This window comes from Saccharothrix algeriensis (assembly GCF_016907655.1).
Lineage (GTDB): Bacteria > Actinomycetota > Actinomycetes > Mycobacteriales > Pseudonocardiaceae > Actinosynnema > Actinosynnema algeriense.
Window position 1 is genome coordinate 2,003,557 of sequence record NZ_JAFBCL010000001.1, and the last position, 115,008, is coordinate 2,118,564.

Sequence of the window (115,008 nt, forward strand, 5' to 3'; positions counted from 1 at the left end):
CGGGTCCAGGGTGAAGTCGACCGCGCCCCGCGTGGCCCCCACGGCGTCCGCGAACGCGACCGCCACGATGTCGTACGTGGTGGGCACGTCGGCCAGCTTGAGCAGCTTGGAGCCGTTGTCGAAGTTGTGCCAGTAGCCGGTCAGCACGTGCTTGGGCAGCGTCCGGTCCGGCGGCGTGGTCGTCGTGGTCGTCGTGGTGGTCGTGGTCGTCGTCGTGGTGGTGCTGGTCGACGTGGAGGTGCTGGTCGACGTGGACGTCGACGTCGTGGTGCTGGTCGGCGGGGTGCCCGGGCCGTCCAGGCTCACGTCGTCCACGTAGTAGGTCGGCTGGCCGTACCAGCCGTGCAGGTAGATCGTGACGCTGCTCGCGGAGGCGCCGGTCGTGAAGTCGATGCTCAGCTGGGAGAAGCCGCTGGAGCCGGGCGTCCAGGTGCTCTTGTCGCCGCTGCCGGTCCCGGTGACGCCCATGTACACGTAGCTGCCCTGCACCCACGCGGTGAACTTGTACGCGGAGTTGGGCTTCACCGCGATCGCCTGGGAGCAGCGGGCGGTGTCGGAGCCCTCCGGGGTCCCCGCGAGCGCGTGCGACCCGCTGCGCTTGGGCGTGGTGACCACGCCCGCCTTCCCGGAGCACGTCCAGCCGCTGGTGCTGCCCGCGTCGAAGCCCGGGTTCGCGACCAGGTTGGCGGCCGAGGCGCTGCCCACGACCACCAGGGTCAACCCGGCAACGGCCAGCACACCGGCCAGCGCGGCGCCCAGGGCGCGTCTTGCTCTCGAAGCCACGTCCACCTCCATCAAGTCCATTCGGCGGCCTCGCCCAGCAGGTGACGTGGGCCACTGGCAAAATGGACTAGACCACTGGGGCTTGTCAAGGGTGTGACCATGAGCGACATGACGTTCACCGTTGATGACGCCGTCGGGATCGCCCGCGCCGCGCACGCCGGGCAGGTGGACAAGTCCGGCCGACCCTACCTCGGGCACCCGCTGCGGGTGATGGGTCGGGTGTCGGGCGAGCACGCCCGGATGGCGGCGGTGCTGCACGACGTCGTGGAGGACACGGCCGTGACGGCGGCCGACCTGCTCGCGGCGGGCTGCCCGGCGCCCGTGGTGGACACCGTGGTGGCCCTGAGCCACCGGCCCGGCGAGCCGCAGGAGGACTACCTGCGGCGGGTGGCGGCCGACCCGGTGGCCGTGGCGGTCAAGCGCGCGGACATCGCCGACAACACGTCACCGGCCCGCCTCGCCGCGCTCGACGGGCCCACGCAGGCCCGCCTGCGCGCGAAGTACGCCCGCGCGCTGGACCTGCTCGACACCTTCACCCGGGAGCCGTCACCCCGGTGATCACCGGGGCGGTCGCCGGGGTGGTCACCGCAGCGAGCCCAGCAGCTCCGCCGGCACGACCCGCACCGGGAACGGCCGCACGGCGTCGAAGGCGTCGTCCCCCTTCACCTCGGCCACCAGCTCGTAGAGCCCGTCCGCGCCGAACCCGAACACCGACAGCTTCGGCTCCTGCGGGTCGAGCACCCAGTAGCTCTCCACGCCGATCCGCTCGTACGCCGCCTTCTTCAGGTTGAGGTCCGCCAGCGCCGAACTCGGCGACAGGACCTCCACGGCGAGCAGCGGCGCCACCGGCAGCAGCTTGTCGGTCAGGTCGGCGGCGCGCGCCACCAGGACGTCGGGCTGCAGCTCGGTCGTCTCGGACACCCGCACCGCGAACGGCGCCGGCAGCACGTGGGCGTCTTCGGGGCATTGGCCGTCCAGCAGGGTCACGAGCTTCGCGACGGCCTTCTGGTGGCGCAGGCCCGGTGCCGGGCTCACCAGGAGCATCCCGTCGAGCAGTTCGTGACGGTGTCCGTCATCGGGCATCCCCTCCAAGTCTTCGACCGTGTAGGGATGTCCGCTCATGTTCTCCGGCATGGCGGTCATGGTCCTCCCCTTTCCGTCGTTTCGCCAACGATGGCAGAGGCGGCGGACGATTCCACCATTGATCCGCGCGGGTCCCCCGAAAGGGGACCGGCGGGCTACTTCTTCTTGTCCTTGCCCGAGTCCTCGGTCGACAGGGCGGCGACGAAGGCTTCCTGGGGCACCTCGACGCGCCCCACCATCTTCATCCGCTTCTTGCCTTCCTTCTGCTTCTCCAGCAGCTTCCGCTTCCGCGTGATGTCACCGCCGTAGCACTTCGCGAGGACGTCCTTGCGGATCGCGCGAATCGTTTCGCGGGCGATGACGCGGGAACCGATGGCGGCCTGGATCGGGACCTCGAACTGCTGCCGGGGGATCAGCTCGCGCAATTTCGTCGCCATCTTCGTGCCGTAGCCGTAGGCGTGGTCCTTGTGGACGATCGCGCTGAAGGCGTCCACCGGCTCGCCCTGCAGCAGGATGTCCACCTTGACCAGCTCGGCGTCCTGCTCGCCGGCCTCCTCGTAGTCCAGCGAGGCGTAGCCGCGGGTGCGGGACTTCAGCGCGTCGAAGAAGTCGAAGATGATCTCACCGAGCGGCATCGTGTAGCGCAGCTCGACGCGGTCCTCGGACAGGTAGTCCATGCCGCCGAGCTGACCGCGCTTGGACTGGCACAGCTCCATGATGGCGCCGATGTAGTCGCTGGGCGCGATGATGGTGCACTTGGTGACCGGCTCGTACACCTCGGCCCGCTTGCCCTCCGGCCAGTCGGACGGGTTGGTCACGACGTGCTCCGCGCCGTCCTCCATCACCACCCGGTAGACGACGTTGGGCGCGGTGGAGATCAGGTCCAGGCCGAACTCGCGCTCCAGCCGGTCGCGGGTGATCTCCAGGTGCAGCAGGCCGAGGAAGCCGCAGCGGAAGCCGAAGCCCAGCGCCGCCGACGTCTCCGGCTCGAAGGTCAGCGCGGCGTCGTTGAGCTGGAGCTTCTCCAGCGCCTCGCGCAGCTCGGGGTAGTCCGAGCCGTCCACCGGGTACAGGCCGGAGTAGACCATCGGCTTGGGCTCGCGGTACCCGGCCAGCGGCTCGGTCGCGCCCTTCTTCTCCCACGTGACGGTGTCGCCGACCTTGGACTGGCGGACGTCCTTCACACCGGTGATCAGGTAGCCGACCTCGCCGACGCCCAGCCCGCGGCTGGGCTTGGGCTCGGGCGAGATGATGCCGACTTCCAGCAGCTCGTGCGTCGCGTTGGTGGACATCATCTTGATCCGCTCGCGCGGGGTGATCCGGCCGTCCACGACCCGGATGTAGGTGACCACGCCCCGGTAGGTGTCGTAGACCGAGTCGAAGATCATCGCGCGGGCGGGCGCCTCGGGGTCGCCGACCGGGGCCGGGACGCGCCGCACCACCTCGTCGAGCAGGTCGCCGACGCCGAGCCCGGTCTTGGCCGAGACGCGCAGCACCTCCTCGGGCTCGCAGCCGACGATGTGGGCGAGCTCCTTGGCGTACTTGTCCGGGTCCGCGGCGGGCAGGTCGATCTTGTTCAGCACCGGGATGATGGTGAGGTCGTTCTCCATCGCCAGGTACAGGTTGGCCAGCGTCTGCGCCTCGATGCCCTGCGCCGCGTCGACCAGCAGGACCGTCCCCTCGCACGCCTCCAGGGCCCGCGACACCTCGTAGGTGAAGTCGACGTGGCCCGGGGTGTCGATCATGTGCAGGACGTGGTCCTGCCCGTCGAGCTGCCAGGGCAGGCGGACGTTCTGCGCCTTGATGGTGATGCCGCGCTCGCGCTCGATGTCCATGCGGTCGAGGTACTGCGCGCGCATCGCCCGCTCCTCGACCACGCCGGTGAGCTGCAACATGCGGTCGGCCAGGGTCGACTTGCCGTGGTCGATGTGCGCGATGATGCAGAAGTTCCGGATCAGCTCCGGGGGCGTGAACGTCTGATCGGCGAACGTGCTCACTCAGGTTCCTCGCACGGGACGGACAAAGGGGATCGGCCCATCCTCTCACGTCCGGGCGACCGGCGGTCCCACCCCGGCGTGACCGGCGGCATAGGCTTGCGCGCCGTGCACACCAACGGCGAGGACCCCCGACCGGCCAGGGGTGCGGTGCGGGAGGTCCACCCGACCGCCGCGGCGGCGACCCTGGAGTACTCCCCCGACCTGGACGGCCTGGCCGACCCGGGTGAGGTGGTCTGGGCCTGGGTGCCCTACGAGGAGGACCCGGACCGGGGCAAGGACCGCCCGCTGCTGGTGGTGGGCAGGCGGCGCCGGGCGCTGCTGGCCCTGATGCTGACCAGCAGGCGGCCCGACCGCGGGCGCGAGGACCACCTCGCCCTGGGCGCGGGCCGCTGGGACCGCGACGGCCGCGAGTCCTACGCGCGCCTGGACCGGGTGTTCGAGCTGGCCGAGGACGGCATCCGCCGCGAGGGCTCGGTCCTGGAGCCCGAGCGCTTCGCGCTGGTGGTGGACGCCCTGCGCCGCCTCGGCTGGGGCTGACCCGCTCAGGGGGAGGCGGGGTCGCCCTCGGGGCGAACCCCGATGCCGCGCGGGCGCGCGCCGGCGACGCTGGGCGCATGGCTACGAAGCTGATGAAGGCGCTCGACGTGGCGTTCGGGCACCCGCGCGGCAAGGTGGGCGCCCTGGGCGGCCGGGTGATGGCGAAGGTCAACGCCAGGGTGGAGGCGCACGTCGTCGACGTGCTGGCCCCGACCGCCGACGAGGTGGTGCTGGTCGTCGGCCCCGGTCCGGGGGTGGGGCTGCGGCTGGTGGGCGAGCGGGCGGCGAAGGCGATCGGCGTCGACCCGTCGCGGGTGATGCTGGACGAGGCGCGCGACCGCTGCGCGGACCTGATCGTCGCCGGGCGGGTGGAGCTGCGCGAGGGCACCGCCGCCCGCACCGGCCAGGACGCCTCGTCCGCGGACGCCGTGGTGTCGGTGGACAACCTCCAGCTGTGGGACAACCGGCCGGCGGCGTTCCACGAGCTGTTCCGCGTGCTCAGGCCGGGCGGGCGGCTGGTCGTGTCGGCGCACCGCTGGAGCCTGGACGTCGCGGAGTACGACCTGATCGAGGAGGCCGGGGCCGCCGGCTTCACCGACGTGCGCACGTCCCTCCAGCAGCACGGCGGCCTGCCGCCCGCCGTGCAGCTACTGGCGCACGTCCCGGCGTAGCGGGTGCTCCGCGGGGATCTCGACGAGCACGATCCGCACGCCGTCCGGGTCGGTGACCCACATCTCGTCCAGCCCCCACGGCTCCCGCCGCGGCGGCCGGACCACGTGCGCGGCCAGCTCCTCGGCCGCCGCGCGGAGGTCGCGGACCTGCAGCCACAGCCACACCGCCTCGGACGGCGCGCTGTCGGAGCGGCCCGACAGCTCCAGGAAGCCCTGCCCGAGGAAGAACACGGTGCCGCCGGGGAACTCCCGGTAGACCGCCAACCCCAGCACGTCGCGGTAGAACGCCCGGGCCCGCTCCGGGTCGCGCGAGCGGAGCAGGACGCGTGAGCTGAGCACCTCCACGGCACCCACTCGACCACGCGGCGACGAGCACCGCCACCCGGTCCGGCGTCAGACCCCGGCCGGCACCTCGTACGACATCCGGACGTGCGGGTGGGGGCCGTCGCCCACGCCCGCCGCCCGCCAGCCGCGGGCGGTGTAGAAGCGGCGGGCGCGGTGGTTGGGCTCGAACACCTCCAGGCGGGCGGTCCGGACGCCGGCCGAGCGCCACACCGCCACGCAGGTCGCGTGCAGCGCCCCGCCCACGCCGCGGCCCCAGCGCGCCGGGTCGACCTGCAGCTGCAGCAGCTCGTCCCCGAGGACCAGCGCGAACCCCGCGACCACCCCGTCCAGCTCCGCGCACAGCCACGTCCGCCCGGGGCCGTCGAAGCGGTAGCCGCCGGCCCGGACCGACTCCTCCCACTCGGCGAGCTCCGACTCGGGCAGGTGGCCCTCGTAGTAGCTGCGGCGCGCTTTCACGTGCAGTTCGACGATGTCCGGCGAATCGGCTTCGACCGGCGTCCGGATCGAGATGCTCCCCATGCGTGGAGGACGCGTGGGCCGCGTCCCGGTTCACCGCACGAGGCGGGCCGGCTGCCCCGGCACCTCCCGACTCAGGGAAGCGCGACGCCTGCACCGGGCCGCGTTCCCGCGCCGGCGTGCGATCGGGCCGCTGCGACCCCGGACGCCGCGCGGCAGGCGCCCGGGGTCCGGCGCGACTTGTGCCGATCACCGAAAAAGTGATATCACTTTGCTAAGTCCGGGATAGACAGCGACGAGGGGTGGGACGATGGACGCGTCGACCGAGGTGATCGCGCGGATGCCGGCGCCGGCCGTGCGGGAGCGGGAAGCGGCGGAGGTGTCCGGCTGGGCGATGCTGGCCGTGTCGGTGGGCCTGGTGCTGGTGGGAGCGGCGGTGATCGTCCTCGGGGTGGTGCCGGACCGGGGGCCGGGCGTCCCGATGATCGTCGGCGGTGCGCTGGTCGCCGCCGCCGGGGCGGTCACCGGCGGCGGGCTGTTCACCGTCGCGCCGGGCGAGGCGAGGGTGCTGCAGTTCCTCGGCCGGTACACGGGCACGGTGCGCCGGGACGGCCTGCGGTGGGCGAACCCGTTCACCACGAAGGTCAAGGTGTCGACCAGGATCCGCAACCACGAGACGGCGACGTTGAAGGTCAACGACGCCGACGGCAACCCGATCGAGATCGCGGCGGTCGTCGTGTGGCAGGTGGACGACACCGCGCGGGCCAAGTTCGAGGTGGACGACTTCGTGCGGTTCGTCGGCATCCAGACCGAGACGGCCGTGCGGCACATCGCCACCAGCTACCCGTACGACAACCACGACGACAGCGGGCTGTCGCTGCGGGAGAACGCGGACGAGATCACCGAGACCCTGTCGGTGGAGATCGCGGCGCGCGTGCAGGCGGCGGGCGTGAAGGTGATCGAATCCCGGTTGACCCACCTCGCCTACGCTCCGGAGATCGCCCAGGCGATGCTCCAGCGGCAGCAGGCGGGCGCGGTGGTCGCGGCGCGGGCGCGCATCGTGGAGGGCGCGGTGGGGATGGTGGAGCTGGCCCTGGCCAGGCTCGCCGAGCAGGACGTGGTGGAACTGGACGAGGAGCGCAAGGCGGCGATGGTGTCGAACCTGCTGGTGGTGCTGTGCGGTGAACGGTCTACCCAGCCCGTCGTGAACGCCGGGTCGCTGTACCACTGAGGTGGCCGAGCGCAAGGGCGTCCTGCTCCGCCTGGACCCGGCGGTGCACGACGCCCTGACCAGATGGGCGAACGACGAGCTGCGCAGCACCAACGCGCAGATCGAGTTCCTCCTGCGCCGAGCCCTGGCGGAGTCGGGCAGGCTGCCCTCCGGCGCGGCCGCCCCGCCCAGGAGGGGCCGTCCCCGCAAGGACGCCCGCCCCCGCGACGACCCGCCGGGCGAGGGGTCCGGGGAGCCGCCGGGCGAGTAGCCCGGCCCACCACCGCCCAGCCGTGTCCAGGGGGAGACGGCTGGGCGGTTCCGCGTCGCGCACCCGGACGCCCCTGCCGGCGCCCGGCCACGACTGCCGTCGTGCCGCCTCCGCGCACCCGGACCGCAGTCCCGCTCTCACAGCCCCCACCCTCACGGCCGCGATCCCCACGGCCGTGACCCCCACAGCCCCCGCTCCCACAGCCTCGATCCCAGGGCCTCGATCCCTACGCCCCCGACTCCCACGGTCCCGACTCCACGGCCGCGATCCGGCCCGACCCGATTCGATCCGGCCCAACCCGATCCGTCCCGGCCGGGGATCGGCGGAGCAGCTCGTCGGGACCCGATCAGCCCTGCCGAACCAGCCCGTCGAACCGGCCTCGACCCGCCACGGCGCCGGCGTCCCCCGCGCCACCCGGCGCGGCAGCGGCGCCCAGGTGATCGACTAGCGGGCGCCCGCCCGCGGTGCAACCGTTGGCGGGATGAGCGAGCTGAGCGCCCCGTACCCCGCCGGCACCCCGGCGTGGGTGGACATGATGACCACCGACCGGGTGGCCACCATGGACTTCTACGGCGGCCTGTTCGGCTGGGACTTCGAGATCGGCGGCCCCGAGACCGGCTACTACACGATGGCGCTGGTGCGCGGGAAGCCGGTGGCGGGCTTCGGCGAGATGCCGCCGGACGTGCTGTTCCCCGTGGTGTGGACGACCTACCTGGCCACCGACGACCTGGACGAGACGCTGCACCTGGTCGACACCGGCGGCGGCAAGGTGCTGGTGCCCGGGTACGACACCGGTGGACCCGGCCGGGGCGCGATCGCGGTGGACCCGACCGGCGCGGCGTTCGGCCTGTGGGAGGCGGGGACGCACATCGGCGCGTACGTGGTCAACGAGCCGGGCTCCGTCGTCTGGAACGAGCTGGCGACCCGCGACCCGGACGGCGCCGCCGAGTTCTACCGGAAGGTCTTCCGGTTCGACCTCGACCCGCTGCCGGACTTCCCGTACACCCAACTGCAGGTGGAGGGGCGCACGGTCGGCGGGGTCTTCGGCATGGACGGGACCATCCCGGCGGAGATCCCCGCGCACTGGATGACCTACTTCGCCGTGTCCGACGTGGAGGAGGCGGTGGACAGGGCCCGCGACCTGGGCGGCATCCCGGTCGGCACGATCGCCGACTCGCGGTTCGGCCGCTTCACCACCCTGGGCGACCCGATGGGCGCGACGTTCAAGGTCATCCAAGCGCCGCCTTCCACCCCAGGCTGACCACCAGCGCCACGACGACGGTCAGGAACACCCGCCGGACGAACGCCGACCCGCGCCGCACGGCGAGCCGGGCCCCGAACACCGCACCGGCCAGGTTGCACGCCGCGAGCACCAGCCCCAGCCCCCACAGCACCTTGCCGGCCGGGATGAAGTAGAGCAGCGCGCCGAGGTTCGTGGCCACGTTCACCACCTTCGCCGTCGCCGACGCGCGCAGGAACGCGAACCCGACCGCACCGACCAGCAGGAACACCAGGAACGCCCCGGTGCCCGGCCCGGCCAGCCCGTCGTAGAAGCCGACCGCGGCCCCACCCGCCGCCATGACGCCGATCTGCGCGCCCCGCCGGAACCGAGGCAGCTCCGACGTGCCCAACTCGGGCTTGCGCCACGTGTAGAGCCCGACCCCGACCAGGGCGACCAGCACGACCGCGTTCAGCGCACCGGGTTGCAGCGCCCCGGCGAAGGCCGCACCGCCGACGGCCCCGCCGAACGCGGCGAGCGCCATCGGCAACGCCGACCACCAGTCGATCGTGGTCTGCCGCGCGTAGGTGGTGACAGCGGAGGCCGTGCCGACCACCGCCGCGACCTTGTTGGTGGCCAACGCGTACAGCGGCTGCCCTCCGGGTCCGACGAGCAGCAGCGCGGGCAGTTGGATCAGCCCTCCCCCGCCGACCACGGCGTCCACCGCCCCGGCGAGCGCGGCGGCGAGGCAGAGGAACAGCAACCCGGCGAGGGAAACCTGCCCGAACCCAGGCCAGTCGAGAGCGGTCGTCACTCGATCAGGGTAACCGGACACGCGTACTGCTTTTCCTCCGCCAACGCACCGCGCCCCCACCCCGCACCTCCGATCGGCGACCCCGCCCACCTGCCGCCCCCGGGGGCGAGTTCCCGGCCCGGCGAGCAGCCCTGATACCCTCCTCAGTCGTACCCGCGCGGCATTCCGCAATGGAGGAAGCCCACCTGCGGTGGGGCCGGTCACACAGCGCGGTACAACCCGGAGACCTGAGAAAAGGCGGCTTTCGCATGGCGAACATCAAGTCCCAGATGAAGCGGATCAAGACGAACGAGAAGGCGCGCCTGCGCAACAAGGCCGTCAAGTCGTCCCTCAAGACCGCCATCCGCAAGTTCCGCGAGGCCGCCGAGGCGGGCGACAAGGAAAAGGCCACCGCCCTCGCCCGCGAGGCTTCCCGCAAGCTCGACAAGGCGGTCACCAAGGGCGTCATCCACGCCAACCAGGCCGCCAACAAGAAGTCGGCGCTGGCCCGGCGCGCCAACCAGATCTGAGCGATCAGAGGCCGGAACCCCCGGAACGCCGCCCCCTCCTGCGAGGCGGGCGGCGTTTCGCGTTCCACCACCAACCCCGCTCAACCAGCGCCACGAACCAACTCTGCTCACGCCACACGAATCACCCCAGCCCACGCCACCGCACACGAGCGCGCGTGCACGTGCGCGAACGACGCGGACCACAGCAGCCGTGAGCCAGAACACCGAGCACCAGGCCCACGGCACGCGGTCGGCCGGCAACACGCAGTCAGCACGCAGTACGCGCTCGGTCAACCCCGCCCGTGCGCGGCAACGATCCTGAGCACCGCCCGCTCCAGCGCATAGCCGGCATCGGCCGCGACCCCCTTGACGTCGGCGTTCAACCCCGCCACCACCGACATCGCCGCGGCCAGGCCGTCACCCTCCCAGCCACGCGCCTGTCCCTGCGCCTTCTTCACCTTCCAGGGCGGCATACCGAGTTCGCCGGCCAGCTTGAACGGGTCGCCCCGCCCCACCGCCGACACCCTCGCGATGGTCCGCACCGCGTCGGCCAGCGCGTCCGCGACGAGCACGTGGGGCACCCCCAGCTGGATAGCCCAGCGCAGTGCCTCCAACGCCCCGGCGCGGTCGCCCATCACCGCCTTCTCCGCCACCGCGAAGCCGGTCACCTCAGCCCGCCCCCGGTGGTACCGGTGGACGGCTTCGACATCGACCTTGCCGCCCGTGTCGGCGACCAGCTGGGACGCCGCCGCGGCGAGCTCCCGCAGGTCCGACCCGACCGACTCGATCAGCGCGCCCACCGCCGCCGGCTCGGCCTTGCCACCCGCCGAGCGGATCTCGTTGCGCACGAACGCCTCGCGGTCCGCCGCCTTCGTGATCTTCGGGCACTCGGTCACGGCCGCACCGGCCTTGCGCAGCGCCGCGGGCAACTCCTTGGCCACCTTGCTGCGCCCGCCGCCGCTGTGCACGACGACGAGCGTCACCCCGTCGGCAGGCGCCTTGGCGTAGGCGACGACGGCCTCGGCGATCTCCTTGCCGGCCTCCTGCGCGGACTCCAGGGAGACCACCCGACCCTCGGCGAACAGCGACGGGCTGACCAGTTCAGCCAACTCCGGCGGGGTGAGGTCGGTCACCTTCACCCGGGTGAGGTCGGCCTGCGGGTCGGCCTTCCGCGCGGCCTCCAGCGCACTGCGCACAGCGCGCTCGACCAGCAACTCTTCTTCTCCGACGACCAGTTGCACGGGCTCTGGCGACACCGCGGACGCGCTCACGACCCCGATCCTCCCACGCCGTCGGCGTCGTCCGGACGGTGGACGCATCTGGCTGAACGCCGGGCTCGTGCCGTAGGTTGAGCACCACAACTGAATACCGCTCATCCAGAGGGGCAGAGGGATCGGCCCGAAGAAGCCCCGGCAACCCGTCGCACAGCGTCCGCTGGCGACCACGGTGCCAATTCCGACCCGCGGCGCGGGAAAGATGAGGAGATACCTCGCGATGACTGTTGTCAGTGTGCCCCCGGCCACCACCTCCTTCGACCTCGGTCCGGCCCGCGCCCTGTCGTGCCGCGAATGCGGTCACGAGACCCCGCTCGCGCCGGAATACGCCTGTCTCGAGTGTTTCGGGCCGCTGGAAGTCGCCTACGACTTCGGCCGCGTCCGCCGCGAGGACATCGAAGCGGGCCCCAAGTCGATCTGGCGCTACCGCGGCCTGCTCCCGGTGCCCTCCGACGTCGAGTCGCACCCCAACACCAACCCCGGCAACACCCGCCTCATCGAGGCCGACCGCCTGGCCAAGGCGCTGGGTGTGCGCAAGGTCTGGGTCAAGGACGACACCGGCAACCCCACCCACTCGTTCAAGGACCGCGTCGTGGGCGTCGCCCTCGCCGCCGCCCGCGAGCTGGGCTTCAAGGTCCTCGCCTGCCCCTCCACCGGCAACCTGGCCAACGCCGTCGCGGCGGCGGCGGCCCGTGCCGGCTGGCAGTCGGTCGTGCTGGTCCCCTCCTCCCTGGAACAGGCCAAGATCCTCATGACCGCCGTCTACGACGGCAACCTGATCACCGTCGACGGCAACTACGACGACGTCAACCGCCTCGCCCAGGAGCTGGCCGCCGAGCACGAGGACTGGGCGTTCGTCAACGTCAACGTCCGCCCCTACTACGCCGAGGGCTCCAAGACCCTGGGCTACGAGGTGGCCGAGCAGCTGGGCTGGCGGCTGCCCGACCAGGTCGTGGTGCCCATCGCGTCCGGCTCGCAGCTGACCAAGGTCGACAAAGCCTTCCGCGAGTTCGGCCAGCTCGGCCTGGTCGACGCCACCCCGTACAAGGTGTTCGGCGCCCAGGCCACCGGCTGCTCCCCGGTGTCGGCGGCGTTCAAGGCGGGCAACGACGTCATCTCCCCGGTCCGCCCGGACACGATCGCCCGCTCGCTGGCGATCGGCGCCCCCGCCGACGGCCCGTACGTGCTCGACGCCGTCCGCCGCACCGGTGGCGCGATCGAGGACGTCACCGACGAGGAAGTCGTCGAGGGCATCCGCCTGCTGGCCCGCACGGAGGGCATCTTCGCCGAGACCGCCGGCGGCGTCACCGTGGCGACGGCGAAGAAGCTCATCGAGACCGGCCAACTCGACCCCGACGCCGAGACCGTGCTGCTGATCACGGGTGACGGCCTGAAGACCCTCGACGCCCTCGGCGACCGCGTCGGCCCCCGCGCCAACGTCCCGCCGTCCGCCGAGGCCGTCCTCAACGCCCTCAAGGACTGACCGAACCCGCTACGCCCCAACGGTTGCCGTCGGCCCAGCGGTCCGACGGCCGCCGGCTCGACGGTCCACAGTGACCGTACGAACCAGACCCGAGCGCGCGGCCGACCGGTCACCGACCGGCTCGCCCGTCATGGTCACCCGCGGAAGGCCCATGACGCGTGAGCCGGTCACCCGACCCGTCGACGAGCGGAAGACCTCGCGGCGATCCCGACGCCGGCCCGGGGTTCACAAGGCGATGCGGGACGTGCGCAGCCACCCGCTGCGCGGGAACGACGAGAGTTCCGGCAGCACGTACGGCCCCACCTCCTCCGTCTCGGCCCGCCACGCGGTGAGCTGCTGCGGCCACGGCGACGCCGTCTTGTGGCCGTTGTACCGGTTGGCCCGCCAGTCTTCGGGCGGGATGGTCAGGTCGTCGTCGAACAAGGCGTCGGCCATCTGCCGATACGCCTCCTCCGGTGATGCCACCTCCCTGGTACTCACGTACTTCGTCACCGTCGCCCGTGCCACGATCCCCCGCCCGGACTGGATGTCCTGGCAGAGGTAGAAGGTGAACGCAGGCCGCAGTTCGTGCTGCGGCCACGGATGGGCGACATAGCCGGGCTGCCATAGCGCCCAACCCAGCTCGCGCGGCTCCCACCCGGTGTGCAGTCGGATCCACGTGTCGTCATTGCTGCTCATGGTCTTCTCCCAACGTTGTCTCCAATGGATGTCGCTCAGCGACTGCTTCTCACCAGCTGTCCTCACCGGCTGCGGCCCCTCACCGGCTGTCCCTCACCAGCTGTCCCTCACCAGCTGTCCCTCACCGGCTGCCGTTCTTCGGCACCCGGCTGGCAGCAACCGTTTCAACGGCTGTTCTTCAAGGGGTCGCCACGCCGGACGACCCGCGGTCCGTCCGGACCTGGCAGGACGGCGGTGTCACCGTCCCGATCGGTGCGCAGCACCAGCGCTCCCCGGCTCGTCAGGAACCCGACCAGCACCTCACTGGGGTGGCCGTAGGGGTTGCCGGCCCCGACACTGACCAGCGCGACCCGCGGCCGTACCGCCGCGAGGAACGCCGGCGACGAGTACCGAGACCCGTGGTGCGGCACCTTCAGCACCTCGGCCCGCAGGTCGACGTGCTCGCCGAGCAGGCCGGACTGCCCGGCCAACTCGACATCACCGGTCAGCAGCACCCGACCGGCGGCAGTCGACGCCCGCAGCACCACCGACGTGTCGTTGACCGCCGTGTTCTCGTCCCCGCGCGGAGCCACCCGCGGCCCCAACACGTCCAGCTCCAGCCCCGGCCAGCTCAACCGCTGCCCGACACCCAACTCGACCGCCTGGACCCCAGCGGCCCGTGACTGCTCGCGCACCTCCTTCCACGCCCACTCAGGACGCCGCGACGGCCCCACGGCCACCGCACCGACACCCACTTCCGCCAACACCGCCGCCAGCCCACCGATGTGATCGGCGTGCAGGTGGCTCAGCACCACCAGCCGCAGGCTCCGGACACCGAGCCGCCGCAGGCAGGCCAACACCGGCACCGGGTCCGGACCCGTGTCGACCAGTACGGCTCGATCGCGCTCCGCCGTGGCGAGGACGACCGCGTCCCCTTGCCCGACATCGCACACGACCACCGCCCACTCCGGCGGCGGCCACGGGGGGTCGACCACCCGCAGCGGCACCACGACCACAGCGGCCCCGACGACAACCGCTACGACGAGCACCCGCACCCGACGCAGCCGGAACACGCCGTACGCCAGCACCACCACGGTCACCAGCAACGCCCCGCCCCACCAGCCCTCCGGCCAGGTGACCGCGGCACCCGGCACCGCCGCCGCGTGACGCCCGACGGCGATCAGCCACCCCACCGCCGGCCCGGCCACCTCGGCGACAAGGCGGGCGGCACCGAGGTGGACCGGGGCGATGAGGGCCGCCGACGCCCCGAGCACCGTCACCGGCGCCACGACCGGAGCCACCAGCAGGTTCGCCACCACCGCGACCAGGCTCACCTGACCGGAGATCCCGGCGACCAGCGGAGCCGTGGCCACGTGCGCGGCGGCGGGCACCGCCAACGCCTCGGCCGCCCCGACCGGCACACCCCGTTGGCGCAGGGAGGCCACCCACCGGGGTGCGAGCAGCACCAGCGCCGCCGTGGCGACGACGGACAACCCGAACCCCGGATCGACCGCCAACTGCGGGTCGTACAGCACCAGCACGACCACACCGGCTGCCAACGCGGGCAACGCCGACCGTTCCCGCCCCAGCACCAGGGCGAGCAGCGTCACGGTGCCCATCACCGCCGCCCGCAGGACGCTCGGCTCCGGACCGGCCAACACGACGAACCCGATCAAGGCCGCCATCGCGCCCGCAGCGCGGCCCCGCGGTCCGAACCACAGCAACCGCAACAGCAGGAGCACCGCGCCGCAGACGATGGCCAAGTTGGCCCCGCTGACCGCCAGCGTGTGCGCCAGACCGGCGGTGCGGAACTCTTCGGCCATCCTGGGCGTCACCCCGGACGTGTCACCGACCACCAGGGCCGGCAGCAGCCCGGCGGGCTCCGGGTCCAACGTGCCGCTCGCCTCCCGCAAGCCCGACCGCAACGACTCGGCGGCCCGCTGCCACACGGGTGCCGGCGTGACTTCGCGCGGAGGGCCGCGGACGCGCAGCACAGCGACGGTCAACTCGCCCGGCTTGGCCGGAACGAGCCTGCCCCGAACCAGGACTTCCTGCCCTGGCAACAGATCCCGCCAGGATTCCGCCGGGGCGAGCACCACGACCCGGCCTCCGTCACCATTGATCGTCGCCCGGGTCAGGACCAGGTCGACGCCGCTCGCCCGAGAACCGAAACCGCTGGAGCGCAATCCGTGCGGCCTGCTCGACAGCTCCACCCGCAGGGTCGTCGAACCTCCGCGTTCGGCTTCGGCGCGAAGCGGGTGGTGAGCGGACTCGTACAGCTGGAGGCCGATCCAGCACGCCGCCACCGGCCCGGTCATGGCGACCGCCACTGCAGCCGGCCGCCAGCGACGGAGGGCCACGCCGCCGACCGTGCCGATGATCAACCCGACGGCGACGCCCGCCCACCAGGCCCAGAGCAGACCGACCAGCGCGGTCGCCCACACCGCCAGCGCTGCCGGGACCAGGTGGGCGCGTGGGCTCACGGCCCGGTTCGCCGGTCAGGGCTGTGATCGACGGCCCGCGAGCGGTGGTGGGCACTTCGGATGGTCTGGCGGGCACTGCTCCGCGATGTTCGCGTCATGGGTGTTCCTCCTGATCGTTTCCGTTGTCCGTGGTGGCTGAGCGGAACGGGGCTGGCGTGGTTGGGGCTGGCGTGGTCGGGGCTGGACTGCGATTCGGTGGGAGCGGAGTGGTCAGTGGCGGCGGTGGCGGAAGAAGGCGGGATCAGAGGCGGACGAGTTCGCTCAGTTTGGCCAGTTTCATGTCTCCTATTCCCTCGACTTCCCCCAGTTGTTCGATGGAGGTGAACGGTCCGCGTTTCAAGCGCCGTTCGACAATTCGTTGAGCGGTCACAGGGCCTACTCCGGGCAATTCATCCAGTTGCTCCTTGGTCGCGGTGTTGAGGTTGAGGGGCTCCGAGCGGGACCCGGGACTCAGGGCGGGGGCAGGGGCGGGGATGCCGACGGCTATCTGCTCGCCGTCGGCGACCCGGCGGGCCAGGTTGAGGCTCCTGAGGTCGGCGTCCGGGTGGGGACCGCCGGCCGCCTGGACGGCCTCGGCGACGCGGGCGCCGCTGGTGACCGTCACCAGGCCGGGGCGCGGGACTTCACCGACGACGTTGACGACCACGTGCTCGGGGACCTTCGTCACCTCCGCCGCCACCGCCAGTGCCGGGGCCGACTCGGGCACCGGTTGCTGCCACCACATGCTGAGCGCGACGGCCAGCGCCACTCCGGCGAGCACGCCCGCGTAGATGACCGGACGCCGCAGCGGCATCGGAACGGACCACCGCCCGCTCAGCAGGCCGTGCAGGCGGCCCGGCGGATCGGCACCGCCGGAGGACGAGGCGAAGACCACCACGGGTGCGTCCTCGGCTTGGTGCTTGCCCCGCGCCTTGGCGATCAGGGCATCGAGTCGGGCTGGTGTGGGATCGGGGTTGGTGTCGAACATGCGGTCGACATTAGGCCGGGTGGCGGAGCGAGCCCAGCGGCGATTTCGAACCTGTGGACAACTTCAGGGGCTGTGGACAACTCCCCTACTCGTAGCCTCCGGGAAGCACCACGACACCCAGCACACCGGGCCCGGTGTGCGCGCCGATCACCGCTCCCACCTCGGAAATCAGGCATCCGGAGGCGCCGGGGACCCGGTCGTCGAGCAGCGTCGCCAACTCCGCCGCACGCTCCGGAGCGGCCAGGTGGTGCACCGCCAGGCCCACCGGTCCCGGCCCCGCGGCCGAAGCCGCCAGCTCGACCAGACGGCCCATCGCCCGGCTCGTCGTCCGCACCTTCTCCAGCGGCACGATCCGACCGTCGTCCACGTGCAGCAGGGGCTTGACCGCCAGCGCCGTGCCCACCAAGGCCGCCGCCGTGCCGATCCGACCGCCCCGCCGCAGGTGGTCCAGGGTCTCCACGCAGAAGAACATGCGAATCCGCTCGGCCGCGCGGGCCGCCGCTCGCTCGGCCCCGGCCCCGGCCCCGGCCGCGCAGGCCGCCAGCACGGCGAACCCCAGCCCCATCCCCGTCGCCCGCGAGTCCACCACGCGGACCCGAGCCGGGTCGACCTCCTCGGCCGCCAGCCGCGCCGCCTCCCACGTCCCGGAGAGTTCGCGGGACAGGTGCACCGAGACGATCCCGTCCGCACCGTCGGCCAGCACCGACCGGTACACCTCGGCCAGCTCGCCGGGCGTGGGCCGGGACGTGGTGACCCGCCGGTGCTCCCCCAGTGCCTTCGCCAGCTCCGCCGGCCCGAAGTCGACGCCGTCCAGCCTGCTCCGACCGTCCACCGCCACGTGCAGCGGGACGACCCGGATGCCGTGCCGCTCGGCGAACCCCTCCGGCAGGTACGCCGTGGAGTCGGTGACGATCGTGGTGGACACGAGTGCCGAGACTACGGCTCGGTCCCGGTGGAGTGGTCCACCGCCACGGACCTGATGAGTTCCGCCATGGCCGCGCCCACCAGGGCGTGCCCCTCCCAACCCCAGTGCATCCCGTCCGGGTTGCCGCGCCGCGCCCGCACGTGGTCGCCGACCAGCGGAGGAACGTCCAGCAGCGGAACGCCCGCCCCCGAGGCCCAGGTCCGCACCGCCCGCTCGCCTGCCGACCGCCCGGTGTGCACGCCCGCGTACGTCGGGGAACGGTGCACCGACGGCGTCATCCCGACCGCTCGGACACGGGGCTCCAACGCCTGCACCGATCGGACGCACGAGTCGAGGTAGCGCACCGTCAGATGGGGCGGCAACGCCACCGGGAAGCCTCCGAGCAGGCGCGACAGCCCGGGTTGAAGCGCGCGGTAGGCGCTGCGCGCCCGCCGTCGAAGGCCGTCAGGGCGCAGGTAGCGCAGCCCTTGGCGCAGGAACGTCGGCAACGGCGAGGGCAACGTGTCCATGTGACCGACGGCCAGCACCAGCACGTCGGTGCGCGGCAGCAGCGACCAGACGCGCGGGTCACCGGTCAACGCCCACCAAGCGTCCCGCGCGGTCCAGCCGAACCCGGCCACCAGCTCCGCGTGCCCACCCAGAGCGGTCGCCGCGACGTTCGGCCACAATCGCGGGTGGTCGGCGGGCAAGGGCCCCTGAGGGCCGTGGAACGTCAGCGAGTCACCCAGGACGAGCAGTCTCACCGGGTGGTGCCGGCGTTGTACGACAGCAGCCGCCAACGCCCGTCGCCCTGCGGACGCCGGGCGAACACCGTCCAGTGGCAGTTGCCGATGCCGCCCAGCAGCGCCCACCGGTCCACCGACAGGTCCAGCAGCCGCCCGGTCAACGCGCTGATCAGCCCGCCGTGCGCACACAGCATCACGGTGCCGGAGAACTCCGCGTCCACCGCCTCGACCACCGCGAGCGCGCGCTCGGCCACCTCGACGCGCGTCTCCCCGTCGGGTGGCGCGAGTGTCCCGTCGGCGCGCCACGCGTCGAGCCGGCCCGGCCACTCGATCTCGATCTCGTCGCTGGTCAGGCCCTGCCACTTGCCGAGGTTCGTCTCCCTGAGCCGCTCGTCGACCCGCAGGCCGATCCCGGTGGCGGAGGTGAACACGGTCGCCGTGTCGCGCGCCCGCCGCAGGTCGGAGGACACCACCAGCTCGGGGGCGAACCCGGCGAGGACCGGCACCGCGAACCGGGCCTGGTTCCACCCGGTCTCGGTCAACGCCGAGTCCAGGTGGCCCTGCATGCGCCCGGTCGCGTTGTGGTCGGTCTCACCGTGCCGCCACAGCACGAGCCGGTTCAGGGTCATGCCTCGGCGACCTCGTCGGTCACCGGCCCGGCGTCGAACTCGATGCGCGGGCAGTCCTTCCAGAGCCGTTCGAGGCCGTAGAAGCTGCGCTCCTCCACGTGCTGGACGTGCACCACCACGTCCACGAAGTCCAGCAGCACCCAGCGGCCTTCGCGAGCGCCCTCGCGGCGGACCGGCTTGCGGCCCGCGTCGCGCAACTTCTCCTCGATGTTGTCCACGATCGCGCCGACCTGCCGCTCGTTGGGAGCGGACGCGATCACGAACACGTCCGTGATCACCAGTTGGTCGGACACGTCGAGCACGATCACGTCGTGCGCCTTCTTGTCGGCCGCCGCGTTAGCGGCGACCAGCGCCAACCGTCGTGCCTCGTCGGTGGCTGCCACGTTTCTCCTCATCACCTCGGCGGACGCCGATACGCCCGCACGAGTCAATGAGGGTACCGGCGTCCGGCGTCAGTCCGGCACCGAGTAAAGCCTCGTCTTCGATATGTACTGAACGACACCATCGGGCACCAGGTACCAAACGGGCAGGCCGGAAGCGGTACGGGACCGGACGGCGGTGGACGAGATGGCCATCGCGGGGACCTCGACGAGGGACACCGCACCGGGCGGCAGGTGGGTGTCCACCAACTCGTAGCCCGGCCTGGTGACACCGATGAAGTGGGCCAGCCCGAACACGTCGTCGGCCCGCCGCCAGGACAGGATCTGCTCCAGCGCGTCGGCGCCGGTGATGAAGAACAGGTCCGCGTCGGGGTGCATGGCCTTGAGGTCGCTGAGCGTGTCGACCGTGTACGTGGGCCCACCCCGGTCGATGTCGACACGGCTGACGGAGAACCTCGGGTTGGACGCGGTCGCGATGACCGTCATCAGGTAGCGGTCCTCGGCGGGGCTGACCTCGCGGTCGCTCTTCTGCCACGGCTCACCGGTCGGCACGAAGACCACTTCGTCGAGCCCGAAGCGGGCCTGGACCTCACTGGCCGCGACGAGGTGGCCGTGGTGCACCGGGTCGAAGGTGCCACCCATGACGCCGATCCGGCGGTTGGACATGGAACACGAGCCTAGTTCGAGTGGTGCGCGGGCGGTCCATCGCTCCCCGAACAACCGCCCGCGCACCGGTCCCCCGGCTGCGACCCTGGGGGAGGAGATCGCCACCGCGGGAGCGCGACCCGTCCCCGATGCGTGGCCGCGCGACAGTGAGATGCCGTCCGCGGCCACCTATGACGCCCTCGGGCGAGACTTTTCCACCCGCCAGAGGTGATTGCCGTCACATCGGGTCAGGTCTGCGGAGCGAGGACGGAGCCGTCCGATTCGCGCACCAGGATGGCTTCCACCGGGCACGACTCCGCCGCGTCGAGGACTGCGTTGTTGGGTTCCACGGAGGTCGTAACCGGTGTCGACACGCCGTTCTCCAACCGGAAGTGCTCGGGCGCGACCCCGGCGCACACCGCCGCCCCCACGCAGATCCTCCGGTCTACTTCCAGGCCCCAATCGTCCATGGATCCATCACCCCGTCGGCGAGACTGCGCGGTCCACGGACCAGTCTGCCGAGCCTGGTGACGACGTCATCCGCCGATCGGCGGGCCGTGACGAGGCAGACGAGTGTGACGGATGTCGCCCAGTGTCAGGACGAAGCGCGGACGTGCCCCTCTCCCCAGGCGACCCACTTCGAGGACGTCAGCTCCGAAAGCCCCATCGGGCCGCGCGCGTGCAGCTTCTGGGTGGAGATGCCGATCTCGGCGCCCATGCCGAACTCCGCGCCGTCGGTGAACGCGGTGGACGCGTTGACCATGACCGCCGCCGCGTCGACCCGCGCGGTGAACTGCCGGGCGGCGCGCACGTCGCCGGTCACGATCGCCTCGGTGTGGCCGGACCCGTACGCGGCGATGTGCCGGACGGCCTCGTCCAGCGAGTCGACCACGCGGGCCGCGATGTCCAGCGACAGGAACTCGGTGTCCCAGTCCTCGTCGGTCGCCTGCTGCACGCCGCTCTGGCGGGCGAAGGTCTCGTCACCGCGGACGGTGACCTCCTGCGCCTGGAGCGCGGCGGTGATGCGGGGGACGAACTCGTCGGCGACAGCCGCGTGCACCAGCAGCGACTCCGCCGCGTTGCACACGCTCGTGCGGCGGGTCTTGGAGTTCAGGACGATCCGCTCCGCCACGTCGAGGTCGGCCGCGGCGTCGACGTAGACGTGGCAGTTGCCCACCCCGGTCTCGATCGTCGGCACCGTCGCCTGCTCCACCACGGCGTTGATCAGCCCGGCGCCGCCGCGCGGGATCACCAGGTCGACCAGGCCGCGCGCGGTGATCAGGTGGCTGACCGAGGCGCGGTCGTGGCACGGCAGGAGCTGGACGCAGTCGGCGGGCAGGCCGGCGGCCTCCAGCGCGTCCCGCAGGATCGCGACCAGGGCGGTGTTCGAGTGCTCGGCGGAGGACGAGCCGCGCAGCAGGGCGGCGTTGCCGGACTTCAGCGCGAGGCCGGCGGCGTCCACCGTGACGTTCGGACGCGCTTCGTAGACCATGCCGACCACGCCCATCGGGACGCGGACCTGCCGCAGCTCCAGGCCGTTCGGCAGGACGGACCCGCGCAGCACCTCGCCCACCGGGTCGGCCAGCCCGGCCACCGTCTCCAGGCCCCTCGCCACACCGTCGACGCGCTTCCCGTCGAGCGCCAGGCGGTCGAGCAGGCCGTCGGACAGCCCCGCCGCGCGACCCGCCTCCAAGTCCTTGGCGTTGGCCTCCAGGACCTCCGCTGCGCGGGCGCGCAGCGCGGCGGCCATCTCGTGCAGCGCGGCGTCCTTGCGCTCGCGGGTGGCCAGGACCAGCTCATTGGCGGCGACGCGGGCGCGCCGGGCGGCGGCGTGCACCTGTTCGCGCAGGTCGTCAGTCACGTGAACCAGCCTACGGTCACCCGTTCGTGGTTGTCGCCGAGGTTCCCAGCCGACGGGAGGCGGCCCGGCGGCGCCGGGAATTAGAAACTGTCGTACCCCTCTGCCATGGTGGTCCGGTGGACGAAACGGCATTGCGCGAACTGGCCGAGGAGCGGCTGAGGGCTTTGGCGGGCCCTCAGGCGGTGCTGCGCGATGACCAGTGGGCGGCCATCCACGCCCTGGTCGCCGACCGGCGGCGGGCGTTGGTGGTGCAGCGGACCGGTTGGGGCAAGTCCGCCGTCTACTTCATCGCCACCGCGCTGCTGCGGTCCCTGGGCGAAGGGCCCACGGTGATCGTGTCGCCGCTGCTGGCGCTGATGCGCAACCAGGTCGCGGCCGCGGCTCGTGCCGGGGTGCACGCGGCGACCATCAATTCGGCGAACACCGATGAATGGCAGGACGTGAACCGCCGGGTGGTGGCCGGCGAAGTCGACGTGCTGCTGGTTTCACCGGAAAGGCTGAACAACCCGGATTTCCGTGACACGGTGCTGCCTTCGCTGACATCATCGGCAGGGCTGCTGGTGGTGGACGAGGCGCATTGCATCTCCGACTGGGGCCACGATTTCCGGCCCGACTACCGGCGGCTGCGGACGTTGCTGGCGGAGCTCCCGGCCGGGGTGCCGGTCCTGGCGACGACCGCGACGGCCAACGACCGGGTCGTGCGGGACGTGACCGACCAGCTCGGGCTGGGAGCCGGTTCGGACACGCTGGTGCTGCGCGGGGCGTTGGACCGGGAGAGCCTGCGGCTGGCGGCGGTCCGGCTGCCCACCGCCGAGGCTCGGTTGGGGTGGCTGGCCGAGCAGCTCGACCGGTTGCCGGGTTCGGGGATCATCTACACGTTGACGGTGGCGTCCGCCGACGACGTGGCGGCGTTCCTCCGGGAGCGCGGGTACGCGGTGGCGGCGTACTCGGGCCGCACCGATCCGGCGGAGCGGCAGCGCGCCGAGGAAGACCTGCTGGCGAACCGCGTCAAGGCGCTGGTGGCGACCTCGGCGCTGGGCATGGGGTTCGACAAGCCGGACCTGGGGTTCGTGGTGCACCTGGGTGCGCCGCCCTCCCCGATCGCCTACTACCAGCAGATCGGGCGCGCCGGCCGCGGCGTGGAGCGGGCCGAGGTGCTGTTGCTGCCGGGGCCGGAGGACCGGGACATCTGGGCGTACTTCGCGTCCCTGGCGTTCCCGCCGGAACGGGTGGTGCGGCAGGTGCTGGAGTCGTTGACCGCGGCGGGGCGGACGCTGTCGACGGCGGCGCTGGAGCCGATGGTGGAGCTGTCGCGCACTCGGCTGGAAGTGGTGCTGAAGGTGCTCGACGTGGACGGCGCGGTGCGTCGGGTGCGCGGCGGGTGGGAGTCGACCGGGCGGGAGTGGTCCTACGACGCCGAGCGGTACGCGCGGATCGAGGCGGCGCGCAAGGCCGAGCAGAAGGCGGTGCTGGACTACCTGAGCACACCGGGTTGCCGCATGGAGTTCCTGTTGCGGCAGCTGGACGATCCGCACGCGGCTCCGTGCGGTCGGTGTGACAACTGCACCGGGCAGCGGTGGTCGGCGGAGGTGTCGTCGGGCGCCGCGACGGCGGCACGGGAAAGGCTGCTGCGCCCCGGTGTGCAGATCGAGCCGCGCAAGCAGTGGCCGACCGGCATGGCGGCGGTCGGGGTGGGGCTGTCCGGCCGCATCCCAGCGGGCGAGGCGGCCGAGACCGGGCGGGCGCTGGGGCGGCTGACCGACATCGGCTGGGGCAACCGGTTGCGGGCGCTGTTCAGCGGTGAGGACCAGGAGGTGCCGGACGACGTCTTCGCCGCGTGCGTGAAGGTGTTGACGGCGTGGGGTTGGGCGCAGCGCCCGGTGGGCGTCGTGACGGTGGGGTCGCGTGGTCGTCCGGAGTTGGTGGGCAGCTTCGGGCGGCGCATCTCGACCGTGGGGCGGCTGCCGCTGCTGGGCCAGGTCTGGTTGGGCGAGTCGGTGCGGCGCGCGAACAGCGCCCAACGGCTGGCCGGTCTGGTGCGGTCCGCCGACGCACCCGATCTGTCCACTGTGGATGGACCGGTGCTGTTGGTGGACGACCAGGTCGACACCGGCTGGACGATGACCGTCGCGGCGCGCCTGCTGCGCCAAGCCGGTGCGCCGGCCGTGCTGCCGTTCGCGTTGGCGGTGACGGCGTGACCCTGACGGCGCAGCGGTTGTCGCTGCGGCACTTCCGGCCCGAGGACGCACCGGTGTTCGCGGCCTACCGGTCGGAGCCGGAGGTGGCGCGGTTCCAGGCGTGGGAGTCCCCGTTCCCGCTCGCGCTGGCCGAGGAGTTCATACGGGAGCTGTCGGCGCTGGACGCGGCCGAGCCGGGCTGGTTCCAGTACGCCATCGACGTGGACGGGGTGCTGGTCGGCGATGTCGGCGTCAACCTGCACGAGAACCGCAGGCAAGCCGAGATCGGCTACACCGTCGCCACCGCCCACCAGGGCAACGGGTACGCGACAGAGGCCGTCGGGCGCGTGGTGGAGCACCTGTTCGCCGAGCGGGGGCTGCACAAGGTGTCCGCCGAGTGCGACGCGCGCAACGAACGCTCGGCGAAGTTGTTGGCACGGCTGGGTTTCCGGCAGGAAGGACACCTGGTCGAACACACCTGGATCAAGGGCGAGTGGACCGATGACCTGTTGTTCGGCCTGCTCGCCCGGGAATGGAGGCCAACCGAACGGTCTCGGTAACGGATCTTCCGGCTCCAAGCACTTTGTGGTTGTGTCCAACCATGGCAGACGTCGAGGTCAAGACCCGACCACCGGTCCGCGAGCCCGTCACGATCGATGTCCGGGACGCTCCCACCAGCGGGTGCGCTCGTGAAGCTCTGCCGGGTCACGACACCAGCCCACATTATCGGCCGCATTCCGGCTTCCGGTCGCGAAAGGGCGCGTGGCGATGGGCGGGATAGCCGTGGGCGCGCAGGGGCATCGGTTACCGGTCCGCAAACTCGTCGCGGCGAGCATCGGGAATGCGATCGAATGGTACGACTGGACCATCTACGCAACTTTCAGCATTTATTTCGCCACGCAGATATTCCCGAAGGACAACGAGCAGTTGGCGTTGATCAACACGTTGGCGACGTACGCGCTGGCGTTCTTCTTCCGGCCGCTCGGCGGGTATCTGCTCGGTCGATTCGCCGACCTGCGTGGGCGGCGGACGGCGATGCTGCTGACCATCGTCCTGATGGCCGGCGGGTCGGTGGGGATCGCGGTGTTGCCCACCTACTCGCAGGCCGGGTGGTTGGCACCGATCCTGCTGGTGGTGGCTCGGATCGCCCAGGGGCTTTCCCTGGGTGGTGAGGTGTCGAACGCCTCGGCTTACCTCGCCGAGATCGCTCCGGCGGATCGGCGTGGGCGGTATTCGGCGTTCTTCTACATCTCGACCGGTGTGGCGCTGCTCCTGGCGTCGTTGCTCGGGTTCACGCTGGCCCGGACGATGGACGCGGCGGACCTGGCGTCGTACGGGTGGCGGATCCCGTTCCTCGTCGGCGGGGTGCTGGGGTTGGTCGGGTTGTGGTTGCGGCGCACCTTGGAGGAGACCGAGCAGTTCGCGCAGAACCGGGCGAAGGCCGAGCAGCTCAGGCGGCCGTTGGCGATGACGGTGCGGGAGCACCCGAAGGCCGTGGGGCGGTTGGTGGGGTTCACCATGCTGTCCACGTTGTGCTACTACACGTTCTTCAGCGCGCTGACGCCGTTCGCGGTCACCAACCGCAAGGCGGACGCCGTGGACGTGTTCCTGGCGCTGTCCATCGCCACGGTCCTGTTCATCGCCCTCCAGTACCCGATGGGGGCGTTGTCGGACCGGTTCGGGCGCAAGCCCCAGTTGCTGGTGTGGTCGGCGGCGACGGCGGTGCTGGTCGTGCCGCTGTCCACGTTGATCGGGCCCGACCTGGGCGGGTTGGTCGTCGTGTTCTGCGTGGGGCTCGGGCTCTACACGGCCATGACGTCGATCGCCCCGGCTGTGATGAGCGAGCTGTTCCCCACGGAGTTGCGCGGGTTGGGGATCGGCGCCTGGTACAACCTGACGGTCGCGTTGTTCGGTGGCACGGCACCGCTGGTGATCAAGGTTCTGCCCGGCACGACCTTCTTCTGGTACGTGGCGGTGGCCGCGGCGGTCGCGTTCGCGGTCATCCTCACGCTGCCGGAGACCAAGGGCAGCAAGTTGCGCTAGGTGGGAAGGCTCGGGCTGGGCCGGCTCGGGCTAGCCGGCTCGGGCTAGTCGGCGGGCAGGGGGACCAGGTCGTCGGCGTGGACGACTTCGCGGCGTTGTTCGGCGGGCAGGTCGTGGCTCGACCGGCCGATCAGGGCGGGGAGTTCGCCCGCGTCGAAGCCGACCACGCCGCGTGCGACGACGTGGCCGGACAGGTCGACCAGGTCGACCACGTCGCCGGCCTCGAAGGCGCCGTCGACCGCGGTGATGCCGGCGGCCAGCAGCGAGCGGCGGCGGGCGACGACCGCCGCGACCGCGCCGTCGTCCAGCGTGAGCCTGCCGGTCGCGTCGGCGGCGTGGCCGAGCCAGAAGCGGCGTGCCGACAGGCGCTGGCCGGTCACCGCGAACGCCGTGCCGACGTCGGCGGCGCTCAGGGCGCGCTCGGCGTCCGCTGCGCCTGCCAGGAGGACCGGGATGCCCGCCGAGGCGGCCAGGCGCGCGGCGGCGAGCTTGGAGGCCATCCCACCGGTTCCCAGGCCGGACGCGCCGACGGAGCCGGCACGGACGCCGTCGACGTCCGCCGCGCCGGCGACCTCGGTGATGCGCTGCGCGCCGGGGCGTCGCGGGTCGCCGTCGTACAGGGCGTCGACGTCGGAGAGGAGGAACAGGGCGTCCGCGCCCACCAGGTGCGCCACGAGGGCCGCCAGGCGGTCGTTGTCGCCGAAGCGGATCTCCTCGGTGGCGACGGTGTCGTTCTCGTTCACCACCGGCACCGCGCCCAGGGCCAGCAAGCGGGAGAAGGTGCGCTGGGCGTTGCGGTAGTGCGAGCGCCGGACCACGTCGTCCGCCGTGAGCAGGACTTGGCCGACGGTCAGCGAGTAGCGGCCGAACGAGTTCGCGTAGGCGTGGGCCAGCGTCAACTGCCCGACGCTCGCCGCCGCCTGCTGGGTGGCGAGGTCGCGGGGGCGGCGGGTCACGCCGAGCGGCGCCAGGCCGGCCGCGATCGCGCCGGACGAGACCAGCACGACCTGGCTGCCCGCCGCGCAGCGGGCGGCGACGGCGTCCACCAGGGCGTCCAGGCGGGAGCGGTCCAGGCCGCCTCCCGCCGTGGTCAGCGACGACGAACCGACCTTCACCACGACCCGGCCCGCCGCCGACACGGCCTGCCGGGCCTGCGACAACACCGACCCGGTCACTCGTCCTCTTCGAAGTCCTCGTAGTCGCCGGGCAGCCGTCGCGCCTTCTTCGCGGCCAGCCGCTCGGACGCGCCGACGCGGGTGTTGGCCTCCAGGCGGGCGTCCGTGCCGCGACCGGTCATGGTCATGGCGATACCGGCCGGGGTCGACGGTTCCCAGTCGAACACCAGGTCGCCGATGGTGACCTGGCAGCCGGGCACCGCGCCCATCTTGACCAGGACGTCCTCCACGCCCAGCCGGTTCAGCCGGTCCGCCAGGTAGCCGACGGCCTCGTCGTTGCTGAAGTCCGTCTGGCGGATCCACCGCTCGGGGCGTTCGCCGCGCACGATGAAGCCGCCCTCGACCTGCGGGTCCTCCACCACGGTGAAGCCCGCGTCGTCCACGGCGGTCGGCCGCAGCACGATCCGGGTCGCCTCCTGCCTGGGGCGCGACGCCCGGTACTCCTCGACCACGCGGGCCAGCGCGAAGGTCAGCTCGCGCAGACCTTCCCGGCTGGCCGTGGACACCTCGAAGACCGGCAGGCCGCGCGCCTCGATGTCCGGGCGCACGATCTCCGCAAGGTCCCGCGCCTCCGGGATGTCGACCTTGTTCAACACCACCACGCGCGGCCGTTCGGCCAGGTCGTCGGCCAGCGACGGGGTGTACTCGGCGAGTTCGGCTTCCAGCGCGTCGATGTCGGACAGCGGGTCGCGGCCGGGCTCGTAGGTGGCGCAGTCGACCACGTGCACGAGCACCGCGCAGCGCTCGATGTGCCGCAGGAAGTCCAGGCCGAGGCCCTTGCCCTGGGAGGCGCCGGGGATCAGGCCGGGCACGTCGGCCATGGTGAAGACGGTGTCGCCGCCGGTGATGACGCCGAGGTTGGGCACCAGGGTCGTGAACGGGTAGTCGGCGATCTTCGGCTTGGCCGCGGACAGCACCGAGATCAGCGACGACTTGCCCGCCGACGGGAAGCCGAGCAGGCCCACGTCGGCGACGGACTTCAGCTCCAGCACCAGGTCGTGCTGCTCCCCCGGTTCACCCAGCAGGGCGAAGCCGGGGGCCTTGCGGGCCTTGGACGCCAGCGACGCGTTGCCCAGGCCGCCACGACCGCCCTGGGCGGCGATCAGGCGCGTGCCCTCACCCGTCAGGTCGGCCACCAGCTCGCCCTCGGGCGTGAGCACCACGGTGCCGTCCGGGACGCGCAGCTCCAGGTCCGCGCCGTTGGCGCCGTCGCGGTTGCCGCCCTGGCCGCCCTTGCCGTTGCCGGCGGACGCGTTCGGGCGGAAGTGGAAGTCCAGCAGGGTGTGCACCTGCGAGTCGACGACCAGCACCACGTCGCCGCCCTTGCCGCCGTTGCCGCCGTCAGGGCCGCCCAGCGGCTTGAACTTCTCGCGGTGCACGGAGGCGACCCCGTTGCCGCCATCGCCGGCGGCGACGTGGATCACCACCCGGTCGACAAAACGGGACACGGGGAATCACTTCCAAGCGCTAGGTGCGGATCGACTCTGGGAATATCGACTCTGGGAATACCGGCTCTGGGAACACTGGCCCCGCGAACACCGCTGAGCGCCGTGGTCCGCGCATTCCCGCGGACACACGGCGCTCAGGAGGGACGTGCTCAGGCGGCAGCCTCGACCGGGACGATGTTCACGGTCTTGCGACCGCGCTTCGTGCCGAACTCGACCGCACCGGGCGCGAGGGCGAACAGCGTGTCGTCCTTGCCGCGACCGACGTTGACGCCGGGGTGGAACTTGGTGCCGCGCTGGCGGATCAGGATCTCGCCGGCCTTGACGACCTGACCGCCGAACCGCTTGACCCCGAGGTACTGGGGGTTCGAGTCACGGCCGTTGCGGGAGCTGGATGCACCCTTCTTGTGTGCCATGGCTAGTCAGATCCTCACTTACCGGTGATGCCGGTGACCTCGACGCGGGTCAGCTTCTGGCGGTGACCCTGGCGCTTGTGGTAGCCGGTCTTGTTCTTGAACTTGTGGATGCGGATCTTGGGACCCTTGGTCTGCTCGACGACCTTGCCGGTCACCGAGATCTTCGCCAGGGCGTCGGCGGCGGAGGTGACGTCAGAGCCGTCCACCACGAGGAGCGGCGCCGCGAACGTGATCTCGGTGTCCGGCTCGCCCTCGAGCTTCTCGACCTCGATGACGTCGCCGACAGCCACCTTGTACTGCTTGCCGCCGGTCTTGACGATCGCGTACATCGGGACGGAAGTCTCCTGCTACTCGACGGGACGGGGCCACGCGCGCCACAGTGCCACGGGATGTTCGCGTGAACTGGGCTTCGCACGACAGGGCCCACCGGACGGCGGGCCGTGCATCAGGTTACGTGGCGGTGGACTGCGGGGTCAAACCGGGGTGGGTGCGGCCTGACCTCGCAGGTCAACGCCGGTGCGGCCCCGGTGTTCCCGGGGCCGCGCCGGCGGTGGGTCAGCTCTCCTTGACCGCGCCCAGCGGCGGGCCGGCGGGCCGGGAGGCGGCCCGGCGGGTGCGGCGGCGGGTGGCCACCACGGGCTCGCCGTGGCCGTTGAGCGACTGGTCGGCCGCGTTGGCCTCCGCCGTGCCGACCTGGGTGGGCGGCTGGATCCGCGGCTCGCCCGCGGGCTCCGCCTCGTCCGGCCGCGGGGACGGCTCGGGCGTCGCCTGCGCCCCACCCGTCGTGGCCGGGGTGGTCGGTTCCGCGGGCTCGGTGACCCGGACCAGGCCGGGCTGCGCCGGACCGGACCCGGCGCCCGACCGGCTCGGGCCGGTCGAGGTCGGGCCTGCCTCGGCGGAGACGAACCGCGCGAGACCGGACTGGGCGGCGCCGGCCTCGGCCGCGCTCGGCTCGGCCGCCGCGCCGGGTTCGGCGTGCGACCGGGCCTGCGGCTCGGCGGTGGCGTGGGGCTGCCCGGCCTGGGCCTGGCCGGCCTCGACCTGACCGGCCCGGGTCTGCTCAGCCTGGGCCTGCTCAGGCTGGACCTGCCCGGACTGGACCTGCCCGGACTGGACCTGCCCGGACTGGGCCTGCTGAGCGGTCTCGGCCTGCGCCGGCTCGACCGCGGTGCGGTCGGCGGCAACGGCCTCGGCGCGCGCAGCGGGCTCGTCGGGCGTGCCGGCGTCGGAACCGGTCTCGGCGGGCAGCCCGCCGGCGTTCTCGTGACGGGCGGCGGCGCCGGCCTCGCGGCGGGCGCGGCGGCGCTGGCGGCGTTCGCGCTTCGGCTCCGCGACCGCCTCCTCCTCCACCACGGCGGCCAGCGGCTCGTCCGAAGTGGACTGCTCGGTGATCGCCTCGGGCTCCTCGGTGGGCGCGACCACGACCTCGGCCACCGGCTCGGGCGCCTCCGCGCCCTTACCGCGCCGGGACTTGCGGCCCTGCTGCTGTTGCTGCTGGCCGTGGCCGTTGGACGGGCTGTGCGAGTGCACCGGCTCCGTGGACACGACCAGGCCGCGGCCCCGGCAGTGCTCGCAGGTCGTCGAGAACGCCTCCAGCAGCCCCGTGCCGACCCGCTTGCGGGTCATCTGGACCAGGCCCAGCGACGTCACCTCGGCCACCTGGTGGCGCGTCCGGTCGCGCCCCAGGCACTCGGTCAGCCTGCGCAGCACCAGGTCGCGGTTCGACTCCAGGACCATGTCGATGAAGTCGATCACGATGATGCCGCCGATGTCCCGGAGCCGGAGCTGGCGGACGATCTCCTCGGCCGCCTCCAGGTTGTTCCGGGTCACCGTCTCTTCCAGGTTTCCACCCGATCCGGTGAACTTGCCGGTGTTGACGTCGATGACCGTCATCGCTTCGGTCCGGTCGATCACCAGGTAGCCGCCGGAGGGCAGCCAGACCTTGCGGTCCAGCGCCTTGAGCAGCTGCTCGTCGATGCGGTGCTCGACGAACACGTCGCTGTTGCCCACGTGCCGGCGCAGGCGCTCCTGCAGGTCCGGCGCCACGTGGCGGACGTAGGCGTCGATGGTGTCCCACGCGTCCGCGCCCTGCACGATGAGCGCCGAGAAGTCCTCGGTGAACAGGTCGCGCACGACCTTCACCAGCAGGTCCGGCTCCTCGTACAGCAGCTGCGGGGCCTGGGCCCGCGGCACGTCGGCCTTCTCCTTGATGACCTGCCACTGCGCCTGCAGGCGCGTCACGTCGCGGGCCAGCTCCTCCTCGGCGATGCCCTCCGAGGCGGTGCGGATGATCACACCCGCGTCCTCGGGGACCACGCGCTTGAGGATGTCCTTGAGGCGCTTGCGCTCGTTGTCGGGCAGCTTGCGGCTGATGCCCGTCGCGCCGCCGCCCGGCACGTACACCAGGAACCGGCCGGGCAGGCTGATCTGCGTGGTCAGGCGGGCGCCCTTGTGGCCGACCGGGTCCTTGGTGACCTGCACCAGGACGCTGTCGCCGGACGAGAGCGCCTGCTCGATCCTGCGGGCCTTGCCCTCCAGGCCGGCCGCGTCCCAGTCGACCTCGCCGGCGTAGAGCACCGCGTTGCGGCCCCGGCCGATGTCGATGAACGCCGCCTCCATGGACGGCAGGACGTTCTGCACGCGACCCAGGTAGACGTTGCCGACCAGCGAACCGGTGCCGGACGAGGTGACGAAGTGCTCCACGAGCACGCCGTCCTCCAGCACGCCGATCTGGGTGCGGTCGCCGCGCTCGCGCACGACCATGGTGCGCTCGACGGCTTCGCGGCGGGCCAGGAACTCGGCCTCGGACAGCACCGGGGCGCGGCGGCGGCCGGCCTCCCGGCCGTCCCGGCGGCGCTGGCGCTTGGCCTCCAGCCGGGTCGAGCCGCGCACGCTGCGGACCTCGTTCTGGGCGGCCTCGGAGTCGGCCTTGTCGTCGCGGGCGTCGCGGGCGGAGGTCTCGCGGACGTGCACGACGGTGTTCGGCGGGTCGTCCTCGCTCGGGGCGGCTTCGTCGTCCGCGCCGGCCTTGCGGCGGCGACGGCGGCGACGGCGCCGGCTGGTGCCGCCGTCCGACTCCTCGTCCGACGGGCCCTCCTCCTCGGCGGCGGGCTCCTCGGCCTCCGCCTCGGCGGGGTCCTCGGCGTCGTCCTCGCCGTGCCCGTCCTCGCCGACGCCCTTGCCGCGACCGCGACCGCGCCGGCCACGACGACGGCGGCGACGGCCCTCGCCCTCGCCCTCGTCACCGGCGTCGTCGGCGGACGCCTCCTCGACCTGCTCCTCCTCGGGCTCCTCCACCGCGGCGGGCGCCGGGGCGGCGACCGGGGTCGGCGGCAGGAACACCGCGGACGGCGGCGCGAACAGCGGCGCGAGCGCGGCCACCTCGCGGGCCGGGACGGCCGGTTCCTCGGTGGTCTCGTCCACGGCGCCGGTGACGACGTCGTCCCAGTCCAGCAGGCTCTCGGCGACCTTGAGCGCCAGGTCGCGGCTCACGCTGGACTGGGCGCCCTTCACGGTCTCGCCCAGGTCGGCCAGCGCCGCCACGACGTGCTTGCTGCTGGTGCCCAGCAGCTTCGCCAGCGCGTGCACCCTCAGCTTGGCCGGCAGATCGGCCAGCGCGGGGTGTGCGGATGTGGCGTTACCCCCGCCGGCTCCGGCGGGCTTGTTCGTGTTCGACATGCAGCTCCTCCGCCCCCGGGCGCGTCTTGGGCGACGCGGCCGCGCAGGGGCCTCTCTTGTCCACTCACCACCGCGGCTGGCGGCGGGAATCCTCTGCCACGTGCTGTGCACGCGGCACAGCAGGTCCATCTCCCGCGACGACGCCGTCAGCGCCGCTCCGGCGGCAGCCCGGTCAGACCTCCTCCGCCGCCCGGTCAGGGGCGAGCGGGTCGACCAAGCGACCTTCTTCGTCGAGCCGCCCCTGCGCCATCCGGGTCGCCTTCGCGGGCACCGGCGGAACCAGGTCGGCGACGACTCGGAGCGCGCTCAGCACGTCGTCGGGTCGGACGGTAGGGGTTGTCTGCCGCACGACCACCACGAGTATCCCACATGGTCGCGACAAATCCCGTGCATCGTGTCCCGCGTCGCTCGATTGCCCGCCCACCTGGGGCGATCCGGGCGCCTCCGCGTCGGGGGGCCGCACCTCCGCGGACACCACGGCCGGCCGCACGTCGACGACCTTCTTGCCGTCCTTGGTCAGCCGCTCCACCTCGACGGAGTCCGCCGCGAGGAACGCCGCCACCGCGTCGGTCAACCGTTCGGGTGACACACCGGGGAGTTCCACCTGCCAGGCGCTGGCCTCGATCCGCTCGGGCAGCGCGCCGCCCGCCGCCTGCACCACCTCGACCACGTCCAGGCCGGGCGGCAGCACCGCGTCCAGCGCGGCCCGCAGCGCGGCCGGGTCGACCCGCTCCACGACCTGGACCTCGACGTACTCCGCCTCGCTGGCCACGCCCGTGGGTGCGGCGCCGACCCACGAGACCTTCGGGTGAGGGCTGAAGCCCTGGGAGTACGCCATGGGCACGCCGGCGCGGCGCAGCGCGCGCTCGAAGGTGCGAGCGATGTCACGGTGCGACGTGAACCGCAACCGGCCGCGCTTGGCATAACGCAGCCGGAGCTTCTGGACCGGTGCGGCCGACGGGTTGGGCTGCTGCTGGCGGCTCAGTGCTACTCCCCTTGGGTACCGGGTGGGGTTCCGACGGGGTGAGCACCCCAACGGTCCACGCTTCTACTCCAGCAGGACGGTACCTTGGTGGCCTTCGACACCGTTGAGCTTGTCTGGTTCGTCCCGCCTGGCTACCGTCCGGCGACAGAGGTCCCACTGACGGCCGCCGCCGTGGTCGATCGGCTGCCCAGCCCTGGAGGTCCCCCGTGCCTCTGCTCCGCCGCGTCCACGCGGTCGCGGTCAGCGCGGCGCTGCTCGCGACCGGTTGCTTCGCGCCGGGCGCGCACGCCACCGTCCCGGTCGACGAGGCCCCGGCCGTCGCCGACTGCATCCAGCCCGGTCCGACGCTGCGCTACCTGGTCGTGCTCGACGCCGGGACCAGCGAGCCGCTGGCCGACGCGATGATCGCGCGCGCGTGCGGCACGACGACCGGCTACTACCCGCAGATCGGCGTCGCCGTGGCGGTCTCGGCCGACCCCGGCTTCGGCCGCAAGATCGGGCTGGACCGGGCGTACAGCGCGCAGGCCGACGGCCTGTCCAAGCGCACCGGGGCGCCGGCCCGGAAGAAGGACGACGAGACGCCGTCCGGGCGGTCGTCCCCGATCGGTTCGGTCGACCGCACCGCCGAGCAGTGGGACATGGAGCTGATCCGGGCCGCCGAGGCGCACGCCATCAGCAAGGGCAGCCGGGACGTGGTGGTCGGCGTGCTCGACTCGGGCATCGACCCGACGCACCCGGACCTCGTGGGCGCGCTCGACCCGGCGTTGTCCGCGGGCTGCACGACAGGTGTGGCGAATCCCGCACAGGCCGCGTGGTCGCCGACGACCTCCGCGCACGGCACGCACGTCGCGGGCACCATCGCCGCGGCCGACGACGGGTTGGGGACGACCGGTGTCGCGCCCGGTGTGCGCATCGCATCGGTGAAGGTCGTGGACGACGACGGGTTCATCTACCCGGAGTACGCGGTGTGCGGGTTCATGTGGGCCGCCGCACACGGCATGACCATCACCAACAACAGCTACTTCATCGACCCGTGGGTGTTCACCTGCCAGAACAAGGTCGGCCAGGCCGTCGTGTACGAGGCCGTGCGGCGTGCGGTGGAGTTCGCGAACGGGCGTGGCGTGCTGACCGTGGCGGCGACGGGCAACGGGGGCGTGGACCTGTCGAAACCCGGGCAGGACGCGCAGAGCCCCACCAACGCCGCCCCGGAGGACGTCAAACCGCGTCCGGTGGACAACACGTGTCTGGTGCTGCCCGCGCAGTTGCGCAACGTGGTGGCCGTGTCGTCCGTGGGTGTGAGCAAGGTGAAGGCCGGTTACAGCTCGTACGGGCTGGGCGCGGTGGACGTGACCGCACCGGGCGGCGACCGCAAGCAGTCCCCGGAGGAGGGGCAGCCGTGCGTGCTGTCGACCGTGCCTTCGGGGTACGACTACTCGTGCGGCACTTCCATGGCGGCTCCGCACGTTTCCGGGGTGGCGGCGCTGCTCGCTTCTTCGCACCCGACGGCGACGGCGGGCGAGCTGAGCCGGATGCTGAACTCGCAGGCGGAGACGCTGCCCTGTCCGGCCGATTACGACTTGAACGGGACGGGCGTCCAGGACGCCTTCTGCACCGGGTACTCGGAGTACAACGGCTTCTACGGGCACGGGTTGGTGAACGCCGAGGCGGCGGTTTCGGAATTCAAGGTTCCCGACTTCAAGATCCCTGCGGGTGGTTTGTCCGAGAATTAGCGGCGATTTCGGCTCGCGATGCCGCGGTCGCGGTGTTCAGCGCGCGCATAACGCGGGTCGGGTGACGTGTGAACGCGCAGTGCGCCGCAAATCACCGGTTCGGGTGAAGGCACCTGCCGGAGCGCCTTTGCCGCGGTCGGCCCGAACGCTCGACGAGCGAAGCCTCCAGCGACGACGGGCGGCTGGTCGGTCGGTCGGTCGGTCGGAAGCCTGGCTGCATCCGACGCCTCGCGGCTAACTGGTCCTCCCCATGACGGGCTGACCGAGGGGGTACAGGCCGAGGCTTGCCAAGCTCAGGGGCCGAGGTGCGTCCGTCCCGTGCGGACCGAGCCGGCTTCCACCCACCGCACCTGTTGCCACCTCATCAGAGCCACCACACCGCAGCGCCGCCTGCCGCGGTGCCGCCTGCCGCGGTGCCGCCTGCCGCGGTGCCGCCTGCTGGAGCGCTGCCCGCCAGACCACGACTGCGGCTGGCGAGCCAACCCGCCACCTCGGACAGCCGCCGGGTTCACCACAACGCCGGTCGGCAGTCGGACGGACCAGGCTCAGCGCAGCGGACGAGTCCTCCAGCGCGGGGGCGTCGCGGCAGGCTCCGCCGAGGTGCACGCGGTAGACCACGTGCCCGGCGGGATGGCAACTGCGTGAGCGGCGGTGCGGTGGGAGCGGGGTGGGTACTGGGGGCAGTGGGGTGGGTGGGGATGGAGTGGGCGGGGTGGGGCTCAGGGGACCGGCGGGGCAGGGAGGCCGGGGTCGAGGTAGTGGTGGGTGGTTCGCGGGGTTCGTTGTCTCACCGAGTGGCGGGAGGGGTGGTTTCGTACAGGATTTCGGTGGATTCACCCGGAGGTGTGGCGGTCAGGGCCGGGTTGCGAACCGGGGAGCCCTTGCCCACCGGGGAGATGGGGAGCAGGGTGCGGCCGGTGGGGCCCACTTCGATGTCCGTGCCCATCGCCGGGCAGACGCCGCAGTCGAAGCAGGGCGTCCAGCGGCAGTCGTCCTGCTCGCGCTCGTCCAGCGCGTCCTGCCAGTCGGCCCACAGCCATTCCTTGTCCAGGCCCGAGTCCAGGTGGTCCCAGGGCAGGACTTCCAGCTCCTCGCGCTCCCGCGTCGTGAACCAGTCCAGGTCCACGCCGAGCGGGGCCAGCTCGGTGTTCGCCGCCGTCACCCAGCGCTCGTAGGAGAAGTGCTCCGACCAGCCGTCGAAGCGCCCCCCTTCCCGCCACACGCGCTCGATGACCCGCCCGATCCTGCGGTCGCCGCGCGAGAGCAGACCTTCGATCAGGGACGGCTGGCCGTCGTGGTAGCGCATGCCGATGTTGCGGCCGAGCGCGCGGTCGGCGTTGACGGCTTCGCGGAGCTTGCGCAGGCGGCTGTCCACTGTGGCCGGATCGCACTGCGCGGCCCACTGGAACGGCGTGTGGGGCTTCGGCACGAAGCCGCCGATCGAGATGGTGCAGCGGATGTCCTTGCGACCGCTCACCTCGCGCCCCGCGCGGATCACGTTCTTGGCCATCTCCGCGATCTGGAGGACGTCGTCGTCGGTCTCCGTGGGCAGGCCGCACATGAAGTACAGCTTCACCTGCCGCCACCCCGCCGCGAACGCCGCGCTGACCGTGCGGATCAGGTCCTCTTCGGACACCATCTTGTTGATGACCCGGCGGATGCGCTCGCTGCCGCCCTCCGGCGCGAACGTCAGGCCCGAGCGGCGGCCGTTGCGGGACAGCTCGTTGGCCAGGTCGATGTTGAACGCGTCGACGCGCGTGCTGGGCAGCGACAGGCTGGTGTTGGTGCCCTCGTAGCGGTCCGCCAGCCCCTTGGTGACCTCGGCGATCTCCGAGTGGTCCGCGCTGGACAGCGACAGCAGGCCGACCTCTTCGAAGCCCGTCGCCTCCAGGCCGCGCTGCACCATCGCGCCGATGCCCTCGATCGACCGCTCGCGCACCGGCCTGGTGATCATGCCCGCCTGGCAGAAGCGGCAGCCGCGCGTGCAGCCGCGGAAGATCTCCACGCTCATCCGCTCGTGCACGGACTCCGCCAGCGGCACCAGGGGCTGCTTCGGGTACGGCCACGCGTCGAGGTCCATCGTGGTCCGCTTGAACACGCGGTACGGGACGCGTTCGCGGTTGGGCACGACGCGCTGGATGCGGCCGTCGGGCAGGTACTCGACGTCGTAGAACCGGGGCACGTAGACGCCGCCGGTCTCGGCCAGGCGGGTCAGGAGCTCGTCGCGACCGCCGGGGCGGCCCTCGGCCTTCCACGCCCGCACCAGGTCGGTGATCTCCAGGACGGCTTCCTCGCCGTCGCCGAGCACCGCCGCGTCGACGAACGGCGAGATCGGTTCCGAGTTGAACGCCGCGTGGCCGCCGGCCACCACGACCGGGTCGTCCTCGGTGCGGTCGGCCGCGTGCAGCGGGATGCCGGCCAGGTCGAGCGCCGTGAGCAGGTTGGTGTAGCCGAGTTCGGTGGCGAAGCTGACGCCGAGCAGGTCGAACGCCTTGACCGGCCGGTGCGCGTCCACCGTGAACTGGGGGACGCCGTGCTCGCGCATGAGCCGTTCGAGGTCGGGCCAGACCGCGTAGGTGCGCTCGGCCAGCACGTCGGGCTGCTCGTTGAGGACCTCGTAGAGGATCATGACGCCCTGGTTGGGCAGGCCGACCTCGTAGGCGTCCGGGTACATCAGGGCCCACCGCACGTTCGCGGCGTCCCAGTCCTTGACGGACGCGTTCAGCTCCCCGCCGACGTACTGGACCGGCTTGGAGACCCTCGGCAGGAGGGGCTCCAGCGCTGGGAAGACCGACTCGACGCTCACGCGGTCCAGGGTAACGGCACCGCCAGGGCGCGGTTGAACAGCGGTCCCGCGGGGTCGGGCCCGCCGTCCCGAGCGCCGCGTTCACTCAACCGAGTGAAATCGGCGGGGTCCCGCTGCACCGACGGCCCGGACCGGAGTGCGGTCCGGGCCGTCGGGAACGGCGGCTCAGAGGCTCGGGAACCAGAGCTTGATCTCGCGCTCGGCCGACTCGGGCGAGTCCGAGCCGTGGACGAGGTTGAACTGGACCTCCAGGCCGAAGTCACCGCGGATCGTGCCCGGCGTGGCCTTCTCCACCGGGTCGGTGCCGCCGGCGAGCTGGCGGAACGCCGCGATCGCGCGCGTGCCCTCGACCACGGCGGCCACGAGCGGACCGCCGGTGATGAACTCGACGAGGTCGCCGAAGAACGGCTTGCCGTCGTGCTCGGCGTAGTGCTGCTCGGCGGTCGCGCGGTCCACGGTGCGCAGTTCGAGCGCGGCCAGGGTGAGGCCCTTGCGCTCGATGCGGGAGAGGACCTCGCCGACCAGACCGCGGCTCACGCCGTCGGGCTTGATCAGGACCAGGGTGCGCTCGCTCACGGCCGTCGGTGCTCCTTCGTGCGAAGTGGGGCAGGAAGTGCTCGGGATGGGTGAAGAGTAGCCGGGGGTGCGATAGTGCCGGCTGTGACCACCGAGAACGCCCATCTCGGCACCGCCCTCACCGGGGGCGCCGTGTTGTTCGTGCTGCTGCGCCTGCTGGCCGTGTCTCACTACGACTGGCACACGACGTTCGCGCTGCTGCACACCCTGGACCTGGAGGACGCGCCCGGTCTGTTCCTGGGCACGTTCATGGCGGACCGGCGGATCAGCACGGTGCTGCTGGTGCTGATGGTGCCGTTGGCGGCGTTCTACGCAGCGGCCACCCGGTCCCGGTACGCGCCCCTGGTGGTGACGGTGCTGGTGGCGTTTTTGGTGGCGCACGTGCGGACCTACCACCAGTGGTGGGTCCCGGTCACGGCGGTGGTGCTCGCTGCGGGGTTGGTGGTGTCCGCCATCCGGCGGAAGGGGGACGAGCCGGGGCCGGTGCGGTTCGTGGTGCGGCGCATCGGGTTGGTCGTCGGCGTGGTCGCGCTGGTCGTGGCGGCGGTCGTCGCGACGCCGTGGGTGCCGCGGGAGCGCATCGAGACCACCACCGGCACGTTCGAGGTCTACGTCGTGGAGACCAGTCCCGGGTTCCTCAAGGTGTTGGGCGCCCAGGGGCACGAGTTCCGCATCCTGCGCGACGACGAAGTGCTCTCCCGCGTCGAGTTGGCCGACCACTAGGGGCGGCTCGGTCCGTTCATCGCGCGGCAGCGGGCGGTGCGGCGGCCAATGACACTGCCGCTCCGTCGGCGCCCGGCGGGCCGGCGGAGCCCTTCGCCACCACCCGGAGTTCGACCCGCTTGCCGACCGCCGCGCCGGGCAGCCGGGCGAGGTCCGCGTACACCCGGTACGGCGCGGTGTCGTCGGTGCCCAGCACCGTCCAGCCGGGCGCCCCCTCGACCTCCGCCGCGAACGTGGCCTGCGCGAAGGGCGCCGTGATGCCGTCGGCCCGCAGTTCCACCCGGTCGTCCAGGCGCGTGCCGGCGGGCGGCACGACCAGCGTCGGCGCGGGAACGGCCGCCCTCAGGCGCCTCGTCCCCTCGAGCACCACCACCGACAGCGGTGGCACGGTGACCGCGACCTCGCCGGCCGCCGCCGGGATCGGGGGCCCGCCGGCGGGTCGGACCGGTCGCATCGCCGCGCTGCCCACCGGGACGTCGACCGACGCGGCGGTCGTGCCGGCGTTGGCCACGACCAGGTGCTCGACCTGCTCGGCCGCGGCCACCCGGCTGAACGCGATGACGTCGCCCGAGGCGTACCGCAGCGTCTGGTTCCCCGTGCGCCACACCGGGTCGGAGTCGACGAACGCGGCCAGGTCCCGCAACTGCCGGTACAGCGGGTGGTCGACCGAGAAGTTGTCCACCGCGCCGGTCCGGTCGCTGCCGACGAGGTCCTCCGCCCGGTACTCGGGCGTGCGGGACGCGAACAGGTCCTGCCGCGCCGCCTTGTCGCCGCCGCTGCCGGCGAAGCCCTGCTCGTCGCCGTAGTAGACGACCGGGTTGCCGCGCCACAGGTACATCAGGGCGTTGCCGAGCTCCAACCGCGCCAGCAGCTCGGTTTCGCCCACGCCCGGCCGGTCCCGGCGGATCGACCACGCGATGCGGCCCAGGTCGTGGTTGCCCAGGAACGTCGGCAGCGACGAGGCGTTGGAGTCCGCGTCGGTGTACCGGTCGTCGTCCGCCAGCACCTCGCCCAGCCGCTGCGAACCGCGCCCCGCCAGGAACGCCGCGGCGCCGCTCTGGAACGGGAAGTCCAGCGCTGCCTGCATCCGCCCGGTGGTGGTGTAGCGGGACGTGAACGCCGGGTCCGCGTCGAACACCTCGCCGAACACGAAGAAGTCCTTCTTGCCGCGCTGGGCCGCGTACCGCTCCACGTGGGGCGCGAGCGCTTGCCAGAACTCGATGTTGACGTGCTTGACGGTGTCGACGCGGTAGCCGTCGATGTCCAGCACGTCGATCCAGTGGGTGAAGACGCGCTTCATGCCCGCCACGACGGCCGGGTGCTCGGTCATCAGGTCGTCGAGGCCGAAGAAGTCGCCGTACTCGGTGGATTCCCCGCTGAACGTCGAGTCGCCGCGGTTGTGGTAGAGCGAGGGGTCGTTGAGCCAGGCCGGTGACTTCCCGCCGCGCACCACGGGGGTGTAGGGGGCGGTGAGCTCCGGGAAGTCCTCCTGCCCGGCGATGGCGGAGATGTCGACCGGCTGCCCCGACTCGTCCAGGTAGGGGGCCTCGCGCGTGGAGACGTAGTCGTAGCGGCCCTCCGCGTAGGAGATGAGGTCGGCGGTGTGGTTGGCGACGATGTCGAAGAACACCTTGATGCCGTGCCGGTGCGCGTCGGAGATCAGCCGCCGCATCTCGTCGGTGGTGCCGAAGTGCGGGTCGAGCCGGGTGTAGTCGGTGGTCCAGTAGCCGTGGTAGCCGGCGGAGGCGTCCGCGCCCGTGCCCTGTACCCAGCGGTTGCGGAACACCGGCGTCAGCCAGAGCGCCGTGACGCCCATCCCGTCCAGGTAGTCGATCCGGTCGCGCAGGCCCTTGAGGTCCCCGCCGTGGTAGAAGCCCCGGTCCGACGGGTCGAACCCGGTCTCCAGCCGGTCGGTGCGCGCGGACCCGCCGCGGTCGTTGCCGGTGTCGCCGTTGGCGAACCGGTCGGGCAGCGCGAAGTAGAACCGCTCGCCCGCGAGGTCGTCGCGCACCGCGTCGCGCGCCAGGGCCCGGTCGCCCGGCCGGGCGCCGGGCGCGAGGTCTTCGACCGCCCCGATCGCCATTCCCGGGGCGGGCGCCGCCGGGGCGGTCACCAGTCCGGCGAGGAACGAGCCGACGACGAACCCCACGCGCAGGCGCACGGCGACCTCCCTGTCGCAGGCGGGCCTCCACCCGGTTGCACACCGGGTGGAGGCCCACGCAACCACGACCGCGGTGGCGGGGCAATCCGCCGGACGAGGCGGGGACCCGCGTCAGGTCACCGGCGCTGGGGCCGCAGCGACTTCGACCACAGCGACGAGCCCGTGGTGTCGCGCAGCCACACCGTGAGGTCGCCGTCCCGCGTGCACGCGGTGTCGCAGCACCCGCTAGCACGGGCGTGGCAGGGGACATGGGTGCGCCTGGTGCTCACCGCCGTGCCCCTGGTCGCGCCGGTCGGTGCATTGGGCTGGTCGACCACGGGCGTGGTCGGGCCTAACGTCGGCCTCACCGGCCCGGTGTGCAAGCAGGAGTTTCCTCGGCGAGGACGATGCGCAGCAGAGGGCTGACGAGGCTCGAACGTCCTTACTGATCACCCGTGCCCGGCGAACGACCGCCGTCAGGCGGTTGCCCGCCGACCGTCCGCAGCCCGGCCGCGGGGGGCTGTCCAAGGTGGACGACGGACTACGTCCGAAGTCTGGGCCATCCCGGACAAGCTGCACAGTCGGCTCGACAACCGGTTCGCGCTGAAGGACATGACCTGCCAGGCGTCGGAGACGTCCTGGGCGCAGGCGCCTACAAGGGCGCCCCGGTACGTCGCCGGGGCGGCCTCGGTGCGCTCGAGGCCCGGAAGTTGCGCCTGTTCACTCTCGCCGGTCTCATCGTGGGCGTGCTGCCGGAGTGGGCGTGCTGCCGGAGCCGCTGAAGGGGCTGTCCACCCGATACAACCGCCTCAGCCCAACGCAAGCCCTACCGTCGGCACGCGTTCATCCCCGCGTGCCCGAGAGCTGTTCGACGGCACCGCCCGTCGTGTGAGCAGCCGTCCTCATCACAGGCGGTTCGGCCTTGCCGGCGTCGTACGTGGTGGCGATCCGACAGGCCCCGAGTTCCCGGTCAACCGGGACGTGCTGGGCCGCGCGACGGAGGCGACGCCGGCGGACAACCGGTGGATGCATCCGCCGACCGGCACCGAGCTGCCCGGTGCGCACGGGCGCCGAGCCGGCCGGACAACACTCCTCAACCGCCCGGAACCAGTCATCGCACCTCAAGCAGTGCCGGTGGAGCAGGTCCGGTCCGGTCGGCCCGGCCACTCCGGCGGAGGTGCCGTTGCCTCACGCCCTGGGGTGACATCCCCAGCACCAAACCGAGTTCCTCCCAGGTCCGGGTGCTCCTCCGGCGGTCAGCGGCTCCGCTACCGGCGCGTCGCGCCTCCGCCAGGAGGCCGTCAGCAAGGCTTTCTGCTGCGGAACGGACTCTGTCCGCAACCCACAGCTGCGCCAGGATCGGATCGTCGAACTGCCCCTCCACTTCTGAAGCCAACTGCCGGACTGCCCTTTCCACATGATCATGAAATACTTCCGCTCCCCCCACGAAAGAAAGTGTATACATAATCAGGCGCACATGGACAACATTAGTTCGGACCACCAGGGACAACAACCGTTCAAACCAATACCCGTTTTTACCCCGGACAGGGCAACAGCGATGCCCAACTCCAGCCACGGACCGCGAAGGGTATCGAACCTCGCGGTGGAATCGGCGGGAAACTCACCGAAAGTGAACAGACCATCCCCCGACAGTCCGTGCACGACAAGCCGGCGAGCTGTGGAAGTCTCACCCGTAAGGAGTATTGAAGGACCACACCGATCGCCAGCATCGTGGTTGCCACGACACCGACTGGCCACTCACCGAAGAGCGCGCCTGGCGGTATCGACGAAATTTTGAGCCCAGGCAGCGCTGCCGCGTCCCACCGGACAGCTCCACCAGTGCCGGCAGGACGGGCTCGAAGCGAGGAACAGCACAATCCCGCACTCGACTTCCGCCGATGACGGACGCTTCCGAGCGGGCAGCGGGGATTCGGAAAAGCGTTGATTACCGCCCGACCGGCGACTCGAGCAAGAACGGGGGCGCACGGATCGGCGGCCCGAGCGGCCGGGGCGGGTCACAACAACGAGCGACAGGAGGTGGTGAGCCGTCGACCGGAACTGTTTCGCACGACTTCCTTACCAGTTGACGTCAGATGTGATCAGGGGGAATCCATGGTAACCGACTCCGACCGCACGGCCAGATCATACGTCGTCCTGGCACTTGTTGCCGCGCTGGCCTTCGCCGCCACTCCAGCCACCAGTGGAGCCGTTGCCGCTTCCGCATCGGAACAGAGCACCGTGCTGGCACGGGTCCAGGAGCAATCACTGGAGCTGACCTTTTCGGACGGATCCGGTGTCGACCGCGCCGTAGTCGACGACCGCACGCACCGGGTCCTGTGGCGGGGAACGGATGCGTCCACAAGCCTGCCGCTGTCGCGCTCGTCGTCCGCCCACGTGGTCGTCGTCTCCATGACCGCGCGGGGAGCCGAGCCGGTGGCTGCGGTAACGGCCACCAACCCGGACCCGTCATCGCGACTCACCCCGCTGACCGCCGTCACCACGACCACGGAGACCTCGGTGGCCTGGGAAGCGATTCCCGGTGCCACCTCCTACGCGATAACAGCGGGGCGGGCAGACGAGGCCCGGCAGGTCGCCAGCACCACGGAAGCAAACGCAGCCTTACCGGTCGGCTTGGGGCAGACTGCACAGTACCAATTTACCAGCAACTCGATTCACGCCGACTCGAGCGAGGGCAGCGACAGCGGGCCTGTCAGCTACCGGTACGGCGTGGAGATCACCCCACCGACCACGGTGATCGCCAAGATTCCGGCATCCGCGAAGACCGGTGACGAGGTCCCCGCGGCCCCCACTGCGATCATCAACACCGAAAACTCTTACGAAGCTTTCATCCCCACCGAGTACATCGACGCCCCCGAAGATCCGTTCGGGATCAGCTGCGAGGGCGACTGGAGCGGCACCGACTGGCACTACAGCGGGGACAACCGCGGCGTCGGCTGGAACACTGGCCGGTATCGGACCAGGGCTGTTTCCAACATGTTGTGGATCGGCAGCACGACGCTGTCGAGCAAGGACGTCAAACCCACCAGCCGCTACGAACGCAAGGACAACGGGGAGTTCGTCTACGAGTCCACCCGCACCGCCGATGCCGACGACTTCGACGTCCGGGCCTTGAGCAACGATGGGCGGTACGCGCGCAACGTCATCGAGCACGATGTGGGCAACCCCTACTGCAACCCCTTCGCCGGCATCACCTACGCCAATCAGCAGGACATCTACCAGGACGGTCGGCACTGGATCTACGGATCGCACGACAAGATGCCCGATCACCAGTTCTTCCGGCTCGACTTCATCCAGGAAGACCCCGATGACCCCGGTAGCCCGATCACCGAGGACTTGAAGTTGGTCTTCCACCACGAACTGGAGGACCCCACCTGCCTGGTGGGTATCGTGTGTGGCTCGTGGCGTTATCAGTACGTGCGATGAGACGGGCCTAGGAGGCTGGTGAGGATGGGGCGGACCAGGCAGAAAACGGTGTTACGCCGGTTCCTGGCGCTGGCGGTGTTCGTCTTTTTCATGTACTGGTCCGTCTTCCTCGCCAGCCTTCTCGGCTGGAGCGCGACACCGCGCGGTCCGCACCGCCTCACCGAGAACTGGCATCTGCCCCTGCTGGCGATCGGCACGGGAGTGCTGGCCGTTGCCTTCGCCAGACGCATCCTCGGCCGCCGCGTCCTGTCGCCGTGGCTTCTGCTCGCCGCACTGCCCGCCGTCTACTTCACCTTGGTGGAGACCGGCGCAGCCTGAGGTGACGGCTGCGGGTTCCGGAGCTGTGCCGCTCGACGGTTCGGGCGGTGGACGTCGGTGGTGCACGGCGCGCACGTCTTGCGTGGCCAGGCTCGAAAAGGGGATCGGGTGGACGTCGGCGCGTGGGTGAAGCTCGTGACGAGGGGGGCGGCGCAGGCGAGCGCGGTGGTCGTGGTCGACGGCCGGGAGGTCTCGCGGCACCGGCTCGACGCCGCCGACGAGCTGCACTGGGAGTACTCGGTGCGGCTGGGGGACGAGGAGGTGCGGGAGTGGTGCGACGGTCGCGAGCTGGTGCGCGTGGCCAACGGGCGGACGACCCGGTCGCCGGTGCCCGGCCCGGACGCGTCGCCGGACGAGCCGTGGTGCTTCTCCGCGTGGACCGGCGTGGTCGACGGGTGGCTGGTGGAGCTGCTGCGGCCGGTGGACCTGCTGTCCAGGGTCGTGGTCGCGGACGTGGTCGCTGACGGCGGCGCGGTGCGGGTCGCGGCGCGGCCCAGGGGCAACGAGCCCTCCCCCTACAGCGGGTTGGCGGTGCCGGACGGCAGGTCGCTCGACCTGCTCCTCGACGTCGGGTCGGGGTGCTTCACCGAGGCGGTGGTCACCGCCGCCGGATCCGTGCGGCGCTACCGGGTGACGCTTGCCTGACCTCGGCCGGGGCGCGTGGCCCTCGGGCAGCGCCTGCTCGACGCCCCCGCCGCGGCCCGGCCCGGCGGTGGCGGACGCCTGCCAGGTCGACATGCGCGCCTGACCCGGGCCCCGTGGCACCCCGGTGCCCGACCACCACCGCGCCGGCAGGAGGTGTCAACCTCCGGGGCGGTCAGGTCGGTTACAGGAGGTGAAGGACCGGCCGGGTGATGAAGGGCAGCGGGTGGCCAGTGTCGACGAGGGCAGCTACGCGGAGTTCGTGCGGACTGGGTACGGGGGGTGGTTCCGGTATGCCGTGGCGTTGACCGGCGGGGATCGGGACCGGGCGTACGACCTGGTGCAGGAGGCGCTGGCGCGGTGCCTGCGGCGGGCGGGCAAGGGGTGGACGGGGCTGTCCGCCGCGTACGTGCACGCGGCGGTGCTGAACGTCTTCCGGGACGGGTTGCGGCGGGGCGAGCGGTCGCTGCGGCGGGAGCTGCGGGTGGCGGTGCCCGACGTCGTGCCCGACGTGGCCGACCCGGTGGTGGACCGGGCGCAGGTGATGCGGCTGCTGGGGCAGGTGTCGGCGCGGCAGCGCGAGGTGCTCGCGGCGCGCTACCTGCTGGACCTCAGCGAGCGCGACGCCGCCCGGCTGCTCGGCTGTTCGGTGGGGTCGGTGAAGACGCTGACCTCGCGGGGGCTGGCCAGGCTGCGGGCGGTGCTGGGTACGAGGAAGGGCGCAGGGGTCGATGGGTGAGCGGGACGCTCGGGGGCAGGACCACGCCGACGCGCGGCTGGGGCGGGCGCTGCGGGACGCCCTGCGGGACGCCCCGGACGGCGTGCCGGACCCGCGGCGGGTGGAGGAGGCGGTGCGGGCGGTCCTGGCGGCGGCGCCCGCGCGGCGGTCGCGGCGGGGCGCCTGGCTGGCCGCCGCGGTGGCCACGGTGGTGTTCGTCGGCGTGGCGGCCGGCTGGCAGCTCGCGCGCCGCCCGGCCGGCCCGGAGCCGGCGACCGTTCCCGCGCTGCGGTTCTCGCCGACGCAGGAGCGCGACCCGCAGGTGCTGCTGTCGGGGCTGGCCGGGCTGGCCGAGCGGCAGCCGGGGCCCGCGGGGTCGGGGTCGTGGCTGTACCGGGTCGGCCGGCAGTGGAACTTCGGCACGGCGGGCAGCACCAGCGGGCAGGTGCTCGCGGCGGGCCTCGGCGAGGACTTCTCGCAGTCCTGGACGGGCGCGGACGCGTCGGTGCGGGGCAGGCGGGCCTCGGTGGACCCGCCGGGGGGCGGCGGGGGGACCCTGGTGGTCGACCACCCCGCGAAACCCGCCGGGGAGGCGCTGCCGCCGGTGGGGGCGGCGTCGGCGGAGCAGGTCCGCGAGTGGCTGTTCGGGCAGGTGCGGTCGGGGACGTCCACGAGCCCGGGCGACGAGCGGTCCACCGCGCAGTGGTTCGAGGCGGTGGGCAGCGAGCGGGCCGCGGACGACCCGGTGTTCGCGGCCGTCGGGCTGCGGATCCTGGCCTCGCTGCCCGGGATCACCGTGGAGGGCGAGACGCGGGACCGGGCCGGGCGGCGGGCGGTGGCGGTGTCCGCGGTGTCCGACCGGCCCGGCAGCCGCTTCCCCCGGCAGCGGCTCTACCTGCTGATCGACCCGCGGACGGGCATGGTGCTGGCCCGCGAGGCGGTGGCGCTGACCGTCGACGAGGACGCGCTGGGCACGTCGGTGCCGGTACCCACCACCACCGGCTACCGCCTGTGGTTCCCCGGGGTGTTCGTCGCCGACGAGCGCACCAGGGCGTTCCTGGCGGCCGACCCGGCCGCCGGCGCGGTGGCCGCGGTGCGGGGGCGGGCGTGGTGCTTCCGGTCGGCGGACCTGCGCGACCGGTCCGAGGCGGTCGGCACCGGCGACCCGGCCACGCCCGAGGGCCTCGGCGGCAAGGAGCGCGGCCCCGTCGAGGTCTGCTCGTCGACCTGGGAGGGGGACTCCTACGGCTGGGTGTCGGGGTCGGGCGAGCCCGACCGGCACGCCCGCGGCGGGCACACCGCCCCGCCGCTGGTCGCGTGCGTGGTCACCGAGCAGGTGCCCGGCGTGGAGCCGACGACGGTGGTGGGCGTGTTCCCCGGCGGGCAGGGCACGTGCGCGGCGCTGGGGCTGCCCGACGCCCGGTGAGCCGCCACGCCGCAGGGGGCTGCCCGGCCGCGACCGCGATCAGGTCTGCTGGCCGGGCAGCCTGCCCTCGGCCATGCGGCGCGCCACGTCCCGCCGCAGCCACAGCAGGTAGACCCACACCAGGGTGAACAGCACGCCGATGGCGCCCAGCGCGGTCAGCGCCGGCCACGACACGATCATCACCAGGTGCAGGGCCCCGATCACCCACACCACCCAGGGGCGCTTGAGGAGCGCGCACGTGCCGATGAACGCCACCAGCAGCCCCAGCACCAGGTAGCCGGTGCCCGTGCCGATGCCGCCGCCGAGCTTGGCCACCACCGGCAGCGCCAGGGCGACGACGATCGCCTCCAGCACGAGCGTGCCCGCCATGATGCCGCGGAACGACTTCATCGGGTCCTTCTTCGGCGCCGGCGCGGTCACGACGGCTCCTTGCCGAACAGCGCCCGCGCCTCGCCCGCCGTCACCACGGACCCCGTCACGATCACGCCTCCGCCGGACACCAGGCCACCCCCGTCGTCCTCCTCGGCCAGCCGCACGGCCTCCTCGACGGCGTCGTCCAGGTGGGGCCGCACGACCATCCGGTCCTCGCCGAAGATCGGCACGGCCACGCCCGCCAGCAGGTCCGGGTCCATGGCCCGCGGCGACGAGTTCGCGGTCAGCACGACCTCGGTCACCACCGGCTCCAGCTCGCCGAGGATGCCCACCGCGTCCTTGTCGTCCATCACGCCCACGACCGCGACCAGCTTGCGGAACCCGAACTCCTCGTCCAGCGCCTTCGCCAGCGCTTTGGCGCCGTGCGGGTTGTGCGCGGCGTCCACCAGCACGGTCGGCGCGGAGCGCACCCGCTCCAGCCGCCCCGGCGACGCCACGGTCGCGAACGCCTCGCGCACCGCCTCCACGTCCAGCTGCCGGTCGGCGCCCGCGCCGAAGAACGCCTCCACCGCCGCGAGGGCGAGCGCCGCGTTGGCCGCCTGGTGCGCGCCGTGCAGCGGGAGGAAGACGTCCTCGTACACGCCGCCGAGCCCCTGCAACCGCAGCAGCTGGCCGCCGACGGCGACGTCGCGCCGCAGCACGCCGAACTCCGAGCCCTGCCGGGCCACGGTGGCGTCGGCCTCGGCGACCCGCCGCAGCAGCACCCGCTCGACCGCCGGGTCCTGCTCGGCCAGCAGCGCCACCGCGCCGGGCTTGATGATCCCGGCCTTCTCGGCGGCGATGCCCTCCAGCGAGGGGCCCAGGTAGTCGACGTGGTCCAGCCCGACGGGCGTGATCACGGCGATCCTGCCGTCGGCGATGTTGGTGGCGTCCCACCGGCCGCCCATGCCGACCTCGACCACCGCCGCGTCCACCGGGGCGTCGGCGAACGCCGCGAACGCCATCCCGGTCAGCACCTCGAACTTGCTCAGCGGCACCTCGCCGCGGCTGTCCACGATGGACACCAGCGGCTCCACGTCGCGGTAGACCTCGACGTAGCGCTCGGGGCTGATCGGCGCGTTGTCCACGTTGATCCGCTCGGTCACCAGCTGCAGGTGCGGGCTGGTGTACCGGCCGGTGCGCAGGCCGACGCGGGTCAGCAGCGCGTCGACCATGCGCGAGGTCGACGTCTTGCCGTTGGTGCCGGTGACGTGCACCACCGGGTAGGACGCCTGCGGGTCGCCCAGCAGCTCGGCCAGCGCCCGGATGCGGTCGACGCTCGGCTCCAGCTTGGTCTCCGGCCAGCGCTGGTTCAGCTCCGCCTCGACCTGGCGCAGCTCCTCCAGCGGATCGGGGGCGCTCATGACCGCGGCAGCGCTTCGAGGCGGGCGCCGATCCGCTCGACGTCGGCGTTCGCCGCGGCCAGCCGCGCCTGGATCCTGGCGACCACCTCCGCGGGCGCCTTGCCGGTGAACGCGGGGTTGCCGAGCTTGCCCTCGCACTGGGCCCGCTCCTTCTCCGCCGCCGCCAGGTCCTTGGCCAGCCGCTTGCGCTCGGCCGCCACGTCGACCGCGCCGGACAGGTCCAGCTCGACCGTCACCGCGCCCCCGGGCAGGCCGACCTCCAGCGACGCCGACACCGCCCAGCCCTCCCCCGGCTCGGTCATCCTGGTCAGCGCCCGGACCGCGGGCACCTGGTCGAGCAGGTCGACGCGGTCCGCGCCGCGCACCTCGCCCGCGACCTTCTGGGCGGGCTTGAGGCCCTGGTCGGAGCGGAACCGGCGGATCTCGGTGACCAGCTTCTTCAGGCCCTCGACGCGGGTGGCGGCCACCTCGTCGCGCGCCCCGCCGCGCGGTGTCGGCCAGTCGGCCACGACCAGCGACTCGCCGCCGGTCAGCGCCGTCCACAGCGCCTCGGTGATGAACGGCGTCAGCGGGTGCAGCAGCCGCAGCACCACGTCGAGCACGTGCCCGAGCACCGCCCGGGTCGCCTCGGCGCGCTCGCCGCCCTCGGCCAGCTGGACCTTGGCCAGCTCCAGGTACCAGTCGCAGAACTCGTCCCAGGTGAAGTGGTAGAGCGCTTCGCTGAGCTTGGCGAACCCGAAGACCTCGAACTGCGCGTCGACGTCGGCGACCAGCTCGTCGAGCAGGTCCAGGACCCACCGGTCGGCGTCGGTCAGCCGCTCGCGCGGCGGCACCGGGCGCTCCACCGTCGCGCCGTTGCCCAGCGCGAACCGGGTGGCGTTCCACAGCTTGGTGGTGAAGTTGCGCGAGCCCGCCGCCCACTCCTCGGCGATCGCCATGTCCGAGCCGGGGTTCGCGCCGCGCAGCAGCGTGAACCGGGTCGCGTCCGCGCCGTAGGAGTCCATCCAGTCCAGCGGGTCGATGCCGTTGCCGCGCGACTTGGACATCTTCTTGCCGTGCTGGTCGCGGATCAGGCCGTGCAGGTACACGTGGTCGAACGGCTGCACGCCGTCCATCGCGTACAGGCCGAACATCATCATCCGGACGACCCAGAAGAACAGGATGTCGTAGCCGGTCGACAGGACGCTGGTCGGGTAGAACTTGGCCAGGTCGTCGGTCCGCGCGGGCCAGCCCAGCGTCGAGAACGGCCACAGGCCCGAGGAGAACCACGTGTCGAGCACGTCCTCGTCCTGCACCCAGCCCTCGCCCGGCGGCTCGTCGTCCGGGCCGACGCACATCACCTTGTCGTTCGGGCCGTACCAGACCGGGATGCGGTGGCCCCACCACAGCTGGCGCGAGATGCACCAGTCGTTGAGGTTGTCCACCCAGTCGAAGTAGCGCTTGGCCAGCTCCGGCGGGTGGATGCGCGTGCGGCCGTCGCGGACCGCCGCCGCGGCCTCGCGGGCCAGCGGCTCGACCTTGACCCACCACTGCAGCGACAGCCGCGGCTCGACCACCGTGTCGCAGCGCGAGCAGTGGCCGACGGAGTGCTTGTAGGGGCGCTTCTCGGCCACGATCCGGCCCTGCTCGCGCAGGGCGGCGACCACGGCGGGCCGCGCCTCGAACCGGTCCAGGCCCTCGAACGGGCCGTGCGCGGTGATCACGCCGCGGCCGTCCATGACGGTCAGCGCGGGCAGGTCGTGCCGGCGGCCGATCTCGAAGTCGTTCGGGTCGTGCGCCGGGGTGACCTTGACCGCGCCGGTGCCGAACTCCGGGTCCACGTGCTCGTCGGCCACGACCGGGACGAACCGGCCGGTCAGCGGCACCTCGACCTCGGTGCCGACGAGGTGGCGGTAGCGCTCGTCGGACGGGTGCACGGCCACGGCGGTGTCGCCGAGCATCGTCTCGGCGCGGGTGGTCGCCACGACGACCGAGCGCTCGCCCGAGCCGTAGCGGATGGACACCAGCTCGCCGTCGTCCTCGGAGTGGTCGACCTCGATGTCCGACAACGCCGTCCGGCAGCGCGGGCACCAGTTGATGATGCGCTCGGCCCGGTAGATCAGGCCGTCGTCGAACAGCCGCTTGAAGATCGTCTGGACGGCGCGGGACAGGCCCTCGTCCATGGTGAACCGGACGCGGTCCCAGTCGACGCCGTCGCCGAGGCGGCGCATCTGGCCGAGGATCTTCCCGCCGACCTCCTCGCGCCAGCGCCAGACCCGCTCCACGAACTCCTCGCGCCCGAGGTCGTGCCGGGACAGGCCCTCGCCCGCGAGGGCGCGCTCGACGGCGGTCTGCGTCGCGATGCCCGCGTGGTCGGTGCCGGGCAGCCACAGCACCTCGTAGCCCTGCATCCGGCGGCGGCGGGTCAGGGCGTCCATGACGCTGTGGTTGAGCGCGTGGCCCATGTGCAGGCTGCCGTTGACGTTCGGCGGGGGCAGCACGATCGTGAACGGCGGCTTGTCGCTGTTCGCGTCCGCCGCGAAGTAGCCGCGCTCCACCCACCGCTCGTACAGCCCGGCCTCTACCTCGGCCGGGTTCCAGGCCGGCGGGAGTTCGGTGCGCTGCGGTGGGGTGGGCGTTTCAGTCACACGGGGAGTCTACGGAGCCGCGGGTGTCGACTTCTAATCAGATACCTGGTAGCGCCCCCTCCCGTCATCCGATGCGGGCACGTGCCGTTCCCCGTGCCGGGGGACGCCCGCCGACGCCTGCGCGGCACCGCCCGAGGTCACCCGTTCGGCCGATTCGGGGTGCCAGTGGCCCCGATCACAATTGACGGTGATCACCGGGTGGCGCGGGGGGTGGAGGTCGTGGTCACGGGCCGTGCTCAACCCCTTGGGGCCCGTGCCGGCGAACCGGCGCCACCCCGTCGTCGACGGTCGATCGCGGTACCGCTGGCGCGCTCGCGCGGGGCGCGCCAGCGCACGGCGGCCGGGAGCGGCCCGGGTGCGCCCGGGAGCGGCGCACAATGGCGGGCATGAGCGAGCCACCCCTGCACGACATCGACGAGTCCCGGATCGACGTGACCGAGCCGAAGCGGTGGGCGGCGGGCATCCCCGGCGTCGCCGTGTCGCTCAAGCGCGGCGTGGAGCAGATGGGGGTGACCCGGACGGTCACCGCGCTGCGGCTGCTCAACCAGCGCGAGGGCTTCGACTGCCCGGGGTGCGCCTGGCCGGAGCCGCAGGGGCACCGCAAGCTCGCCGAGTTCTGCGAGAACGGCGCGAAGGCGGTCGCCGAGGAGGCCACCCGGCGGCGGGTCGGGCCGGAGTTCTTCGCCGCCCACCCGGTCGCGGAGCTGGCCGGGAAGACCGACTACTGGCTGGGGCAGCAGGGCAGGCTGACCGACCCGGTGGTGCTGCGCGAGGGCGGGACGCACTACGAGCCGATCCCGTGGAGCGAGGCGTTCGAGCTGGTCGCGACCCAGCTCAACGGGCTGGCCCACCCGGACGAGGCCGTCTTCTACACCTCCGGCCGCACCAGCAACGAGGCCGCGTTCCTCTACCAGCTGATGGTCCGCTCGTTCGGCACGAACAACCTGCCGGACTGCTCGAACATGTGCCACGAGTCCTCCGGCGCGGCGCTGTCGGAGACCACCGGCATCGGCAAGGGCTCGGTGGGCATCGACGACTTCGCCCGCGCCGACCTGGTCGTCGTGGTGGGCCAGAACCCCGGCACGAACCACCCGCGGATGCTGTCCGCGCTGGAGGACGCCAAGAAGGCGGGCGCGAAGGTCGTCGCCGTGAACCCGCTGCCCGAAGCCGGGCTGATGCGGTTCAAGAACCCGCAGAACGCCAGGGGCCTCGTCGGCGCCGGCACCCCGCTGGCCGACGAGTTCCTGCAGATCCGGCTGGGCGGCGACCAGGCGCTGTTCCAGGCCGCGGGGAACCTGCTGCTGTCGTGGGGCGCGGTGGACGAGGAGTTCGTCGCGCAGCGCACCGACGGGTTCGCCGAGTACGCCGGGCACGTGCGCCGGCTGGACTGGGACGCCGTGGACGCCGCCACCGGCCTGCCGCGCGCGCAGGTCGAGCTGTTCGCGCGGATGCTGGCGGACTCCCGGCGCACCATCTTCTGCTGGGCCATGGGCCTGACGCAGCACCGGCACTCGGTGCAGACCATCCGCGAGATCGCGAACGTGGCGCTGCTGCGCGGCATGATCGGCAAGCCGGGCGCGGGGCTGTGCCCGGTGCGCGGGCACTCCAACGTGCAGGGCGACCGGACCATGGGCATCTGGGAGAAGATGCCGGAGAAGTTCATGTCCGCGCTGGAGACCGAGTTCGGCATCAGCGTGCCGCGCGAGCACGGGCTCGACACGGTGGCCTCGATCCGGGCCATGCGCGACGGCCGCGCCAAGGTGTTCTTCGCCGTGGGCGGCAACTTCGTGGCGGCCACGCCCGACACGGCGGTGACCGAGCGGGCGATGCGGTCGTGCGAGCTGACCGTGCAGGTGTCCACCAAGCTCAACCGGTCGCACGTGGTGCACGGGCGGACCGCGCTCATCCTGCCCGCGCTGGGCCGCACCGAGAGCGACCTCCAGCACAGCGGCGAGCAGTTCGTCACCGTCGAGGACTCGATGTCGGTGGTGCACCGCTCGCGCGGCCGGCTCGCGCCCGCGAGCGACCGGCTGCTGTCGGAGGTGTCGATCGTGTGCCGGCTCGCGCGGGCCGTGCTGGGCGACGCGCACCCCGTGCCGTGGGAGGAGTTCGAGAAGGACTACGACCTGATCCGGGACCGGATCTCCCGGGTCGTGCCGGGCTGCGCCGACTACAACGAGCGGGTGCGCCGCCCGGACGGGTTCGTGCTGCCGCACGCGCCCCGCGACGCCCGCGAGTTCACCGGCACGCGGACCGGCAAGGCGCAGTTCGCCGCGCACGGGCTGACCGTGCTGCGGGTGCCGCCGGGCCGGCTGCTGCTGCAGACCCTGCGCAGCCACGACCAGTACAACACCACCATCTACGGCCTGGACGACCGGTACCGCGGGGTGAAGGACGGCCGGCGGGTGGTGTTCGTCAGCCCGGCCGACCTCGCCGAGCTGGGCCTGCGGGACGGCCAGCACGTGGACCTGGTCAGCGAGTGGCCGGAGGACCCGACGGGCGTGACCGAGCGGCGCGCCGAGCGGTTCCGGGTGGTGTCCTACCCCACCGCGAAGGGCTGCGCGGCGGCGTACTTCCCCGAGGCCAACCCGCTGGTGCCGCTGGACTCCACGGCGGACGTCTCCGGCACGCCCACGTCGAAGTCGATCGTGGTCCGGTTGGAGGGGCTCGCCGGCTGACCGGCCCGGCCGGGCGCGGGCAGCGGCGGCCCGCGGGTAACGTCGTCCCCCGTTCGGGCGAACCACCGGACGAGGGACTTGGAGGAGCGGTGACCGACAAGAAGGCACTCGCGGCCGTGCTCGGGCTCGTCGCGCTCGGGCCGGCCTTGCTCGCCGGCTGCACCTCCACCCCCGACGACCCGCCCCCTCCCGCCACGTCGAGCGAGCAGGCCGCCCCGATCACCACGCAGGGCGAGGTCGACCCGGTGAACTGCGCCGACGCGCCCGAGGAGGTCGTCGGCGCGGCGCTGCGGCTGAACCTGAGCCACCCGCGCGAGACCGTCGACGGCTCCGCGGTGACCTGCCGGTACGAGGGCGGCGGCGTCGAGACCTCGGTGCGGTTCCGGACGGGGGCGGACGCGGGCGCGTTCGCCGAGGGCAAGGAGAAGGAGAGGGCCGCGGGCGGGGGCCGGAAGGTGAAGGACCTGCCCGGCTTCCACGACGAGGCGTACACCGCGACCCTGGGCACCGGTGAGGTCGTGGAGAACACCCTGGTGGCGCGAAAGGGACCGGTCGAGATCACCGTGACGTCGGGCGCGAACTTCGAGCAGGAGAAGAAGCTGGTCAGCGAGTTGTTCGAGCGCATTTAGGACGAAAAACGCACCTTTGCGCGGTGCGTTTCCCTGCACCACGCAGAAGGACACGCCGGACTGATGCGGGTGACAGCGGTGCGAAGGCTGCGGTGGCGCAGCAGGGCGTCGCTGCAGCCGCGGTGCTCCCGGACGAAACGGCGAGTCGGCACCGGGCAGGTCGGGCGACGGGTGGGCAGCGCGCCGATCAGGCCCGCTCGGCGCGCGCAGGACGGTGCCGCATCGCCCGTCGACCGATCGAGTGGGCTGAGCGGTTGAACGAGCGACTTGTGCGTCATATGACGTGGAACGCGCCTCCGCTGATCGGTACAACTCCGTTTCATCGAACGCCTCGCTGGGCGAACGATCACCGAGGAATGGCCGATGGGTGCAGTTCGGCGGTGAGGAGCCGTGATGCAGGGGCAGCCATTGCACGACGCTCGCGTCAAGATCGGCGGGAACGCCCACGGGCCGGTTATTGCCGGTAGCGGCAACACCGCCCACATGAACACCACGACGTCCGACCCGGAAGTCACCTCCGAACGGAGGCCGCGTGCCGACCTGCTGGCGGCGTACCGGGTCGTGGTGACCACGGACGTGCAGAGGTCGAGCTCGCGCAACAACGACGGGCAACGGCGCATGCGCCGAGCACTGGAGGAGTGCGTTCGGGCGGGGGCGGTGGCGCTGGGGGTGTCACCGGACGCTTTCGAGTTCGTCGACCGCGGTGACGGCCTCCAGGTGGTGATGCCGGAGGCGGTCACACCGGTCGGCGTCCTCGACGTCTTCATCGAGGCGGTCGCCAAGGCGCTGCGGGAGCACAACGAGGCGGCCGGTGACGCCTACCGGATCGACCTGCGGGCCGCCGTGCACGTCGGCCATGTCGACCGGGTGGGCGGTGAGTGGTCGGGCACCCCGTTGGTGCACGCGGCGCGCCTGGTGGACGCACCCGAGGTGAAGCACGTCCTCGGGGAGACCGGTGACGCGTGCCTGGCGCTGGTGGTGTCGAACGCGGTGAAGCACTTGGTCGACGAGGGCTACTGCAAGGTCGGCCCCGCCGGCTACCGGCACGTCGCGGTGGTCGTCAAGGAGACGTCGTGCGACGCCTGGTGGCGGTTGTTGTGAGTGGGCTTTCCGGTGCCGGGATTCCCCACCTTCCGAGGGGGCAGTGATCATGGGCCAGGCGCGTGAAGACCTCGGACGACCGGGTGGGGACGGTCAAGGCCCCGCTCCGGGTCACGGGCGCGTCAGCCACAGCGTCGAGGTCGGCGGGAGCACCGACGGGCCGGTGGTCGCGGGGGACTACAACCTCGTGATCGACGCGCGGCACGGGTCCTCCGTCATGGTGGGGAGGGTCGAGCGGGAGCGGCCTGCGCCGGTGCGCAGGGACCGGATCTCGGTCCTCCCCCGGCGCACGCCCGAACCGCTCGGGCGGGAAGCGGACGCGGCTGCGCTGGCCGCGGCCATCGCCGCGGGTGGCCTGGTGCAGCTGAGCGGGCCGGCCGGGATCGGCAAGAGCACCCTGCTGCGCCACCTGGCGCGGACGACCGGGAACGGACCCGACGGCGTGGTGTTCGTCAGCGCCGCGCACAAACAGGTCGCCGACCTCGCGCAGGAGGTGTTCGAAGCCTGCTACCGGACCCGGGGCTACGCACCGTCCCGGACCGACCTGCGCGGGATGCTGACCGGCCTGCGGATCACCGTGTACGTCGATGACGCCGAGCTGACGACCGGCCAGCTGCGGGAACTCGCCGACCTGGCGCCCGACGCGACCTTCGTCGTGGCCTGCCGGGACAGCACGCTGCTGGGCGACGGCGCCGTGCACCACCTGGGCGGCCTGGGCCGGGACGGGGCGACGCTGCTGCTGACCCGGGCCCTCGGCAGGTCGTTGCACGACGCGGAGCACGCCACGGCGTCCGGCCTGTGGCAGGCGTCCGGCGGGAACCCGCTGCTCCTGCTGCGCGCGGCCGGGATGGCGGGGTCCGGCCGGTCGGCGCTGCCGGCGCCGGGCGCCGTCGGGGACCTGCTGCCGCGGTTGCTCGAACTGCTCGACGGCGCCGCGATGGGCGCGCTGGACCTCCTCGCGGCGTTGCAGGACGCCGAACTCGCCGCCGAGCACATCGGCGCCCTGGCCGGCGAACCGGATCCGGCCGCGCTGTGCCGGCGCCTCACCGATCTCGGTCTCCTGACGCCGGGCGAGCAGGGGTACCGGTGCGCACCGGGTGTGGTGCCGGCCGTGCGGCGCCGCGACACCGCGGCGATCCCGGTCGAGGGGCTGTGCCGGTACTTCACCCGGTGGGCGGCCGATCCGGCCACGACACCCGCCCAGGTCGCCGCCCACAGCAGGGCGATCGAGAGGGTCGCCGGCCTCGCGGTGGACGCCGGGATGCCCGAACTCACCGTTGCGCTCGGCCGGGCCGCGTCACCGAAGCTGGCGCACTCGCTGCGGTTCGACGCCTGGGGGCGGGTGCTGGGGCGCGGGTGGGCCGGCGCCCGGCGCGCGGGTGATCGACGAGCCGAGGCGTACTTCACCCACGAGGAGGGCATCCGCTGCCTGGTCACGGGTCGACGCGTCGCGGCGGCGGCCCTGCTGGCACAGGCTTCCGTGCTGTGGCACGTCCTCGGCGACCACCAGGGCACGACCGCCGCGTCCGACGCCCACCGGTTCCTGCCGCAGGAGCTCCAGCCGCCCGGCCGGGTCGACGCACCGGCGCAAGCCGCCCCCGACGAGGGCGGCACTTCCCGGGCCGTGGCCGACCACATGGCCGACCTCGAGCACGCGGCGCCGGAACCCCCCGCACCCACCACCCGTGACAGCGTCGACCCGGGCTGCTCCGGCGCCGATCCCACCGGGCCCGGGGTGTCGCCCGACCCTGGCCCGACCCAGGCGCTCGGCGACCCCGCCACCGCACCGGTCAGCGGTGACCCCGGCCTGACCGCCGTCGCGACGAGCCCTCCGGTGCTCCCCGGCGGCGCCTCCGGGGCGACGGCCGCCTCCGGGGCGACAGCGGCAGCCGCCGCCCAGGGCGGCTCGCTGCTGGTCTCGTTCCTCGTCGCGCTCGCGGTCGTCGGCGCCGTCGCACTCGTCGTGCACGACAGGAACAAGGAGAGCGAAGCCGCAGGCGGTTGGCCGGCCACCACCGGTGGGAGGACGACCGGCGTCGTGAACAACCGGCGAACCGGCGGACCGGGCACCAGGAAGCCCGCGATCACGAACACCAGGAAACCCGCGGTCACGAACACCCGGCAGACCGGGGTCGCCGGCACCTGGAGAGAAGGTCGGGACGAGTTCGACATCGTCGAATCCAAGCCCGGCGTGTACGTCTACCAGACAACTTGCAACGACAGGATCAAGCTGACCGGGGACAAGACGAAAGCCACCGGGAGGACTCCGGCACGGACCCAGGACAGCGGCGGCGGCAACTGCGGTCCCATCATCGGGTACAAGACGGTCACGATCAGGGTGGGTGCGGATCGGGATACCGCCCAGTGGACGGTGACGATGCCACCTGACGAGGCGGGGCGGTGGATTTGTCATTCCTGCGGGACGAGCACCCTGACCCGCGTCGGGTAGCCACCGCGCACATCTCGCCACGGTCCGGAGCCACCGGCCGGACACCGTCCACGCAGACCTCCGCAGCACCTCCCGGTTCCCGCTGACGGCCGGTTCCGCCCGAACGGCTCGGCAGGCTCAGGACGGTCCCCTGCTACGAGCGCCCCAGCGTTCCAGGACCGCCATGGCGGCGTTGTGGCCGCCGATGCCGCTGACCCCGCCACCGCGCCGGGCGCCCGCCCCGCACACGAACAGGTTGGGCACGTCGGTCTCCACGCCCCACCGGCCGACCTCCTCCTCGTCCTCCGCGAAGGGCCACCTCAGCTCGTCGTGGAAGATGTTGCCGCGCAGCAGGCCCAGTTCGGCCTCCAGGTCCAGCGGTGATCGGGCCTCCAGGCACGGCCTGCCCTCGGCGTCCTGCGCCAGGCACTCCTGGAGCGGCTCCTCCAGGTGCTCGTTCAACGCCGCGAGGTAGCGGTCGACCAGGCGGTCCCTCAGGGCTTCGCCGCCCTGCTCGAACAGCGCCGCCGGGGTGTGCAGGCCGAACAGCGTCAGGGTGTGCCAACCCTGCTCGGCCGGTTCGCCGGACAGGATCGACGGGTCGGTCAGCGTGTGGCAGTACACCTCGGCGGGCGGCGCCGACGGCACCCGGCCGGCGGCGCTCTCCCGGTAGGCGGCCTCCAACTGCGAGTACGACTCGCCCAGGTGCAGCGTGCCCGCGAACGCGAGCTCCGGGTCCACCCCGCCGCGCACCTCCGGCAGCCTGCGCAGCAGCATGTTGACCTTCACCTGGCTGCCCTCGGCCACCGGGCGCTCCTCCTTGCCCCGCAAGGAGTCCAGCACGCGGGGGGCCACACCGGACAGCACGAAGCGCGCGCCGGCGGTCCGGCCGTCGAACTCCACCTCGGCGTGCTCGCCGTCAGCGTCCACCCTGGACACCTCGGCGCCGGTGACGACCTCCGCGCCGGCCTCGCGGGCGGCGCGGAGCAGCTCGGCGGTCACCGCGCCCATCCCGCCGACCGGGACCTTCCACTCCCCCGTGCCGTTGCCGATCACGTGGTACAGGAAGCAGCGGTTGGCCTTCAGGTCGTGCAGGGACGCGTGCGTGCCGATCAGGGCGTCGGTCGCGACCACGCCGCGCACGACGTCGTCGGCGAACAGCTCTTCCAGCGTCACGCCCAGCGGGCGCTCGAAGACCTGCTCCCACAACCGCGCCCGCGCCACCGCGTCGACGCGGATGCGGGCGTGCTCGCGGGGCACGAGCGGTTCCAGCAGGGTCGGGGCCAGCGCCCGCGCCAGCGCCGCCAGGTCGGCGTACCAGCGCTGCCACCGCTCGAACTCGGCGTCCGACCCGGTCAGCGCGCGGAACGACGCGGCGGTCACCGCGCCGGGCGCGCGCTCGACGAGCAGGTTCCCGGCCGGCGTGTAGGAGGAGGCGGCGCGCGACCGCAGCTCCACCCGCAGGCCGAGGTCGGACGCGATCCGGTCGGGCAGCAGGCTGACGAGGTACGAGTACCGCGACAGCCGCGCGCCCACGCCGGGGAACACGTGCTCGGAGACCGCCGCGCCGCCGACGTGGTCGAGCTTCTCCAGCACCAGCACCGAGCGCCCGGCGCGCGCCAGGTACGCCGCCGCGACCAGGGCGTTGTGCCCGCCGCCGACCACCACCACGTCGTAGGAACCCACCGGCCGACACTAACCGGTGAACCGCACCGCCACCGCGTGGACCGATGCGCCGCGAGCGGTCGGGGGGACCGGTGGCCCCGGACCTCCGTAACCTGGTCGGGGACCGGCCCGGCGAACCGGAGCCGGGGACCCGGCGGGAGGAATGAGGTGCCACGATGGGGCGAGTGACCGTCCGCCGCCCGGTGGTCACGTACTCGCGGGGCGCGCGCCGCGCGCGGGTCGACGTGCTGGCCGCCGAGGAGCCGCTGGAGCTGCGGGTGGGCGGGTCGGCGCTGACCGTGACCATGCGCACGCCCGGCCACGACGTGGAGCTGGCCCACGGCTTCCTGCTCTCCGAGGGCGTGATCGGCGGCCTGCGCGACGTCGCGGTGGCCCGGTTCTGCGAGGGCGCCGGCCCCGACGGGGTGAACACCTACAACGTGCTGGACCTGACGCTGGCCGACCACGTGCCGCCGCCCGACCCCGGCGTGGAGCGGAACTTCCACACCACCTCGTCGTGCGGGGTGTGCGGCAAGGCGGCGCTGGACGCGGTGCGGCTCAAGACCCGCCACTCCCCCGCCGACGACGCGGTCCGGGTGGGCGTGGACGTGCTCGCCGGGCTGCCCGACGCGCTGCGGGCCAAGCAGAAGGTCTTCGCCTCCACCGGCGGCCTGCACGCCGCCGGGCTTTTCACCGCATCAGGTGATGCCCTGGTGGTGCGCGAGGACGTCGGGCGGCACAACGCGGTGGACAAGGTGCTGGGCTGGGCGGTCCTCCAGGACCGCGTCCCGCTGGCCGGGGCCGTCCTGGTGGTGTCCGGGCGCGCCTCGTTCGAGCTGGTGCAGAAGGCGGCGATGGCGGGCGTCCCGGTGCTGGCGGCCGTGTCCGCGCCGTCGTCGCTGGCCGCGGAGCTGGCCGAGGAGCAGGGCGTGACGCTGGTCGGGTTCCTGCGCGGCGACTCGATGAACGTCTACGCCGGCGCCGAGCGGGTCGCCGGGCCGGACCCGGCGGGGAGCCCGGCCGCGGCCGGTCCGGCGTGACGGGGCCCCTGGACGGCGTGCTGGTCGTCAGCATCGAGCAGGCCGTCGCCGTCCCCTACGCCACGCGGCTGCTGGCCGACCTGGGCGCGCGGGTCGTGAAGGTGGAGCGCCCCGACGGCGGCGACTTCGCGCGGCACTACGACCACGCCTGCGGCGAGGTGTCCTCCTACTTCGCCTGGACCAACGTCGGCAAGCAGTCGCTGACCCTGGACCTGAAGGACCCCGCCGGCCGGGAGGTGCTCGACCGGCTGGTCGCGCGGGCCGACGTGGTGCTGTGCAACCTGTCGCCCGGCGCGGCCCGCCGCGCCGGGGTGGACGCCGGGGCGCTGCGCGCGCGGCGCCCGTCGCTGGTGGTCGGCGAGCTGTCCGGCTACGGCGAAGGCGGACCGTACGCGCGGCGCAAGGCGTTCGACGCGCTGGTGCAGTCCGAGGCGGGGCTGGTGGAACTCACCGGCGAGGGCGACGTGACGGCGCGCGCGGGCATCTCGGTGGCCGACATCGCCGCCGGCGTGCAGCTGCACTCGGCGGTGCTGGCCGCCCTGCTGCACCGCGAGCGCACGGGCGAGGGCGTCACCCTGCGGTTGTCGCTGTTCGAGGCGATGGCCGAGTGGATGCACCAGCCCCTGCTGTACGCGGCGGGCACCGGCCGGGCGGCGCCCCGCACCGGCGCGCACCACCCCAGCATCGCCCCGTACGGCCCGTTCCGGTGCCGCGACGGCGCGGTGCACCTGGCCGTGCAGAACGACCCGCAGTGGCGGCGGCTGTGCGCCGTGCTGGGCCGGCCGGGGCTGGCCGACGACCCGAGGTTCGGCTCGGTCGCCTCCCGGGTGGAGCACCGGGCCGCGCTGCACGCCGAGCTGGACTTCACCGACTGGTCCGCCGCCGACCTGCTGGCCGCCCTGGACGGGGCGGACGTGCCGGCCGCCCGCACCCGCGGCGTCGCCGACCTGCCCGAGCACCCGCAGCTGGCCGCCCGCGACCGCTGGGCGCGCGTGGGCGTGCCCGGCGGCGAGGTGGCGGTGCTGCGCCCGCCCGTGGATTCGTCGGCGTGGCGGTGGGAGCCCGGGTCGGTGCCGGGGCGCGGGCAGCACACCGACGAGGTGCTGCGGTTCCTGGGCTACGGGGCGGAGCAGGTGGCCGCCCTCCGGGCGCGGTCCGCGGTCTGAGCCGGGACGTCACGAGGAGGGGACGTGGTCAGCAGGCGGGTGGTGCTCGGCGCGCTGGGCGCGGCCGGGCTCGCCGTCGCGGGGACGGCCGCGGCCCTGGTCGGGCGGGCGCCGGCCGACGGGGCGCTGCGGCTGGTGCGGGCCGACGCCGGTCCGATGCCGGGCGTGAAGCAGCCCGTGGTGCGCGTGGAGCGGGTGCGCTCGCGGGCGCGCGGGCGGGACGTCGACCTGGTGACGGTCCTGCCGTCCGGGGTGCCCGCGCGCGGGCTGCCCATGTCGGTCCTGCTGCACGGGCTGTCCGGCACCGCGCGCCACGCGGCCGTCGGCGGGCTGCCGAGGGCGCTGGTCGCGGCCGTGCGGCGCGGCGTGGTGCCGCCGTTCGGCTTCGCCGCGGTCGACGGCGGCGACCACTACTGGCACGAGAACGTGCCGGGCGACGACCCGATGGCGATGCTGCTCGACGAGGTGCCCCGCTGGCTGCTCGACCGCGGCTTCCGCGAGCCGTTCGCGTGCACCGGGGTGTCCATGGGCGGCTTCGGCGCCCTGCTGTACGCCCGGCGGCGCGCCGAGCGCCGCGAACCGGCCGTGGCGGTGGCCGCCATCTCGCCCGGCCTGCACACGTCGTGGCCCGAGATGGCCAAGCGCGGCGCGTTCACCGACGAGGCGCAGTGGGCGGCGCTGGACCCGCTGCGGCACCTCGACGCGCTGCGCGACGTGCCGCTGGGCGTGTGGGTCGGCGACCGGGACTGGTTCATCGAGGGCGCCCGGGAGCTCATCGCCGGGACCCGGCCCCTGGTCGCCTCCGTCACGCCCGGCGGGCACGACGAGGCGTTCTACCGCGACGTCGTGCCCGACGTGGTGCGCTTCCTGGGCGGGCGGCTCACCGCGGGGTGAGCGGCGTGCGGTCGCTGCGCACCCACTTGAGCACCGCGTTCCACGAGCCGTAGCCGGACTCGGTGTTCAGGTGGCCGCCGCCGACGACGACGTCCACGTCCACCCGCAGCGCCTCGGCCAGCTCCTTGCCCTGCTCCACGGAGCAGTACCGGTCGCCCTCGCCCACCACCAGCCGGGTCGACGCCGCGGCCCGCCGCGGCGCGGTCGGGTCCAGCGGCACGTCCAGGAACCCGGTGATCAGCGGCTCGACGGTGCAGTGCGGGCTCGGCGGCGCGACCAGCAGCACCCGGTCCACGCGCAGCGCCGGGTCGAACCCGCCGGCCGCGTGGTGCAGCCACAGCAGGCACGCCAGCGAGTGCGCCACGACGACCCGCTCCCCCTCCCGGGGCGCGGCGGCGAGGTGCTCCCGCAGCTCGGCGAGCCAGACGTCGAGCTGCGGGGCGTCCGGGAGGGTGAACTGGGGCAGGTCCACCTGCCCACCGCGGTGGGCCAGCTCGCCCGCCAGCCAGTTCTGCCAGTGCTCCGGCCCGGAGCCGCCCAGGCCGTGCAGCACCAGCGCGTACGGCAGGGACAACGTCAGGCGGACTTCTCGCGGCGCTCCCGGCGGGAGGGCTGCCGGGCCACGATGGTCGGGTTGACGTTCTCCTTCACCGTCTGCTCGGTGATGACGACCTTGGCGACGTCCGTGCGGCTCGGGATGTCGTACATCACCGGCAGCAGGACCTCCTCCATGATCGCCCGCAGGCCGCGGGCGCCGGTGCCGCGCAGGATCGCCTGGTCGGCCACCGCCTCCATCGCGGTCCGCGTGAACTCCAGCTCCACGCCGTCCATCTCGAACAGCTTCTGGTACTGCTTGACCAGCGCGTTCTTCGGCTCGGTGAGGATGCGGACCAGCGACGCCTTGTCCAGGTTCGTGACGCTGGCCACCATCGGCAGCCGCCCGATGAACTCCGGGATCAGGCCGAACTTGATCAGGTCCTCGGGCATCGACTCGGCGTAGTAGTCCGCCGCGTCGACCTCCGCCTTGGTGCGCACCTCGGCGCCGAAGCCCAGGCCGCGCTTGCCGACCCGGTCCTGGATGATCTTGTCCAGGCCCGCGAAGGCGCCCGCCACGATGAACAGCACGTTCGTCGTGTCGATCTGGATGAACTCCTGGTGCGGGTGCTTGCGCCCGCCCTGCGGCGGCACCGAGGCCGTCGTGCCCTCCAGGATCTTCAGCAGCGCCTGCTGCACGCCCTCGCCCGACACGTCGCGCGTGATCGACGGGTTTTCACTCTTCCGAGCGATTTTGTCGACCTCGTCGATGTAGATGATGCCGGTCTCGGCGCGCTTGACGTCGTAGTCCGCCGCCTGGATCAGCTTGAGGAGGATGTTCTCCACGTCCTCGCCCACGTAGCCCGCCTCGGTCAGCGCCGTGGCGTCCGCGATCGCGAACGGCACGTTCAGCATCTTGGCGAGCGTCTGGGCCAGGTAGGTCTTGCCGCACCCGGTCGGGCCGAGCATGAGGATGTTCGACTTGGCGAGTTCCACGCCGTCGTCGCGCCCCTCGCGCCCGCGGTCGCCCGCCTGGATCCGCTTGTAGTGGTTGTAGACCGCCACCGAGAGCGTCCGCTTGGCCTCGTTCTGGCCGATCACGTACTGGTCGAGGAATTCGTGGATCTCGGCGGGCTTGGGCAGCTCGTCGAGCTTGACGTCGCCGGCCTCCGCGAGTTCTTCCTCGATGATCTCGTTGCAGAGGTCGATGCACTCATCGCAGATGTAGACACCGGGGCCGGCGATGAGTTTTTTCACCTGCTTCTGGCTCTTCCCGCAGAAAGAGCACTTCAGCAGGTCGCCGCCGTCACCGATACGCGCCATGACCGCTGACCTCTGTCCCCTCCGGCGCACGTCCTGGTGAGGTGCGCCTGACTGCTGGTTGGCATCCACCCGCTGGGTGCGGGGTCCGCCCGTTCCCCTCGACGGTACCTGTCCCACCCGCCTGTGCGGGAGGACCAGCGTGCCCCCGACACGGCCGACCGGTCAGGACCCCTGGCCGGCTCGGCGTGTCGGGCGTCACGGTGAGTTACTTCGCCGACAGCTTCCGGTACGGCAGGACGCTGTCCACGATGCCGTAGTCCCTGGCCTCGTCGGCGGTCAGGATCTTGTCGCGCTCGATGTCGGTGCGGACCTGCTCGGCGCTGCGGCTGGTGTGCTTGGCCAGCGTCGTCTCCAGCAGCCTGCGCACCCGCTGGATCTCGTTGGACTGGATCTCCAGGTCGGAGACCTGCCCGTAGACGCCCTCGGTCGCCGGCTGGTGGATCAGGATCCGCGAGTTCGGCAGCGCGTGCCGCTTGCCGGGCGTGCCCGCCGCCAGCAGGACCGCGGCGGCCGAGGCGGCCTGGCCCAGGCAGTAGGTCTGGATGTCCGGGCGGACGAACTGCATGGTGTCGTAGATGGCCATCAGCGAGGTGAACGAGCCACCCGGCGAGTTGATGTACATCAGGATGTCGCGGTCGGGGTCCTCCGACTCCAGCACGAGCAGCTGGGCCATCACGTCGTTGGCCGACGCGTCGTCCACCTGCACGCCGAGGAAGATGATGCGCTCCTCGAACAGCTTGTTGTACGGGTTGGACTCCTTGATGCCGTAGCTCGTGCGCTCCACGAACGAGGGGAGCACGTACCGGGACTGCGGCGCGTGGAACTGGCTCACTGGCTTGTCTCCTGGTCCTTCGGCTGCCCGGTCAGTTGGTGTTGGCCTGGCTGGCGCGGGTGATCACCTTGTCCACGAAGCCGTACTCCAGGGCCTCCTGGGCGGTGAACCAGCGGTCGCGGTCGGAGTCGGCGATGATCCGCTCGACCGGCTGGCCGGTGTGCTGCGCGATCAGCTCGGCCATCTCCTGCTTGGTCCGGGTGAGCATGTCCGCCTGGATCGCGATGTCGGCCGCCGTGCCGCCGACACCCGCCGAGGGCTGGTGCATCAGGATGCGGGCGTGCGGCAGCGCGTGCCGCTTGCCGGGCGTGCCGGCGGAGAGCAGGAACTGCCCCATCGACGCCGCGAGGCCCATCGCGTAGGTCGCGACGTCGGGCTCGATGAGCTGCATCGTGTCGAAGATCGCCATTCCCGCGGTCACCGAGCCGCCGGGCGAGTTGATGTAGAGCGTGATGTCCTTCTCGGGGTCCTCCGCCGCGAGGAGGAGGAGCTGCGCCGTGATCTGGTTGGCGATGCCCTCTTCGACCTGCGACCCCAGCACGATGATCCGCTCGCGGAGCAGGCGCTCGTAGACCGAGTCGTTGAGGTTCATCCCCGTGGCCGACCGCATCTCGGGCGTCGGGAAGAAGTGCTGCGTCACGTCTGCCTGCCTAACTTTGCCGAAAAGAGTCTCGTGACAACGACCTTAACGAAGGCGGGCGGCGTCGCCTTCCCGACACCGCCCGCGTTCGCTCAGGGCTTCAACTCCGGTGGAGGTCCGACGGTCAGGCCGTCGGCTCGGCCGCGGATTCCTCAGTGGACCTGGTCTCGCCGAACAGCTCGTCGAGGTCCAGCGCGTTGCCCGCGGCGTCGGTGACGGTGGCCTGGCGCACCACCGACGCCAGCGCCTTGCCGCGGCGCACGTCGGCGAAGATGGCGCCGAGCTGGCCGGACTGCTGCGCGCGCTTGACGTACTCGTCGGGGCTGATGCCGAACCGCTGCGCCTGGTAGATGATCCGCTCGGTCAGCTCGGCGTCGGAGACGGTCAGCTGCTCGGCGTCGGCGATGGCGTCGAGCACGAGCTGCGTCTTCACGGCCTGCTCGGCGGCGGTGCGCACCTCGGCGTCGAACTCGTCCTTGGTCTGGCCCTGCTCGGTCAGCCACTCGGCGAAGCGGTTCTCGTCGTGGTCGAAGGCGTGCACGGCGTCGTGCGCGCGGGCCTCCACCTCGCCCTCGACGACGGCCTCGGGCAGCGGCACCTCGACGGCGGCCAGCAGCGCCTCCAGCACCTTGTCGCGCGCCTGCACGCCCTGCTGCATCTTCTTCACCCGGGCCAGGCGCACCCGCAGGTCGGCCGTCAGCTCGTCGAGGGTGTCGAACTCGCTGGCGAGCTGGGCGAACTCGTCGTCCAGCTCGGGCAGCTGCCGCTCCTTGACCGTGTTCAGCACGACGGTGACGTCGGCCTCGCGGCCCGCGTGCTCGCCCGCGACCAGGGTGGTGGTGAAGCTCTTGGACTCGCCCTCGGACGCGCCGACCAGGGCCTCGTCGATGCCCTCCACGAGCTGGCCGGAGCCGATCTCGTAGGACAGGCCGGTGGTCCTGGCCTCCTCGACCTCCTCGCCGTCGACCGTGGCGGACAGGTCGACGACGACGAAGTCGCCCTCCCGGGCGGGGCGCTGGACGCCGGTCAGGGTGCCGAAGCGGGCGCGCAGCTCGTCCAGCTGGGCGGCCACGTCGTCCTCGGTGACCTCCTGCTCGTCCACGCTCACGGCCAGCTCGCCGAACGCGGGCACGGTGATCTCCGGGCGGACGTCGACCTCGGCGGTGAACGCCAGCGACTCGCCGTCCTCGATCTTCGTGACCTCGAAGTCCGGGCGGCCGAGGGTGCGGATCTCGCCGGAGTTGACCGCCTCCAGGTACTTGGCGGGGATCGCCTCCTGGACGACCTCGTCCAGGACCGGCGCGCGGCCGATGCGGCTCTCCAGCACCCGGGCGGGCGCCTTGCCGGGGCGGAAGCCGGGGATGCGGACCTGCTTGGCCAGCTTGCGGTAGGCGCGGTCGAAGTCCGACTTGAGCTCGTCGAACGGCACCTCGACGTTGATCCGGACCCGCGTCGGGCTCAGGTGCTCGACGGTGCTCTTCAACGTGGTCTCCTCGTAACGGGCAGGACGTGCGGAACACCCCGGAAGCGCTCTGCCGGGCGCCGGGATTCCGCATGAGTCTAGGCGGTGGGCCGCGGGCGGGCGGGCGGCACCCCGGCCAGCCCCCGCCCGGGCGCCCGGGCGGGGACCACCACGGCCCCGCGTTCGGGTGGCGCCGGACCGGGTGGCGCGCCGGGTGGGCGCGGGCCCGGCGCGCCCGGTCCCGGCGGCGGGCCCGGCAGGCGGTCCGGGCGCGGTCCCGGGCGGCTCGCGGCCGCGGCCCGGACCCGGCGCCCGGGGAGTCCCGCCGGTCACGGCCGGTGATCGGATTCTCGAGTATTTCCCAACGCTTTCCCGATGGACTGATGAGCCATTCGGCATTCGGCGTAATTGCCGCCGTTCGCCTTTCCTGCGCATTTCACTCTTTCGTTACCGCAGAGCCGGCGCGGACCGGGCGGGCGGAGGGGGCCGCCCGGGCGGGCGGCAGCGGCCCCGACCCGGCGCGCCGGGCGGTCCCACGGACTGGGCGCATGCCGGCAGTTTTCCGCACTGGTGCGGAAAACTCGAGGCAGGAGGCGCGTCGGGTCGTCTGCGGGACTACGCGTCGGTTCGGCCGCCGGGGTTGCGCCGAACGGGGTACCGGACTCCGTTCGCGCTAGGCCGTCCGAGTGAGCACACCCCAGGTGAGCACTGCGCCGTCCTTGATCACCGAGCGCAGTCGCGAACGCCTGGTGTAACACGGATGCCGTAGCAGCGACTTACCGACCGCAACACCGGGCACGAGGAGGTTCCGCAGATGGGGTGAATTGAGGCCGTTCGGAGTAGCGGCCGACCGAAAACTTTCACTTGTCGAGATGACTCCACTCGCCGTAGTCCATTAGTGTGGGTTTCAGGTAGCGTGACGGCCGGACCCGCAACGCTGGACCACTAAATGATTCACGTTGCCGGGCGTTCTGGGGGGTCAGCAGCGGACGCCACCGGCAACCGGGACCAGAGGAACGAGCGAAAACAATGTCATCGAGCTTCTTACCCGCCTACCAGACAAGGTGCCGATGACCCGATGAGAGCCATTCCGCCGCTGCCGAACAGTAACCCGCGACCTGCCCCCGACACCGGCCCGACGCAGTGCCGCACCGGTCCCCGGCAGGCCCTGGGAGGAACACGAGACCATCGGGTACCGCCCCTCACGGCCGAGCGGCGATGTTGATCAGCACCAGGTCGCACCGGGACGCCCGGCGCACCCAGGTCGACTGCCGCCACGCAAGGAAACCCACGACGCCGGCCTGCACCGGGCGCTCGCGGACCACTTTCACGCACCGTTGGGGAGCTCCATGGAGACACGTCAGCTTTTGGCGTTCACAACTGTGGTTCAAACGGGCAGCTTCACCAAGGCAGCCGCTACGCTGAATTGTTCGCAGCCCACCATAACCACCCGGATCAAGGCACTGGAGGAAACCCTCGGCGTGCCGTTGTTCCGCCGCCTGCCACGCGGCATCCAGATGACCTCCGCGGGGGTCGAACTGCTGCCGTTCGCGCGCAACATCATCACGTTGACGGACAAGGCGCGCAAGGCCATCACGATGAACGGCGAGCCGCACGGCAAGCTGGTCATCGGCAGCGCGCAGAGCCTGACCGACTACCGACTGCTACCACTGATCGAGTACATGTGCTGGCGCTACCCGAGCGTCCAGATCTCGCTGCACTCGCGCAACACGCAGGCCAACCTGACCTCGGTGCGCGAGGGCAGGCTCGACTGCGCGTTCTTCATCGGCTCCGTGGAACCCCGCGAGGGTTTGGAGACGACGGTGCTCTGCCCGGAACCGCTGGTCATGGTCGCCGGGCCGACGCACGCGCTGACGAGGCGCTCGGTGATCACCGAGGACGAGCTGCGCGGGAGCACCCTCATCCGGGCGGAGAACGGCGCCAGCTACTACGAGCAGTTCGAGCAGGCGCTGGGGCTGCAGGACGCGGAGAGCAGGTCGCCGGTGCTGGCGCTGGACTCGATCGACGCCGCCAAGCGGGCGGTCGCCTCGGGCCTGGGGATCTCGCTGGTCCCCGAGGTGACGGTCGCGGCGGAGCTGGCCGACGGCAGGCTGTGCCGCCTGCCCTGGGTCCCGCCGTTCCGGGTGTACACCCAGTTCGCGTGGCGCCAGGACAACTCGAGCAACCCGTCGGTGACGGCGCTGGTCTCGGCGGCGGCGCAGGTGGTGAGCGAGCAGGTGGCGGCCCCGGCCTGACCAGCGGCCGACGGGAACGCCGTTCTTGAGCGCCCAATGGCGCGGTGTGCTCAAGAACGGCAGCACCGGGCTGCCACGCGGCCCCCACCGGACCCAGGGGGCCGCGCCGACCGTCGGGGCGACAGGATTTGAACCTGCGACCCCCCGCTCCCAAAGCGGGTGCGCTACCAAACTGCGCCACGCCCCGGTCCCCGACACCCTATCGCGACCCGCTAAGCTGATCCCGCGCCCACCCCCGTGGGCGCGATGCGGGTGTAGCTCAATGGTAGAGCCCCAGCCTTCCAAGCTGGTCATGCGGGTTCGATTCCCGTCACCCGCTCTCTCCTCCCTTCGCAGGTCAACGGCGGTGCCGCCGGTTCGAGGCGACACCGCCGCCGTGTTCGTTGACCACGTCGTGCGATTAGCGTGCGATTAGACCTTTCGGCGCTTCCGGGCCGCCTTGACCCTCTTGCCGAGCTTCGCGGCGATCTCGTGGTCCCGCTCGCTGGTCGCGTGCTGGTAGATCAGCGCCGCCCTCATGCTCCCGTGCCCCATCCGGTGCATCAGCTCCCGAGTGCTGGCCCCGGCCGCCGCCGCCAGGGTGTTGCCCGTGTGTCGGAGGTCGTGGAAGTGGAAGCCCTTCGGTAGCCCGACCTCGGCCACGGTCTTGATCCACTTCACCGACCGGTGCCAGTTCCCCCGCTTGAGCCCGGCACCCTTCGGCCCCGCGAAGATCAAGGCATCGGCATCCGCAGCCACGAACGCCATCAAGTGCCGCCGGAACTCGTCCACCATGAAGTCAGGCAGGGCGACCGTGCGGAAGCCCGCTTGCGACTTGGGCGGGCCTTCCACGAGCTTCCCGGAGTTGACCTGGGCCAGCCGACGCGGCACCCGGACCGACGGCGCGTCGAGGTCGACGTCACACCTGCGGAGGCCGATCAGCTCGCCCCATCGCAGGCCCGTGAAGGCCGCAGCGAGGATCAGCACCCTGGACCGAGGCGGCACCGACTCGGAGAGCGTGAACACCTGCTCAACGGACGCCGTGGGACGCTCAGGAGCCTTCTCCTGGTCCGCGCCCTTGATCCGGCACGGGTTGCGCTTGATGCGGTTGTCGTCCAGAGCGGTGTTCATGACCGCCCGCAGGAGCCGGTACGCCTTGGCCGTCGTGGTCTCCGACCGGCCGTTGTCGAGCAGGTGCCGCCGCCAAGTGCGCACCGTCTCGGTGGAGATGTCGCTGAGCAGCTTCTCCCCCAGGAACGGCTTCACGTGGAGTCGGAACTGACGGGCGTACTCCTCACGAGTCCGGACGCCAAGCTCCCGCTCCTTGATCCACCGATCTCCGTACTCGGCCAGTTTGACCTTCCCGAGCAGTGGGTCGATCCACTCCCCCCGGAGAAGATCAGCTTCCACGGTGGACAGCCAGGCGTTGGCGTCCGTCTTGGTCGGGTAGGTCTCCGGTGCGTACCGTCGCACCCCGTCAGGCCCCAGGTAACTCGCCTGGAACTTGTTGGAGGGCAGCTTGCGAACGTGCCCGAACTGTCGGTGGTTCTTCTTGTTCGCCATCAGGCAGCCCTCCTGACGGGCTCGACCCGACCGGCGTTGATGAACGCGTCCACGTCGGCCCGCTTCAGCCGCACGTGCCGCCCGAGGTGGTGGAAGGCGATGCGCCGTTCGGCGATGAGCCGCCGCACGAACCGGACCGTCGTGTTCATGTAGTCCGCCGCCTCTTGCACCGTGAAGTGCTCCGTCATGGTCTCCCCCTGTTCACGCAGCTTGAGCGGTTGCCGAACGGTTGAGAGAGCCAGCCGAGGCGAGCAGCGCCGCCGTGTACTCGGCCTTCCACCGACGCCTCTCCGCGACCGCCCGCAGCAGCAGGTGAGGTCTTGGGGGCACGTTCGGATCACCCGGTTGCACGGTGTTCCAGGCGACCCGTTTCGGCTGGTCGTCCTGAGTGATCCCGACATCGGCGAGCAGTTGCCGAACGAATTCCTTGCGGTCGTGCCTGTGGTCGGCCAGCGACTTGCCCGACCACTTCCGCGACACCAGCACCCGACGCCCCGCGACGCCGAGCGTGGAGCGCTTGTGGGCCTTGCCCTTGCACAGGCCCGGCTGCATCGACACCCGCGCCCCGCGTGGCTGCACGCCGTAGAGCAGCCACACCGGGCACTGCGGCGAGCACGGCGTCACGGCCAACTCCGCGCACAGCCGTTCGGCGTGCTCCTCCTGGCGGTCGGTCCGGGCGTCGAAGCACTCGCCGATGCTCTTGGTCAGGTACTTCGTCAGGTAGCCGATGTGCCGCCCGGCCTCCTCCGTGCCGCCGAGGATGCCCTTGGAGTGAACCTGGACCCCGAACCGGGCGACGTGCGCGGGCGCGTCCACCCGGTCCAGCGCCTCGTCCCAGGTCGGCAGGGCCTCTCGGGTCTGCGGGTCGACAAAGCCCTTGGCCCGCGCGTCCCACACCGGCACGTGGTCGCCGCCGTACCGGATCTCGTCATGAGCCGGCCACCACACCTGGTGGTAGGTGGCCTCGGCGACCGCCCGCAGCTCCGCGCGTGAGATGGACCCCCGGATAGCGGCGTGCCAGTGGGGCGCCAGTCGCTTCTGCGGCTCGACCGTGGAGAAGTACTGCACGTCCCAGCCGACGCACCGCCGGAGGTTCTGCACGAACCGGTCGAGCAGCGCCGCGAAGTGCACCGCGTCCCGAGCCGCCCGCCGGTAGTTGTACGTGGTCGGGTCGACCGGCGTGCCGTCGCTCCGCACCTTGCCGTAGCTGTCCAGGGTCAGCGTGAGGAACGTCGAGGGCTGGTACTTGCCGCCGAAGACCCGGCCGACCGTGCGCTTGGTGACCGGCCGCCGAGGCAGGTTCGGCGCGTCCTGCCGCCGCCTGGTCGACCGCTTCCGGGCAGCCCGCGAACGCGGTTCCAGGGAAGGCAGCTTCCCGCGGACTCCCGACTGCCGCAGCTCCGCGTCGACGCCGGCGACCTCTTCCCGCACCTCCTCCGCGCCGACTTCGTCGCCTTCGTCCACGGCTTGCCGGTAGGCCGTGACCAGGTCCGCCCGGTAGGCCGTCAGCGCCCGCTGGTCGTCGCTGGGAGGGTTCGGGGTGAAGTCGGGTTCCTCGGTCAGGTGCCAGCCCTCCCGGCACTGCGCCATCCGCAGCCGGCGGTTCTTCTCCGCGCACGTGGGGCACACGCTCGCGACCGTGGAGCCGCACGCCACCGGCACGATCTCAACCCGGCCGGTGTCCAGGTCCACCCGTTCCATCGCCAGCGGCCGGACGCACACGCCGTGCTCCTCAGCCACCGCCCGAGCCACGTCCAGCGCCGCCGGCTGCTTCATCCGATCGGCACGGGTCAGGTACTCGCTCATGCCGCCACCTCCCCCGGGCCGTCGGGTCGAGTCGGGAAGTCGTGCACGGTGGCCTTGGCCAGGAACGCGCCGAGTTCGTGCAGGTTGGCGTCGGTGACGTGGAAGGCCCGAGCCCGCTCCGGCTCCCGCTGGCCGTCCTGCTTGACCCAGGCGACGCCGGGTGTGTCTTCGGTGATCTCGTGGGCCGCCGCGCCTCGTTGCCGCACGCCGTCGCCGAGCACCATGTCCACTTGTTGTGGTTCGTCCAGGCGCAGGGCTGCGCGGGTGGTGAACAGGTGGCGGAAGGAGACGACTTCCTTGCGGGGATCCTGGACCAGGCCGACGACGGCGTAGCCGGGTGCGCGGCCTTGGGAGGTGATGGTCTGGATGGCTCGTGCGGCGCGTTCGCGGAGTTGCTTGTCGGGTTGGTAGGCGATCAGGTCGGCCAGTTCGTCCACGATCAGGACCGTGAACGGCTCGCCGGTCGAGCGTGCCCACAGCCGGCGGACACCCCGGTAGCGGGTGGCGCGTTCCTTGACCTCGGCGGCGATGTCCTCAAGCAGGTCAACGGCTTCCGGCCCGTTGTCGTAGACCGCTTTGTCGAAGGCGTCGGGGCACTGCCCCAGCTCCATGCCGCCCTTAGGGTCGATGCCGACCAGGCGCACCTGGCCCGCGCGGACCGCCGGCGCAAGCTGCCACACCAGCGACCACAACACCGAGCCCTTGCCCGCCCCCGGCACCCCAACCACCAGCACCTGAGAGCCCAACAGCCGCAACCGCCACGGCCTACCGGTCTCCAACCGGCCCACGACCACCCGCTTGAGGTCCACCTCCGCCGAGGTCCCCAGCGGCGGAACCGACACCGGCTGAGCCAGCGGATCCGCGTGGACGAAGTCCAGTTCCACGACCCTGGGCTTGAGCACCCGCACCCGACACGACCGGGCACCGAAGGAGTGGGCGAGGGCTTCGCGCCGCAGCTCCCAGGCTTCCGGGGACTGCGCAGGGATCAGCCGCACACGGACGCGGTCCCGCCAGCCCTCCGAGCGGACCCGCCGCAGCCTGGGCCGGTACTCGCGTCCCCGGTCACGCTTGGCGAGGTCGGCCAGGCGCACCACCGACCGCCACCGGGGCACGTAGACCGTGGCCCGCCGCCATTCGGAGACCAGCCGGTACCAGCCGTGCCGCAGGAACGACGCACGGTCCCATCCGGCCCAGATCAGCAGCGCCGCCACCAACGACAGCAGCGCCAGGACCAGCGGGGAGAGCCCGAAACGCCACCAGCACCAGGCCGCCGCCGAGGGCGCCAGCGACACCAGCGGATACCGCACGACGAGCAGCACCAGGCGCACGAACAGCAACACCAGCAGCCACGCCAGCGCCACCAGAGCGGCCAGCCACCTGGCCTTGCCCGGCACCAGCGTCCACCACGGCACCCGAGGCCGCGCACCCTCGAACGGGGCCGGATCGACCCACTTGCCACCGTTCATCGCGCACCGCCAATGCTGAAAATCAGCGGCAGCCAGCCCAAGCACGCGCAGCAGGCCAGTTGGTTGGGTGCGTAGACACCGAAGCGCTTGCACCCGTCGCAGCGCCGCCCGTTGGGTAGCTTCCACACCTTGGAGGGGGTCTGACTTGACGTGCAGGCCCCCGTGACCCGTACTCTTGACATGACCGAAACCCCTTGTGCGCCAACAAAAGCGCGCGAGAAACCCGGTCGGTGCCGTCGGTGGACAGTTCCAGGCCCGCCAAGACTTGAGGACTGTTCACCGGCGACCACCAACAGGTAGCCGAATGATCTTCAGTTGTGCTTGGAACGCCGGGAGGGCACCCGCGGGCACCCGCCCGACCACCACCTCACAGGCCGCTGGCGAACCAGTCGCCCCACACCGCCGCACCCGCCGCCGTCAACCGATACCGCGCCGACTTCGGCGTGCCGTTGGTTCTGAATTCCGCCTGCCGCCGGGCGTAGCCCACGGCCACCAGGTCACGGCACGCCAGTCCGACCGTGCACGAGGCGACACCGGAGGCCGCCGACAGCTCCACCGTCGACCGGAACCGCCGCAAATCATCCAATAACGCCCGGACCACCCGCTCCAACGACGCAAACCCGTACCCCGGCGCAGCACCCCGCCCACGCTGCTCCCCGGACAACCGAGCACCCAACACCCGGCCCACCGTCCCCGGCCGCTGCGGCACCGGACGCAACAGGCGATCACGCTCGTCCACCCGCCGCCGCCACACCGCCACACCCTCTTGCGACATCCGGTAGCGAAGCGACGGCCAATCCCTCGTTCCCGGGACACCCCCGTCACTCACATGCAGGTGTCCCAACTCCAGCAGGTCACGGCACACCATCCGCACCGTCGCGTGACTGAGGCCCGATTCCGTGGTCAGCTCCCGCATGGACGACCCTTTGCCCGGATGCGCCATCAACGCGCTCACCACAGCCGCACACGTCCGACCCGAATAGCCCACACCGCACAACTCGTCCAACGGCAACCCACTGACGACCACATTCCGCAAGGTGCCGACCAAGTCACCGCCCCTCACAGCTACCCCTCCCCGCCCATTCGTTCGGGAACGGACCCACCGCACTCGTCATCGGCCTCGATCGCCTCCGCCAAGGCACGCTCACGGGTGACCCAGTACAGCGCCTCGTGGTGGTGATGCCGATCCACCTCCGCGATCCGCTCATAGACCCTCGCGCTACGCAGGTAGAACTCCCGGAACACCAACGGCGCGGCATCCGGCGCAGGAACCAGCCTCCCCAACGCCTCATGCGCGTCCTTCAACGTCCGGCTCGCCAACGCCAATGCCCAGAGATCAGGCTTGCTCTTGGCCATCACCGGCCCCCTCCGTCATCGCGTGACGCCCGGCCCGGCCTTCCAGGTGGTCAGCCACCTTCGCCGCCTCCCGCGCCAGCTCACGACAGAACCGCGCCAGCACCGCCGGCCCGCCCGGGAACGGCGGAACGTGGATCGCCAGGTTCACCGGGTCCAGGTAGACCACCAACGAAGGCCACCCCGAGGTGACCACCATCGCCGCAGCCGCCGCACGCCCCGGCGTGCCCGCCACCTGGAAACTCACGACCGACCACCGCCCGCAGCGTCCAAGGCCGCCAACCCCTCGGCGATCGCCGCAGCCAACCGGGGCAACGCCTCGTGGTCCACGACCAGCACCGCCGGGAACGCGTTGCCGAACCGCACCTCCACCCGCCCCGCGAACGCCAACGGCGCAACCCGGATGGGCAGGCTCGCGGTCACGTGCAACCGCACCAAGTCCTGCGCCACGGCTCACGCGGCCTTGGGGGCCGACTTGGCGACCACCGGCTTCATCGCCGAGGCCCGCAGGCTGTACCCGAGCTTGGCCCGGCACCGGTGCCTCTCACCCCCGTGCGTGCCCCGGCACGCCTTGTCGTCGATCCACGGCGTCACGGTCAACCCCTCGAACACCACCGGCCGCACGTCCGTCCCCGGAATCGCCTCCGGCGGAACCGGCTGCTGAGGAGCCGCGATCTTCACCGTCACCACCGCGTCGGCCTTGCGCTCCGCCGCCTGGTCGATCACCAGCACCAACCACACCAACAGCCCGGTCTCCTTGTCGGTCTCCTGCTGGACCGGCAACCCCTTCGCCCGCTCGTCGGCCGACTGGAACCTGAGCACCGGTTCGACACCCATCACCAGCGCGCCACGGGGGAAGACGAAGTCGTGCGTCGCCGGGAGCCTGCTCCCACCACTGATCGCCACAGCCGTTCTCCTGTCATCGGTGTCGGCTGGACCCTTGGTCCAGCACCTTGACACCAACCACTTTCGGCTGATCAGCGGGACGCAAGCACCGCATAGCGGGACTTCTAAGGACGTCTCTGCTAGCTTGAAGACGTCCCAAGTCGTCACCACGGGGGGTACACATGGCCAACGAACGCCTGCGGGAAAGTCTGCTCCGCAACGGCCTGGACCTCGACCACGTAGCCCGAGCCACCGGCGTCGACCCCAAGACCGTCGAACGCTGGATCACCAAGGGCCGCGTCCCCTACCCCCGCCACCGCCACACCATCGCCTCAATGGTCCGCGAGACCGAGAACTACCTCTGGCCGGACGCCGTAGCCGCGGACCGCAAGGCCGAGATCGCCGAGTCCGAGGTGGTCAAGGTCTACCCCCACCGCAACAACATCCCCGCAGACCTCTGGGACCGACTCCTCAACGACGCCACCAAGCACATCGAGGTCCTGTCCCTGGCCGCCCTCTTTCTGGTCGAACGCCCGACCTTCGCCAAGGAGCTACGCCAGAAGGCCGAGAACGGAACCCGCATTCGCCTGCTGTTCGGCGACCCCGCCGCCCGCGAAGCAAACCGCCGCAGCGAGGAAGAGCAGCTAGGCAAGGGCACGGTCGCCGCCCGCATCCGCAACGCCCTAGCGTTCGTCCGCCCACTGGCCGACGTCCCGGGAATCGAGGTCCGCCTCCACAAGACGACCCTCTACAACTCCGTCTTCCGCTTCGACGACGAGATGATCGTCAACACCCACGTCTACGGCTTCCCCGGCGCCCACGCCCCAGCCCTGCACCTACGCCGACTCTCCGCAGGCGACCTCTTCGAGACCTACTCCGAAAGCCTGGAGACCGTCTGGACCAGCGCGAAGCGCGCCACCTTCTGACAAGGTCGAACCATGACCCGGACCGACTATCTCAACGACCCCAACGCCCCGAAGCCCAACAGCATCCGGGTAGCCGTCAGCGCCATCGTCCAGGACGCCACCGGACGCCTGCTGATGATCCGGCGCACCGACAACGACAAGTACGCCATCCCCGGCGGCGGCCAGGACGTCGGCGAAACGCTCACCCAAGCCGTCGCCCGCGAGGTCGAAGAGGAAACCGGCATCCACGTCGAAGCCACCGGCCTGGTAGGCCTCTATTCCAACCCCAACCACGTCATCGCCTACGACAATGGCGAAGTCCGCCAAGAGTTCTCGATCTGCTTCCACGCTCAACCCACCGGAGGTCAGCTGCGCACAAGCAGCGAATCCAAGGAAGTCCACTGGGTGGAGCCCCGCCGCCTGCCCGACCTCGACATCCACCCGTCGATCCGTCTACGCATCGAGCACGGCCTCAGCAACCGTCCCGAGCCGTACTTCACGTGACCTCAACACCAGCAGCCCTCAGCCGCGCCTCCGTACGCTCCACCGCAGCAACTAACTCAGGCTCTGCCTGACGGATGAAGACCGTCACCAGGTCTTCCGGCCCGTATCGCTCCTGGATCTCCGCAATCCGGTCATGAACGCTGGTGACGTCGCCATCCGGCCCAGTGGTCATGTCTGCCCACCACAGGGCGTCTCGAAGTGGTGTCTGCTCGTCCACCCACTCTGCAAGTTCTGTGGACAACCCTCGCAACTTCGCTTCACCCACCGCACATGAGTGGTGCGCAATAAGCGCACAAAGACGACTAGAAAAGCCCATCCTCCGCACAAATCTAGCCCCGTCAAGAGCATGGAGACCGGTGTCAACCAATTGCGGCGCGTAACCTATATCATGCAAATACGCAGCCGCAACGAGCAGACGAAAATCTGAGCCCCGAAATATCGCGTCGCACCGCGATACTCTAGCCGCTACAGCGCGCACATGGCGCCACCTTCGCGGCATAGCCGACAGATGGCGACGAGCCACGTCGTAGGCCAAGGAATCCAGCAGCATAGCTACGCCTTTGGCGCACTTCTGTATTCATCGCGCGAAGCACCCGGCCTCCAAGCAGGGTTACTCTTTCGCGTCACGCCACCTCCAACGAGGTCAGCATCAAGTGATTTCAAGATCAAAGAAAAGAGAAATACCAAGCGAGCAAACTTTACAACAGCGACGCACAGTGCCACTTCAAATACCCACTCAGAAGCACGCGGACCCTCTTTGGAATCGACCGCCATAGCGAAGATACAGAGAATGGCGCACGTAAGGAGCCACGAGATGATGCTTACCCAATTTTTCCGCAGAGTAGCGCCATAACGTCTGCGAATCTGAGCGATAAGCCGACTGGAAGCGCCACCATACTGGGTAATTCCATTACCTGCGAATCCCGCGATCAGTGACATGATTCCTGCACCAGCTGCGTATATCGCAAGCCGTTGCTGCTGATCCGCCCAGGACAAGATATTGCCATGCTTAAAATGGTAGACAAGGAGGACGTGGCCGCCTACCACCATCCCCGCCATAGCAAGATCAGCTGCGGGGTGGTTGGACCAGAAGTCCAACACGGATGCACGCACTCGCGAAACGAGCCCTCGCTCATTCGACACGTTCGGCATCTCACGCCACCCCTTCAACCACCAACCGGGTTTGCCAGGTAGACTCTACCGCTCACCACCGACAAGATCATCTCAAGAGTCGGCGAGGTCCACCCTGAGCTTCTCCGCCGCCTTGTTTATCGCGCTAATAGCTGAGGGGATCCGAACCGGATTTCCCTCTTTGTCAGTAACACTGACGTTCATCTTGATGGCGAGGAGGTGATTCATAAAGTCAACCTTTTCAGTATGCGGCTTCCCCTTGCTGTCATAGTTTACAAGTTCCACCACAGCGCGCGAGAAAGGCGCACGGATCATAGATTTCGCTGTCCGCACGATACCCTTTCGCTCTTCTTTACGCTCCTCGTCAACCCGCCCCTTCGCTCGTATAGTCAACTCGATATCGACACTGCCATGAGACTCTTCGATATCTTTTAGAACGCTATACAGACCACTCTGGGTTCCAATCGAACTGACATGATCTTGGTCAAGGCGAACCGTCAAAAGCTTCGCCTCCTCAGCCGCCCGGATTTTGTCCAAGGCGCGCTTGCTGACGAGCGGCGCGATCGCGACTTCGCCATCAAACATTTTATGGGCGTTGATCCACCGCTCCATTGAACCAACCCGTGAAGATCCGTTCGAGCCTAGAACGAAGCCAAAAATGTTGGAATTCGGCAAGAACTTAGCAATCGACAACTCGACGTAAGGACTAGCGGCACTTGATTCAATATCAATGAACGATTCGGTCGAAATGTCGAATGAAGATACACCTTCTTCGACGAGACGGACCAAGATAAAATGATCCTCCTCCTCGTAGGTGTAAACGCGCCCCCAATGATCCACTCCAGCAACAACATGCTTGCAATCAGCCGCTGACTGCTTAGCCAAGTCGGCAAGGATCTCCGGCCATGGGTACGGTTGCGCTAGACGTGTACCGTCCTGCGCCACCACCTCAAAGAACTGAACCGTCTTCTTCTTTGTCCTTGTGATCACAGCGCCTCCGAAGATCTGTTGGACACCAAGACCTACTGCCGAATTCTCCTCTACAGGATCAAGGCACGCCGCCTGCGGCAGCGCGCGACACGGCCTGGCGCACGTTGGCACCGACTCCCCGCATCACGGCACGCCGGGCTCCCGCTCCGCTCCGCCCGTCGGCCGGGCGCGGAGTCCGTGCACGTGGCTGGGATGGCGGCGCACTGCACTGACGGGCGCAGCTCGTCGCGGCTTTGGCAGTTCGCCAGTCGGGACGATCGCGCGGTTACCCGGCCTGGTCGGGCTGGGCACGGCGATCGGCTGCCGCGACGGCTTCGCCGCCTTGCCATCGCTCCGTCAGCGCTTGTCGCGAGGCGGGTTCGGGTCGTTCCCCTTCGGCGAGGTGTCCCGGGAACGAATCCGTCCATCACGGCCGTGGGTGATCGCGTCCCCGCCGGTGTTGGCGACGATCTCTCGCGCACGCGCTGTGGCTTCTGCCTGCGTGTCGAAGTGAGCGCTCGCCCGCGCGGCATCCGGCTTGCGGACGTCCCAACCACCCTCGGGGTTGGGAACCACGTGCCGGTCGTTGTCACCCATGACGCCTCCTCGGAGCATGGACCAAGCGTTGGTAGTCCAATCGACGCCGGAGGCGCGTGCGCTACTCGAACGGGATGCTCTTCACCCAAACGGCCGTACCGACTGACGCCATTCTGTACATGGCAAGGGGCCGTCCGGCAGGTCCGGACGGGCTGCGCAGTTGCTCGATGGAGCACAACCAGACCCGCGTCCGCTCGCCACGTCACGTCACGTGCGATTAGCGTGCTATTAGCCCAGGTCAATGAGGGTCAACAGCGGTTGAGGCGAGAGCTGGTCAGGCGCAGTAGGCTGGGACTGACGCCGCACTTCCAAGCTGGTCATGCGGGTTCGATTCCCGTCACCCGCTCTCTCCTCTTTCCGCAGGTAGACGCCTCGTCGTCCGTCCCAAGTGGACGATCTTCCCGCCCTTCTTGATCTTCCGTGCCCCCCACGTGCCCCTAATGGCTCCCGCCGTGCCCTTCGCGAGGGTTCCGGCCATGGCCATCGCCCCGATCCCGACCGCGATCTTCCGACCGCCCTCCTCCCTGGCGTGGAGGAGGATCATCGCTACGCGGGTGGAGCTGTGGCCCATCCGATCCGTGAGTTCGCGGAGCGTCACCCCGGTTTCCGCCGCCGACATGTTGCCCGTGTGCCGGAGGTCGTACAGGTGCACGTCCCGGATGCCGGCAGTGATCCGATGCATTCCAGATCCCCAGAAGTTGCTGCGCTTCGGCCCGACGAACACCACCGACCACAGCAACGAGCCCTTGCCCACACCCCAAGCACCTGGTTGACCAGCACCCGCCACGGCCTACCGCTCTCGGTGCGACCGACCACCACCCGCCATAGACCCGGCCGGTACTCACACCCACGATGATCCTTCGCCGGCTCGGCCAAACGCATCATGGTCCACCAACGCGGGACATACTCCGTCGCCCGCCGCCACTCGGTGACCAGCCGCAACTGGGTGGACCGCAGGAACGAGCCCCGGTCCAGACCCACCAGATCAGCAGTCCCTCCACCACGGCCGGCAGCACCAGAACCAGCGGCCACGGGCCGAACCGCAACCAGCGCCAGGTTTACGAAGCCGACCGACACCAGCCACAGCGCTCTTCACAGGTAGCCGCTTCGCAGTGCGTCCCAAGTGGACGGCCCTGCCGCCCTTCTCGGTCTTCCGGCCGGAGCCCTTTGCCGGCCGGGGTTTCCCACGGGGCCGGGGCCCTTCTCGATCGGCTCCCCGCGTCGGGTTGTCCCCGGGTCCGACCGGGCCGCTGGACGCGGATCACCGCGGGTACAAGGCCCGCCACAGCGCTTCGCCGAACCGAACCGCGAGCACCACCACGAGGAACCCGAAGGCGAAGGTCGCCAGGCACCTCAGGACCACCCGGATCTTCGAGCGCGTCATCGGCCCAGTCTGCGCCCTACGATGGCGGCGTGACCGAAGATTGCCTCTTCTGCCGCATCGTCGCGGGCGGTGTGCCGGCGCGGGTCGTCCACGAGACCGACACCGTACTCGCGTTCCACGACATCAACCCGCAGGCGCCCACCCACGTCCTGGTCATCCCCAAGGCCCACCACCGCGCCGTCGGCGACCTCGACCCGGTGACGGCGGGCGAGGTGCTGCGGGCCGCGCACGAGGTCGCGAAGCTCTCCGGCATCGCGGACGACGGCTACCGCCTGGTGTTCAACACCGGGCGCGACGGCGGGCAGACCGTGTTCCACGTGCACTGCCACGTCCTGGGCGGCCGACGGCTGACCTGGCCGCCCGGCTAGCCCGTCGCCGCGGCGACGGCGGCCCGCAGAGCGCGCGCCACCGCCACGTCGCCCTCGATGGTCAGCCGCGACGCGGGCACCCGGCCCCACAGCCACAGGTCCACCTCCGACGCCGAGCCGGTGACCACCGCGGCCGGTTCGGCGTCGGGGCAGAAGTCGACCACCTCCCGGTGCAGCGCGACGGTCCACTCGCGCCCCGGCACGCGCAGCGCGATCGCGCGGCCGTCGGCGTGCGCGCCGGGCGGCTGGTGGCAGCCCAGCCACAGCCGCAGCACCTCGTCGATGCCGTCGGCGGCCAGCGCGGGCTCCAGCGGGACCGCCAGGCCGGCCGCCGCCTGCGCGTCGACCCGGTGCACGGCCGTCTCGTGCGCCATCCGCCGCAGCCAGAACCCGAGCGTGCGGTCCCACGGGCACCAGGTCGCGGCCGGTTCGGCGGCGCGCGCCGGGTTCAGCACCGCGATCAGCGACGCCGCGCCGACCCGGTACCAGTCGACGGGGTCGGCGCCGTTCGGCTCGCGCGGCCACCGCGTCGGCCGGCTGCCGCGCGTGATCCACCGCGTCACCAGCCGGTGCACCGAGCCGACGTGCCGCACCAGGCCGGCCACCGTCAGGCCGGGGCAGCCCGGCACCGGTCGGTCCCCCGGCACGAGGTCGGCCGCCGCGGCGAGCGCCGCCGCGTCGGCCCGGAGCGCTTGGCCCAGCGCGTGTGCGTGCATCGGCGAAGCATGTCCGAGCCGGCCCACCGGGCGCGACCCCTGAAGTCGGATCACCGCAGTGGCGCCTGGGCGCGGCGGATCACGCTGCCGGGCAGTGGTCCGCGGCCGTTCGCGGCGGCCACCTCGGTCGGACTGGAACCCGGCCACCGCGGGCGCGGCGTGCTCACCAGGCGATGACCGCCCAGTCGCACGAGACGCGCCGTGGCATCTGCGGCCGGTGCGGCTGCGGCACGGCCGCCCAGCTCACCTGGGCGCAGCGCGAAGCGCCGGCCGGCTCCAGGGTGCCGCTGCGGTGCTGGAAGTCCGCGACGAGTTCTGCCCACAGAACGCGGGCCCTGGGCGGGCAGCAGGTGCGTGAATTCACACCGGGCCCCCTGAACGGCCTCTCACGTGCGCTTTCGGCAGATCACGAGCCGCACCGCCCGGGGTTGTCCCGACCGCCACGGGAACCACGCGCCCGGCCTGGTCCGTTGACCGGGCAAGCAGGCCGTCACGACACGAGGAGGACCCAGTGACCGCCACCATCGTGGTGCTCGTGCTGCTCGTCGTGGTGATCGGCGGCGGCTGGTACGCGGCGAAGAGCCGGGCCGACGCGCGGCAGCGCGCGCTGGAGGACGCCCAGGCCGACGCCCGGCGCTGGGTCGAGCGGCTGGGCGGGCAGGTGATGAGCCTGACCGGCACGGACGTGGCGTCCAGCCAGGCGCTGGCCGACGCGGCGGAGCGGTTCACCGCGGCCGGGTCGCAGATGGAGCAGGCGCGGACCGCCGAGCAGTGCCGCCTGGTCGTCCAGACCGCGATGGAGGGCCTGTACTACGTGCGCGCGGCTCGCACCGCGATGGGCATGGACCCGGGGCCGGAGCTGCCGGACCTCACCGGGCAGGGCCGCGCGGGGCAGGTCAGCGAGGACCGCAGGGTCACCGTCGAGGGCCACGACTACGCGGCCTCGCCCCGGCCCGGCGCGGGCACGCCGCACTACTACCCCGGTGGCGTGGTGGCGGGCCGCCCGGTGCCGCAGGGCTGGTACAGCGAGCCGTGGTGGAAGCCCGCGCTGGTGGCCGGCGCGTGGGGCGTGGGCACGTTCCTGCTGTTCGACGCGATGTTCTCGGGCATGGCGGGCGTGTCGCCGGACGCGTTGAACGCCGCCTACGCGGACGGGTACGCCGACGGCGCGGGCGCCGAGGACGCCGGTGGGGACGCCGGCGGCGACGCGGGTGGCGACTTCGGCGGCGGTGACTTCGGCGGCGGCGACTGGGGTGGCGGCGGGGACTTCGGGGGCTTCGACTTCTGATCGGCCGGGAGCCGGCGGGGCGGGTGCGGCCCGCCGTGCGCCCGGTCCCGACCGACCCGGTGGTGCGGGCCGCCCCCGCACCACCGGGTCCGGTGGGGTCTCAGACCGCCTGGGTGCGCAGCACGGACACCGCCGCCCCGCGCACGCCGAACCACCGCTCCAGCTCCGGGCCGTCCAGCTTCAGCCCCGGCACGACCTCCGCCGGCCCCAGCACGGTCCCGGTCATGCCGCTCACCACCGCGTCGACCAGGACCGCGTCCCGGAACGACGTGGTGGTCGCGGAGGCGCCGGACAGGTCGGCCCGGGTGAAGTCCGCGCGCAGGAACTTCGCGTTGCCCAGGTCGGCGCGGCGCAGGTCGGCTTCGGTGAAGCGGGCGTCGTGGGCGGTGGCCTTGATCATGTTCGCGCCGATCAGCAGGGCCCGCGCGAAGCTCGCGCCGCGCAGGTCCGCCTTGACGAGGTCGGCGTCGACGAGGTTGGCCCGGTCGAACCTGACCTGCTCGCAGTGCGCCCCCCACAGCTCGACGCCGCGCAGCGTCGCGTCGCTCAGGTCGGACCCGGTGAACCAGGACTCCACGAACGGCCCGCCGGACAGGTCGGCGCCGCGCAGGTCCTGGTCCAGCGCGTAGAGCGGCTGCTCCGGGTCCTCCAGCCAGCGGCGCAGGACCTCCGCCGCGGCGGGCGCGGCGGGCGGGCGCAGGGGCCGCCAGGGCTCACGGGTAGAAGATGATCCGGGCACCCCAGCCCTCCTTATCCACGACGCTCTTCAGGTTGGCGATGTCGGCGGCGCTGGCGTTGCGCGTGTCCAGGATGACGTTACGCCCGTCGGCGAACTGGTCCTGGATGGTGTCGCGGAACCACTTCTCGGTGTAGCCGTTGCGGAAGGGCCCGCTCTCCTTCACGTGGTCGGGCGTGTGGGGCGGCCAGTCCGAGTGGATGCCCTTCACGTCCCACTGCTGCCCGTGGGCGTCCACCCAGTCCCCCAGCTTCGGCAGCAGCTTCCCGTCGGCGTCCTTGGGCCGCTCGAACGGGCCGTAGCCGCGCTCCTCCAGGTCCAGCGCGATCCGCGCCTCCTCCTGGGAGGCGAAGCGCACCTTGCCGTTGTGGTCGGGGTCCCGGGAGGTGTCCTGGAACCGCTCGGCGTGGCGGGCCTCCAGCTCCTTGAGGTGCTTGTCCAGCGCCGCCTTCTCGGCGGGGGTCAGCTCCGGGTGCGGCTGGGAGGGGTCGGTGGGGCGCCGCTTGAGCGGGTGCGGGTCGCCGTCGTCGGGGGTCGGCGGCTTGTCGCCGCCGGGCGGCCTGCCCGAGCCGCCGCCCGTGCCGCCGCCGTCGGGGGGCGGGGTGGTGGAGCCGCCCGGCGGGCGGGTGTCGCCGCCCGGCCCGGTCGGCGCGTCGACCGCCCCGCCGGTCGTGCCGGACGTGGTCGTGGTGCCGCCCCGGGTCTCGGGCGGCTCGGCCACCGGAGGGGCTCCGCCCTGCGTGCCGCCGGTGTCGCCGCCCTGCGGCTGCGGGGGTCTGGACGCGGGCGGGTCACCTCCCCGCGTGCCGCCGGTGCCCGCGTCGCCGCCGGTGTCGCCCTGCGGCTTCACGTCGGTGTTGCCCGGGCGCTTCACCGGGTCGGGGGCCTTCGGCGCGCCGCCGGGCCCGCCGGCCTTGCTCAGCTGCTTGAGCCCGCGCTTGATCAGGTCCCAGACCTCGTCCAGCCGGGACAGCAGCGGGCGCAACCGGGCGATCGAGCGCATCAGCAGGCGCAGCTTGTCGGCGATCTTGGCCACCCAGTCGGCGATGACCGCCAGCGCGGCGCTCACCACGTGCGGGGTGGCGAAGCCGAACGTGACGGCCTCCTCGGCCAGCCACTGGGGGAGGCGGGCGAACAGCGTCGCCACGCACTGGGCGATCAGCTCGCGCACCAGGCTGCGCACCGTGCCGACCAGCACACCGGCCACCTCGACGATGAGGCCGACGGTGTCGGCGCAGGTGGCGGCGGCGGTGAGGTGCCGGGACCGGGCGCCCGCGGACGCGCGGTAGGCGTCGGCGGCCGACCCGGTCCAGCCGGCGGTGCCCTGGTCGACCTCGGCGGCGTAGGTCTCGCCCGCCCGCGTGACGGCCTGGGCGACGTTCTTCCACGTCTGCGCGTAGGCGGCGACCTGGTCCGCGTCGCCGGCCAGCCAGTTCAGCGCGTCGCGCAGCGGGCCGATGTGCTCGATGATCCACGAGACGCCGTAGGCGACCAGCGACCCCAGCGGGTCCAGGACGAACGACAGCGCCTCCAGGCCGCCGCCCGCGAGCGCCAGCCCCTGGTCCACCCACGTGCCGTCGGCGAAGGCCCGGCGCAGCTCGACGGCCGCCTCGACCGGCCCGATGCCGGTGTGGTCCTGGGTGGAGTCCTGCCGGGGCGCGACGAGGGGGTTGCTCATCCGGCGCTCCCGCGGAAGGCCCCGGCGTTGGCCTGGTCGACGGCCTCGTACTCGTCGGCGGTCCGCTTGACGGTGAGGGCGGTCCGGTCGACGGCCTCGGCGGCCTCGGCCACGGCGTGCACGCCGCCGTTGGCGATCAGCACCATCATCGGCGGGAGCATCCGGCACAGCTTCCCGTAAGCCTGACCGGACAGGCTCACCTGCTGCGCCGCGTCCAGCGCCTGGTGCAGTTGGTCCTGGACGCCGCGCAGCCGGTCGGCGTGCCCGCGTAACTCCTCGACGAGGACCCCGTACCCCTGGTTCACGCAAACCCCCTACTCGGTGACGGAAGGACCGTCCCAGTCCTCCTCGTCGTCATGGGCGGGCCGCCGGGCGGGCGGCGGCGAAGGCCGCACCTGGTCCGCCCACGGCGGCGCGTCGGACGCAGGCTCGGGGAAACGCTGCCGGTAGGACGACACCAGCGCGTCGGCGGTTCCCGGCTCCTCGACGCCGGCCGCCGCCACGATCTCCGCGACCCGGCCGGCGATCCGCGACTGGGCCCGCCGCATGGTCGTCATGATCGACGCGGCCAGCGCCGCGCCGGACAGCTCGCGCGACCGCTCGGAGATGTCCAGGTGCTGCAGGGCGCCGGCGGCGTTCACCGACAGGCGCACCAGCCCGTCCCGGGAGGCTTCGTCCACGGTCACGTCCGCGACCTGCCGGCTCACCTCCCGGTACTTCTCGGCCTTGGCCGCCACGCCCTCCGCCCACCGGGCGATCTCCTGCTCCGTGCGCACCTCGTCGCCGCCGAACCCGGGATCGGTCACCCCACGCCCCCTTCTCCTGCCGGCTGATCGCCCGCCGGCAGCGCCGCGTTAGCCCGGCACCTTGGACGGGCGCGGCGCGGCGCGGTTCCCGGTCGCGGCCGGTTGGCAGGTGGGGCACCAGAACAGGTTGCGACCGACCAGCTCCGCTGCTGCGACCGGCGTAGCGCACAGCAGGCACGGCTGCCCGGCGCGGCGGTAGACGTAGACCTCGCCGCCGTGCCGGTCCTGCCGCGGCGCGCGGCCGGTGGCCTCGGGCAGGTGCTCGGGCCGGACGGTGTCGATGCGGCCGACGCGCACGCCGTGGCGCATCAGCACCACCAGGTCCGCCCACAGCGCGTCCCACAGCGCGCGGTCGACCCGGTTGCCGGGCAGCAGCGGGTCGACGCCGTTGCGGAACAGGACCTCGGCGCGGTAGACGTTGCCGACGCCGGAGACGACCTGCTGGTCCATCAGCAGCGCGCCGATCGACTTGGTGGACCGGGCGATCCGCCGGTAGGCCGCCTCGGGGTCGGCGTCGCGGCGCAGCGGGTCCGGGCCGAGGCGGGCGCGCAGCGCGGCCACCTCGTCGGCGGTCAGCACCTCGCACCGCGTCGGGCCGCGCAGGTCCGTCCAGTGCGCCTCGCCGACCACCCGCATCCGGACCTGGCCCACCGGCTCGGTGACCGGGTGCTCGTGCTCGGTGAACGTCCCGTAGAGGCCCAGGTGGACGTGCACGACGGCGTCGGGGCCGTAGACGTGGAACAGGTGCTTGCCGTGCGCCTCGGCGCGCCGCATCACCCGTCCGTCCACAGTGGACGGGTCGAACCGCCCCTGCGGGCTGGAGACCCGGACCACCCGGCCGACGTAGCGGCGGCGGTGCAGCCCGGCCAGCCGGTGCAGCGTGTGGCCCTCAGGCACGGAACGGCACCACCGGGGCCAGGTGCAGGCGCACGGTCATCCGGGAGTCCTTTCGCAGCAGGCGTTCCGCGAGCCGCACCGCCCGCGGTCGGTCGTGCCGGGCGAGCACCGCGCACAGCGCGGCCAGTTGCCGCGCCCGGTCGAAGTCGGCTTCGTCGGACCGGTCGACCCCCCGGTCGACCACCGCGGCCAGCGCGTCGGCGACCGCCGGCTCGTCCGCCGCGTGGGCCAGCTGCCAGTCGAAGAACAGCTCGTCGCCCAGCCCGACCAGCGCCCGCAGCGCCGCCAGCCGGGCCTCCTCGGCGCCGTCGGCGGCAGCGGGGGCGGCGGCCGCGGTGAACCGCCTGCCCTCCGCGACCGCCAGGGCCAGCTCCGGGAACGTCCGGTCCCGGCCCGCCGGGTCGGTGAGCATCCCCAGCCACGGCGACCGGCGGCCCGCCTCGGCGGTCGCGGCGACCACCGGGTAGACCGGCGCGTGGCCCCACGACGCGAGCGCCTGCACGGCCAGGAAGCGGTGGTAGCGCTCGGTCCCGGGGTCGGCCAGCACGGCCCGCAGCCCCGGCACCCGCTCCAGGTACCGGGGGTCGGTGGCGGCGGCGTCGATGACCGTCTCGGGGTCGGCCGCGAAGGCGCCCCCGACGTCCTCGAACAGCAGCCGCCGGATCGCCCGCTGCCGGCTCACCGGGGGCGTCGGCTGCCCGGCCATCAGGGCAGCGCCGGGGCCTGTCCGGTCCGCTCGTAGTCGCCGAGCATCGCGATGCGCCGGGCGTGCCGGGGCTGGTCGGAGAACGGCGTCGCCAGGAACGCCAGCACGATTTCGGTCGCCTCCTCGGCGGAGTGCATCCGCGCGCCCACGCCGATCAGCTGCGCGTCGTTGTGCTCGCGGGCGAGCTTCGCGGTCTCCACGCTGTAGGCCAGGGCGGCGCGCGCGCCGGGCACCTTGTTGGCGGCGATCTGCTCGCCGTTGCCCGAACCGCCGATCACGACGCCGAGGCTGCCCTCGTCGGCCACCACCCGGCGGGCCGCCTCGATGCAGAACGGCGGGTAGTCGTCCTCCGCGTCGTACTCGGCGGGGCCGACGTCCACCACCTCGTGGCCGGCTTCGGTCAGGTGCTTGGCGAGGTGGGCCTTCAGCTCGAAGCCCGCGTGGTCCGATCCCAGGTAGACGCGCACGTCGGGGAAGTCTGCCATCCTTTGCCGATGTTCGGTCAGGAGGGATCCCAGCTGCGGTTGGAGTGGGGGGACGAGGGCGTCGTCGCCCTGGGCGGGCTGTGCGCCGTGCTGGTGGTCGTGGACGTGCTGTCGTTCAGCACGGCGGTCGACGTGGCGGTCGGGCGCGGCGGTGCGGTGCGGCCGGTGCGGTGGGCCGACCGGGAGGGCGCGGCCGAGCCCGCCGACCCGTCCTGGTCGCTGCGGCCCGCGTCGCTGGTGGAGCTGCCCGCGGGGGTCGAGTTGGAGCTGCCCTCCCCCAACGGGGCGACGCTGTGCGACCTGGCGGCGGGCACCGGCTCGCTGGTGCTGGCCGGGTGCCTGCGCAACGCGCGGGCGGTCGCGACGGCGGCCCGCGAGCTGGCCACGGGCGGGCCGATCGGCGTGATCGCGGCGGGCGAGCGGTGGGGGGTGTCGCCGGCCGCGGCGGGCACCGCGCGGGGCCCGCTGCGGCCGGCGGTGGAGGACCTGCTCGGGGCGGGCGCGGTGCTGGCGTCGCTGCTGGGGTACGGGGCGGCGTCGGTGGAGGCGACCCTCGCGGCGGAGGTGTTCGCGCGGTCGCCGGTGGAGGAGGTGCTGGCGGGCTGCGTGTCGGGGCGTGAGCTGATCGCGGCCGGGCACTCGGAGGACGTGGCGCTGGCGTCGCAGGTGAACGTGAGCACCGCCGTGCCGCGCCTGGTGGACGGGGTGCTGCGGGCGTGACCGCCGGGCGCCGCGGGTCTCATCCGCGCCCGCGGCGCCCGGCGTGACCGGTCCGCAGGTCGCACCCGCGGCCGGCTCGCCGGGCGCCGCGGCGGCCGGTTCGGAGGGGGTGCGGCCCGATCCGCGGCGGGCGGGGACTGCGCGATCCCGAAGGCATCGCCCGGCCGCGGGGGGCGCGGTCCGACCGCGCCGCCGCCGGGCCGCGCTAGCGCTGGATGGACTTCACCTCGGTGAACTCGTCCAGCCCGAACCGGCCGAACTCGCGGCCGTTGCCGGACTGGCGGTAGCCGCCGAACGGGGCGCTGGTGTTGAACGCCGCGCCGTTGATGTCCACCTGCCCGGTGCGCAACCGCCTGGCGACCGCGAGCGCGCGGTCGGCGTCGGCGGAGAACACCGCGCCGCCCAGGCCGTAGACGGTGGCGTTCGCGATGCGCACGGCGTCGTCCTCGTCGGCGTAGGGCAGCACCGACAGCACCGGGCCGAAGATCTCCTCCTGCGCGATGGTCATGTCGGCGGTGACGTCGGCGAACACCGTGGGCGCGACGTGGAAGCCGCGGTCGGTCGGGGCGTCGGGGCCGCCCAGCGCGAGCCGCGCCCCCTCCTCGACCCCCTTGCGGATGTGGCCGACGACGCGGTCGCGCTGCGCGGCGGACACCGCCGGGCCGAGGCGGGTCGCGGGGTCGGCCGGGTCGCCGGGCACGTACTTCGCCGCCGCGGCGACGGCCGCCTCGACCGCCTCGTCGTGCCGGTCGGCGGGCACCAGCAGCCGGGTCCAGGCGCTGCACGCCTGGCCGTTGTTCATGAACGCGTTGGCCACGCCGATCCGCACCGCGCGGCCGAGGTCGGCGTCGGGCAGGACGACGTTGGCGGACTTGCCGCCCAGCTCCAGCGCGACCCGCTTCACGGTCCCGGCGGCCAGCGCGGCGACCCGGCGGCCGGCCCGGGTCGAGCCGGTGAACGACACCATGTCGACCCTCGGGTGCTCCGCGAGCGCTTCGCCGACCACTGGCCCGGTGCCGTTGACCAGCTCGAACACCCCGTTCGGCACGCCGGCGGCGGCCACCACCTCGGCCAGCAGCCCGGCGGTGAACGGCGCCAGCTCGCTGGGCTTGAGCACGACCGCGTTGCCCGCCACGAGCGCGGGGACGACCTTGGCCACCGCCTGCTGGAGCGGGAAGTTCCACGGGGTGATCGCGCCGACCACGCCGATCGGCTCGCGCAGCACCAGCGAGTGGCCGATCTCCTCGCCGGCGAAGTACCCGGCCCCGGCCGCGTCGGCGACGCCGCGCGCGATGGCGACCGGGTTGGGGACCTGCACCTTCGTGGCGAAGGCGAGGGGCGTGCCCATCTCGGCGGTCATGGTCGCGGCCAGCTCGTCCGCGCGGGCCGCGAGGCCGTCGGCGATCCGCCGGGCGATGTCCGCGCGCTCGTCGACCGGGGTCGCGGCCCAGGCCGGGAAGGCGGCGGCGGCCCTGGTGACGGCCGCGTCGACCTCGCCGGGCGTGCCCGCGCGGACCGTGCCGAGGACCTCTTCGGTGGTCGGGTTGACGACCTCGATCATGGAATCCGCTCCCGCGTGGTGTGACACTCTGACGCCGAACCGGCCCCAGGGTGTCACATCCACCGGCTCACGAGAAGTCCAGGTCCTCGCCGCGCGTGCGCTTGAGCTCGAAGAAGTACGGGAAGCCGGCCAGCGCCCGCGCCCCGTCGAACACCCGCAGGGCCTCCTCGCCCTTCGGGATCTTCGTCAGCACCGGCCCGAAGAACGCCACGCCGTCGATGTGGATGGTGGGCGTGCCCACGTCCTCGCCGACCGGGTCCATCCCGCGGTGGTGACTGGCGCGCAGCTCGTCGTCGTAGTCGGTGGAGTGCGCCGCCGCCGCCAGCTCCGCGGGCAACCCGACCTCGGCCAACGCCTGCCGGATGACCTCGTCGTAGTCCTTGAGGCCGCCGTTGTGGATGCGCGTGCCCATCGCCGTGTAGAGGTCGCGCAGCACCTTGTCGCCGTGGTCGCGGGCCGCCGCGACGGCCACCCGGACCGGGCCCCAGGCCCGGTCCAGCAGCCTGCGGTACCCGCGGTCGAGGTCGCGGCCCTCGTTGAGCACCGACAGGCTCATCACCCGGAACTCCAGGTCCAGGTCGCGCTGCCGCTCCACCTCCAGGATCCAGCGGGAGGCGATCCAGGCGTACGGACAGATCGGGTCGAAGTAGAAGTCGACCCTGGTCGGACCCTCTGCCGGCATGGTGCTGCCTCCTGTTGATCGAGCGGTGGTGCCCCGGTCCGCCGGTGCGGCGTCCTCCAGATGCCAACCAACCGACCGCTCGGACTCTTCCCTCGGACGGGGTCCACTTATCCCCGTCCCACGTGATTGGATGCGACTGTCGTGTTCACCGACGCGACACCTACCCCGTTCCGACGAGGTCGGCGCCGAGCCCAGACGACGCCGGCAGACGAGGTGACCAGTGGCGGCACCCAACCTCACCCGCGACCAGGCGCAGCAGCGCGCTGCGCTGCTGGAAGTCGACTCCTACCGGATCGAGCTGGACCTGACCGACGGCGGCGGCAAGCCCGGGTCGGACACGTTCCGCTCCACCACGACGGTTGCCTTCCGCAGCCGGACGCCGGGCGCCTCCACGTGGGTCGACGTCGTGGCCGCCACCGTGCGCAGCGCCACCCTCAACGGGGTGGCGCTGGACGTGTCGGCCTACCGCGAGGAGGACGGGCTCGCCCTGACCGACCTCGCCGAGGTCAACGAGCTGACCGTCGAGGCCGACTGCCGGTACATGAACACCGGCGAGGGCCTGCACCGGTTCGTCGACCCGGTGGACGGCGGCGTCTACCTGTACTCGCAGTTCGAGACGGCCGACGCCAAGCGCATGTTCGCCTGCTTCGACCAGCCCGACCTGAAGGCGGTCTACGACATCGCCGTGACGGCCCCCGCGGACTGGAAGGTCGTCTCCAACGCGGCCGTCGAGTCCACCGAGGGCGCCGAGGGCGGGGCCGACCGGCACGTGTTCGCCCGCACCAAGCCGATGTCCACCTACCTGGTGGCGCTGGTCGCCGGCCCCTACGCGGAGTGGCGCGACGAGTTCACCGACGGCGCGACCACCATCCCGCTGGGCATCTACTGCCGCGCGTCGCTGGCCGCCCACATGGACCACGAGCGGCTGTTCACCGAGACCAAGCAGGGCTTCGGGTTCTACCACCGGGCGTTCGGCGTCGAGTACCCGTTCGGCAAGTACGACCAGTGCTTCGTGCCGGAGTTCAACGCGGGCGCGATGGAGAACGCGGGCTGCGTCACGTTCCTGGAGGACTACGTCTTCCGCAGCCGCGTCACCCGCTACCTCTACGAGCGGCGCGCGGAGACCGTGCTGCACGAGATGGCGCACATGTGGTTCGGCGACCTGGTGACCATGCGCTGGTGGGACGACCTGTGGCTGAACGAGTCGTTCGCCACCTGGGCGTCGGTGCTGGCGCAGGCCGAGGCGACCGAGTACCGGCAGGCGTGGACGACGTTCGCGAAGATCGAGAAGTCCTGGGCCTACCGGCAGGACCAGCTGCCCTCGACGCACCCGGTGGCCTCCGACATCCCCGACCTGCAGGCCGTCGAGGTCAACTTCGACGGCATCACCTACGCCAAGGGCGCCTCCGTGCTCAAGCAGCTGGTGGCGTACGTGGGGCTGGACAACTTCCTGGCGGGCCTGCGGGTCTACTTCGCCAAGCACGCCTGGGGCAACGCGACCCTGGCCGACTTGCTGGGCGCGCTGGAGGAAGCCTCCGGGCGCGACCTGTCCTGGTGGAGCGCGCAGTGGCTGGAGACCACCGGCCTGAACCTGCTGCGCCCCCGGTTCTCGGTCGACGACCAGGGCCGGTTCACCGAGTTCGCCGTGCTCCAGGGCGGCGCCCGGCCGGGCGCGGGCGAGCTGCGCACGCACCGGCTGGCGATCGGCGTGTACGACTCCGACGCCGACGGCAAGCTGGTCCGCACGCACCGCGTGGAGCTGGACGTGGCCGGCGAGCGCACCGAGGTGCCGCAGCTGGTCGGCGTGCCGCGCGGCAAGCTCGTGCTGGTCAACGACGACGACCTGACCTACTGCACGATGCGGCTGGACAGCGACTCGCTGGCGTCGCTGATCGACCACATCGCCGACATCGCCGAGCCGCTGCCGCGCACGCTGTGCTGGTCGGCGGCGTGGGAGATGACCCGCGAGGCCGAGCTGAAGGCGCGCGACTTCGTCAACCTGGTGCTGGGCGGCCTGCACGCGGAGACCGAGGTCGGCGTCGTGCAGCGGCTGCTGCTGCAGGCGCAGACGGCGCTGTCGTCCTACGCCGACGCGTCCTGGCGGGACGAGGGCTGGCGGCGGTTCGGCGCGAAGACGCTGGAGCTGGCGCGGGCCGCCGAACCGGGCTCGGACCACCAGCTGGCGTTCGTCAACGCGCTGGCTGGCTCGGTGCTCGACGCGTCCGGGGTGGCCGTGGTGCGCGGCTGGTACGAGGGCTCCGACGTGCTGCCGGGGCTGGACGTGGACACCGACCTGCGCTGGCGGCTGCTGCACGCGCTGGTCGCGCACGGCGAGGCGGGGCCGGCCGAGATCGCGGCGGAGGAGGAGCGGGACCCGACGGCGACCGGCCGGCGGCGCGCCGAGTCGGCCCGCGCGCTGCGCCCGACCGCCGAGGCGAAGGCCGAGGCGTGGGACCGGGCGGTGAACGACGACGAGCTGCCCAACGCGGTCAGCGAGGCCGTCATCGCGGGCATCCAGCACCCCGGCCAGAAGGCCCTGCTCCAGCCGTTCGTGGCGCGGTACTTCGAGGACGTGGCCGACGTGTGGGACCGCCGGTCGAGCGAGCGGGCGCAGTCGATGGTCGTCGGCCTGTTCCCGTCGTGGTCGATCGCGCAGGAGACGGTGGCGGCGGCGGACTCGTGGCTGGCGCAGGAGCGCCCGCCGGCCCTGCGGCGGCTGGTCTCCGAGGGCCGGGCGGGCATCGTGCGCGCCCTGGCCGCCCAGGAGTTCGACCGCTCCTGACGAGGTGACCGCCGGTGGCCCGCGTCCCGTGCCGGACGCGGGCCACCGGCGTTCGTCGGACCGCTGCGTCGTGCCGGAGGACCCCCTCCCCCGGACCCGGAGGGCGAGCGCGCTCTCGAAGCGCTGACCCCCGACGGCCGGAGCGCGGTGCGGGAGGTGCCGCTCCTGGCCGCCCGGGCACGCCGGGCCGGGCAGCCACGCCGAGAAGCCCGCGCCCTGGCCGCCGACCTCGCGGAGGCGCGGGCCGACCCGGCACCCCCGCGTTCCTGGTGAACACGGCGAAGGCCGCGCCCCCGTCGAGGGGCGCGGCCTTCGCGTTCAGCCCGAGTTCGGCGCTACGAGCGCGGCGCGTGACCGGCCTGGTCGGCGAGCATCCGCAGACCGCTCAGCAGACCACCCGCCAGGTCACCCTCCTTGAACGAGGCCACCATGCTCATCACCGCCAACTTCGCCCCGCGGTCGGGCAGCCGGCGGTGCGACTCCTCGCCCGTCACCACCTCCACCACGCGCTCACCCGGCGACACCGCCACCAGGACCGCGTGCGACGGCCGCGGCGTGTCGGCGTGCAGCTCCTCGGCCCGCGCGCGGGAGTCCGGGCCCAGCTCGCCCAGGTACACGCTGAAGTCCAGGCCCGTGGTGCGGCTGGCCAGCGTGATCGCCTCGTCCAGGGACGCCAGCTGGACCGGCGTGAACGGCAGGCTCGGGGCGTGCGGCCGGTACATCTTCGCGGCGGACACGCGACCGCTGTTGGTCACGACCGCGCCGACTTCGAGCGACTCCGGGTCGACCCGGGTGATCTCACCAGTTGCCACGGGCACCTCCCCTGGCCGTCGGGCCCGAGGCCGGTTCGACCCCGGTGTGGTGGTGACTGGCGGACAGGCCGCCGGGGTTGGCGCTCCACCACACGGGCGCGTAGCCCCATTCCTGGCCAGGGCGGTACCGCACGATGCGGGTGGCCTTCGGCCTCAGCGTCAGTAGCGTGATCACGCCGTAGATGGCCAGCGGGATCAGCGCGAAGACGAGCACGGTCTCCACGATGGTCACGGCGGTTACGGTAACCGATGCACCCGGTCACGTCCGGGCGAGGGGGCGTGCGAGCGCCACGGCCGTCAGCACGACGACCCCGCCCGCCACCAGGTACACCACGCCGAGCGAGGTCGCGGAGGCCAGCGGGCCGGCCAGACCGGCCCCGATCGGCGACAGGCCCCAGGCCAGCACCCGGTAGGCGCTGGTGACCCGACCCATCAGCGGCTTGGGCGTCAGCCGCTGCCTGCGGGTCGCCGACAGCACGTTCCAGCCGGCCGACGCGAGCCCGAAGCAGAACACCGCCGCGATCGCCACCGGCAGCAGCGGCACCGCCCCGAACACCGCGAACGCCACCCCCAGCAGCACCAGCGCGCCCACCATGACCGCCGCGCCGCCGAACCTGGGCGCCAGCCGCGGGCTCAGCCGCGCGCCGAGCAGCGCGCCCACCGACATCACGACCACCAGCCACGGCACGAACTGCTCGGGCAGCCCCAGCACGTTGATCGAGTACAGCGCGAGCATCGCGTTGACCGCCGCCGCGCACACCGCCGCGACGCCGACCGCCAGCACCAGCACCCGGAGCCCGGGATCGCGGACGAGGTGCCCCGCGCCCTCCGCCAATTGAGACCGCAAAGTGCCGAAACCGTCCCGCTGCTCCCGCTCGACGTCGGGCAGCCGCACCACGAGCGCCGTCGCCACCACGAACGTCAGGGCGTCCAGCGCGAAGCACGCCGCCGGGTCCCACCAGAACAGCAGGCTCGCCGCGAGCGGCCCGGCGAGGTCCATGCCGACGGTCTCGGCGGTGACGAACCGGCCGTTGGCCTCCTCCAGGTCGTCGGGCCCGGCGAGGTCCACCAGCAGCACCTGGGACGCCGAGTCGGCGAACGTCTCCGCACTGGTGAGGAGAAAACCCGCCGCGCACAGCACCGCGACGCCCGCGTCGTCCGTGAACACGGCGTAGGCCAGCAACGCGGTCACGACAGCCCGGAACGCGTGCGCGACGGCGACCACCACCCGAGGCCGCCAGCGGTCCACCAGGACGCCCGCCGGGAGCGCTACCAGCAGCCACGGGAGGACCACGGCGACGGCCACGGCGGAAGCCGCCAAGGGGCTGCGGGTGCTCACCGCGGTGTAGAGCGGCAGCGCCACGGTGCGCACCCCGTCGCCCACCAACGAGGTCACCCAAGCGCCCGTCAGCAGCCGGAATTGCGCAGTTCGGACACCCTTGACGCCGATGCTTCTACCCACGTGCGACGCCCCGTCTGTGATCCGGACGACTCTTGACCGGACCTCACGTTACGCACGGTGTCCATACTTGCCGAACGCAGTAGCCGGCCGGCTCGAACGTCGTAGTGAGCACACCCGTTCGGCCTTCGCCCGGACGGAGGCGAATGGCGGCCGGTTTGGCGTCTTGTCCTCCGCCCAGTCGGCTTCTAGCTTTTCACCTGTACGGGTCTTGCGCATCCCTTTCCGGATACTAATTCCCGCCCGATGAGTCTCGGAGGACACGACATGTACACCGTGAACCGCAACCAGGTCGCTCCCCTCACTCGTTCGTCGTACACCCGGATGGACGAGTCGGTTACGCCTGTTCAGCGTCCGCGCGTGACCTCCAAGTCGGCGCTCGGCACCGGGCGGGGATCCGTCCGGATCACTGCCCGTGACTCCGTGCGCATCACCGCGCGGGACTCCGTCCGGATCACGGCGTTGCCCGGTTCGGCTCGTGCCGGCGCGCGGGGCAGTGTCCGGATCACCGCGGCGGACCCGGTTCGGACCACCGCTCGCGACTCCGTTCGGATCACCGCCTGCGACTCGGTGCGCATCACCGCCCGGGACTCCGTGCGCATCACGGCCCGCGACTCGGTCCGGATCACCGCTCGGGACTCCGTGCGCATCACCGCGCGCGACTCGGTCCGGATCACCGCCCGGGACTCGGTCCGGATCACCGCTCAGGGCTCGGTCCGGATCACCGCGCGCGGCTCGGTCCGCATCACGAACTCGGTCCGCATCACGGCGCGGGACTCGGTGCGGATCACCGCCCGGGACTCCGTGCGCATCACGGCCCGGGACTCCGTGCGCATCACCGCGCGCGACTCGGTCCGGATCACCGGCTCCGTGCGGATCACCGCGCAGCAGGACTTCGCCCTGGCCGCCTAGGCCGCCGGTTCGCCCAGGTAGGGCAGCCACTGCGGATCGGCCTCGGTGACGCCCGCCAGCAGCCGCCAGTGCGGCCCGCGCGGCGCGGTCGGCGCGACCCGGAGCCGCCAGCCCAGTTCGGACAGCAGCTTGTCGGCCTTGCGGTGGTTGCACTTCGCGCAGCAGGCCACGCAGTTCTGCCAGGTGTGGGGCCCGCCGCGGGAGCGCGGCACCACGTGGTCGATCGTCTCGGCCCGCCCGCCGCAGTACGCGCACCGGTAGCGGTCCCGGTGCATGAGACCGGCGCGGGTCAGGGGCACCCGGCCCCGGTACGGCACCCGCACGTAGTTGCTCAGCCTGATCACCGACGGCACGACCACCTCGGCCGTCGACGAGTGGACGACGGCGCCCGCCGGGTCGCCGTGCACCACCTCCGCCTTCCCGCACACCACCAGGACCACCGCGCGCCGCAGCGGCAGCGCCGTGAGCGGCTCGAACGTGGCGTTGAGGAGCAGGACCTTCCGCCTGCCCCAGGGCAGCGCCACGGGCGCCGGACCGGCTCCCTCCCCACCCGCCACCGCGTGCACCGCGGGCTGTTTTTGGCCGGACGGGACCAACGGCGCGAGCCCGGCCTCGACCAGGGCGCCGATCGGGGTGGGTTGTCGGTCTGGCACGCGACCACCTCCACCGGTTCAGCCATAGCAGACCACAGATCGACCCCAAAAATCACGTGTGATAGATGACGCGTCCGGGGCGACCGGGTGGAAACTTCGGTGAACGGCTCCCTATCGGACATGATTTTCAACTGGGGCACTACTCTGGGTGAGGTGACCGACCCTTCCCCCGCAGTGCAGCCCCCACCCCTCACCTACCCGCCGGCCGAACGCCTCGACCTGGTCGAACGCCTGCACGGGCACCCGATCGCAGACCCCTACCGCTGGCTGGAGGACCCGGCCGACCCGCGCACCGCCGAGTGGTCCGCGGCCCAGGACGCCCTGGCCAGGCAGTGGCTCGACGCCCTGCCGGGGCGCGCCGCCCTCGGCGGGCGGCTGGGCGAGCTGATGCGCACCGGTTCCGTCGGGACGCCGGTGTGGCGCGCCGGGCGGGCGTTCTACACCCGCCGCGGCCCCGACCAGGACCACCCGGTGCTCTACGTGCTCGAGGACGGCGTGGAGCGGGTGCTGCTGGACGTCGACGCCCTCGACCCCACCGGGCGAACCACCCTCGACCGCTGGTCACCCTCCGTGGAGGGCACGCGGCTGGCCTACCAGGTGTCGGTGGGCGGTGACGAGCACTCCCTGCTGCACGTCCTGGACGTCGTCACCGGCGACCTGCTCGAAGGGCCCGTCGACCGGTGCCGCTACTCCCCGGTCGGGTGGCTGCCCGGCGGCGAGGAGTTCTTCTACGTGCGCCGCCTCGACCCCGCGCTGGTGCCCGAGGACGAGCGCCAGTTCCACCGGCGCGTGTGGCGGCACCGGGTCGGCGCCGACCCGGCCACCGACGTGAACGTGCACGGCGACGGCCTGGACCACACCTACTACTACGTGCTGTCGGTCAGCGACGACGGGCGGTGGCTGATCGTCAAGGGCGCGCCCGGCACGGTGCGGCGCGACTCGGTCTGGATCGCGGACCTCCACGGATCGGGTGAACTCCGCCCGGTCATCACGGCCGAGCAGGGCGCCCAGTGCTCGGCCTGGGTCGAGGACGGCCGCCTCTACCTGCGGACCAGCCTGGGCGCGCCGCGCTTCCGGCTGTGCGTGGCGGACCCGGCCGAGCCGACGGCGTGGACCGAGCTGGTCCCCGAGCAGCCGGACTCGGTGCTGGACGCCGCGACCTGGCTGGACGGCGCGCTGGTGCTGCTGCGCACCCGGCACGCGGTCTCCGAGCTGCACCTGCACGACGCGGCGACCGGCGCCCACCGGGGCGGGATCCCGCTGCCGGGGACCGGCTCGCTGCACGGCTGGTCCACGGTGGACCGGGCCACGCCGACCGACCGGGACGTGCTGTGGTTCGGGTTCTCCGACTTCACCACCCCGCTGTCGGTCTACCGGTTCCGCCTGTCCGACGGCTCGACCACCCTGCACGCCGCCGCACCGGGCACCGCCGAGCTGCCGCGGGTGACGACCCAGCAGATCCCCTACACCTCCCTCGACGGCACCACGGTGCGGATGTTCGTCGTGTCCGCCGGGCAGCGCCCGGACCTGCCCCGACCCACCCTGCTCACCGGCTACGGCGGGTTCGCGGTGGGCCGCGGCCCCGGCTACAGCGCCACGGCGCTCGCGTGGGTCGAGGCGGGCGGGGTGTGGGCGCACGCCTCGCTGCGCGGCGGCGACGAGGAGGGCGAGGAGTGGCACCGGGCCGGCACCCGCGAGCGCAAGCAGAACGTGTTCGACGACTTCCACGCCGCGGCGGAGCGGCTCGTCGCCGACGGCTGGACCACGCCGGAGCAGCTCGCGATCACGGGCGGCTCCAACGGCGGCCTGCTCGTGGGCGCCGCGCTGACCCAGCGGCCGGAGCTGTACGCGGCGGTGGTGTGCTCGGCGCCACTGCTGGACATGGTGCGCTACGAGAACTTCCTGCTCGGGCGGCTGTGGGCGGAGGAGTACGGCAGCGCCGCGGTGCCGGAGGAGCTGGCGTGGCTGCTGTCCTACTCCCCGTACCACCGGGTGCGCCCCGCCGTTGAGTACCCTTCGGTGCTGTTCACGGTGTTCGAGTCGGACAGCCGCGTGGATCCCAACCACGCCCGCAAGATGTGCGCCGCGCTGCAGCACGCGACGGCGAGCGACCCGACCAAGCACCCCGTGCTGCTGCGCCGGGAGACCGAGGTGGGGCACGCCGGGCGATCGGTGAGCCGGTCGGTGGGGCTGGCCGTGGACCAGTTGACGTTCCTGGCCGCGGCCACGGGACTGGAGTTCGCCTGAGGGACCGAGGAGGAGTGGGTCGGTGGACGTGGAGTCGACGCTCGCTGTCGATTGGTGGGTGGTCAACGGGCCGAAGATCGCCGAGGGCGCGTTGCGGATCGTCTTCACGGTGGTCATCGCCGTGGTCGTCCGGTTCCTGCTGCGCCGGCTGATCGACCGGCTGACCAGGGGCTCGTCGGAGGGGCGCAAGCCGAAGCTGCTGCGCCCGCTGCGGGAGCGGGCGCCGCAGGCGCTGGGCGTCCTGGTCTCCGAGCGCCGCGAGCAGCGGGCCAGGACCATCGGCTCGGTGCTCAAGTCCATCGTCACGTTCGTCGTGTTCGGGGTGGCGTTCCTCCAGGTCCTGACGGAGCTGAAGATGAACGTCACCCCGATCCTCACCTCGGCCGGCGTGCTCGGCGTGGCGATCGGCTTCGGCGCGCAGAACCTGGTCAAGGACTTCCTGTCCGGCATGTTCATGATGCTGGAGGACCAGTACGGCGTGGGCGACGTGGTGGACCTCGGCCCGGCCACCGGCACGGTGGAGTCGGTCGGGATGCGCATCACCACGATCCGCGACACCAACGGCACCGTCTGGTACGTGCGCAACGGCGAGATCATGCGGGTGGGCAACTCGTCGCAGGGCTTCGCGGTCGCGGTGGTGGACCTGCCGCTGGCCTACGGCGCCAACCTGGCCTCCGCGACCGAGGTGCTGACCTCGGCCGTGGACGGGGCGGTCGCCGAGGAGCCGCTGGACAAGGACGTCATCGACAAGCCCCAGGTGCTCGGTGTGGAGAAGGTCACCCCCGAGGGCATCACCATGCGGGTCACGGTCAAGGTCCGGCCGGGGCGGCAGTGGGCCGTGCAGCGGGCGCTGCGGGCGAAGCTGATGCCCGCGCTGGAGGACGCCGGGATCTCGCTGAAGTCCGCCTAGGCGGAGCAGGTCGACCCGGTCGGACGGGAAGGGCAGGATGGTGCGGTGAGCAGTGCCGAGAACTTCTACGAAGCGGTGGGCGGGTACGACACCTTCCACAAGATCGTCGCCCGGTTCTACGAGCAGGTCGCCGACGACCCGGTGTTGCGCCCGCTCTACCCCGAGGAGGACCTCGGACCCGCGGAGGAGCGGTTCCGGTTGTTCCTCATGCAGTACTGGGGCGGGCCGCACACCTACTCCGACCAGCGCGGTCACCCGCGGTTGCGGATGCGGCACGCGCCGTTCACCATCGGGCCGGTGGAGCGGGACGCCTGGCTGCGCTGCATGAAGGTCGCCGTGGACGAGGCGAACCTCACCCCCGAGCACCGCGACCGGCTGTGGGCGTACCTGGAGATGGCCGCGAACAGCCTGCTCAACGCCTGGGCCTGACCGCCGATCACCCGAAGGGGGCCGGGTTGTCCGGCGCGGGTGGCAGGATGACGTCTCGTGCGACGATCCTCCGACCCCCGACCAGAGATCGCCGACGAGTCCGCCTGGTGGCGCGACGCCGTCTTCTACCAGGTCTACGTCCGGTCGTTCGCCGACTCCGACTCCGACGGCGTCGGTGACCTGGACGGCGTCCGGTCCCGGCTGGGCTACCTCGAGCTGCTCGGCGTCGACGCGTTGTGGCTGACGCCGTTCTACCCGTCGCCGATGGCCGACCACGGGTACGACGTGGCCGACCCGCGCGACGTCGACCCGCTGTTCGGCGACCTCGCCGCGTTCGACCGGCTGGTCGCCCAGGCCCACGAGCACGACATCCGCGTCACCGTGGACCTCGTGCCCAACCACACCAGCGACCGGCACGAGTGGTTCCGGGCCGCCCTGCGGTCCGCGCCCGGCAGCCACGAGCGGGAGCGCTACTTCTTCCGGGACGGCCGCGGCCACGCCGGCGAGCAGCCGCCCAACAACTGGACCAGCGTGTTCGGCGGGCCGGCCTGGACGCGGGTGCCCGACGGCCAGTGGTACCTGCACCTGTTCGCCCCCGAGCAGCCCGACCTGAACTGGGAACACCCGGACGTGCCCGCCGACCTGGCGCGGACCCTCCGGTTCTGGCTGGACCGCGGCGTCGACGGCTTCCGCGTCGACGTCGCGCACGGCATGGCCAAGCCCCGCGGCCTGCCGGACATGGACCCGCGCGCCGCGGTGCCGGGCGTGCTGCACGACAACGCGGTGGACCCCCGGTTCGACAACGACGCCGTGCACGAGGTGCACCGCATGATCCGCAAGGTGGTCGACGAGTACCCCGGGCGGATGGCGATCGGCGAGGTCTGGGTGAAGGAGGACGAGCGGTTCGCCCGCTACGTCCGGCCCGACGAGCTGCACCTGGGCTTCAACTTCCGGCTGGTGCAGGCCCCGTTCGACGCCGACGCGGTGCGCGCCGCCGTCGAGCACTCGCTCGCGGCCGTGCAACCGCACGGCACGCCGCCGACGTGGACGCTGTCCAACCACGACGTCACCCGGCACGTGACGCGGTACGGCGGCGGGTCGCTGGGCGTGCGGCGGGCCCGCGCGATGGCGCTGGTGCAGCTGGCGCTGCCGGGCGTGGTCTACCTCTACAACGGCGAGGAGCTGGGGCTGCCGAACGTGGAGCTGCCCGACTGGGCGCTGCAGGACCCCACGTGGCTGCGCTCGGGCCGCACCGAGCGCGGCCGGGACGGCTGCCGCGTCCCGCTGCCCTGGGAGGGCGACGCGCCGCCGTTCGGGTTCACGGCGGGCGCGGGGACCTGGCTGCCGCAGCCGGGCGACTGGGCGGGGCTGACCGTCGAGTCCCAGCTGGAGGACCCGGGCTCGGTGCTCTCGTTCTACCGGCAGGCCCTGGAGCTGCGCCGGTCGCACGGGGCGATCAGCGGCGACGAGGTGGAGTGGTACGGGGCGCCGGCCGGGTGCTTCGCGTTCCGGCGCAAGGGCGGCGGCCTGATCTGCGCGCTGAACACCTCGGGCGGCCCGGTGCCGCTGCCGCCGGGCGAGGTGCTGCTGTCCAGCGGTCCGATGGACGACAACCGGCTCCCGCCCGACACTGCGGTCTGGCTGGTCTGACGCGCCGCGGGCGGGGAGGCGGAGCCGCCCCGCCCGCGGACCCTCCCTAGACCAGCAGGGGCAGCATCGAGTGGCGGCGGCGGACCACCGCGCCGAAGCGGGCGTCGATGCGCAGCCACGAGTCGGTGGCCGTGACGCGCACGTCGTCGCCGCCCAGGAAGCCCATGCCCGACAGCGCGAACAGGCAGCGCAGCGGCACCTTGACGGCCAGGCCGGAACCGCTGACCGTGAGGACGGTCTGGTCCAGGAGCGAGGCCGGCGGGGTGCCGTGCGGGCCGGTGTTCTCGCGGGCCACCGCCACGCCCTGCTCGGCCAGCTCGGAGACCACGGCGCCGGGCAGGCGGTCCACCGGCAGCCAGCCCTCGACGGGCGGCAGCGCCGAGCGCCACAGCAGGTCGCGGGCCTGGCCCGGGTCGACGGTGTCGCCGCGCACCACGGCCAGGCCGGTGAGCAGGTCGCTGCCGGAGACCGTGACGTCGTCGGGCGTGACGCGGCCGGCGACGGTGCGGGTGGCCAGCGCGTCGAACGGGGTGGCCACCCAGGCGTCCAGCAGGCCGCCGGAGGGGCGGTTGCGCAGCCGGACGACGGACCGCGCGTCCAGGCGCACCGCGCGCGCCACGAAGGCGCCCAGGTCGTCCCGCTCGGCGGGATCGGCGAAGACCAGCTCAGGCACCGTTACCTCCGGCTCGCCAGCCGGCGAGGAAGTCGCGTTCGGCTTCGAGGAGGCGGCGCGGGCGGCCGGCCTCCAGGTTGTAGGGCACCATCAGGGTCTGCGCCGTCGCCACGACGGGGCTGCCCTCCTTGCGCCCGTTGCGGACCGAGTAGTCCAACGTGAACGAGGCCGACTTCAGTTCCCGCACGCACATCTCGACCACGACCTCGTCACCGGTGAACACCAGCGGGGTGAGGTAGTCCACGGCCAGGCGGGCGACCACGACGCCGCGCGCCATGTCCGGCACGCCGTGCCGCGCGGCCTCGGTGAACAGCAGGTCTATCCGGGCCTCTTCCAGCAGGGTCACCGTGTTGGCGTGGTTGACGTGGCCGAACGCGTCCATGTCCGACCAGCGCGGACGCACTCCCGTGACGAACACACCCAACTTGAACGCGCCTCCCGCCATCGCTTCGGTGGCGTTGACCCTATCCGCGTGCCGGGACCGGGCGGAACGGCACCCGTGCCGCGCGCCCCGACCCGGCCCCGGGCCCGCCGGGCGGCCCGGGGCGCGAAGGCGATCGGCGGGCACGGCGCCGGCGTTCCCGGCGGGTCCGGCGGGTGGGCGCCGAAGTGGCCGGGCGATCGCGCGGGCCGCTTCGGCGGTGCGACCGGAATCCCCGCAAAGGTTTTCAGCACGGTTTCCCGCAGCAGTGCGGAAAACCCTTCACCACGCCGTGAGCACGCGCTGGACCACCCGAATCCGACGCGCAATTCGCAAATTCTTGCAAAGATCGGTCTTTCCGACCGGCTCGCGCGCAGAAAAGGCCGGGCCCCGCGGGGCCCGGCCTTTCCCGTGTGGGCGATCAGCGAATCATGCTGCGCACCTGGCGCGCCGCCACCGACAGCGTCGCCAGGTCCAACCTGCTGACCCGGTTGATCTCGGCCAGCGCCGCTCGCGCGCGGCCCAGCCGCGAGGCGTTGGCCTGCTCCCACGCGGCGATCTTCTCGGCCGGCGGCTCACCCGGCTCGCTGGAGCGCAGCACGTCGATCGTGACCGACCGCAGCGACGAGTAGAAGTCGTCGCGCAGCGCCAGCCGCGCCAGCGCGTGCCAGCGGTTGCCGCGCTCCAGGTCGCTGACCGAGCTGAGCATCCGGTCCACGTCCAGGTGCTCCGACAGCGCGAAGTACAGCTCGGCCGTCTCCAGGTGCGACCGCTCGCCCGCGACCTGGCCCTCCTCGCGCTCGGCCAGCTCCGCCACCTCGGTCACGTCCAGCAGCCCGTAGGTGAACAGCAGCACCGCGACGCGGCGCGCCAGCCCCTCCGGCACCCCGGCGGCGACCAGCCGCTCGACGTGCTCGACCACCGACTCCTTCTCGCGGCCCTGCAGCAGGTCCGGCACCCTGGGCGCCAGCTCGCCGATGACGCCCGCGAAGCGGCTGATCGTGGAGCCCACCGCGAGCGGCTGCGGGCGGTTGGTCAGCAGCCACCGCGACGCCCGGTCGAGCAGGCGGCGGGTCTCCAGGACCATGTCGTCCTGCACCTCGGTCGGGATCGCGTTGTCCAGCGCGCGGATCTCCCGCCACAGCGACGGCAGGTCGTAGATCGCCGTCACCACCGCGTAGGCCCGCACCGCGTCCGTCGCCGACGCGCTGGTCTCCTCGGCCAGCCGGAACGCGTAGGACACGCCGCCGCCGTCCACGACCTCGTTGACCAGCACCGTCGTGATGATCTCGCGGGACAGCGGGTGGCTGCCGATCGCGTCGGCGAACCCCTCGCGCAGCTCGCCGGGGAAGTAGTCGGGCAGCTTGCGTGCCATGACGTCGATCGACGGCAGGTCGCCGGCCAGCACCTCCTCCTTCAGCGCGAGCTTCACGTGCGCCAGCAGCGTCGCCAGCTCCGGCGAGGTCAGGCCGTCGCCGGCCTTCTCCAGGGCCTTGAACTCCGCCGGCGACGGCAGCGCCTCCAGCGCGCGGTCCAGCACGCCGCGCTGCTCCAGGTCGGCCACCAGGCGCGCGTGCACCGACAGCATCGGCACGGCGTGGGCGCGGGAGACGCCCAGCGCCAGGTTCTGCGAGTAGTTGTCGCCCAGCACCAGCCGGCCGACCTCGTCGGTCATCTGGCCCAGCAGCGCGTCGCGCTGCCCCTGGTCGAGCCGGCCCTCCCGGACCAGCTCGTCGAGCAGGATCTTGATGTTGACCTCGTGGTCGGAGCAGTCCACGCCCGCCGAGTTGTCCAGCGCGTCGGTGTTGACCTTGCCGCCCGCGCGGGCGAACTCGATCCGGCCGCGCTGGGTCAGGCCCAGGTTGCCGCCCTCGCCGACGACCTTGACCCGCAGGTCCGCGCCGTTGACCCGGATCGCGTCGTTGGCCTTGTCGCCCACCTCGGCGTGCGACTCGGCGCCCGCCTTCACGTAGGTGCCGATGCCGCCGTTCCACAGCAGGTCCACCGGTGCGAGCAGGACGGCCTTCATCAGCTCCTGCGGCGAGAGCTTCACCACGTCCTCGGGCAGGCCCAGCGCCGCGCGCGCCTCCGGGCTGACCGGGATGGACTTCGCCGTGCGCGGCCACACGCCGCCGCCCGCGCTGATCAGCGACCGGTCGTAGTCGTCCCACGAGGAGCGGGGCAGCTCGAACAGGCGCCGGCGCTCGGCGAACGACGGGGCGGCCACCGGGTCCGGGTCGATGAAGACGTGCCGGTGGTCGAACGCCGCGACCAGGCGGATGTGCTCGGACAGCAGCATCCCGTTGCCGAACACGTCGCCGGACATGTCGCCGACGCCGACGACGGTGAACTCCTCGGACTGGGTGTCGGTGCCCAGCTCGCGGAAGTGCCGCTTCACGCTCTCCCACGCGCCCTTGGCGGTGATGCCCATGGCCTTGTGGTCGTAGCCGACGGAGCCGCCGGAGGCGAACGCGTCGCCCAGCCAGAAGCCGTAGGACTTCGACACCTCGTTGGCGATGTCGGAGAACGCCGCCGTGCCCTTGTCCGCGGCCACCACCAGGTAGGTGTCGTCGCCGTCGTGCCGCACGACCTGCGGCGCGGGCAGGACCGTGCCGGAGCTGAGGTTGTCGGTCAGGTCCAGCAGGCCGGAGATGAACTGCCGGTAGCAGGCGACGCCCTCGGCGAGGAACGCCTCGCGGTCCAGGCCGGGGTCGCCGGTCGGGGCGGGCGGCCGCTTCACCACGAAGCCGCCCTTGGCGCCCACCGGCACGATCACCGCGTTCTTCACCGCCTGCGCCTTCACCAGGCCCAGGACCTCGGTGCGGAAGTCCTCGCGCCGGTCGGACCAGCGCAGGCCGCCGCGCGCGACCGGGCCGAACCGCAGGTGCACGCCCTCGATGCGCGGCGAGTAGACGAAGATCTCGAACCGGGGCCGCGGCTGCGGCAGGTCCGGGATCGCGCGCGGGTCGAGCTTGACCGCCAGGTACGGGCGGGGCGCGCCGTCGGCGTCCCGGACGAAGTAGTTCGTGCGCAGCGTCGCCTGCACCAGGGTGAGCAGGCTGCGCAGGATGCGGTCGGCGTCCAGGCTCGTGACGTCGTCGATGAGCGCCGTGATCTCCTCCGCCAGCGCGTCCGTGCGGGTCGCGCGCCGCTCCTCGTCCAGCGCCGGGTCGAAGCGCGCCTCGAACAGGCGCACCAGCGCCGTCGCGACCTCGGTGTGCCCCAGGACGGCGTCCTCGATGTAGTCCTGGCTGTACGGGGTGCCCGCCTGGCGCAGGTACTTCGCGTAGGCGCGCAGCATCGCGGCCTGCTGCCACGTGACGCCGGCCTTGAGCACCAGCGTGTTGAAGCCGTCGACCTCCGCCTCGCCGCGCCAGGCGGCGGCGAACGCGTCCTGGAACCGGGTGCGCACCGACTCCAGGTCCTCCTCCGACAGCTTCTCCAGCGTCGCCTGCTCGATGCGCAAGCCGAAGTCGTAGATCCAGCACTCCGTGCCGTCCTCGCGGACCAGCTCGTAGGGGCGCTCGTCCACCACGACCACGCCCATGCGCTGCAGCATCGGCAGCACGTCGGACAGCGTGATCCGCGCGCCCGCGAGGAACAGCTTGAACCGCCGCTCCCCCGGCTCGGCGTCCCGCGGCACGTAGAACACCATGTCCAGGTCGCCCCGGCCCAGCGCCTCGATGCGCCGGAAGTCCTCGAGGCCCTCGGCGGCGGTGAAGTCCTCCTTGTACGCCTCCGGGAACGCCGCGGCGAACCGCAGGCCCTGCTCGGGGGCCGACTCCGCGCCCAGGCCGGCGCTGCCGTCGGACTGCCCGTCCAGCACGGCCTCGACCATGCGGTCGTCCCAGGAGCGGACCGCCTCGGCCAGCAGGTGCTGGATGTGGGCGGTGTCCGGCTCGGCCTGGCGGCTCGGGTCGGTGTGCACCATGAAGTGCACGCGGGCGAGCGCGGACTCGCCGACGCGGGCCGAGTACTCCAGGTTCACGCCGCCCAGCTGGTCGATCAGCACCTCCTGCATGGCCAGCCGCGAGGTGGTGGTGTAGCGGTCGCGCGGCAGGTAGACCAGGCAGGAGTAGAACCGGCCGTACGGGTCGCGGCGCAGGAACAGCCGCAGCCGGCGGCGCTCGGCCAGCGCGATCACGCCCGCGACCGTCTGGTAGAGCGTGTCCGCGTCGACGGAGAACAGCTCGGTGCGCGGGTAGTTCTGGATCACCTCCAGCATCCGCTGCCCCGAGTAGGAGTGCAGCGGGAAGCCGGCGCGGTGGATGACCTCGCGGACCCGGCGCTCGATGGCCGGGATGTCGAGCACGTCCTCGTGCAGCGCGGTGGTGGAGAACACGCCGAGGAACCGGTGCTCGCCGGTCACGTCGCCGTCGGCGTCGAAGGTCTTGACGCCCACGTAGTACGGGTAGACCGAGCGGTGGACGCTGGACTGCGCGCTCGCCTGGGTCAGCACCAGCAGCTCGCGCGACAGCGCCTGCGCGCCGGCGTCCGGGCCGGCGGTGAGGCTGCGCGCCGCGAGGCTGTCCTGGCGCAGCACGCCCAGCCCGCTGGCCAGGACCGCGCGCAGGGCGGGCTCGCCGTCGGTGGCCGGGTCGTCGCGGACCAGCTCGTACCGGCGGTAGCCGAGGAAGGTGAAGTGGTCGGCGGCCAGCCAGCGCAGCAGGCGCGCGCCGTCGTCCACCTCGGACTCGTCCAGCGGCGGCGGCGCGGCCTGGAGCTGGTCGGCCAGCTGCAGCGCGGTGGCGGTCATCCTGCTGGTGTCCTCGACGACCTCGCGCACGTCGTTGAGGACCGTGTAGAGCTTGGTCTCCAGCTCGCGCGCCCGGTCCGGGTCGGTCAGCAGGTCCACCTCGATGTGCATCCACGACTCCGCCACCGCGTCCGACGGCGGGTCGGCCGGGTCGGCGGTCGGCAGGACCTCGTTCAGCGCGCCGGTCACCGGGTCGCGGCGCACCACGACGATCGGGTGCACCACCCGGTGCACCTGCACGCCGCCGCGGGTCAGCTCGGAGGCCACCGAGTCGACCAGGTACGGCATGTCGTCGGTGACCACCTGCACGACGGTCGCGGGGCACGTCCAGCCGTCGTGCACGCGGGTCGGGTTGAGGATGCGCACCAGCGCGCGGCCCGGCACCCGGGTCCCGGCGAGCTGGTGGTTCGAGCGGACGGCGCCCACCAGGTCCACCGGGTCGTCGTCGTTGACTTCCTCGGCGGGCACGTGGCGGTAGTACAGGCGGATCAGGTCGGCCAGCTCGGGGGCGTTGGCGGCGGCCCGTTCGATCAATTCGTCACGAGCTTGTTCGGGACTGGCCGCACGGCCGGCACCGGCGTCGTGACGGGTGGCGAGCTCCGATCGGGACGGGACTCCAGTCGAGGTCATGTTCAGGCGACTCCACGCGTATCCGGCACCTCTGTGTGCCGGGTCCGCGCACCACTTAACCAGACTCGCCGGCCCCGGTCGGCGCAGCCCTGGTGACTGAATCGAGCCACCTGCGGCGCAGCGGGAAATCATCGCGGCACGGTTGTTTTAGGCGTCCCGTGCGCGTTACCCGCGGGACACCTCATTAAAACCTCAAATGATTTCTCAGCTTTCGGGCAGCGTCCACCGCGGTGGTTCGCCGGTCACCCTCCGGAGGGGCGCGGTCGTCTCCGCGTCGGTCTCGGGTGCGGTCCCCGGGCCGGTCCGCGGACTGGTGCGGGGGCCGGTGCGCAGGTCGCCCACCGGCACGATCGGCCCCGTGCTCTCGGCGTCCCGGTGCTCCTCCGCGCCCCGGCCGGCGCCGGCCTGCGCGGCTTCGTCCTCCCGCCGACCGGTCTCGTAGGCGACGAGGGCTTCGGCGAGCAGCTCGGCGAGACTGAGATCACTCTTCGGCCGCCGCGAGGCGCGGGTGGCGCTGGGCGAGTCGGACGTCGGCGCGGTGGGCTCGACGAGCGGCGGCAACTCGATGGACCGCCCCCCGACGACGACCGCCGTGACGAACGGCTCCTCCCCCGGCTCCACCCCTTCGCCGGACTTCGGCCCGACCTTCGGGTCCTCCTCCGCGCCGGGGTCGGCGTGGGCGGTGGGGTCGGCGCCCCGGTTCGCAGCCGCCCCGGGCCCGGCCGGCGGGTAGGGGTCGGGGTCGTGCTCCACGTCCGCGTGCCCGAGGAAGCTGGACGGGCCGAACGGGGACGGCGGCACCGGCCCCGGCACCGGGACGGGCGGGACCTGGTCGGGTTCGGGCACCTCCGGCACGGGGTCGGGCAGCGGGGTGGGCGGCGCGGGAGGGGTCGGCGGCTCGTCCCGCTCCGGCGCGGCGGGGGCTTCGGGCGCGGGCTCGGGCTCGGGCGAGACCGGGGGTTCGGGCGTGCCGGGCGGTTCCTGTGCGCTGAACGGCTCGGGAGAGCTGAACGGCTGGGGCGCGCTGAACGGCTCGGAAGCGCCGGAGGACCTGGGCGGCCCAGGCCGCTCGTGCGCGCCGGAGGACTCCAGCGGCACAGGCTGCTCGTGCGCGCCGGAGGACTCCAGCGGCACAGGCCGCTCGTGCGCGCCGGACGGCTCGGGAGCCGTCGGCTGTCCGGGCACGGCGAACGACTCGGGCAGCACGGGCAGCTCGGGGTACAGCGAGAGTTTCGGCAGCCTCGGCAGCTCGGGCAGCTCCGGGAGCACCGGCAGCTCGGGAACCGCGTACGACTCGGGAACCGCGTATGACTCGGGCGCGGCGGGCGACACGGGCCCCTCCGCCGGCTCGGGCGAGGTTCGCGGCTCGGGCGAGGTCTGCGGGCCGGGTGAGGTCTGCGGGCCGGGTGAGGTCTGTAGCTCGGGCGAGGTCTGCGGGCCGGGTGCCTCGTGCGGCTCAGGACCGGTGAACTGCCCCGGCACGAACGTCGGCGCGGGTGCGGGCTGTGGTCCGGAGGCGGGTGCGGGGCCGGTCGGCGGTTCGGCCGTGGGCGGTGGTTCGGGGACCCGCGCGGTGGGGATCACCGGGCCCTTGGCGAAGGCCGCGCCCAAACCGGATGGCGCCGCGTCGTCACCTCGCCCCGCGGGTCGGACCATCGACGGCGAGTCGAACATGCTCACCGGAGGCGCAGCCTCCTCGCGCAACCGCCCCGGGGCTTCGACCCGCCACTGGACGGTCTCGACCTGCTCCTCGGCGCCCGAGGCACGCTCGGCGGCATCCACGTGCTCGGCAGCGGCCAAGTGCTCTGCGGTGCCGGCGTGCTCGGCAGCGGCCAAGTGCTCTGCGGTGCCGGCGTGTTCTGCGGTGTCCAAGTGCTCTGCGGCGCCGGCGTGCTCGGCGCTGATGTGCGTGGCGCTCGCGTGCTCCGCGCCAGCGTGTTCGACGGCGTCGGCGGAGCCCTCGACGTCACCGTCACCCTCGGCCTCACGGGCACGCCGCCGCCCACCGGCTCGCTGGGAATCGATCAGCCCGGCGGCCTTGAGCGTTTCGAGGACACCGCCCCCGTCCGGGTTCGGGGGGCTGACCGCCTGCTCG

General features: G+C 72.2%; 108 protein-coding genes, 2 tRNA genes, 1 pseudogene and 1 riboswitch (2 of these 112 cut by a window edge). Of the genes and pseudogenes, 38 read left to right on the plus strand and 73 right to left on the minus strand.

Translation table 11 applies throughout. From position 1 onward, the window contains the following. A protein-coding gene (locus JOE68_RS08860; RefSeq protein ID WP_204841841.1) for a chitinase crosses the window boundary here: on the minus strand, nt 1-804 show its 5' portion. Its footprint begins 732 nt before the window's first position; only the first 804 of its 1,536 coding nucleotides appear in the window; it begins with the start codon at nt 802-804; its stop codon lies off the left edge, out of view. Nucleotides 805-882: 78 nt separating this feature from the next. Between JOE68_RS08860 and JOE68_RS08865 the strand changes: the two genes are divergently transcribed. After that, nucleotides 883-1,341 (plus strand): phosphohydrolase, encoded by a 459-nt coding sequence (locus tag JOE68_RS08865; RefSeq protein WP_239562180.1) that lies wholly within the window; start codon nt 883-885, stop codon nt 1,339-1,341. A 24-nt stretch (nt 1,342-1,365) separates the two neighbouring features. On the opposite strand, the gene JOE68_RS08870 is transcribed toward JOE68_RS08865, so the two are convergent. Continuing rightward, nucleotides 1,366-1,926: a Uma2 family endonuclease gene (locus tag JOE68_RS08870; RefSeq protein ID WP_204841842.1), complete on the minus strand. Its 561-nt coding sequence runs from the start codon at nt 1,924-1,926 to the stop codon at nt 1,366-1,368. Nucleotides 1,927-2,021: 95 nt separating this feature from the next. Continuing rightward, nucleotides 2,022-3,863, minus strand: a complete 1,842-nt coding sequence (gene lepA / locus JOE68_RS08875) for a translation elongation factor 4 (protein ID WP_204841843.1) — start codon at nt 3,861-3,863, stop codon at nt 2,022-2,024. Nucleotides 3,864-3,968: 105 nt separating this feature from the next. Here lepA and JOE68_RS08880 point away from each other — a divergent pair, with 105 nt between their 5' ends. Together JOE68_RS08880 and JOE68_RS08885 are read left to right on the plus strand one after the other, a co-directional pair. Next, nucleotides 3,969-4,400, plus strand: a complete 432-nt coding sequence (locus tag JOE68_RS08880) for a type II toxin-antitoxin system PemK/MazF family toxin (RefSeq protein ID WP_204841844.1) — start codon at nt 3,969-3,971, stop codon at nt 4,398-4,400. A gap of 77 nt (nt 4,401-4,477) precedes the next feature. After that, nucleotides 4,478-5,071: a class I SAM-dependent methyltransferase gene (locus JOE68_RS08885; protein WP_204841845.1), complete on the plus strand. Its 594-nt coding sequence runs from the start codon at nt 4,478-4,480 to the stop codon at nt 5,069-5,071. On the opposite strand, the gene JOE68_RS08890 is transcribed toward JOE68_RS08885, so the two are convergent. Together JOE68_RS08890 and JOE68_RS08895 are read right to left on the minus strand one after the other, a co-directional pair. Beyond that, nucleotides 5,048-5,416 (minus strand): VOC family protein, encoded by a 369-nt coding sequence (locus JOE68_RS08890; RefSeq protein ID WP_204846000.1) that lies wholly within the window; start codon nt 5,414-5,416, stop codon nt 5,048-5,050. The genes JOE68_RS08885 and JOE68_RS08890 overlap by 24 nt on opposite strands. Before the next feature lie 48 nt (nt 5,417-5,464). After that, nucleotides 5,465-5,935, minus strand: a complete 471-nt coding sequence (locus JOE68_RS08895; RefSeq protein WP_204841846.1) for a GNAT family N-acetyltransferase — start codon at nt 5,933-5,935, stop codon at nt 5,465-5,467. Between the two features lie 247 nt (nt 5,936-6,182). Between JOE68_RS08895 and JOE68_RS08900 the strand changes: the two genes are divergently transcribed. The 3 genes from JOE68_RS08900 to JOE68_RS08910 all read left to right on the plus strand — a co-directional run bounded on the left by JOE68_RS08900 (nt 6,183) and on the right by JOE68_RS08910 (nt 8,614). Beyond that, the gene (locus JOE68_RS08900) at nt 6,183-7,103 is read left to right on the plus strand and encodes an SPFH domain-containing protein (protein ID WP_204841847.1); all 921 of its coding nucleotides are present in this window, start codon (nt 6,183-6,185) and stop codon (nt 7,101-7,103) included. Between the two features lies 1 nt (nt 7,104). Then, nucleotides 7,105-7,353 carry a type II toxin-antitoxin system antitoxin gene (locus tag JOE68_RS08905; RefSeq protein ID WP_204841848.1) on the plus strand — a complete coding sequence of 83 codons (249 nt, stop codon included), beginning with the start codon at nt 7,105-7,107 and terminating at the stop codon, nt 7,351-7,353. Nucleotides 7,354-7,834: 481 nt separating this feature from the next. Continuing rightward, on the plus strand, nt 7,835-8,614 hold the full coding sequence (locus JOE68_RS08910; RefSeq protein ID WP_204841849.1) for a VOC family protein: 780 nt from the start codon (nt 7,835-7,837) through the stop codon (nt 8,612-8,614). On the opposite strand, the gene JOE68_RS08915 is transcribed toward JOE68_RS08910, so the two are convergent. Next, a complete protein-coding gene (locus JOE68_RS08915) occupies nt 8,583-9,386 on the minus strand; it encodes a TSUP family transporter (protein ID WP_204841850.1) in 804 nt (267 codons plus the stop codon). The two genes, JOE68_RS08910 and JOE68_RS08915, sit on opposite strands and share 32 nt — an antisense overlap. Nucleotides 9,387-9,634: 248 nt before the next feature. Here JOE68_RS08915 and rpsT point away from each other — a divergent pair, with 248 nt between their 5' ends. Further along, complete coding sequence (rpsT, locus tag JOE68_RS08920; protein WP_204841851.1) at nt 9,635-9,895, plus strand: 30S ribosomal protein S20; 261 nt, start codon at nt 9,635-9,637, stop codon at nt 9,893-9,895. Between the two features lie 269 nt (nt 9,896-10,164). Here the strand turns inward: rpsT and holA are convergent, their stop codons facing one another. Then, the gene (gene holA, locus JOE68_RS08925; protein ID WP_204841852.1) at nt 10,165-11,145 is read right to left on the minus strand and encodes a DNA polymerase III subunit delta; all 981 of its coding nucleotides are present in this window, start codon (nt 11,143-11,145) and stop codon (nt 10,165-10,167) included. A 98-nt stretch (nt 11,146-11,243) separates the two neighbouring features. Further along, nucleotides 11,244-11,357: riboswitch (SAM riboswitch) on the plus strand. An 11-nt stretch (nt 11,358-11,368) separates the two neighbouring features. Between holA and thrC the strand changes: the two genes are divergently transcribed. Next, nucleotides 11,369-12,631: a threonine synthase gene (gene thrC / locus JOE68_RS08930; RefSeq protein WP_204841853.1), complete on the plus strand. Its 1,263-nt coding sequence runs from the start codon at nt 11,369-11,371 to the stop codon at nt 12,629-12,631. A gap of 225 nt (nt 12,632-12,856) precedes the next feature. On the opposite strand, the gene JOE68_RS08935 is transcribed toward thrC, so the two are convergent. The 10 genes from JOE68_RS08935 to JOE68_RS08980 all read right to left on the minus strand — a co-directional run bounded on the left by JOE68_RS08935 (nt 12,857) and on the right by JOE68_RS08980 (nt 21,903). After that, complete coding sequence (locus JOE68_RS08935; protein WP_204841854.1) at nt 12,857-13,309, minus strand: hypothetical protein; 453 nt, start codon at nt 13,307-13,309, stop codon at nt 12,857-12,859. A 164-nt stretch (nt 13,310-13,473) separates the two neighbouring features. After that, the gene (locus JOE68_RS08940; protein WP_204841855.1) at nt 13,474-15,771 is read right to left on the minus strand and encodes a DNA internalization-related competence protein ComEC/Rec2; all 2,298 of its coding nucleotides are present in this window, start codon (nt 15,769-15,771) and stop codon (nt 13,474-13,476) included. Nucleotides 15,772-16,012: 241 nt separating this feature from the next. After that, nucleotides 16,013-16,738, minus strand: a complete 726-nt coding sequence (locus JOE68_RS08945) for a ComEA family DNA-binding protein (protein ID WP_239562181.1) — start codon at nt 16,736-16,738, stop codon at nt 16,013-16,015. Between the two features lie 85 nt (nt 16,739-16,823). Continuing rightward, entirely contained in the window at nt 16,824-17,663 is an 840-nt protein-coding gene (locus tag JOE68_RS08950) for a DegV family protein (RefSeq protein ID WP_204841856.1), read from the minus strand. Nucleotides 17,664-17,674: 11 nt separating this feature from the next. Further along, the gene (gene octT / locus JOE68_RS08955; protein ID WP_307819588.1) at nt 17,675-18,406 is read right to left on the minus strand and encodes a diglucosylglycerate octanoyltransferase; all 732 of its coding nucleotides are present in this window, start codon (nt 18,404-18,406) and stop codon (nt 17,675-17,677) included. Beyond that, nucleotides 18,403-19,017 carry a histidine phosphatase family protein gene (locus JOE68_RS08960; protein WP_204841858.1) on the minus strand — a complete coding sequence of 205 codons (615 nt, stop codon included), beginning with the start codon at nt 19,015-19,017 and terminating at the stop codon, nt 18,403-18,405. The genes octT and JOE68_RS08960 overlap by 4 nt, the downstream gene beginning before the upstream one ends. Then, complete coding sequence (rsfS, locus tag JOE68_RS08965; protein ID WP_204841859.1) at nt 19,014-19,400, minus strand: ribosome silencing factor; 387 nt, start codon at nt 19,398-19,400, stop codon at nt 19,014-19,016. Before rsfS ends, JOE68_RS08960 begins: the two co-directional genes overlap by 4 nt. 69 nt (nt 19,401-19,469) lie before the next feature. Beyond that, nucleotides 19,470-20,063, minus strand: coding sequence for a nicotinate-nucleotide adenylyltransferase (nadD, locus tag JOE68_RS08970; RefSeq protein ID WP_204841860.1), 594 nt, complete (start codon nt 20,061-20,063; stop codon nt 19,470-19,472). Between the two features lie 227 nt (nt 20,064-20,290). Beyond that, nucleotides 20,291-20,512, minus strand: a complete 222-nt coding sequence (locus tag JOE68_RS08975) for a ferredoxin (protein ID WP_204841861.1) — start codon at nt 20,510-20,512, stop codon at nt 20,291-20,293. A 125-nt stretch (nt 20,513-20,637) separates the two neighbouring features. Then, nucleotides 20,638-21,903, minus strand: a complete 1,266-nt coding sequence (locus tag JOE68_RS08980; RefSeq protein WP_204841862.1) for a glutamate-5-semialdehyde dehydrogenase — start codon at nt 21,901-21,903, stop codon at nt 20,638-20,640. A gap of 116 nt (nt 21,904-22,019) precedes the next feature. On the opposite strand from JOE68_RS08980, the gene JOE68_RS08985 reads away from it, so the two are divergent. The 3 genes from JOE68_RS08985 to JOE68_RS08995 all read left to right on the plus strand — a co-directional run bounded on the left by JOE68_RS08985 (nt 22,020) and on the right by JOE68_RS08995 (nt 26,123). Further along, a complete protein-coding gene (locus JOE68_RS08985; RefSeq protein ID WP_204841863.1) occupies nt 22,020-24,101 on the plus strand; it encodes a RecQ family ATP-dependent DNA helicase in 2,082 nt (693 codons plus the stop codon). Continuing rightward, a complete protein-coding gene (locus JOE68_RS08990; protein WP_204841864.1) occupies nt 24,098-24,640 on the plus strand; it encodes a GNAT family N-acetyltransferase in 543 nt (180 codons plus the stop codon). Before JOE68_RS08985 ends, JOE68_RS08990 begins: the two co-directional genes overlap by 4 nt. Nucleotides 24,641-24,848: 208 nt before the next feature. After that, nucleotides 24,849-26,123: an MFS transporter gene (locus tag JOE68_RS08995; RefSeq protein WP_204841865.1), complete on the plus strand. Its 1,275-nt coding sequence runs from the start codon at nt 24,849-24,851 to the stop codon at nt 26,121-26,123. 44 nt (nt 26,124-26,167) lie between these two features. Here JOE68_RS08995 and proB read toward each other — a convergent pair whose 3' ends face one another. The 6 genes from proB to JOE68_RS09025 all read right to left on the minus strand — a co-directional run bounded on the left by proB (nt 26,168) and on the right by JOE68_RS09025 (nt 33,744). Then, nucleotides 26,168-27,298 carry a glutamate 5-kinase gene (gene proB, locus JOE68_RS09000; protein WP_307819590.1) on the minus strand — a complete coding sequence of 377 codons (1,131 nt, stop codon included), beginning with the start codon at nt 27,296-27,298 and terminating at the stop codon, nt 26,168-26,170. Then, a complete protein-coding gene (gene obgE, locus JOE68_RS09005) occupies nt 27,295-28,746 on the minus strand; it encodes a GTPase ObgE (RefSeq protein ID WP_204841866.1) in 1,452 nt (483 codons plus the stop codon). Before obgE ends, proB begins: the two co-directional genes overlap by 4 nt. Nucleotides 28,747-28,895: 149 nt before the next feature. After that, entirely contained in the window at nt 28,896-29,159 is a 264-nt protein-coding gene (gene rpmA / locus JOE68_RS09010; RefSeq protein WP_073889563.1) for a 50S ribosomal protein L27, read from the minus strand. Nucleotides 29,160-29,173: 14 nt separating this feature from the next. Next, nucleotides 29,174-29,488, minus strand: a complete 315-nt coding sequence (gene rplU / locus JOE68_RS09015) for a 50S ribosomal protein L21 (RefSeq protein WP_121003137.1) — start codon at nt 29,486-29,488, stop codon at nt 29,174-29,176. Nucleotides 29,489-29,714: 226 nt separating this feature from the next. Continuing rightward, on the minus strand, nt 29,715-32,837 hold the full coding sequence (locus JOE68_RS09020; protein WP_204841867.1) for a translation initiation factor IF-2 N-terminal domain-containing protein: 3,123 nt from the start codon (nt 32,835-32,837) through the stop codon (nt 29,715-29,717). A gap of 172 nt (nt 32,838-33,009) precedes the next feature. Continuing rightward, nucleotides 33,010-33,744: a TIGR03936 family radical SAM-associated protein gene (locus tag JOE68_RS09025; RefSeq protein WP_239562182.1), complete on the minus strand. Its 735-nt coding sequence runs from the start codon at nt 33,742-33,744 to the stop codon at nt 33,010-33,012. Nucleotides 33,745-34,028: 284 nt separating this feature from the next. Between JOE68_RS09025 and JOE68_RS09030 the strand changes: the two genes are divergently transcribed. Continuing rightward, complete coding sequence (locus JOE68_RS09030) at nt 34,029-35,552, plus strand: S8 family peptidase (RefSeq protein ID WP_204841868.1); 1,524 nt, start codon at nt 34,029-34,031, stop codon at nt 35,550-35,552. A gap of 787 nt (nt 35,553-36,339) precedes the next feature. Here JOE68_RS09030 and JOE68_RS09035 read toward each other — a convergent pair. Beyond that, entirely contained in the window at nt 36,340-38,358 is a 2,019-nt protein-coding gene (locus JOE68_RS09035; protein WP_204841869.1) for a TIGR03960 family B12-binding radical SAM protein, read from the minus strand. A 165-nt stretch (nt 38,359-38,523) separates the two neighbouring features. After that, complete coding sequence (gene ndk / locus JOE68_RS09040) at nt 38,524-38,934, minus strand: nucleoside-diphosphate kinase (RefSeq protein ID WP_204841870.1); 411 nt, start codon at nt 38,932-38,934, stop codon at nt 38,524-38,526. An 84-nt stretch (nt 38,935-39,018) separates the two neighbouring features. Here ndk and JOE68_RS09045 point away from each other — a divergent pair, with 84 nt between their 5' ends. After that, nucleotides 39,019-39,657 (plus strand): hypothetical protein, encoded by a 639-nt coding sequence (locus JOE68_RS09045; protein WP_307819591.1) that lies wholly within the window; start codon nt 39,019-39,021, stop codon nt 39,655-39,657. Nucleotides 39,658-39,673: 16 nt separating this feature from the next. On the opposite strand, the gene JOE68_RS09050 is transcribed toward JOE68_RS09045, so the two are convergent. Together JOE68_RS09050 and JOE68_RS31015 are read right to left on the minus strand one after the other, a co-directional pair. Beyond that, entirely contained in the window at nt 39,674-41,818 is a 2,145-nt protein-coding gene (locus JOE68_RS09050; protein WP_307819592.1) for an alpha-amylase family glycosyl hydrolase, read from the minus strand. A gap of 116 nt (nt 41,819-41,934) precedes the next feature. Beyond that, nucleotides 41,935-42,165 carry a hypothetical protein gene (locus JOE68_RS31015; RefSeq protein ID WP_239562183.1) on the minus strand — a complete coding sequence of 77 codons (231 nt, stop codon included), beginning with the start codon at nt 42,163-42,165 and terminating at the stop codon, nt 41,935-41,937. 1,744 nt (nt 42,166-43,909) lie between these two features. Between JOE68_RS31015 and JOE68_RS09060 the strand changes: the two genes are divergently transcribed. The 5 genes from JOE68_RS09060 (at nt 43,910) to JOE68_RS09080 (ending at nt 48,345) form a co-directional block, all read left to right on the plus strand. Beyond that, entirely contained in the window at nt 43,910-45,241 is a 1,332-nt protein-coding gene (locus JOE68_RS09060) for a hypothetical protein (RefSeq protein ID WP_204841872.1), read from the plus strand. A 24-nt stretch (nt 45,242-45,265) separates the two neighbouring features. Further along, nucleotides 45,266-45,559, plus strand: a complete 294-nt coding sequence (locus tag JOE68_RS09065) for a hypothetical protein (protein ID WP_204841873.1) — start codon at nt 45,266-45,268, stop codon at nt 45,557-45,559. Between the two features lie 108 nt (nt 45,560-45,667). Continuing rightward, the gene (locus tag JOE68_RS09070) at nt 45,668-46,204 is read left to right on the plus strand and encodes a hypothetical protein (protein WP_204841874.1); all 537 of its coding nucleotides are present in this window, start codon (nt 45,668-45,670) and stop codon (nt 46,202-46,204) included. 223 nt (nt 46,205-46,427) lie between these two features. Next, nucleotides 46,428-46,940 (plus strand): sigma factor-like helix-turn-helix DNA-binding protein, encoded by a 513-nt coding sequence (locus JOE68_RS32190; protein WP_204841875.1) that lies wholly within the window; start codon nt 46,428-46,430, stop codon nt 46,938-46,940. Continuing rightward, the gene (locus JOE68_RS09080) at nt 46,933-48,345 is read left to right on the plus strand and encodes a hypothetical protein (RefSeq protein WP_204841876.1); all 1,413 of its coding nucleotides are present in this window, start codon (nt 46,933-46,935) and stop codon (nt 48,343-48,345) included. Before JOE68_RS32190 ends, JOE68_RS09080 begins: the two co-directional genes overlap by 8 nt. A gap of 39 nt (nt 48,346-48,384) precedes the next feature. On the opposite strand, the gene JOE68_RS09085 is transcribed toward JOE68_RS09080, so the two are convergent. The 3 genes from JOE68_RS09085 to JOE68_RS09095 are packed head-to-tail and all read right to left on the minus strand — an operon-like array spanning nt 48,385 to nt 52,747. Beyond that, nucleotides 48,385-48,765 carry a DUF4233 domain-containing protein gene (locus JOE68_RS09085; protein WP_307819593.1) on the minus strand — a complete coding sequence of 127 codons (381 nt, stop codon included), beginning with the start codon at nt 48,763-48,765 and terminating at the stop codon, nt 48,385-48,387. Continuing rightward, nucleotides 48,762-50,120 (minus strand): bifunctional tetrahydrofolate synthase/dihydrofolate synthase, encoded by a 1,359-nt coding sequence (gene folC / locus JOE68_RS09090; protein WP_204841877.1) that lies wholly within the window; start codon nt 50,118-50,120, stop codon nt 48,762-48,764. The genes JOE68_RS09085 and folC overlap by 4 nt, the downstream gene beginning before the upstream one ends. Further along, complete coding sequence (locus JOE68_RS09095; RefSeq protein WP_204841878.1) at nt 50,117-52,747, minus strand: valine--tRNA ligase; 2,631 nt, start codon at nt 52,745-52,747, stop codon at nt 50,117-50,119. Before JOE68_RS09095 ends, folC begins: the two co-directional genes overlap by 4 nt. Before the next feature lie 377 nt (nt 52,748-53,124). Here JOE68_RS09095 and JOE68_RS09100 point away from each other — a divergent pair, with 377 nt between their 5' ends. The 4 genes from JOE68_RS09100 to JOE68_RS09115 all read left to right on the plus strand — a co-directional run bounded on the left by JOE68_RS09100 (nt 53,125) and on the right by JOE68_RS09115 (nt 59,604). Next, complete coding sequence (locus tag JOE68_RS09100; RefSeq protein ID WP_204841879.1) at nt 53,125-55,425, plus strand: FdhF/YdeP family oxidoreductase; 2,301 nt, start codon at nt 53,125-53,127, stop codon at nt 55,423-55,425. Nucleotides 55,426-55,514: 89 nt separating this feature from the next. Next, nucleotides 55,515-56,054: a hypothetical protein gene (locus JOE68_RS09105; protein WP_204841880.1), complete on the plus strand. Its 540-nt coding sequence runs from the start codon at nt 55,515-55,517 to the stop codon at nt 56,052-56,054. 483 nt (nt 56,055-56,537) lie between these two features. Beyond that, the gene (locus JOE68_RS09110; RefSeq protein WP_204841881.1) at nt 56,538-57,155 is read left to right on the plus strand and encodes a hypothetical protein; all 618 of its coding nucleotides are present in this window, start codon (nt 56,538-56,540) and stop codon (nt 57,153-57,155) included. 163 nt (nt 57,156-57,318) lie between these two features. Next, nucleotides 57,319-59,604, plus strand: coding sequence for an ATP-binding protein (locus tag JOE68_RS09115; protein WP_204841882.1), 2,286 nt, complete (start codon nt 57,319-57,321; stop codon nt 59,602-59,604). Nucleotides 59,605-59,721: 117 nt separating this feature from the next. Here the strand turns inward: JOE68_RS09115 and JOE68_RS09120 are convergent, their stop codons facing one another. Further along, nucleotides 59,722-61,269 carry a phytoene desaturase family protein gene (locus JOE68_RS09120; protein WP_204841883.1) on the minus strand — a complete coding sequence of 516 codons (1,548 nt, stop codon included), beginning with the start codon at nt 61,267-61,269 and terminating at the stop codon, nt 59,722-59,724. A 155-nt stretch (nt 61,270-61,424) separates the two neighbouring features. Between JOE68_RS09120 and fdhD the strand changes: the two genes are divergently transcribed. Genes fdhD through JOE68_RS09135 form a run of 3 tightly spaced genes read left to right on the plus strand, consistent with a single transcriptional unit; the run spans nt 61,425 to nt 64,348 of the window. Continuing rightward, nucleotides 61,425-62,288: a formate dehydrogenase accessory sulfurtransferase FdhD gene (fdhD, locus tag JOE68_RS09125; protein ID WP_204841884.1), complete on the plus strand. Its 864-nt coding sequence runs from the start codon at nt 61,425-61,427 to the stop codon at nt 62,286-62,288. Then, nucleotides 62,285-63,454, plus strand: coding sequence for a CaiB/BaiF CoA transferase family protein (locus JOE68_RS09130; RefSeq protein WP_204841885.1), 1,170 nt, complete (start codon nt 62,285-62,287; stop codon nt 63,452-63,454). Before fdhD ends, JOE68_RS09130 begins: the two co-directional genes overlap by 4 nt. A 24-nt stretch (nt 63,455-63,478) precedes the next feature. After that, a complete protein-coding gene (locus JOE68_RS09135; RefSeq protein ID WP_204841886.1) occupies nt 63,479-64,348 on the plus strand; it encodes an alpha/beta hydrolase in 870 nt (289 codons plus the stop codon). Here the strand turns inward: JOE68_RS09135 and JOE68_RS09140 are convergent. The 6 genes from JOE68_RS09140 to JOE68_RS31755 form a co-directional block, all read right to left on the minus strand. Next, a complete protein-coding gene (locus JOE68_RS09140; protein ID WP_204841887.1) occupies nt 64,335-64,922 on the minus strand; it encodes an RBBP9/YdeN family alpha/beta hydrolase in 588 nt (195 codons plus the stop codon). The genes JOE68_RS09135 and JOE68_RS09140 overlap by 14 nt on opposite strands. Before the next feature lie 2 nt (nt 64,923-64,924). After that, nucleotides 64,925-66,205, minus strand: coding sequence for an ATP-dependent Clp protease ATP-binding subunit ClpX (gene clpX / locus JOE68_RS09145; protein ID WP_204841888.1), 1,281 nt, complete (start codon nt 66,203-66,205; stop codon nt 64,925-64,927). A gap of 205 nt (nt 66,206-66,410) precedes the next feature. Beyond that, nucleotides 66,411-67,037: an ATP-dependent Clp protease proteolytic subunit gene (locus JOE68_RS09150; protein ID WP_204841889.1), complete on the minus strand. Its 627-nt coding sequence runs from the start codon at nt 67,035-67,037 to the stop codon at nt 66,411-66,413. 31 nt (nt 67,038-67,068) lie between these two features. Continuing rightward, a complete protein-coding gene (locus JOE68_RS09155) occupies nt 67,069-67,677 on the minus strand; it encodes an ATP-dependent Clp protease proteolytic subunit (RefSeq protein WP_204841890.1) in 609 nt (202 codons plus the stop codon). A 124-nt stretch (nt 67,678-67,801) separates the two neighbouring features. Then, nucleotides 67,802-69,160: a trigger factor gene (tig, locus tag JOE68_RS09160; protein WP_204841891.1), complete on the minus strand. Its 1,359-nt coding sequence runs from the start codon at nt 69,158-69,160 to the stop codon at nt 67,802-67,804. Nucleotides 69,161-70,341: 1,181 nt separating this feature from the next. Beyond that, on the minus strand, nt 70,342-70,470 hold the full coding sequence (locus tag JOE68_RS31755) for a hypothetical protein (RefSeq protein ID WP_275584711.1): 129 nt from the start codon (nt 70,468-70,470) through the stop codon (nt 70,342-70,344). Nucleotides 70,471-70,488: 18 nt separating this feature from the next. On the opposite strand from JOE68_RS31755, the gene JOE68_RS09165 reads away from it, so the two are divergent. Continuing rightward, on the plus strand, nt 70,489-71,394 hold the full coding sequence (locus JOE68_RS09165) for a LysR family transcriptional regulator (RefSeq protein ID WP_204841892.1): 906 nt from the start codon (nt 70,489-70,491) through the stop codon (nt 71,392-71,394). Nucleotides 71,395-71,507: 113 nt separating this feature from the next. On the opposite strand, the gene JOE68_RS09170 is transcribed toward JOE68_RS09165, so the two are convergent. Then, nucleotides 71,508-71,581: transfer RNA gene (locus JOE68_RS09170), tRNA-Pro, on the minus strand. A gap of 61 nt (nt 71,582-71,642) precedes the next feature. On the opposite strand from JOE68_RS09170, the gene JOE68_RS09175 reads away from it, so the two are divergent. Then, nucleotides 71,643-71,713: transfer RNA gene (locus JOE68_RS09175), tRNA-Gly, on the plus strand. A 92-nt stretch (nt 71,714-71,805) separates the two neighbouring features. Here the strand turns inward: JOE68_RS09175 and JOE68_RS09180 are convergent. The 9 genes from JOE68_RS09180 to JOE68_RS09220 form a co-directional block, all read right to left on the minus strand. After that, a complete protein-coding gene (locus JOE68_RS09180) occupies nt 71,806-72,936 on the minus strand; it encodes a tyrosine-type recombinase/integrase (protein WP_204841893.1) in 1,131 nt (376 codons plus the stop codon). Next, nucleotides 72,936-73,124, minus strand: a complete 189-nt coding sequence (locus JOE68_RS09185) for a helix-turn-helix domain-containing protein (protein WP_204841894.1) — start codon at nt 73,122-73,124, stop codon at nt 72,936-72,938. Before JOE68_RS09185 ends, JOE68_RS09180 begins: the two co-directional genes overlap by 1 nt. 13 nt (nt 73,125-73,137) lie before the next feature. Further along, a complete protein-coding gene (locus JOE68_RS09190; protein ID WP_204841895.1) occupies nt 73,138-74,742 on the minus strand; it encodes a replication initiator in 1,605 nt (534 codons plus the stop codon). Then, complete coding sequence (locus tag JOE68_RS09195; RefSeq protein ID WP_204841896.1) at nt 74,739-76,208, minus strand: FtsK/SpoIIIE domain-containing protein; 1,470 nt, start codon at nt 76,206-76,208, stop codon at nt 74,739-74,741. Before JOE68_RS09195 ends, JOE68_RS09190 begins: the two co-directional genes overlap by 4 nt. A 367-nt stretch (nt 76,209-76,575) precedes the next feature. Continuing rightward, entirely contained in the window at nt 76,576-77,124 is a 549-nt protein-coding gene (locus JOE68_RS09200) for a hypothetical protein (RefSeq protein WP_204841897.1), read from the minus strand. 149 nt (nt 77,125-77,273) lie between these two features. Then, a complete protein-coding gene (locus tag JOE68_RS09205) occupies nt 77,274-77,564 on the minus strand; it encodes an AMED_5909 family protein (protein WP_204841898.1) in 291 nt (96 codons plus the stop codon). Next, nucleotides 77,545-77,808 (minus strand): hypothetical protein, encoded by a 264-nt coding sequence (locus JOE68_RS09210; protein WP_204841899.1) that lies wholly within the window; start codon nt 77,806-77,808, stop codon nt 77,545-77,547. The genes JOE68_RS09205 and JOE68_RS09210 overlap by 20 nt, the downstream gene beginning before the upstream one ends. Beyond that, nucleotides 77,805-78,011, minus strand: a complete 207-nt coding sequence (locus tag JOE68_RS09215) for a hypothetical protein (protein WP_307819595.1) — start codon at nt 78,009-78,011, stop codon at nt 77,805-77,807. The genes JOE68_RS09210 and JOE68_RS09215 overlap by 4 nt, the downstream gene beginning before the upstream one ends. A 3-nt stretch (nt 78,012-78,014) precedes the next feature. Next, the gene (locus JOE68_RS09220) at nt 78,015-78,467 is read right to left on the minus strand and encodes a hypothetical protein (RefSeq protein ID WP_204841900.1); all 453 of its coding nucleotides are present in this window, start codon (nt 78,465-78,467) and stop codon (nt 78,015-78,017) included. Nucleotides 78,468-78,628: 161 nt separating this feature from the next. Here JOE68_RS09220 and JOE68_RS09225 point away from each other — a divergent pair, with 161 nt between their 5' ends. Together JOE68_RS09225 and JOE68_RS09230 are read left to right on the plus strand one after the other, a co-directional pair. Continuing rightward, nucleotides 78,629-79,372 (plus strand): DUF5919 domain-containing protein, encoded by a 744-nt coding sequence (locus tag JOE68_RS09225; RefSeq protein WP_204841901.1) that lies wholly within the window; start codon nt 78,629-78,631, stop codon nt 79,370-79,372. Between the two features lie 12 nt (nt 79,373-79,384). Beyond that, entirely contained in the window at nt 79,385-79,855 is a 471-nt protein-coding gene (locus JOE68_RS09230) for an NUDIX hydrolase (RefSeq protein ID WP_204841902.1), read from the plus strand. On the opposite strand, the gene JOE68_RS32415 is transcribed toward JOE68_RS09230, so the two are convergent. From JOE68_RS32415 to JOE68_RS31760, 7 genes and pseudogenes are all read right to left on the minus strand, one after another. Then, on the minus strand, nt 79,848-80,120 hold the full coding sequence (locus JOE68_RS32415; RefSeq protein WP_346038646.1) for a metal-dependent phosphohydrolase: 273 nt from the start codon (nt 80,118-80,120) through the stop codon (nt 79,848-79,850). The genes JOE68_RS09230 and JOE68_RS32415 overlap by 8 nt on opposite strands. Before the next feature lie 6 nt (nt 80,121-80,126). After that, nucleotides 80,127-80,405 (minus strand): annotated as a pseudogene (locus JOE68_RS32420) (HD domain-containing protein); the annotation flags it as partial. Nucleotides 80,406-80,407: 2 nt separating this feature from the next. Continuing rightward, nucleotides 80,408-80,956, minus strand: coding sequence for a hypothetical protein (locus tag JOE68_RS09240; protein WP_204841904.1), 549 nt, complete (start codon nt 80,954-80,956; stop codon nt 80,408-80,410). Between the two features lie 123 nt (nt 80,957-81,079). Continuing rightward, on the minus strand, nt 81,080-81,976 hold the full coding sequence (locus JOE68_RS09245) for a hypothetical protein (protein ID WP_204841905.1): 897 nt from the start codon (nt 81,974-81,976) through the stop codon (nt 81,080-81,082). Nucleotides 81,977-82,312: 336 nt separating this feature from the next. Next, the gene (locus JOE68_RS09250; RefSeq protein ID WP_204841906.1) at nt 82,313-82,552 is read right to left on the minus strand and encodes a DUF2188 domain-containing protein; all 240 of its coding nucleotides are present in this window, start codon (nt 82,550-82,552) and stop codon (nt 82,313-82,315) included. A gap of 337 nt (nt 82,553-82,889) precedes the next feature. After that, nucleotides 82,890-83,306 carry a site-specific integrase gene (locus JOE68_RS09255; protein WP_204841907.1) on the minus strand — a complete coding sequence of 139 codons (417 nt, stop codon included), beginning with the start codon at nt 83,304-83,306 and terminating at the stop codon, nt 82,890-82,892. Between the two features lie 507 nt (nt 83,307-83,813). Next, nucleotides 83,814-83,936 (minus strand): hypothetical protein, encoded by a 123-nt coding sequence (locus tag JOE68_RS31760; RefSeq protein WP_275584712.1) that lies wholly within the window; start codon nt 83,934-83,936, stop codon nt 83,814-83,816. A gap of 29 nt (nt 83,937-83,965) precedes the next feature. Between JOE68_RS31760 and JOE68_RS09260 the strand changes: the two genes are divergently transcribed. Further along, entirely contained in the window at nt 83,966-84,304 is a 339-nt protein-coding gene (locus JOE68_RS09260; protein WP_204841908.1) for a histidine triad nucleotide-binding protein, read from the plus strand. On the opposite strand, the gene JOE68_RS09265 is transcribed toward JOE68_RS09260, so the two are convergent. Both JOE68_RS09265 and JOE68_RS32195 read right to left on the minus strand, forming a co-directional pair. Then, complete coding sequence (locus JOE68_RS09265; RefSeq protein WP_204841909.1) at nt 84,301-85,020, minus strand: maleylpyruvate isomerase family mycothiol-dependent enzyme; 720 nt, start codon at nt 85,018-85,020, stop codon at nt 84,301-84,303. The two genes, JOE68_RS09260 and JOE68_RS09265, sit on opposite strands and share 4 nt — an antisense overlap. A gap of 163 nt (nt 85,021-85,183) precedes the next feature. Further along, nucleotides 85,184-85,384, minus strand: coding sequence for a hypothetical protein (locus tag JOE68_RS32195; RefSeq protein ID WP_204841910.1), 201 nt, complete (start codon nt 85,382-85,384; stop codon nt 85,184-85,186). 147 nt (nt 85,385-85,531) lie between these two features. Here JOE68_RS32195 and JOE68_RS09275 point away from each other — a divergent pair, with 147 nt between their 5' ends. Further along, on the plus strand, nt 85,532-86,308 hold the full coding sequence (locus JOE68_RS09275) for a hypothetical protein (RefSeq protein WP_204841911.1): 777 nt from the start codon (nt 85,532-85,534) through the stop codon (nt 86,306-86,308). A gap of 100 nt (nt 86,309-86,408) precedes the next feature. Here the strand turns inward: JOE68_RS09275 and JOE68_RS09280 are convergent, their stop codons facing one another. From JOE68_RS09280 to JOE68_RS09310, 7 genes are read right to left on the minus strand one after another with little or no spacing between them, the layout of a single operon-like run. Beyond that, entirely contained in the window at nt 86,409-87,047 is a 639-nt protein-coding gene (locus tag JOE68_RS09280) for a pentapeptide repeat-containing protein (protein ID WP_204841912.1), read from the minus strand. Further along, a complete protein-coding gene (locus JOE68_RS09285) occupies nt 87,022-88,722 on the minus strand; it encodes a WXG100 family type VII secretion target (RefSeq protein WP_204841913.1) in 1,701 nt (566 codons plus the stop codon). Before JOE68_RS09285 ends, JOE68_RS09280 begins: the two co-directional genes overlap by 26 nt. Beyond that, the gene (locus tag JOE68_RS09290) at nt 88,719-89,027 is read right to left on the minus strand and encodes a type VII secretion target (RefSeq protein WP_204841914.1); all 309 of its coding nucleotides are present in this window, start codon (nt 89,025-89,027) and stop codon (nt 88,719-88,721) included. The genes JOE68_RS09285 and JOE68_RS09290 overlap by 4 nt, the downstream gene beginning before the upstream one ends. A 9-nt stretch (nt 89,028-89,036) precedes the next feature. Next, nucleotides 89,037-89,528 carry a YbaB/EbfC family nucleoid-associated protein gene (locus JOE68_RS09295; protein WP_204841915.1) on the minus strand — a complete coding sequence of 164 codons (492 nt, stop codon included), beginning with the start codon at nt 89,526-89,528 and terminating at the stop codon, nt 89,037-89,039. 48 nt (nt 89,529-89,576) lie between these two features. Continuing rightward, nucleotides 89,577-90,425: an Fpg/Nei family DNA glycosylase gene (locus JOE68_RS09300; protein ID WP_204841916.1), complete on the minus strand. Its 849-nt coding sequence runs from the start codon at nt 90,423-90,425 to the stop codon at nt 89,577-89,579. Next, nucleotides 90,418-91,131: a hypothetical protein gene (locus JOE68_RS09305; RefSeq protein WP_204841917.1), complete on the minus strand. Its 714-nt coding sequence runs from the start codon at nt 91,129-91,131 to the stop codon at nt 90,418-90,420. The genes JOE68_RS09300 and JOE68_RS09305 overlap by 8 nt, the downstream gene beginning before the upstream one ends. Beyond that, nucleotides 91,131-91,598: a ribose-5-phosphate isomerase gene (locus JOE68_RS09310; protein WP_204846007.1), complete on the minus strand. Its 468-nt coding sequence runs from the start codon at nt 91,596-91,598 to the stop codon at nt 91,131-91,133. Before JOE68_RS09310 ends, JOE68_RS09305 begins: the two co-directional genes overlap by 1 nt. A 27-nt stretch (nt 91,599-91,625) precedes the next feature. Between JOE68_RS09310 and JOE68_RS09315 the strand changes: the two genes are divergently transcribed. Beyond that, nucleotides 91,626-92,336, plus strand: a complete 711-nt coding sequence (locus JOE68_RS09315; RefSeq protein WP_204841918.1) for a 2-phosphosulfolactate phosphatase — start codon at nt 91,626-91,628, stop codon at nt 92,334-92,336. 205 nt (nt 92,337-92,541) lie between these two features. On the opposite strand, the gene JOE68_RS09320 is transcribed toward JOE68_RS09315, so the two are convergent. Continuing rightward, nucleotides 92,542-93,897: an aldehyde dehydrogenase family protein gene (locus tag JOE68_RS09320; protein ID WP_204841919.1), complete on the minus strand. Its 1,356-nt coding sequence runs from the start codon at nt 93,895-93,897 to the stop codon at nt 92,542-92,544. A 67-nt stretch (nt 93,898-93,964) separates the two neighbouring features. After that, nucleotides 93,965-94,579 (minus strand): mycothiol-dependent nitroreductase Rv2466c family protein, encoded by a 615-nt coding sequence (locus JOE68_RS09325; RefSeq protein WP_204841920.1) that lies wholly within the window; start codon nt 94,577-94,579, stop codon nt 93,965-93,967. A 220-nt stretch (nt 94,580-94,799) separates the two neighbouring features. On the opposite strand from JOE68_RS09325, the gene pepN reads away from it, so the two are divergent. Beyond that, a complete protein-coding gene (pepN, locus tag JOE68_RS09330; RefSeq protein WP_204841921.1) occupies nt 94,800-97,361 on the plus strand; it encodes an aminopeptidase N in 2,562 nt (853 codons plus the stop codon). A 335-nt stretch (nt 97,362-97,696) separates the two neighbouring features. On the opposite strand, the gene JOE68_RS09335 is transcribed toward pepN, so the two are convergent. Genes JOE68_RS09335 through JOE68_RS09345 form a run of 3 tightly spaced genes read right to left on the minus strand, consistent with a single transcriptional unit; the run spans nt 97,697 to nt 99,635 of the window. After that, nucleotides 97,697-98,173, minus strand: coding sequence for a DUF5130 family protein (locus tag JOE68_RS09335; RefSeq protein WP_204841922.1), 477 nt, complete (start codon nt 98,171-98,173; stop codon nt 97,697-97,699). Next, entirely contained in the window at nt 98,160-98,405 is a 246-nt protein-coding gene (gene ctaJ / locus JOE68_RS09340) for an aa3-type cytochrome oxidase subunit CtaJ (protein ID WP_204841923.1), read from the minus strand. The genes JOE68_RS09335 and ctaJ overlap by 14 nt, the downstream gene beginning before the upstream one ends. Before the next feature lie 27 nt (nt 98,406-98,432). After that, entirely contained in the window at nt 98,433-99,635 is a 1,203-nt protein-coding gene (locus JOE68_RS09345) for an MFS transporter (RefSeq protein ID WP_307819596.1), read from the minus strand. A 567-nt stretch (nt 99,636-100,202) separates the two neighbouring features. On the opposite strand from JOE68_RS09345, the gene JOE68_RS32425 reads away from it, so the two are divergent. Next, nucleotides 100,203-100,544, plus strand: coding sequence for a DUF2345 domain-containing protein (locus JOE68_RS32425; protein WP_204841925.1), 342 nt, complete (start codon nt 100,203-100,205; stop codon nt 100,542-100,544). On the opposite strand, the gene JOE68_RS09355 is transcribed toward JOE68_RS32425, so the two are convergent. Continuing rightward, a complete protein-coding gene (locus JOE68_RS09355) occupies nt 100,541-101,197 on the minus strand; it encodes an HNH endonuclease (protein ID WP_204841926.1) in 657 nt (218 codons plus the stop codon). The genes JOE68_RS32425 and JOE68_RS09355 overlap by 4 nt on opposite strands. 153 nt (nt 101,198-101,350) lie before the next feature. On the opposite strand from JOE68_RS09355, the gene JOE68_RS09360 reads away from it, so the two are divergent. The 4 genes from JOE68_RS09360 to JOE68_RS09375 are packed head-to-tail and all read left to right on the plus strand — an operon-like array spanning nt 101,351 to nt 106,433. Further along, on the plus strand, nt 101,351-103,444 hold the full coding sequence (locus tag JOE68_RS09360; protein WP_346038636.1) for a prolyl oligopeptidase family serine peptidase: 2,094 nt from the start codon (nt 101,351-101,353) through the stop codon (nt 103,442-103,444). Nucleotides 103,445-103,466: 22 nt separating this feature from the next. Further along, nucleotides 103,467-104,354 carry a mechanosensitive ion channel family protein gene (locus JOE68_RS09365; RefSeq protein ID WP_204841928.1) on the plus strand — a complete coding sequence of 296 codons (888 nt, stop codon included), beginning with the start codon at nt 103,467-103,469 and terminating at the stop codon, nt 104,352-104,354. Nucleotides 104,355-104,399: 45 nt separating this feature from the next. After that, on the plus strand, nt 104,400-104,783 hold the full coding sequence (locus JOE68_RS09370) for a globin (RefSeq protein WP_204841929.1): 384 nt from the start codon (nt 104,400-104,402) through the stop codon (nt 104,781-104,783). Between the two features lie 57 nt (nt 104,784-104,840). Further along, complete coding sequence (locus JOE68_RS09375) at nt 104,841-106,433, plus strand: glycoside hydrolase family 13 protein (protein ID WP_204841930.1); 1,593 nt, start codon at nt 104,841-104,843, stop codon at nt 106,431-106,433. 46 nt (nt 106,434-106,479) lie between these two features. On the opposite strand, the gene JOE68_RS09380 is transcribed toward JOE68_RS09375, so the two are convergent. The 4 genes from JOE68_RS09380 to JOE68_RS31765 all read right to left on the minus strand — a co-directional run. Continuing rightward, on the minus strand, nt 106,480-107,106 hold the full coding sequence (locus tag JOE68_RS09380) for a DUF8010 domain-containing protein (RefSeq protein ID WP_204841931.1): 627 nt from the start codon (nt 107,104-107,106) through the stop codon (nt 106,480-106,482). Then, nucleotides 107,099-107,530: an acyl-CoA thioesterase gene (locus JOE68_RS09385; RefSeq protein WP_204841932.1), complete on the minus strand. Its 432-nt coding sequence runs from the start codon at nt 107,528-107,530 to the stop codon at nt 107,099-107,101. Before JOE68_RS09385 ends, JOE68_RS09380 begins: the two co-directional genes overlap by 8 nt. A gap of 418 nt (nt 107,531-107,948) precedes the next feature. Beyond that, nucleotides 107,949-112,913, minus strand: a complete 4,965-nt coding sequence (locus tag JOE68_RS09390; protein WP_204841933.1) for an NAD-glutamate dehydrogenase — start codon at nt 112,911-112,913, stop codon at nt 107,949-107,951. Nucleotides 112,914-113,117: 204 nt separating this feature from the next. Continuing rightward, nucleotides 113,118-115,008, minus strand: partial view of a hypothetical protein gene (locus JOE68_RS31765; protein WP_204841934.1) — the end only. It continues 2,759 nt past the right edge of the window; only the last 1,891 of its 4,650 coding nucleotides appear in the window; its start codon lies off the right edge, out of view; it ends in the stop codon at nt 113,118-113,120.

Coding starts and splice junctions, on each gene's coding strand:
- JOE68_RS08865 (WP_239562180.1), top strand. CDS start 883: ATGAGCGACATGACGTTCACCGTTGATGACGCCGTCGGGATCGCCCGC.
- JOE68_RS08870 (WP_204841842.1), bottom strand. CDS start 1,926: ATGACCGCCATGCCGGAGAACATGAGCGGACATCCCTACACGGTCGAA.
- JOE68_RS08885 (WP_204841845.1), top strand. CDS start 4,478: ATGGCTACGAAGCTGATGAAGGCGCTCGACGTGGCGTTCGGGCACCCG.
- JOE68_RS08895 (WP_204841846.1), bottom strand. CDS start 5,935: ATGGGGAGCATCTCGATCCGGACGCCGGTCGAAGCCGATTCGCCGGAC.
- JOE68_RS08900 (WP_204841847.1), top strand. CDS start 6,183: ATGGACGCGTCGACCGAGGTGATCGCGCGGATGCCGGCGCCGGCCGTG.
- JOE68_RS08910 (WP_204841849.1), top strand. CDS start 7,835: ATGAGCGAGCTGAGCGCCCCGTACCCCGCCGGCACCCCGGCGTGGGTG.
- rpsT (WP_204841851.1), top strand. CDS start 9,635: ATGGCGAACATCAAGTCCCAGATGAAGCGGATCAAGACGAACGAGAAG.
- thrC (WP_204841853.1), top strand. CDS start 11,369: ATGACTGTTGTCAGTGTGCCCCCGGCCACCACCTCCTTCGACCTCGGT.
- JOE68_RS08935 (WP_204841854.1), bottom strand. CDS start 13,309: ATGAGCAGCAATGACGACACGTGGATCCGACTGCACACCGGGTGGGAG.
- JOE68_RS08945 (WP_239562181.1), bottom strand. CDS start 16,738: ATGTTCGACACCAACCCCGATCCCACACCAGCCCGACTCGATGCCCTG.
- JOE68_RS08960 (WP_204841858.1), bottom strand. CDS start 19,017: ATGACCCTGAACCGGCTCGTGCTGTGGCGGCACGGTGAGACCGACCAC.
- nadD (WP_204841860.1), bottom strand. CDS start 20,063: ATGTCCAACCGCCGGATCGGCGTCATGGGTGGCACCTTCGACCCGGTG.
- JOE68_RS08975 (WP_204841861.1), bottom strand. CDS start 20,512: ATGGACGATTGGGGCCTGGAAGTAGACCGGAGGATCTGCGTGGGGGCG.
- JOE68_RS08995 (WP_204841865.1), top strand. CDS start 24,849: ATGGGCGGGATAGCCGTGGGCGCGCAGGGGCATCGGTTACCGGTCCGC.
- rpmA (WP_073889563.1), bottom strand. CDS start 29,159: ATGGCACACAAGAAGGGTGCATCCAGCTCCCGCAACGGCCGTGACTCG.
- rplU (WP_121003137.1), bottom strand. CDS start 29,488: ATGTACGCGATCGTCAAGACCGGCGGCAAGCAGTACAAGGTGGCTGTC.
- JOE68_RS09020 (WP_204841867.1), bottom strand. CDS start 32,837: ATGTCGAACACGAACAAGCCCGCCGGAGCCGGCGGGGGTAACGCCACA.
- JOE68_RS09060 (WP_204841872.1), top strand. CDS start 43,910: ATGGTAACCGACTCCGACCGCACGGCCAGATCATACGTCGTCCTGGCA.
- JOE68_RS09065 (WP_204841873.1), top strand. CDS start 45,266: ATGGGGCGGACCAGGCAGAAAACGGTGTTACGCCGGTTCCTGGCGCTG.
- JOE68_RS09080 (WP_204841876.1), top strand. CDS start 46,933: ATGGGTGAGCGGGACGCTCGGGGGCAGGACCACGCCGACGCGCGGCTG.
- folC (WP_204841877.1), bottom strand. CDS start 50,120: ATGAGCGCCCCCGATCCGCTGGAGGAGCTGCGCCAGGTCGAGGCGGAG.
- JOE68_RS09100 (WP_204841879.1), top strand. CDS start 53,125: ATGGCGGGCATGAGCGAGCCACCCCTGCACGACATCGACGAGTCCCGG.
- JOE68_RS09110 (WP_204841881.1), top strand. CDS start 56,538: ATGAACACCACGACGTCCGACCCGGAAGTCACCTCCGAACGGAGGCCG.
- fdhD (WP_204841884.1), top strand. CDS start 61,425: ATGGGGCGAGTGACCGTCCGCCGCCCGGTGGTCACGTACTCGCGGGGC.
- clpX (WP_204841888.1), bottom strand. CDS start 66,205: ATGGCGCGTATCGGTGACGGCGGCGACCTGCTGAAGTGCTCTTTCTGC.
- JOE68_RS09165 (WP_204841892.1), top strand. CDS start 70,489: ATGGAGACACGTCAGCTTTTGGCGTTCACAACTGTGGTTCAAACGGGC.
- JOE68_RS09180 (WP_204841893.1), bottom strand. CDS start 72,936: ATGGCGAACAAGAAGAACCACCGACAGTTCGGGCACGTTCGCAAGCTG.
- JOE68_RS09185 (WP_204841894.1), bottom strand. CDS start 73,124: ATGACGGAGCACTTCACGGTGCAAGAGGCGGCGGACTACATGAACACG.
- JOE68_RS09190 (WP_204841895.1), bottom strand. CDS start 74,742: ATGAGCGAGTACCTGACCCGTGCCGATCGGATGAAGCAGCCGGCGGCG.
- JOE68_RS09195 (WP_204841896.1), bottom strand. CDS start 76,208: ATGAACGGTGGCAAGTGGGTCGATCCGGCCCCGTTCGAGGGTGCGCGG.
- JOE68_RS09200 (WP_204841897.1), bottom strand. CDS start 77,124: ATGCGGGAGCTGACCACGGAATCGGGCCTCAGTCACGCGACGGTGCGG.
- JOE68_RS09205 (WP_204841898.1), bottom strand. CDS start 77,564: ATGGCCAAGAGCAAGCCTGATCTCTGGGCATTGGCGTTGGCGAGCCGG.
- JOE68_RS09225 (WP_204841901.1), top strand. CDS start 78,629: ATGGCCAACGAACGCCTGCGGGAAAGTCTGCTCCGCAACGGCCTGGAC.
- JOE68_RS09230 (WP_204841902.1), top strand. CDS start 79,385: ATGACCCGGACCGACTATCTCAACGACCCCAACGCCCCGAAGCCCAAC.
- JOE68_RS09250 (WP_204841906.1), bottom strand. CDS start 82,552: ATGGGTGACAACGACCGGCACGTGGTTCCCAACCCCGAGGGTGGTTGG.
- JOE68_RS31760 (WP_275584712.1), bottom strand. CDS start 83,936: ATGACGCGCTCGAAGATCCGGGTGGTCCTGAGGTGCCTGGCGACCTTC.
- JOE68_RS09265 (WP_204841909.1), bottom strand. CDS start 85,020: ATGCACGCACACGCGCTGGGCCAAGCGCTCCGGGCCGACGCGGCGGCG.
- JOE68_RS09285 (WP_204841913.1), bottom strand. CDS start 88,722: ATGAGCAACCCCCTCGTCGCGCCCCGGCAGGACTCCACCCAGGACCAC.
- JOE68_RS09305 (WP_204841917.1), bottom strand. CDS start 91,131: ATGGCCGGGCAGCCGACGCCCCCGGTGAGCCGGCAGCGGGCGATCCGG.
- JOE68_RS09315 (WP_204841918.1), top strand. CDS start 91,626: ATGTTCGGTCAGGAGGGATCCCAGCTGCGGTTGGAGTGGGGGGACGAG.
- JOE68_RS09320 (WP_204841919.1), bottom strand. CDS start 93,897: ATGATCGAGGTCGTCAACCCGACCACCGAAGAGGTCCTCGGCACGGTC.
- JOE68_RS09325 (WP_204841920.1), bottom strand. CDS start 94,579: ATGCCGGCAGAGGGTCCGACCAGGGTCGACTTCTACTTCGACCCGATC.
- JOE68_RS09390 (WP_204841933.1), bottom strand. CDS start 112,913: ATGACCTCGACTGGAGTCCCGTCCCGATCGGAGCTCGCCACCCGTCAC.